Consider the following 114,433-nt stretch of genomic DNA (forward strand, 5'->3'; position numbering starts at 1 on the left):
GGCGAGTTCCACCGGGTCGGACACCATGGACTGCGACCAGGCCCATTGCAGCGGCGTGCCTTGGCCCCGCGCCAGCAGGTTCATGGTCAGGTCATGGGCAGCCTCGGCGTCGAGACTGAACAGAAAGGGGCGGGCCAGAGCGTAGGGAATAAGAGACATTGGATAATTCGGTGATTACTTCCAATTCTCGCCCATGACGACACCTGCTGCAGCCCTTTCCCAAGATGAACTCAAAACCCTGGTCGGCCAAGCCGCTCTCCAGTACGTGCAGGCCGGCGAAATCGTCGGTGTGGGCACGGGTTCCACGGTCAACAAGTTCATCGACGCCCTGGCCACCATCAAGGACCAGATCCGCGGCGCGGTCTCCAGCTCGGTCGCCAGCACCGAGCGCCTGAAGGCGCTGGGCATTGCGGTGTTCGATGCCAACGAAGTCGAGTCGCTGTCGGTCTACATCGACGGCGCCGATGAAATCGACGGCAAGGGCCATATGGTCAAGGGCGGCGGCGCGGCGCTGACGCGCGAGAAGATCGTGGCGGCGCTGGCCCAGCGCTTCGTCTGCATCGCCGACGAATCCAAGCTGGTTTCGGCACTGGGCGCATTCCCGCTGCCGGTCGAAGTCATTCCCATGGCGGCACAGCAGATTGTCCGCCGCTTCGAAGCCATGGGCGCGAGCGTGACGCTGCGCCTCAAGGACGGCCAGCCCCTGGTCACCGACAACGGCCAGCACATCCTGGACGTGCGCGGCCTGTCGATCGCCGATCCGCTGGCGTTCGAATCCGAAGTCAACCAGTGGCCTGGCGTGGTCACTGTGGGTGTGTTCGCCCACCAGAAGGCTTCCGTGTGCCTGCTGGGCACGGCGCAGGGCGTGCGCACCATGGCGTTCTGAAAACCCGGGGCCGGGCGCCAGGGCTCAGGCCGGCTCGGCCATGCCCTGGTGGCGCAGCAAGGCGTCCAGCGAAGGCGCGCGGCCGCGGAAGGCCTTGAAGGATTCCATGGCCGGGCGGCTGCCGCCAGCTTCCAGAATCTCGGTGCGAAAGCGCCGGCCCGTTTCCCGGCAGTTGCTGCCGTCGGGAAGCTGGGTTTCCTCGAACGCCGCGTAGGCGTCGGCGCTCAGCACTTCGGCCCATTTGTAGCCGTAGTAGCCCGCGGCATGGCCACCGGCAAAAATGTGGCTGAGCGTGTGGGCGGGGCGGCTGTAGGGCGGAGCCGGCAGCACCGCGACTTCGGCGCGCACCTGGGCCAGCAGCGGCATGATGTCGTTTTCCGGCTGGTGCGTGGTGTGCAGCAGCATGTCGAACAGCCCGTACTCGATCTGGTCCAAGGTGGACATGCCGCTTTGGAAGTTCTTGGCGGCCGTCATCTTGTCGAACAGCGCACGCGGCAGCGGCTCGCCCGTGTCCACATGGGCCGTCATGTGCTCGAGCACGCTCCACTCCCAGCAGAAGTTTTCCATGAACTGGCTGGGCAGCTCGACCGCATCCCATTCCACGCCGCGTATTCCCGAGATCCGGTGTTCGTTGACCTGGGTCAGCAGGTGGTGCAGGCCGTGGCCGGCTTCGTGAAACAGCGTGATCACGTCGTGGTGGGTGAGCAGGGCCGGCTTGCCGTCGACGCCATCGGCGAAGTTGCAGACCAGATGGGCGACGGGCGTTTGCAGTTGGTGGTTGTCGGGGCGCAGCCAGCGTGTGCGCGTGCCATCCATCCAGGCGCCGTCGCGCTTGCCTTGGCGCGCGGGCTGGTCCAGATAGAACTGGCCGACCAGTTCCGGTCCGTTGGCACCCGCACGCTCGATGCGGTAGAACGCCACGGACGGGTTCCAGATGGGCGCCACGTCGCGGCGGATGCTGACTTCGAACAGGCTTTCGACGATCTTGAACAGTCCGGCCAGCACCTTGGGTGCGGGGAAGTATTGTTTGACTTCCTGCTCGCTGAAAGCGTAGCGCGCTTGCTTGAGTTTTTCCGTGACATAGCGCCAGTCCCAGGGCTGGGGGTCGGCCAGGCCCAGCTCCTGGACCGCGAAGGCGCGCAGGTCGGCCACATCCTTTTCGGCATGGGGGCGCGCGCGCCGGGCCAGGTCGCGCAGGAAAGTGATGACTTCGGCCGGCGATGGGGCCATCTCGGTGACCAGGGTCAGGTCGGCGAAGTGGGCATAGCCCAGCAGTTGGGCTTCCTCCAGGCGCAAGGCCAGGATGGAGCGGATGTTGGTGCTGTTGTCGAATCGCGTCGCATCGCCCCCGGCCTGGTCGGAAGCGCAGGTCACATAGGCTTTGTAGAGGGTTTCGCGCAGGCCGCTGTTCCTGGCGAACTGCAGCACCGGTAGGCAGCAAGGCATCTTCAGCGTGAGCTTGTAGCCGGCCTGGCCTTCGGCTTCAGCGGCGGCACGCGCGGCCTGCTGCACGTCGGCGGGCACGCCTTCGAGTTCTTCGGCCGTGGCGTAGTAGGCAAAGGCCTCGGTGGCGTCGAGCGCGTTTTCGCTGAACTTCTGGCTCAGCTCGGACGAGCGCTGCTGGATTTGCGCGAAGCGCAGCTTGGCTTCACCCTGCAGTTCCGCTCCCGACAGCACGAAGTTGCGCACGGCGTTGTCCCAGGCGCGGCACTGCTCGGTGTTGAGCGTGCTGGGGTCGATCGCCTTGTACTTGGCATACAGCCGCTGGTCCGCGCCCAGCCGGGTCCAGAACCCGGTGACCTTGGGCAGGGCTTCGTTGTAGGCGGCGCGCAGCGCGGGCGTGTCGGCCACGCGGTTGAGGTGGCTCACGGTGCCCCAGGCGCTGACCAAGCGGTCGACGGCCACGTCCAGCACGCCGGCGATCGCTTCCCAGCGCGCGGGAAACTCCGCGGCGGTCACGGTCTCCAGCGCCAGGCTGGCCTGCTCCATGAGTTGATGGATCGCGGGCAGCACATGTTCGGGCTGCATGCGGTCGAATGGAGGCAGGTCGGCGCCTGCCAGAAAGGGATTGCTCATCATGCGTGAACCAGAAAGTAGGTGGCTGGCGGTGGCCAGTCTCTGGTCGGATGCTGAAGAGCAGGCGTTGCCAATAAATAATTATTGGCTATTGCTGTAATTCAATCAATAGCAAATAGCTAACCTATTTGTAGGATGGAATGCCGTCCACTTTCTGCGCCGGGCCCAGGCGCAGCGTGGGCGTTCAGAAGCTCAGGCCTGCGGGATTGGTCGGGGAGACCCGGCTCGTAGGCACTGCCGGGGCGGCGGCCGCGGGGCTGCGCGCAGGCGGTGCTGCCTTGGGCTCCGCCGGCACCTGGGCGACCAGGGGGCTGGGCGCGGCGCGGCGGTAGTTCGCGGGCAATTCCGATGTCGCGGGGTAGCCTGCTGCATCGAGGTATTGGCGCCACTCGTCGTCGGCAAAGCCGGCCAGGTGCTGGCGGCCTATGGTGGCGAATGGCAGTTGATTCTGGCCGCTCAGGGCCCGCAGCGCCTGCACGTCGGCGTCGGTTTGCACCGTGTATTCGGCGAATGGAACGCCGCGCGTAACCAGCAGCGCGCGCGCACTGCCGCAGGGGCTGCAGTCGCTGGCGGTGTATAGCGTCACGGGATAGCGGGCCTGTGCCTGGCGCAAGGCGTAGGACAGCTCATTGCCCGGGCTGGATGCCGTGCGGGCGGTTCCAGCCGGCGTCGTGCCGGTCGCCGCGGGAGGCCGGTCGGAGAAGACCACGCGCCCATCGGCACCTATGCTGCGGTAAATGGCCTGCGCGCTGGCTTCATGGGCCATGCCTGCGAGCATGGCGATCATCGCAGTGGCGACCAGGGCGCAGCGGTGGCGATAAGGCGTGGAAGTCATGGCAGGACCTGCTGAAAAAGAAGCGCGGAGGTAGCGTGCAAGGCGGATCCGCCTTGCACCCGGGGTCAAGCCGCGACCGGCTCGGCCATGCCCTGGTGGCGCAGCAAGGCGTCCAGCGTGGGCTCGCGGCCGCGGAAGGCCTTGAACGATTCCATGGCCGGGCGGCTGCCGCCGGCTTCCAGAATCGCTGCGCGGTAGCGCCGGCCGGTCTCGGGCGAATTGCTGCCGTCGGGCAGCTGGGTTTCCTCGAACGCCGCATAGGCGTCGGCGCTCAGCACCTCGGCCCATTTGTAGCTGTAGTAACCCGCGGCATAGCCACCAGCAAAGATGTGGCTGAAGGTGTGGGCCGTGCGGCTGTAGGGCGGGGCGGGCAGTACGGCGACTTCGGCGCGCACCTGGGCCAGCAACGGCATGATGTCGTTTTCCGGCTGGTGCGTGGTGTGCAGCAGCATGTCGAACAGCGAGAACTCGATCTGGCGCAAGGTGGACATGCCGCTCTGGAAGTTCTTGGCGGCCGTCATCTTGTCGAACAGGGCGCGCGGCAGCGGCTCCGCGGTTTCCACATGGGCTGTCATGTGCTCGAGCACACTCCACTCCCAGCAGAAGTTCTCCATGAACTGGCTGGGCAGCTCGACCGCATCCCATTCCACGCCGCTGATGCCCGAGACATCGCGTTCGTTGACCTGGGTCAGCAGGTGGTGCAGGCCGTGGCCGGTTTCGTGGAACAGCGTGATCACGTCATCGTGCGTGAGCAGGGCCGGCTTGCCGTCGACGCCGTCGGCGAAGTTGCAGACCAGGTGCGCCACGGGCGTTTGCAGCTGGTGGTTGTCGGGGCGCAGCCAGCGCGCGCGCACATCGTCCATCCATGCGCCGCCGCGCTTGCCTTTGCGCGCGGGCTGGTCCAGATAGAACTGGCCGACCAGCTGCGGGCCGTTGGCACCCGCACGCTCGATGCGGTAGAACTCCACGGCCGGGTTCCAGACGGGGGCCACATCGCGGCGGATGCTGACTTCGAACAGGGTTTCGACGATCTTGAACAGTCCGGCCAGCACCTTGGGTGCGGGAAAGTATTGCTTGACTTCCTGCTCGCTGAAGGCGTAGCGCGCTTCCTTGAGCTTTTCCGAGACATAGCTCCAGTCCCAGGGCTGGGGATCGGCCAGATTCAGCTCCTGGGTCGCGAAGGCGCGCAGGTCGGCCACGTCCTTTTCGGCATAGGGGCGTGCGCGGTGCGCGAGGTCGCGCAGGAAAGTGATGACTTCGGCCGGCGACTGGGCCATCTTGGTGACCAGGGACAGGTCGCCAAAGTTGGCATAGCCCAGCAACTGGGCTTCTTCCAGGCGCAAGGCCAGGATGGAGCGGATGTTGGCGCTGTTGTCGAATTTCTGTGCGTCGCTCGCTGCCTGGTCGGAAGCACGCGTCACATAGGCTTTGTAGAGTTTCTCGCGCAAGGCGCTGCTCTTGGCGAACTGCATCACCGGCAGGTAGCAAGGCATCTTCAGCGTGAGCTTGTAGCCGGCCTGGCCTTCGGCTTCCGCGGCGGCACGCGCGGCCTGCTGCACGTCGGCGGGCACGCCTTCGAGTTCTTCGGCCGTGGCGTAGTAGGCAAAGGCGTCGGTGGCGTCGAGCGCGTTCTCGCTGAACTTCTGGCTCAGCTCGGCCGAACGCTCCTGGATTTGCGCGAAACGCAGCTTGGCTTCGCCCTGCAGTTCCGCGCCCGACAGAACGAAGTTGCGCACGGCGTTGTCCCAGGCGCGGCGCTGCTCGGTGTTGAGCGTGCTCGGGTCAATCGCCTTGTACTTGGCATACAGCCGCTCGTCCGCACCCAGCCGGGTCCAGAACTCGGTGACCTTGGGCAAGGCCTCGTTGTAGGCGGCGCGCAGCTCGGGCGTATCGGCCACGCTGTTGAGGTGGCTCACGGCGCCCCAGGCACTGGCAAACTTCTCGGTGGCCACGTCCAGCACGCCGGCGATCGATTCCCAGCGCGCGGGGAATTCCGCGGCGGTCACGGTCTCCAGTGCCAAGCTGGCCTGCTCCATGAGTTGATTGATCGCGGGCAGCACATGTTCGGGCTGAATGCGATCGAACAAGGGCAGGTCGGAGGTGGCTAGAAGTGGATTGCTCATTAGGGCTCAGGTGACGGCGTAACTAAAGATTTCAAGTGAAGAATGCCAAACGCAGGCCATGCCCGCGCCGGACCGCCTCAAGCAGTGGGGTAGCAAGTTATACCGTGCGCTCAGCAGCTTCCACGGTGCTCACCAAAAGCATGGTAATTGTCATGGGGCCGACACCGCCAGGCACGGGGGTAATGTAGCCCGCGACTTGCTTGACACCGTCAAAGTCCACGTCGCCACAAAGCTTGCCTTCGTCGTTGCGGTTCATGCCCACGTCGATCACCACGGCGCCAGGCTTGACCATGTCGGCCGTCAGCACGTTGCGCTTGCCCACGGCGGCGACCACGATGTCGGCCTGGCGCGTCATCGCGCCCAGGTCGGCCGTGCCGCTGTGGCAGATGGTCACGGTGGCGTTGGCCTGCAACAGCATCATGGCCATGGGCTTGCCGACGATGTTCGAGCGGCCGATGACCACGGCGTGCTTGCCGCGCAGGTCCTTCATGCCTATGGATTCGAGCATCTTCATGCAGCCGTAGGGCGTGCAGGCCTTGAAGCCGACTTCGCCGACCATCAAGGCACCGGCGCTGGCGATGTGGAAGCCGTCCACATCCTTGAGTGGCGAGATGGCTTCGATGACCTTGTGGTCGTCAATGTGCGCGGGCAGGGGCAGCTGCACCAGGATGCCGTGGATGCTGGGGTCGTTGTTGAGCGCGTCGACTCGGGCCAGCAGTTCGGCTTCGGTCAGGCTGGCGTCGTACTTTTCCAGCACCGAATGCAGGCCGGCTTCTTCGCAGGCCTTCACCTTGTTGCGCACATAGACCTGGCTGGCCGGGTTGTCGCCCACCAGCACCACGGCCAGTCCGGGAGTGACGCCGCGCTCCTTCAGCGCCGCCGCGCGGGTGGCGACTTGCGAGCGCAGTTGGCGGGAGAGGGCGTTGCCGTCGATGAGTTGGGCTGTCATTTTTGAAATCTCAATAAAAAATGCTGCTAGCACCTGTTGCAAGCGCTAGCAGCTGTGAACCTGCAATGATTTTAAAACAGGCTCAGAGGGTCAGGCCGCGACCTTGCCCGTGGGCTGGTTTTGTCCCAGGGCGATCTTGAGCAGATCGGCCACGGTGTTGGCGTTGAGCTTTTCCATGATGTTGGCGCGGTGCGCTTCCACCGTCTTGATGCTGATGCCGAGGTCGTCGGCGATCTGCTTGTTCAGGCGGCCGGCAACGATGCGTTCGAGCACCTGGGCTTCGCGGCTGGTGAGCTTGGACAGCAGGGCGTCGCGGCTGGCAGCCTGCTGGTGGCCGGCGAAAGCGTCGCGTGCATGGTCGAGCATGCGTTCGACCAGGCCCAGCAGCTCTTCTTCATTGAACGGCTTCTGGATGAAGTCGAGCGCGCCTTTTTTCATCGTGTTCACAGCCATGGGCACGTCGCCGTGGCCGGTGATGAAGACGATGGGCAGGGGCGACTTGCGCTCGATCAGGCGGTCCTGGAGCTCCAGACCCGTCATTCCGCCCATGCGGATGTCGACGATCAGACAGGCAACTTCGCGGGGGTCGTAACGCGACAGAAAAGACTCGGCAGCGTCAAAGCAGCGCACGCGGTAGTCCTTGCCTTCGAGCAACCACTGCAACGAATCGCGGACGGCCTCGTCGTCGTCGACCACATACACAGTGCCTTTTTTCGGAATCAAACTCATGCAATCGTCCTCGGGGTGGGTTCGGTTGTCGTGGTGAGTGTCGTCGCATCCACAGGGCTTGCCAAGGGCAGCCAAAAGGAAAAGCGGCAGCCAGTGACTTCGGAACCATTGTAGAGGTTCTGCGCCTGCATTCGACCATGGTGCGACTCGACAATGCTGCGGCACAGGTTCAAGCCCATGCCCATGCCTTCGCTCTTGGTGGTGAAGAAGGCTTCGAACAGCCGTTCCAGCACTTCCGGCGGCAAGCCCTTGCCCGTGTCCTGCACGGTGAACTCGACCACTTTCTGGCCATCGATCTCGCGCGGCAGCACGCGCAGCTCCACGCTGCGCTGGTGGCTGGGGCGGTCGGAATTCTGGATGGATTCGGCGCCGTTCTTCATCAGGTTGACCAGCACCTGCTCAATCAGGATGGAGTCGGCCATGACGGGCGGCAAGCGCTCGGCCACGCGGTGGGTCAGGCGTACGTTGTGGCGGCGCAGTTCGATGTCGGCCAGCTCCACGGCTTCGCTGACCATGTCGGCGACCTGGGCCAGGGTGCGGTTGGGCTCGCTACGCTTCACGAAGGCCCGGATGCGCTGGATGATCTGGCCGGCGCGCTGGGCCTGGTGGGCGGTTTTCTGCAGCGCCGTCAGCAGCATCTCCTGGCTCAACTGGCCGTTCTGGCTGCGAGTGATCATGCCGCTGCAGTAGTTGCTGATGGCCGTCAGCGGCTGGTTGAGTTCGTGCGCCACGCTGGACGCCATTTCGCCCATGGTGATCAGCCGGCTGATGGATTGCGCGTGCTCGGCCTGGCGCGCGGCCTGCTCTTCGGCCAGGCGCCGCGGCGTGATGTCGGTGGCGATCACCATTTGCGCCAGGCGTCCATCGACCCAGCTCAGATAGCGCGAACGCACTTCCAGCCACTTGCCCAGGTCGGGCAGGAAGATTTCGGCGTTTTCGCTGCGCGCGCTGGTCAAGGGGTCGGCGGGCAGGCCCATCAAGCCGTCCTCGCCTTCGGCGCCGGCATCGGTGCTGCGCGAAGGCAGGACGCCGGCCTGCGCCACGAGCTGCAGATGGCCGTCGGTCTGGGAGCCGAACCACTGGCGGTAGAGCTTGTTGGCGAACAGCAGCTCAGCGCTGCCCAGGGGCGCGACCGAGACCGATGCGTCCAGGGCTTCGAGCACGATGGTGAAGCGCTCGTGCGAGGCCGACAATTGCTCGCGGATGCGGTTGGGCTCGGTGATGTCGGTCATGGACGACATCCAGCCCGTGTGCTGGCCGTGGGCGTCGATCAGCGGCGAGACATACAGCCGCGCGTCGAACTGGCTGCCGTTCTTGCGCTGCACGCGCACCTGGAAGCCGCCGACGATGGTCTTGCCGCTGAGTTCGTCGCGCAATTTGAGGCGCAGGTTGTCGTATTCATTGCTGGGCCAGTAGCTGTAAGGCGGCAACTGGCCGACCAGATCGCTTTCGCTCCAGCCCGTCATCTGGCAAAAAGCCGCATTCACATAGGTGATGCGCCCTTCGAGGTCCAGCGCGCGCATGCCGGTGAGCACCGAGTTCTCCATGGCCCGGCGGAAATTGGTCTCGGCCACCAGCGCTTCCTGGGCGCGCATGCGCCGACGCGTGTGGCGCCAGGTGGCCAGCAGCATCCAGGCCGTCATGGCGCTGAGCGTGCCCACCAGCCAGAACAGGCCGTTGCCGACAAAGCCCAGCGAAGTGCGATAGGCCTGGGCCCGCAGCACCAGGCTGTTGCCCACGGGCGAGACCGGCACTTCGTACTCATTGGCGCGGTTGCGCCACCAGCTCAAGGCGTTGTCGCTGGAGCGCGGCGGCAGCGCCGTGCCGGCCAGCAACTGGCCGCTGCCGTCGAGCATGGTGACGGCATAGCGGGCCAGCACTTCGGTGGGCGTGCCGTAGCGCAGCAGGCTGTCGACCGAGTACTCGCCCAGCACCACGCCGCCAAAGCCGCCGGTGCTGTTGAGCGGCACCTGCAGCTGCAGCAGCGGAATGGGCTCGCCGGCCACGGCCACCGACTGGGCGTAGACGGGCTGTTGCAGGTCGCGCACCAGCGCGAAAGTCTTGGCCGTGTCGCCGGGACGCAAGGTTTCGCCGGCGATGCGCAGCTGGTCGCTGTGCACCGTGGGCGCGGCCTGGCTGGCGCGGATGCGCTGCTTGTCGTCGATCCAGCTGATGGCCTGGAGTTCGGGGTATTGGGTGATCAGCGCTTCGCTGCGGCGCGAAAAGTCGCTTCGGCTCAGGTCCTGGTTGGCCAGATCGCGCGCGATGCGCATCAGCTGTTCCTGGCGCTCCAGCAGGCGCAGGCGCACGCGCTGCTGGGCGTATTCCACGTCGCGGCGCAAGGCTTCTTGCTCGCGCTCGACCTCTTCAGCGCGCAAATACCAGAAGGCCGCCACGATGGCCGCCAGAAACATCAGGACGGCGGCCAGCGGGGCCAGGGCGGCAAAACGGTCTTGTCGCGTGGGCGACAGGCTGCGCCACCAGCTGCGCCACCAGCGCACCGGGGCGGCGACGGCTGTGTCGGACAGGGAGTGGGGGGCAGCGCTGCTTTTGGCGGGAGTCGATTCCATGACAGGAGTGTAGGGCGTGTACGAGGTGTTTTCGCGACGCCCACACGTGGCGGGGTGGATGTGCGCCTGCAGCAATTTTTCGCATTGTGAAATCAAAAAGCATCATTTGAAATTTGAAAAAAATGTGAGAAACTTCGCTCCAATTCATACAGTGACGGCCGTTGCAGGCCGGGCGCGCGAGTTGCGGGTTGACCATTTGGCAAGGGCTGCTGGGTCCCACGACAATGGCTTGCATGCGCACTGTTCGTTTTCCGCCTACCTTTTGCCAGGAGACACCATGACAGCTCAGACCGACCTGCAGGCCGGCGCCGGCGCCACGCCCGTGGCCAGCACCGATCAGCAAGAAACCCGTGAATGGATGGACGCACTGTCCGCCGTGATCGACCGTGAAGGCGCGCAATATGCCCACGCCTTGCTTGAAGAGCTGCTGGAACATGCGCGCCAGAGCAGTGTGGATCTGCCGTTCTCGGCCAACACCGGCTATGTGAACACGATTGATGCCTCGCAGGAAGCCCGCTGCCCCGGCAACCTCGAAATCGAAGGCCGTCTGCGCGCCTACATGCGCTGGAACGCCATGGCCATGGTGGTCAAGGCCAACCGCATCCATCCGCCCGAAGGCGGCGACCTCGGCGGTCACATCGGTTCGTTCGCTTCGCTGGCCAATATGTTTGCCGCCGGCTTCAACCATTTCTGGCATGCCGAGAACGAAAACCACGGCGGCGACTGCCTCTACATCCAGGGCCATGTGTCGCCAGGCATTTACGCCCGCGCCTTCCTGGAAGGCCGCATCACCGAAGAGCAGCTGCTGAACTTCCGCCAGGAAGTCGACGGCAAGGGCCTGTCGAGCTACCCGCATCCCAAGCTGATGCCCGAGTTCTGGCAGTTCCCCACGGTGTCCATGGGCCTGGGCCCATTGATGGCCATCTACCAGGCGCGTTTTCTCAAGTACCTGCATGCCCGCGGCATTGCCAACACCGAAAACCGCAAGGTCTGGGTGTTCTGCGGCGACGGTGAAATGGACGAAGTGGAGTCGCTGGGCGCGATTTCGCTGGCCGCGCGCGAAAAGCTCGACAACCTGATTTTCGTCATCAACTGCAACCTGCAGCGCCTGGACGGCCCGGTGCGCGGCAACGGCAAGATCATCCAGGAACTCGAAGGCGAATTCCGCGGTTCGGGCTGGAACGTCATCAAGCTGATCTGGGGCAAGGGCTGGGACGAGCTGCTGGCCAAGGACAAGGACGGCGTGCTGCGCAAGATCATGATGGAGTGCAACGACGGCGACTACCAGGCTTTCAAGGCCAATGACGGTGCCTACGTGCGCAAGAACTTCTTCGGCCGCGATCCGCGCGCCCTGAAGATGGTCGAACACATGAGCGACGACGAGATCTGGAATCTGCGCCGCGGCGGCCACGATTCGCAAAAAGTGTTTGCCGCCTTCCACGCCGCCAACTCGCACAAGGGTCAGCCCTCGGTGCTGCTGGTCAAGACCGTCAAGGGCTTTGGCATGGGCAAGATCGGCGAGGCGCGCAACACCGTGCACCAGACCAAGAAGCTCAGCGACGAAGACATCAAGGCTTTCCGCGACCGCTTCAACATCCCGATTCCCGACAGCCAGATCGCCGACCTGCCTTTCTTCAAGCCAGCCGACGACACGCCGGAAATGAAGTACCTGCACGAGCGCCGTGAGGCCCTGGGCGGCTACCTGCCGCACCGCCGCGTGAAGGCCGACGAGCAATTCATCGCCCCGGCGCTGGAGACTTTCAAGGCCATCCTCGAGCCCACGCCCGAAGGCCGCGAAATCTCGACCACCCAGGCCTATGTGCGCTTTCTCACGCAGCTGCTGCGCGACAAGGAAATCGGCCCCCGCGTGGTGCCCATCCTGGTCGATGAGGCGCGTACTTTCGGCATGGAAGGCTTGTTCCGCCAGATCGGCATCTACAACCCCGCAGGCCAGCAGTACACCCCGGTCGACAAAGACCAGGTGATGTACTACCGCGAAGACAAGGCCGGCCAGATCCTGCAGGAAGGCATCAACGAAGCCGGCGGCATGTCCAGCTGGATCGCTGCCGCCACGAGCTACAGCACCAGCAACCGGATCATGATCCCGTTCTACGTGTACTACTCGATGTTCGGCTTCCAGCGCGTGGGCGACCTTGCCTGGGCGGCGGGCGACATGCAGGCCCGCGGCTTCCTGCTGGGCGGCACTTCGGGACGCACCACGCTCAACGGCGAAGGCCTGCAGCACGAAGACGGCCACAGCCACATCCTGGCCAACACCGTTCCCAACTGCGTGAGCTACGACCCGACCTTCGCCCACGAAGTCGCGGTGATCATGCAGGACGGTCTGCGCCGCATGGTGCAGGAGCAGGAAAACGTCTTCTACTACCTGACGCTGCTCAACGAAAACTATGCTATGCCCGGCCTCGTGCCCGGCACCGAGCAGCAGATCATCAAGGGCATGTACCTGTGCAAGCCCGGCATGAAGGTGCCACCGACCGGCATGCGCGTGCAATTGCTGGGCTCGGGCACCATCCTGCGCGAATCGCTGTTCGCCCAGGAACTGCTGCTGGCCGACTGGGGCGTTGCCGCTGATGTCTGGAGCTGCCCAAGCTTCAACGAACTGACGCGCGACGGCCAGGACGTGGACCGCTTCAACCTGCTGCACCCGCTGGAAACACCGCGTCAGGCTTTCGTCACCCAGCAGCTGGCGCACAGCACCGGCCCGGTGATCGCTTCGACCGATTACATGAAGGCCTACGCCGAGCAGATCCGTGCCTACATCCCCAAGGGCCGCATCTACAAGGTGCTGGGCACCGACGGTTTCGGCCGCTCGGACTTCCGTCGCAAGCTGCGCGAGCACTTCGAAATCGATCGCCACTACATTGTGGTTTCGGCCCTGCGCGGCCTGGCCGACGCCGGCCAGCTGCCAATGACCAAGGTGGCCGAAGCGATTGCCAAGTACGGCATCCAGGTCGACAAGATCAATCCGCTGAACGCCTAAGAATTCCGGGAGACAGATATGGCATTGGTAGACATTCAAATTCCGGACATCGGCGATTTCGACGAAGTGACGGTGATCGAAGTGCTGGTCCAGGTCGGTGACACGATCAAGGCCGAGCAGTCGCTGCTCACCGTCGAATCCGACAAGGCTTCGATGGAAATCCCGTCCAGCCACGCTGGCGTGCTCAAGGAGCTGCGCGTGGCCCTGGGCGACAAGGTCAAGCAGGGCTCGGTGATCGCGGTCATCGAAAGCGCTGCCGCCGCAGCGGCCCCCGCGGCTGCTGCCCCCGCTCCCGCAGCCGCCGCCCCCGTGGCAGCGCCCGTGGCGCAAGCCGCGCCGGCGCCTGCAGCCCCGGCTGCCGCACCAGCGGCGGCATCGGCCGCCGCGACATCGGCTGCCGCGACCATCGCCCTGAAGATCCCCGATATCGGCGACTTCAAGGATGTGGCCGTGACCGAGATCCTGGTCAAGGTCGGCGACACCGTGACGGCCGAGCAATCGCTGTTCACCGTCGAATCCGACAAGGCCTCGATGGAAATTCCATCGCCGGCCGCTGGTGTGATCAAGGCGTTGACCCTCAAGGTCGGCGACACGGTCAACATCGGTGACCTGGTGGGCGAATTGCAAGCCGCAGCGTCGGCCGCGGCGCAAGCCCCGGCTGAAGCCGCTGCAGCTCCCGTGGCCGTTGCTGCCCCGGTTGCCGCTCCCGTGGCTGCTGCCCCGGTTGCCGCGCCTGCGGCCGCAGTCCCCGCGCACAACCCCACGGTTGCGCCTTCGGGCAAGCTGCCGCACGCGTCGCCTTCGGTGCGCAAGTTCGCGCGCGAACTGGGTGTTCCGCTCGAGGAAATCAGCGGTACGGCGCAAAAGGGCCGCATCACCCAGGCCGACGTGCTGGCCTTCACCAAGCAGGTGATGGCTGGCGCGGTGCAGACCAAGGCCCAGAGCGCGGTAGCGCCCAAGGCCGCGGCCGGCGGCGGCGCGGGTCTGGACCTGCTGCCATGGCCCAAGGTCGACTTCGCGAAGTTCGGCCCCGTGGAACGCAAGGAGCTGTCGCGCATCAAGAAGATCAGCGGCGCCAACCTGCACCGCAACTGGGTGATGATTCCGCACGTCACCAACAACGACGAAGCCGACATCACCGAGCTCGAAGCTTTCCGCGTGTCGACCAACAAGGAAAACGAAAAGAGCGGCGTCAAGGTGACGATGCTGGCTTTCGTGATCAAGGCCGTGGTCGCGGCGCTGAAGAAATTCCCCGAGTTCAACGCCAGCCTCGACGGTGACACGCTGGTCTACAAGCAGTACTTCAACATCGGCTTCGCGGCGGACACGCCCAACGGCCTGGTGGTGCCCGTGCTCAAGGATGCCGACAAGAAGGGCATCATGCAGATCAGCCAGGAAATGGGCGAACTCGCCAAGAAGGCGCGCGACGGCAAGCTCGGCGGCGCCGACATGCAAGGCGGCTGCTTCTCGATCTCGTCCCTGGGCGGCATCGGCGGCACGCATTTCACACCCATCGTGAACGCGCCTGAAGTGGCGATTCTGGGCCTGTCCAAGGGCCAGATGAAGCCCATCTGGGACGGCAAGCAGTTCGTGCCGCGCCTGCAGCTGCCGCTGTCGCTGTCCTACGACCACCGCGTGATCGACGGCGCCCTGGCCGCACGCTTCAACGCCTATCTGGGCCAGCTGCTGGCGGATTACCGCCGCATCGTGCTGTAAGGAGACATGCAGATGACCATGATGGATATCAAGGTTCCCGATATCGGCGACTTCGACGCAGTCTCGGTGATCGAGCTGCTGGTGCAGCCTGGTGACCGTGTTGCCGTGGATCAGAGCCTGATCACGGTCGAGACCGACAAGGCGTCGATGGAAATTCCATCGTCGCACGCCGGCATCGTCAAGGAAGTGCGCGTCAAGATCGGCGACCAGATCGCCCAGGGCAGCGTGGTGCTGGTGCTGGACGTGCAGGAGGCGGTTGCAGGCGCCACCGAGGCGGCAGCGCCCGTGGCACCGGCCGCTCAAGCGGCTCCCGCAGCCGCGGTGGCTGCTGCCCCTGCGCCCGCCGCAGCCCCTGTGCCGGGCGCGCAGCAGTACAGCGGCGCAGCCGACCTGGATTGCGACGTTGTCGTGCTCGGCGGCGGCCCTGGTGGCTATTCGGCAGCGTTCCGTGCGGCCGATCTGGGCCTCAAGGTGGTGCTGGTCGAGCGTTATGCGACGCTGGGCGGCGTCTGCCTGAACGTGGGTTGCATCCCGTCCAAGGCGCTGCTGCATGTGGCGGCCGTGATGGATGAGGTCAAGCATTTGTCGGCCGTGGGCGTGGATTTCGGCGCGCCCCAGGTCAACATCGATACGCTGCGCGGCCACAAGGAAAAAGTCATTGGCAAGCTGACCGGCGGCCTGGCGCAGATGGCCAAGATGCGCAAGGTCACCGTGCTGCGCGGCTACGGCCAGTTCGTCGGCAGCCACCACCTGTCGGTGGAAGCCACGCAAGGCGAAGGCACGCAGCGCTCGGGCGCCACGCAAGTCGTGCAGTTCAAGAACGCCATCATTGCCGCAGGCTCGCAAGCCGTGCGTCTGCCGTTCATGCCTGAAGATCCGCGCGTGGTCGATTCCACGGGCGCGCTGGAGCTCAAGGAAGTGCCCAAGCGCATGCTGATCCTGGGCGGCGGCATCATCGGCCTGGAAATGGGCACCGTCTACTCCACGCTGGGCGCACGCCTGGATGTGGTCGAGATGATGGACGGCCTGATGCAGGGCGCCGACCGCGACCTGGTCAAGATCTGGCAGAAGATGAACGCGCCGCGTTTTGACAACATCATGCTCAAGACCAAGACCGTGGGTGCAGAGGCCACGCCTGAAGGCATCAAGGTCACGTTCGCGGCAGCGGAAGAGGGTGGCACGGCCCCCGAGCCGCAGACCTACGATCTGGTGCTGCAGGCCGTGGGCCGTACGCCCAACGGCAAGAAGCTCGCGGCCGAAGCGGCGGGCGTGTCGGTGACCGACCGCGGCTTCATTCCGGTCGACATCCAGATGCGCACCAGCGCGCCGCACATCTTCGCCATCGGCGACATCGTGGGTCAGCCCATGCTGGCGCACAAGGCGGTGCACGAAGCCCATGTGGCGGCCGAAGTCATCGCCGGCGAATTGCAGGGCAACAAGGAGCTGGCTGCGGCCGCGTTCAATGCCCGCGTGATTCCCAGCGTGGCCTATACCGATCCTGAAGTGGCATGGGTGGGTCTGACCGAAGACCAGGCCAAGGCCCAAGGCATCAAGGTCAAGAAGGGCCTGTTCCCCTGGGCGGCTTCGGGCCGCGCGATTGCCAACGGCCGCGACGAAGGCGTGACCAAGCTGCTGTTCGACGATTCGCCCGAGGCCCATGGCCACGGCCGCATCCTGGGCGGCGGCATGGTCGGCACCCACGCGGGCGACATGATCGGCGAAATTGCGCTGGCCATCGAAATGGGCGCTGACGCCGTGGACATAGGCAAGACCATCCACCCGCACCCCACGCTGGGCGAAAGCATAGGCATGGCCGCGGAAGTGGCGCATGGCAGCTGCACCGACGTGCCGCCAGTGCGCAAGTAAGCCGCCGGCGTTCGCACTCGGCCAAGCCGCGCAAGCTCCTCGGAGCCTGCGCGGCTTTTTGCGTTCAAGGGCCTATCAGTTCATCGCGTACGCAGTTTCTGATCACTTCGGGAATCGCCGCTTCGGGAGCGATCACGGTTTGCGGGCCGCAGTCGCTTTGTCGGGTCAGGTAGTAGCGGAATGCGTCGCGCACCCAGTCGGACGCGTCGGCAGCGCGCATAAACAGCTCGCCCACGGCCTTGAGGTCTGCGGCGTTCAGATCTTCCGCCATGACATGGCCGCGGCTGCGCAGGCGCGAGCCCGGCATGCCGTAGCCGGCCAGTCCTCCCAGCCGCTCCACGTCTATCCTCCCCCAGCCGATCACGGGGCGCGCTGGAACATTGTCGGTTTGCATCACAGGCCTACCTTTTTCCAGCCCGCGTCGACGGCGCTCTCGACAGCCGATTCACGGCCGAACAGCGTCCCGGCGGCTTCGCGCGAAAGGCCGGCGAAGTCCTTCATGGACATGCGTGGGCGCAGGCCCGAGCGGGTCAGCACGTGGTACCAGACCTGGCCTATGGTGTCCCAACTGTTGCCGCCGATCTGCTTGCAGGCGGTGCAAAAAGCGAGATTGGGCGGGCCGCTGGTGTAGTGCGGGTCCATGCCGGGCTTGAGATCCTTGTAGTGCAGGGGCTGGGGAGCGAGGCAATGCTTGGCATCCGGTTGTGCCATGTCGCGCAGGCAGGTGTAGCCCCGTTGGCGGGAGGTCTCTCCGAGAATGTCCTGGCCGACCAGCCAGTCGGCACTGGCGGCATCCTGCTTGAATCGCCATTGGCGGAACATGACGCCAAAACAGTCCGACATGCTTTCGTTGAGTCCGCCGGGCTCGTTGTCGTAGTCCAGTTGCAGCGTGTACTGGGTCAAGCCATGGGCCAGTTCATGGGCGATCACATCGCAGCCCATGGTGAAGTCGATGAACAACTCGCGATCCCCGTCGCCGTAAATCATCTGCAAGCCGTTCCACATCGCGTTGTTGTACTTCTTGCCATAGTGCACTGAGGACATCAACGTCATTCCTGCGTTGTCCACCGAGTTGCGCTTGAAGATTTCGCGCAGAAAAGTGGCGACGTTGCCGGTCTCGGCGTAGGTGCGCTTGACGGTGGCGTCGTTGGACGTGCCTGGCTGCTGGACCTGGGTTCCCGGCAGGCTCAATGTCTGCTTGCAGTCGAAGAGCGTGATTTCGGGATTTTCAGTCAGCGTCTGCAGGGTATGCGTTTCCAGTACAAAGCCGGCGAGCTTCTTGGTCTGCAAGCGAATATCCCGGAAGTGCTGGCTCAGCTTGGCGGAGTAATCCGCGTTCTCGCAGATTTCCTTGGACAGCGTGGGGTCGCAGGCCATGTTTTCCAGCACGTCGTCTGGGATGAATTGGCAATGGCATCGATACATGTTGAACACCTCCCATGGATGAATGGGGAGTGCCGTAGCAGGTCGCCAGTTTTGCAGCCGCGGGCGAGGCCAGGGCTTGGGTCAACGCAAGGCTGGCCCTTGCTTGCATTCCCCCGGCAGTGACGCGAACAGCGTTCTGACTGCCGTACATCGATGCTAAATCCCGATGCCGCGCTCGAGGATCAGAGGCCCCACCGCCGCGGATGATTCCCGGCAGCCGCAGCCGCGGCTCACTGCTCCTTCAGCAGGGTGTCGAGAATGAAGTGCCACTCCTCGGGCGTGACTTCGGTGATCGACAGCCGATTGCCTTTTTGCAACACCCGCATGTCGGCCAGCGCCGGGTGGGTGCGCAATTCGGCCGGGCCGACATGGCGGGTCTTGCGCAGGGCTTGCACGTCGACCAGCAGCCAGCGCGGCTTGTCGACCGGCGAGCGCGGGTCGTAATAGGGGCTGGAGGGATCGAATTGCGTGGGGTCGACGCGCGGGCCGCTGGCGATGCGCGCCAGGCCGTAGATGCCGGGCTCGGCGCAGCTGGAATGCCAGTACAGCACGCCGTCGCCGACCTGCATGGCGTCGCGCATGAAGTTGCGTGCCTGGTAGTTGCGCACGCCGGCCCAGGCCAGGGTGGCATTGGGGGCCGCCAGGGCGTGGTTGATGGACTCGGTTTCGGGCTCGTTTTTCATGAGCCAGAAACGGCGCGTGGAGGGGGGTGTGGCAGTGCTCATGGCGGTATTGTGGCAAAGGCAGCCTGGATGCAAAGCCCTGGCTTCAGCCTTGATTGGCTTTGCGGGCCCGTGCCAACAAGGCGTCCGCATGCGCAGCGCTGCCTGGCGGCAGGGGAATGTCAACGCTTTGCGCCACGCGCATGCAATCGCGGATGTGCTGCTCGCCCAAGTAGCGCAATGCCGCATAGCCCAGGGCAGCGGCTGTGATCTGGCCCAGAATCGGCACGAATTTGCTGACCTGCTTGGCAGCCATGCGTGTGCCGACTTTCTGCACCAGGCGGATGATCATTTCACGTGTGACCAGCTTGCCTATCAATACCGAGCCGACCATGGCCACGGCTTTTTGCACGCTTTCGCGCCGCGAAGGTTCGAGCGCATCGAGTTGTTCGGCGCTCAGGCCGAACTCGGCACTGAGGCGAGGGATCAGGCGTGCCAGCAAGGCTGCATCCACGGCCCAGTCCAGGCCCGGCACTGGCAGGCTGCTGGCCACGGCGCCCATCAGCGCGCGGCGATGCAGCAGTTTGCGCGCACGCAGGGCGGCGGCGGCGATCTGGGTCTGCCTTGCCGGATCGAGGTCAGCGGCAAGCTCTGGTGTGTCGTGGCTCATCGGCCCGTGGTTTTGCCCCGTACCAGATGGTAGAGCGCGAGCAGCACGATGGCGCCGATGATGGAGGCGATCCAGCCCGCGGCATCACCTTGTCGGTACCAGCCGAGCGCGACACCGACATAGCTGGCGACAAAGGAGCCTGCGATACCCAGCAGTATGGTCATGATCCAGCCCAGGCTGTCATCGCCGGGCTTGATGGCTCGGGCGATCAAGCCGACGATAAGACCAACGATCAGAGTTCCGAGGAGAGAGAACATGGGGCAAAGCTCCTAGTGGGGTAGAGGGAAACGACACCCGACTCTAGTACCCCGTAGGCATTGCGCCTTGTCGGACAGGACCTTATCCTGCCGACCGTATTCCCGGTGCCGGAAGCTCAGGGCGTGAGGGCCGTTGCTCCGGGGGAGAGTTCCGCGGTTTCCACCCGGCGCGCACCGTCGAAACGGCGGGACCAATATGGGGTTTGCATGCTTTCCACTCGCACGGTGGCACCGCTGCGGGGCGAATGGATGAACTTGCCTTCGCCCACGTAGATGCCTACGTGGCTGAAAGTGCGGCGCATGGTGTTGAAAAACACCAGATCGCCGGGGCGCAAATCCTGTTGGTCGATTTTTTGTGTGGCGTTGGCCTGCTCATCGGCGCGTCGCGGCAGCACCAGGCCCACGGTTTGCGAATAGATGGCGCGGACAAAACCGCTGCAGTCGAAGCCGGTGGCCGCGCTGTTGCCGCCACGGCGGTACGGTACGCCCAGAAAGCCCATGGCCGTGCCGACCAACTCGGACGTGCGCGTGGCCACGTTGTGGCGGGCTTCATGAAATTGGGTGTTGATCTGGGAGATCAAGCCCTTCTTGACCAGCAGCTGCTGCATGTCGTCGTCGGCAGGACGTGCGTCTGGCGCGGCGTGGGCACTGGCACAGGCGAAAAGAAGAGCAAACAACCATTTGGACATGGGGGGCAAGGGTAACACGGGTGGGCCGACCTGCCGGCACGAATTGGCGTGAATGTATGCGGGTTTCTACCTGTTTTTCCACGCATTGATCTGGCGCAAGGGTACGCGCCTGCATAAGGCGAAGGCCGAGGCTGCGACAATGCACCATTGCGGACCGAAAAAAGAAAGATTTCCATGTTGCTTGACTCCTTCGAATCCCAGCTGGTGCTGGTGGATTACCAAGAGCGCCTGATGCCGGCCATTTTTGAAGCCGAGGCAGTGCTCGCCAATGCGCGGCGCCTGGCCCAGATCGCCCAGTTGCTGGAAGTGCCTGTCTGGGGCACGGAACAAAACCCGTCCAAGCTGGGCGGCAATGATGCGCAACTGCGCGCCCTGTGCCAGAAAACCCTGGCCAAGATGCAGTTCAGCGCCGTCGAAGAAGGCCTGGGCGAATGGTTGCGCCCGCCGGCACGCCCTCAGGGCGGCAATGCGCGCAGCCTGCCCAAGCACCTGCAGAAGCCGCAAAACCAGGAAGCCGAACGCGGCACCATCGTGCTCGCGGGCTGCGAAGCCCATGTCTGCCTGCTGCAGACCGCGCTCGACCTGATCGAGGAAGAGTTCGACGTCTGGGTCGTGACCGATGCCTGCGGCTCGCGCACCGAGCGCAACCGGGACGCGGCCTTTGACCGGCTGGCCGGTGCCGGCGTCGAGCTGGTGACCACCGAAATGGTCGCGTTCGAGTGGCTGCGCAGCTGTGAGAACCAGGCGTTCAAGGAAGTGCTGGCGCTGATCAAGTAAGGCGGGAAGGGCTGGGCTTGCTCAGCCCTTGGCCCGCGCCTGGATCATGCCGGTCGACAGCATGGTGCCCAGCACCACGATCAGGCCGCAGCCCAGCATCCAGGCGGTGACCTGCTCCTGCAGGAACACACTGCCGTAGAACACGGCAAACACCGGAGCCAGGAAAGTCACGGCCAGCGCCCGGCTCGGGCCGGCCCGGGCAATCAGGCGAAAGTAAAGAATATAGGCAATGCCCGTGCACAGCACGGCCATGGCGGCGACGGCCAGCCAGGCGCGCAGGCTGGGGTTGTGGGCCGGCCAGAAAATCCAGGCCGGCAAGGCCAGGGCCAGCGTGGCACCGACCTGGCTGCCCGTGGCGGTGGCCAGTGCCGGAATACCGGTGAGAAAGCGGCGCGCATAGCTGGCGGCAAAGCCGTAGCACAGCGAGGCGGCCAGGCAGGCGGCGATCGCCCAGGCCGCGAGGCCGCCCTGCGATTGCAGCCCGCCGGGGGCACGCCAGGCCAGCAAGGCCACGCCCGTGAAGCCGCACAGCAGTCCCAGCCAGCGCAGGCGGGTCATGCGGTCGCCAAACCAGGCCCAGGCCACCAGCGCGCCAAACAGCGGCACGGCGGCGTTGAGGATGGATGTCAGGCCGGTGGTCAAGTGCACCACCGCCGCGGCAAACAGCGCAAACGGCAGGGCCGAATTGAGTACGCCCGCGACCAGGATAGGACGCCAATGGCGCTGCAGCGCAGGCCACTGGCCTTGGCGCAGCATCAGCGGCCACAGAAACAGCGTGGCCAGGGCGACGCGCAGGCCGGCCGTGGGCAGGGGGCCGAACTCGGTTGCACCCATGCGCATGAACAGAAACGACGAGCCCCACAAGGCGGACAACAGCAGGAATTCGGCAATCCAGGCCGAGACGGGCAGGGGGACGAAGGCGTTCATGGGAAGAGCTGCAAGGACTTGCGGCCCGCAAAAGCTAATCCGTGATTTTGCCTGCATCGGCGCGGCCTGGCTGTCTCGCTGGCGGCCCGGTGCGCCGCCTACAATGTGTGCCTGTGCTTCGCTGGCGTTTTGCGCCAGCGCTGGTGTCCACCCTTTTCAAAGAGCTATCCGTGCAGCTGACGCCCTCCATTTTCAAAGCCTATGACATTCGCGGCGTCGTGCCGACGACCTTGAACGAAACCGTGGTGCGGGGCGTAGGCCTGGCCTTCGGCAAGGCAGCGCGTGCCGAGGGGCAGACCACGGTGGCCGTGGGCCGCGACGGCCGTCTGTCGGGCCCGGCCCTGTCGGCGGCGCTGATCGACGGTCTCATGGCTGCGGGCATGGAAGTCATAGACATCGGCGTGGCCACCACGCCCATGCTGTACTTCGCCGCCGCCACCCTGTGCAAGAGCGGCATCCAGGTCACGGGCAGCCACAACCCCAAGGACTACAACGGCCTGAAAATGGTGTTGAACGGCCGTGCCATCTACGGCGACGAGATCCAGGCCCTGCGCCACACCATGGAAGCCGATGACTGGCAACTGGTGCCCGGCGGCTCGGTGCGCCATGCCGACGTGCTGGCCGACTACACGGCGCGCATCGTCGGCGACGTGAAGCTGGCGCGGCCCATGAAGATCGTGGTCGATTGCGGCAACGGCGTGGCCGGTGCTTCGGCGCCGGACATCTTCCGCGCGCTGGGCTGCGAAGTGGTCGAGCTGTTTTCCGAAGTGGACGGCAATTTCCCCAACCACCATCCCGATCCGAGCAAGCCCGAGAACCTGCGCGACCTGATCGCCGCGCTGGCGGACTGCGACGCCGAGCTGGGCCTGGCCTTTGACGGCGACGGCGACCGGCTGGGCATCGTCACCAAGGACGGCAGCAATATTTTCCCCGACCGGCAGATGATGCTGTTTGCCGCCGACGTGCTGTCGCGCGTGCCCGGCGGCAAGATTGTGTTCGACGTCAAGTGCACCCAGCGCCTGGCGCCCGCGATCCGCGCAGCCGGCGGTGAGCCCGTGATGTTCAAGACCGGCCACTCGCTGATCAAGGCCCGCATGAAGGAGCTCGATTCCCCGCTGGGCGGCGAAATGAGCGGCCATATCTTCTTCAAGGAACGCTGGTTCGGCTTTGACGACGGCACCTATGCGGGCTGCCGCCTGCTGGAAATCGTCAGCCGCAGCCAAGACCCGAGCGCGCAGCTGCTGGCCCTGCCCACCAGCTACTCCACGCCCGAGCTCAACGTGAGTTGCGCCGAAGGCGAGCCGCATCAGCTCACGGCCCGGCTGCAGGCGCTCGCCGCCCAGGCGTTCGCGGCCCCGGCCCAGCTCAATACCATCGATGGCCTGCGCGTCGACTGGCCGGACGGCTTCGGCCTGATTCGCGCCAGCAACACCACGCCCGTGCTGGTGCTGCGCTTCGAAGGCCACACGCCCGAAGCGCTGGCGCGCATCGAAGCCGAAATGCTGGCGCTGCTGGAGCAGGTCAAACCCGGTGCCCAGGTTGGCAGTGCAGCGCATTGAGATGAATTGGGCGCTGGCGCTTTATTCGGCGGTCACCTGGGCGGCGCAGCCGCTGCTGCGGCGCAAGCTGCGCCATAGGGCGGTGGCCGAGCCGGTCTACGGACAGCAGGTGGAAGAGCGCTTCGGCCGCTACAGTCCGCCGGACCTGGGGCGCGATGGCGCCGGTCAGTGGGTCTGGCTGCATGCCGTTTCCTTGGGTGAAACGCGGGCGGCGGCGATTCTGGTGACTGCGCTGCGCGCGCAGATGCCGGGCATGCGCTTGCTGCTGACGCACGGCACGGCCACGGGCCGGACCGAAGGCGCCAAGTTGCTGCAGGCCGGCGACCTGCAGGTCTGGCAGCCCTGGGATACGCGCGCGGCCGTGGAACGCTTTGTGCAGCAGTTTCGCCCGGCCGTGGGCGTGCTGATGGAAACCGAAGTCTGGCCCAACCTGGTCGCCATCTGCCGCGCGCACGGCGTTCCGCTGGCGCTGGCCAATGCCCGGCTGAGCGACAAGTCGCTGGGCCAGGCCCTGCGCCTGGCTTCGCTGTCCATGCCGGTCTACCAGGCGCTGGCCGCGGTCTGGGCGCAGACCCAGGCCGATGCCCAGCGCCTGCGGGCCCTGGCGGCGCCGGTGCGTGGTGTGCTGGGCAATCTGAAATTCGATGTGCAGCCCGATGCCGCGCAGCTGGCGCAGGGCGCGCAGTGGCGCCGGCGTTCGGCCCGGCCCGTGGTGCTGCTGGCCAGCAGCCGTGAAGGCGAGGAAACGCTGTTCATCGAGGCCTTGCGCCGCCTCGGTCCTCTGGCCTTGCAAGTGCAGTGGCTGATCGTGCCGCGACATCCGCAGCGCTTCGAGGCCGTGGCCTTGCAGCTGCAGGCGGCGGGCCTGCGCGTATCGCGGCGCAGTGAATGGCTGGGCGCTCCGCCCCAGGCCCAGGCGCAGGCCGGCGAGGAATGCCTGTGGCTGGGCGATTCATTGGGGGAAATGCCGCTGTACTACGCGCTGGCCGATGCGGCCTTGCTCGGCGGCAGCTTTGCGCCGCTGGGCGGGCAGAACCTGATCGAAGCCGCGGCCTGTGGCTGCCCCATGCTGGTGGGTCCGCACACTTTCAATTTCGCGGAAGCGGCGGAACTGGCCTGCCAGGCCGGTGCGGCCCTGCGCGTGCCCGATCTGGACGCGGGCCTGCAGGCCGCGCTGTCCCTGGTGCACGACGCGCCGGCACTCGCTTATGCCGTGGCGAACTGCATGCAGTTCGCCCAGGCGCACCGCGGCGCGGCGCAGGCGACGGCGGAGGCGATCGAGGGCTTGATGCGGGAGTGGGGCAAGCCCTGAGTCAGACGCACCCTGTGGCAACGCAGTGCCAAGGCCTGAAAAACTGGCGCAGTCCAGCAAGGGGCAGCGAGGAAGGGCCGCCCCGCACCGAGGCTGCCGTCCCCCTCCACCGAAGGATGAGAGGGGGAAGACGCGAAGCGGCTCAGGGGGTGCTCGCTAGCAATGCGTTGACGGCCTGCAGATCGTCGGAGGTCAGCGTGCCTGCTGCCTGGCGCAGCTTGAGCTGGCCCAGGATCACCTGGTAGCGCGCCAGCGCCAGATCGCGCTTGGTCTGGTAGAGCTGGCTTTGCGCATTGAGCACGTCGATGTTGACGCGCACGCCGACTTCATAGCCCAGCCGGTTGGCATCGAGTGCGCTCTGGCTTGAGGCTTCGGCGGTTTCCAGTGCCTTGATCTGGCCCTGGCCGGATTGCACGCCGTAGAAGGCCGTGCGCGTGGCCTGGGCCACGCTGCGGCGCGCCTGATCGAGGTCGGCTTCGGCCTTGCTTTCCAGCGCCAGGGTCTCCTTGACCCGGTTTTGCACCGAGAAGCCCGCGAACAGCGGCATGTTCAGCTGCACGCCCACGCTCGCGCCCTGTACGCGGTAGCCGTTCTGGGGGATGGTGATCGAGCCCTGGGGATAGTTGTTGACGCTGTAGCCGGCTTGCAGGTCCACCGTGGGCAGATGGCCGGTTTCGGCCTTGCGGGTTTCGAGCCGGGCGACATCGAGTGCCAGCTGGGCCTGGCGCAGCTGGGGCTGGGTGTCCTGCGAGACATCGACCCAGGCCTGCGGGTCGGCGGGCAACAGCGGCGGCAGCGCCACGGGCTGGGCCAGCGGCAGAGGCTGTGCACCCGGCACACCGACCAGTTGCTCCAGTGCCAGGCGTTTGACGCGCAGCTCGTTTTCGGAGGCGATTTCCTGGGCCACGATCAGGTCATGGCGTGCCTGGGCTTCGCGAAAGTCGGTGATGGTGGCATTGCCGACGTCGAAATTGCGCTGGGCAAACGCGCGTTGTTCGGCCACGGCGGTTTTTTGCGCGCGCACGTAGCGCAGCGAATCTTCCGCGCCCAGCACGTCGAAGTAGGCCTGGCTGGTGCGCACGATCAAGTCCTGTTCGGCGGCTTCGCGCTGGGCCAGGGCCAGTTCGTAGCCACGCTGTCCCTGGGTGAAGGCAATGCGGTTGGCCGGACGGTACAACGGCTGCGAGGCGTTGAGGGCGGCGGTTTGCGTGGTCGCGTTGAGCGTGAAGGAGGGGCGGCTGATCTCGGTGCGCGCACGGCTGACCCCGGCCTGCAGTCCCACGCTGGGCAGCAGACCCGCACGCGCCTGCTCGGCGCGGCTGTAAGCAGCGTCGGTTTCGGCCTGGCGTGCCTGCCAGATCGCATCGAAACTGCGCGCGCGCTCGGTCAGCTCGACCAGGCTCTGGGCCTGTGCCGAGGGGGTGAGTGCCCCCAGTGCGGCTGCCAGGCAGGCCCAGCGGGGAAAGTTCATCTGCGTGCGCGCCAGGGGCATGGTGTTCCTTGCAAAGAAAAAAATTCCACCGCAGGCCAGAGCGCTGGCTTGCGATTGGCGGGATCAGTACAGCGGAACGCTTTGGTCGCGTTCACGCGACCAGGCGTCTATGCCGCCGGTGATGTTGCTGACCTGCTCAAAGCCCTGGTTCAGCAAAAACATGGCGACATTCATGCTGCGCATGCCGTGGTGGCACAGGCAGGCAATCGGACGTTCCGGGTCCAGCTCCTGCTGGCGCGCCGGAATGTCCTGCATGGGAATGTTCACCAGCTCGAAGCCTTGCGGCGTGACGCTGGCCGTGGCGCATTCCCAAGGCTCGCGCACGTCCAGTACCAGCGGCGTGATGCCCTGGGCCTGGAGCTGCTCCAGCCATTGATCGAATTGCGCGGGGCGGACTTGGGCAAGCATGGTTTTTTCCACAGGGCTCAGAACTTGAAAGGCGAAGGCTCGGGAAAGCCCACCAGACGCGGCGCCATGGTGTCCCAGGGCGCTGTGGTCTCGAAGTTGTTGCCCTTGCGGCGCACGAAAGTCGCGCGCATCACGGGGTTCAGGCCGACGATGGCACCCAGACGCCCGCCTTCGGTGAGCTTTTGCAGCAAGGCGGGGGGCACTTCGGCGACCGAACCGCTGAGCACGATCACGTCGAACGGACCTTCGGGCAGCGGGTCGGTGGCGCCGTCGGCCAGGCGCACGGTGGCGTTGGCAATGCCGGCGCTGAGCAGGTTTTCACGCGCCATTTCGGCCAGTTCGGGCACGATTTCCAGGCTCAGCACCTGACGGGCCTGGCTGGCCAGCAAGGCCGCCATGTAGCCCGAACCCGCGCCGATTTCCAGCACCTTGTCGGTGGGCAGGATTTGCAGGTCTTGCAGCATGCGCGCTTCCACGCGGGGCGCGAGCATGTTCCAGCCCTTCTGGGCGGCTTCGTCCGGCGCGCCGTGCAAGGGGATCTCGATGTCCATGAAGGCCAGGCCCTGGTGCTCTGGCGGCACGAATTCCTCGCGGCGTACCTCGGCCAGCGCATCAAGCACATCCAGGTCCAGCACATCCCAGGGGCGGATTTGCTGCTGGATCATGTTGAAGCGGGCTTGCTCGATGGGATCGCTGGCATTGGCAGAGGTGTTCAAGGGCATGTTCATGGGGTTACTCCGGAGAAAGGCAGATCACGACAAACCTTCGATTCTACGAGTGAGTGGGCTCAGGTTTCAGTCCGCGGGCTGTTTGGGTGTTTGGCGACCGAATCGGCGGCGGGCCCAGGCGGCCAGATCGTCCATGTAGCAGTACATCACGGGCACCACCACCAGGGTCAGCAGCGACGAGGTGATCACGCCGCCGATGACGGCCTGGCCCATGGGCGCGCGCTGCTCCGAGCCTTCGCTCACGGCCAGGGCCAGGGGCAGCATGCCGAAAATCATGGCCAGCGTGGTCATCAGTATGGGGCGCAGCCGCACGCGCGCCGCCAGCAGCAGCGCCTCTTCGCGGCCCAGGCCGGGAAGGCTGGCGCCCGTGGCCGGGTCGGTGTGCGGCGCGCGGGCGCGGATGGCGAAATCCACCAGCAAGATGGCGTTCTTGGTGACCAGGCCCATCAGCATGATCACGCCGATCATGGAGAACATGGACAGCGAGGAGCGGAACATCAGCAAGGCCAGCACCACGCCGATCAGCGTCAGTGGCAGGGCGGTCATCAGGGCCAGCGGCTGCAAGAAGCTCTTGAACTGGCTGGCCAGGATCATGTAGATGAAGACGATGGCCAGCGCCAGGGCCGACAGCGCATAGACGAAGGACTCGTCCATGTTCTTGGTGGCGCCGCTGAACTCATAGCGGTAGCCCGGCGCCAGGGCCAGTCCTTGCAAGGCCTGGCGTATGTCCGCCGAGACTTCGCCCACGGAGCGCAAGGAGGCATTGGCGCTGATGGCAACTTCGCGCGTGAGCGCGCGCCGGTTGATCTGGCTCGGGCCCGCGGATTCGCGGATGTCCGCGACCTGGTCCAGCCGCACGCGGTGCAGGCTGCCATCGCGGCCCGCCACCAGCAGGGGCAGGCGGGCGAGTTGCTGCGGCTGCATCCGCGCCTCGGGGGCCAGGCGCAGTTGCACGTCGTAGGTTTCGTCGTTGCTGGCGCGCCAGTTGCCCACGTCCTGGCCGGCGATCAGCGTGCGCAGCGCCGAAGCCAGCGCTGCGGTGGACAGGCCCAGGTCGGAGGCCGCATCGCGCTTGAGTGCCAGGGTCACGCGCGGGGTGTCGCTTTGCAGGCTGGAGTCGACGTCGACCAGGCCGGGAATGCCCTGGATCAGCGCCAGGGCCTGCTGGTTCAGGCGCTCCAGCTCGGCCAGATCCTGGCCTTGCAGGGAGAACACAATCTGCTTTTGCCCGCCCACGGGTTCGAGCAGACCTACATGGCTTACGGTGATGCCCGGGATTTCCTGCAGCTGCGCGCGCAGCAGCGTGGACATGGCTTCGACGTTGCGCGTGCGCTGGGAGCGCTCCGTCAGCCGCACGTAGATGCTGGCGCGGGTCTTGCCCTGGGCCGAGCCGGTGTTGATGGTCGCCAGGCTGTAGCGCACTTCGGGCAGGGTGGCGATCAAGGCCTGCACCTGGCGGGCCTTGGCTTCGGTGGCTTCGATGGAGCTGCCCTGGGGGGTGTGGAACTGCACCGTGGTCTCGGAGAAGTCGGCCTTGGGAACGAACTCCGTGCCCAGCAGCGGCACCATCAGCAGGCTGGCGACAAAAACCGCCAGCGCCGTGAGCGCCGTGGCCAGGCGGTGGCCCAGGGCCCAGCGTAGTATTTCCTGGTAGACGCCGGCCAACTGCTCGCTGGCGCGGTCGAACCAGGCCGTGACGCGGCCTATGCTGCGCGCGTACAGGCCTACCGGCTGGGTGTCCGGTTCGGCGGGCCCATGGACGCTGGGGTCGTGCCAGACGCTGGACAGCATGGGGTCGAGCGTGAAGCTGACGAACATGGAAATCAGCACCGCGACGACGATGGTCAGGCCGAACTCGTGGAAGAACTTGCCGATGATGCCTTCCATGAAGCCAATGGGCAGGAACACGGCCACGATGGACAAGGTGGTGGCCAGCACGGCCAGGCCGATCTCCTGCGTGCCGTCCATGGCCGCGGCGTAAGGCGTCTTGCCCATTTGCAGATGGCGCACGATGTTCTCGCGCACCACGATGGCATCGTCGATCAGCAGGCCCACGCACAGCGACAGCGCCATCAGCGTGACCATGTTGATGGAAAAGCCCAAGGCATACATGAACAAGAAGGTGCCGATCAGCGCAATCGGCAGCGTCAGCCCGGTGATGACCGTGGAGCGCCAGGAATTGAGGAACAGAAAGACGATCAGCACCGTCAGCGCCGCGCCTTCGATCAGCGTCTGGCGCACGTTGTCCACGGCCACGCGGATGGGCCGCGCCATGTCGCCAATGGGCTGCAGGCGCACGCCCGGGGGCAGTTCGGCCTGCATGGCCGCCACGGCCCGCTGCAGGCCTTCAACCACCGCTATGGTGTTGTCGCCCTGGGCTTTTTGCACCGACAGCAGCAGGCTGCGCTGGCCGTTGTACAGGGCCAGGCTGTTGACTTCCTGCGCGCCGTCCTGGATGCGCGCGATCTGGCCCAGGCGCACGGGCGTGCCCTGGCGCCGGGCGACGATGATTTGCGCGAAATCCTCGGGCCGCTGCATGCGCGCGTCGATCTGCACCATGCGCTCCTGGGCCAGCGAGCGCACGGCGCCCAGGGGCAGGTCCTGGTTTTCGCTGCGCACGGCCTGGACCACCTGATCGACGCTGATGCCGAAATTCTCCAGGGCCAGCGGGTCCAGGTAGAGGTTGATTTCGCGCGGCGTGGCCCCGACCAGATTGACGGCGCCGACGCCGCGCACATTCTCCAGCCGTTTCTTCAACACCTGATCGGCCCAACTGGTCAGCGCCACGGCCGACAGGGGGGGCTCGCTGGCGCTGGTCTGGGGCAGCACGGCCACCGACCACACGGGGGCGCTGGCCGGGTCGAAGCGCAGCACGCGCGGCTCCTTGACTTCGTCGCGCAGCAGCGGTCGCACGGAGGCGACTTTTTCGCGTACGTCTTCGGCTGCCTTGCGGCCATCGATCTGCAGCTGGAATTCCAGGATGACCAGGCTGTAGCCTTCGTAGCTGCGCGAGGTCAGCGCATTGATGCCGGCAATCGAATGCACGCCTTCCTCGATCTTGCGCGTGACTTCGCTTTCCACGATCTCGGGCGAGGCGCCGGGGTAGTCCACCGTCACCACCACCACTGGAAAATCGATGTTGGGGAATTGGTCGACCTGCAGGCGCTGGTAGGAGAACAGGCCCAGCACCAGCAAGGCCAGCATGACCATGGTGGCGAACACCGGGTTGTGCAGGCTGACCTTGGTGAACCACATGGACGGGCTTCAGTGTGCGGCGGTATCGGTGCGCACGCGCGTGCCGGCGCGCAGGGCTCCGGCGCTGGCTGCCACCACCCGGCTGCCTGGCTCCAGGCCTTGCACCGCGACCCAGGGCTGGCCGGCGATCAGTGCCCGGGCGCCCAACGTGACCGTGCGGTGGGCCACGCTGTCGCTGCCGTCGGCGGCCTGGACCAACAGCTGCACATAGGGCTGGGGCTGGTCGTTGCGCACGGCGTCCAGGGGGATGGCCAACTGCGTTGGCGCCAGAGCGCTGTCCAGGTCGATCTGCCCCTGCAGGAAGAGACCGGGGCGCAGCACGGGGGCCTGCCCATGGGCCGCGGTCAAGGGCGCCAGGCGCAGATACACGGGCACGCTGCGCGTTGTTATGTCGGCCTGGGGGCTGACGCGGACCACCGTGGCGGCGATCTCCAGCGGGCTGCCGTCCAGCCGCAGCCGGGCTGGCAGGCCTGGGCGCACCTGCAGCGAATCGGCGGGGGACAGCAGGGCCTGCAGTTCCAGCTGGCGCAGGTCGACGATGTCCAGAACCTTGCTTTCCACGGCCACGCGCTCGCCGTTGTTGACATAGCGCCGCGCCACCTGGCCCGTGATGGGGCTGCGCAGCACGGTGTCGCTGGCGGCCTTGCGGGCCAGGTCGGCCGCGGCCAGCGCGGATTGGTAATGGGCCTTGGCGGCCGCCAGATTGGCGTCCGATGTGCGCAGCGCGGTCGCTGAAATGAAACCTTGCTCGACCAGCGCCTGGTTGTTGCTGTGCAGCCGCTGCTGTATGGACTGCTGGGCGCGCGCGGCTTCGGCTTCCTGCTGGGCCTGGCGCAAACGGGAATTGCTGTCGGTGGCATCGACGCGCGCCAGCACCTGCCCGGCCGTCACGCTATCGCCTTCGCGCACCGACAGGTCTTGCAGCGTGCCGGCCGCATAGGCCTTGATGCCGGCCACCTGCAGCGCCTGCAGCTCACCCGTCACGGGCACGGCCTGGGGCAGGGTCTGCAAGGCCACGGTCAGCACTTCCGCGGGCTGCAGGCGTATGGGCACGGCCGAGGGCGTGGCCGCTGCCTGCAGGGCTTGCTGCTGGGCTTTGCGGGCCAGCAGCGCACGGCCCAGGCCGAACGCCAGGATCAGCACGGCGACCAGGACCCACAGCAGCCGCTTGCGCTGTGACTTGCGACGGGGCACGGAGGATGGGAAGGGTTCAGGCACGTGGCACCAGGCCCAGCAAGAGATTTTCGACCTGGGCGTCCAGGTAGGCCCGGGGGCTGATGGCTGCATCGCCGGCCGGCTGGCAGGACGCCAGGGAGTTCTGCCACACCGACAGGAACAGCATGGGGGCGAGCACCAGGTAAATGCCGGTGTTGGCATCCATGGGCCGGAACTCGCCGCGGGCTATGCCGCGCTCCAGAATGCGCCGCACCAGGGCCGTGCCCGGTTGCAACACTTCCTGCTGGTAGAACTGGGCCAGCGCGGGGAAGTTGCGCGCTTCGCCGACCATCAGCTTGGTGATTCCCGAAGCCTTGGTGCTGCCTATGCGCTCCCACCAGACGGCGTAACACTGGCGCAGCAACTCGGCGCTATTGCCTTCGAAAGCGTCCAGCTCCAGCTTCCACTCGGCAAAGCGCCCGGCCATGTTCTCGCGCACCACCGCCTTGAACAGATCTTCCTTGCTGGGAAAATACAGAAACAAGGTGCCCTTGGAAACGCCGGCGCGCGCGGCCACCTCTTCGACGCGGGTCGCGGCATAGCCTTTTTCCACGAACAGGTCCAGGGCCGCGTCCAGCAACTCGCCGGGCCTTGCATTCTTGCGCCGGGCGCGCCGCGGCCGAGCGCGGCCGGGCGTGGCCGCATCGGGCACGGTCTGGCGGCTGTCCGCGGACGATGGAAGGTCGGAAGAGGGCCGGTGCTGCATGTTAATGACTGATGGGTTATTAAATATAGCCAGGGCTCTTGCAGGCGTCAATCCGCGCAAATCCCGCACCACGGCGTCGGCCGGGAAACCGTGCAGGCTGACGGGTTCCTGCTGCGCGAGCCCCCTGTGATGGTGTACAAGCGAGGCATGCAAGAAACCATTTATCTCGCCGGTGGCTGCTTCTGGTGCACCGAAGCCGTGTTCGACCGCGTGCGCGGTGTGATCGACGTGCAAAGCGGCTATGCCAACGGCCATGTCGACCATCCGACCTATGAACAGATCTGCGAAGGCACGACGGGCCACGCCGAAGTGGTGCGCGTGGTGTTCGACCCGCAAACCATAGGTCTGCGCCAGCTGCTGGAGATCTTTTTCGCCACGCACGACCCGACCACGCTCAACCGCCAGGGCAACGACGTGGGCACGCAATACCGCAGTGGCATTTACGTGCTCGATGAAAGCCAGGCCCAGGTCGCTCGCGACGTGATCGCCGAACTCGCGCCCGAGGCCGGCGGCCCCATCGTGACCGAAGTGCTGCCGCTGAAGTGCTACTGGCCGGCTGAGGACTACCACCAGGACTACTTTGCGCAGCACCCGGGCCAAGGCTATTGCGCCTTTGTCGTCAGTCCCAAGGTGCAGAAATTCCGCCACAGTTTTGCGCAGTGGGAAAAAACGGGCACCCCCTGAGCCGCTGACGCGGCTTGGGCCGGCCCCGGCTTCCCCGCTCAACCTTTGTTTGGTGGAGGGGGGCGCCCGGCTAAGGGGCGACATCGTCGGTGCGGGGTGGCCCTTCCTCGATGTCTCTGAGCTGCGGCGCGCCGGTCTCATGGGCCCCGGGCTGCACGAGAACCGTTGTTGGTAAAAACGTGGGCATAATGCAACGCACTTGCGTTAGTGCATTGGCTCGCTGTGTCGTGCCCGCTGCGCAGGCATTGCTGCATTCCTTATCCGTCCTCTCTTATGCCCATCACCAGCGTCCCCCTGTCCCTGCCTGCCGGAATGCGCTCCACGCGCGCCAGCCAGGCTGTGCTGGCGCTGTTTGCCGCCCAGCCGGACGCGGTCGTGAGCGAGGCCGATGTGGAGTTGGTGCTGCATGAGCAGGGCATTGTCGTGAACCGGGTGACCGTCTATCGTCTGCTCAATCGGCTGAATACGGCCGGTCTGCTGCAACGCATCGTGGACGCCGATCGGATTGCCCGTTACCTGTTGCCCGCGGCAGACGTCGCCAGCCAGGCGCCACGCTTTGAATGCGATGGTTGCCATCGCCAGTTTCGGCTGGCGGGCAGCCAGGCCCGGCTGAAGACCGCCTTGCGCGCGCTGCGCCAGGAATTGCAGGCGGCGGGTCACGCGGAGTTGCGCATGGACTGGGCCGTGCGCGGCCGCTGCGCGGGCTGCGTTCAGCCACCATCGGCCTGAAGTCCCTGACCATTTTTTGTTTCTTCATTCTTGTCCTGAAAGATTTGCCATGACGTCCTTGCGCGCCGCCGCCCTGTTGTTTGCCGCCTTGAGCCTGTCGGCGCTGCCCGTTGCCTATGCCCATGACCATGCGGGCCAGGACACGCACACCGACAAGGAGCGGCAAGCCGATATCGAGCGCCACCAGGCCATGGCGGCCGCGCACCAGGCTGCGGCCCAATGCCTGGCTGCGGGCAAAGGCCATGACACCTGCCAGAAGGAGTTGCTGCAGGCCTGCAAGGGCCTGGCCATCGGCAAGTACTGCGGCATGCGCCACGCCCATTGAGTCCAGGCCTGACGCCATTTCTTAACGTTTTTTCTTCTTCATGCCTGGCCACTTTCACCGCTTGAACCCTGCTGCCCCCCGGCAGCTGGCGGCGCTGTGGGCGCTGGTGCTGGCCATGCTGCTGGCGCCGGCGCTGGGCCGGGTTCACCAGGTGCTGCACCCGCCGGCGCTGCCAGGGCTGGCGGCGCATGTGGTGGGCGCGGCGCTTTCCGCCGACCCTGCGGTGGCGGATCCGGGGGCCACAGGCGATAGCACCCCAGGCCATTGGCTGCTGGCGCTGTTTGCCGGCCACGGCCATAAAGACTGTCTGCTGCTCGACCAGCTCAGCGCCTGGGCCGGGCCACCGGCTGCCGGCCCGTCGCTGCCGGCAGCCCTGCCGCAGGAGCCTCCCGCCCAGGTCCAGGTGCGGATTGTCGCGGGCGGTTCCGCGGCGTACTTCGACGCCCGAGCGCCTCCCGCGGCCGCTGGTCGCGTCTTGCACGGCTGAGCCTGTGCAACGGCTGCCCGGCTTTTGCGCCGGTGTCAGCCGTCTTCTCTCCTTTGTGAAATTTCCGCAGGACCATGGCTTTGGTCCTGCGCAGCGTTGTGCGTCGTGCTCGCCCCAGAGGGGGCGGCCGCGCGCCGCTGTGGCTGAATAGAAAGTGTTTCCATGAACCGCATCCAGTCCCGTTGGGACGATTTTTCCGCGCCCGTCCGGTCTTTGGGCCGCAAGCCTGTGCGACGCACGCAGATTGCAGCCGCCTGCGCCACCTTGGCCGCCTGGTCGTTCGCCAGCATGGCGTCGGCTCAGACCCCGGAGCCGCAGCCGCAAGCCGCTCTGGCCGAAGTCACGGTGTCGGCCGGAGGCCTGGGCCAGTCGGGCAGCGAAATGACCACGCCGGTCAGCATCCTGGAAGGCCAGGAACTGGTCCTGCGCCGCGCAGCCACGCTGGGCGAGACGCTCAGCGGCGAGCCTGGCATCCACGCCAGCCATTTCGGCGCCGGCGCGAGCCGCCCCATCATCCGTGGCATGGACGGCCCGCGCGTCAAGGTGCTCAGCGACGGCTCGGAACTGCAGGATGCATCGACCATCAGTCCCGACCATGCCGTGGCCATGGAGCCCATGCTGGCCACGCAGATCGAAGTCCTGCGCGGTCCTTCGGCCCTGATCCACGGCGGCGGTGCCATGGGCGGCGTGGTCAACATCCTCGACAACAAGATTCCCACGGCCATCCCTGAAAAAGGCTACGAGGGCAGCGCCGAACTGCGCTACGGCAGCGGTGCCAAGGAGAAGGCCAGTGCGTTCTCGTTGACCGGTGGCGCCGGGCAGGTGGCCGTGCACGTGGAAGGCATGGCGCGCGATGCCAGCGATTACCGCGTGGGCAGCGGCTGGAGCGGCGGGCCGCGCGTTGCGGGCAGCTTCAATCGCAGCGACACCGGCAGCGTAGGCCTGTCGTGGATTGGCAGCCAGGGCTATCTGGGCGCGGCCTTTACGCGCCAGACCTCGCGTTACGGCCTGCCGGGCCACAACCATGGCTTCGAGGGCTGCCACGCGCATGGCGACCATTTGCACTGCGGCAGCCACGATGACCACGATCATGGCGAAGACGGCCATGACCATGCGGATGGCGCGGTGCCGGTGGTGGACCTGCTGAGCGAGCGCGTGGACGTGCGTGGGGAATGGCGCCAGCCCATGGCCGGCGTGGCCGCGTTGCGGTTTCGCGCCGGAGTGACGGATTACCGGCACGATGAAATCGAAGATGCGAAGATTGCGACCACTTTCCGCAACAAGGCCCACGATGCGCGTTTCGAGCTGGAGCATCTGCCTATCGGCGGCCTGCGCGGCGTCGTCGGTTTCCAGACCGCCAAGCGCGATTTCAGCGCCGTGGGCGAGGAAGCCTATGTGGAGCCTACACAAACCCGGCGCGACAGCCTGTTCATGCTGGAGGAATACCGCTGGCAGAACTGGCGCTTCGAAGGCGCGCTGCGCCATGAGCGCCAGACGGTCGAAGCGCTGACATCGGGCATTGAACGCAAGCACAGCGGCACATCGGGGTCGCTGGGCGCGGTCTGGCATTTCGTGCCCGGCTACCAGCTCGCGACGTCGCTGACCCACTCCAGTCGCATGCCGACCGCCGAGGAGCTGTACGCCCAGGGCTTGCACATGGCCACTTCCACCTATGAGCGCGGCAATGCCGATCTGCAACGCGAAAAGTCCAAGGCCTGGGACCTGTCGCTGCGCAAGACCGCGGGCGACACCACGTTCAGCGTCAGTGCCTTCCAGCACCGCGTGGACAACTACATCTACGGCCGCACGCTCGACGAGCACGATGGCTTGCAGCTGTTGCAATACACCCAGGTCGATGCGCGTTTCACCGGCCTTGAAGGCCAGATCCGCCAGCGCTTTGGCAGCCATTGGGGCGTGACGCTGTTTGGCGACACCGTGCGCGCCAAGCTGATGTCCGGCGGCACGCTGCCGCGCATTCCTTCGGCGCGCATGGGCTTGCGTGTGGACACGCGCTGGAACGGCTGGCAAGGCATGGCCGAGTGGGTGCAGGTGGCCAGGCAAGACCGCGTGGCGCAGTTTGAAAGCGCCACCCCGGGCTACGGAATGCTGAACCTGTCGGCCAGCTACCAGATGCGCACGGCCGGGGGCACGCCCTGGCAGGTTTATGCCAAGGCCAACAACCTGACGGACCGACTGGCTTACGCCCATACTTCGTTCATCAAGTCGGCCGCGCCGTTGATGGGGCGCAGCATCACGGTGGGCGTGAAGGTGGACTTCTAAGTCCCCGTTTCTGGCGCCTCCAGGCCTGGCTTGCAGGGGCGCCAGATGGCAAAAAGTGCGGCTTTTATCGAAACTGTATGTTTGTACAGTTTTAGAAAAAACCGCACTTCAGCTCCACCGAATCGGCTGCTCGGCATCTATGCAATGCTGCAAATGCGCGAGCGCGCGCACCTGTTCGACACCAATGCGCTGAATCACTTCCGTCGGCGCCACGCCTGCGCGCAGCCATTGCACGATGGCGGTGTTGCGCAGCACCTGCGGCCCCATGCGGGCCAGCGGCAGAGGGCGCGCATGGCCGGCGCAGGCCTGGTGGGCCAGGGCAATGGTCTTGGAAGCGATATGGAACAGCGCCCGTATGGTCAATGGCCCGCCTTTGCGCGACTCGAACAGCGGGGCCTGGGCATCCGCAGGGCTGCCGCTTCGGCGGCGAAACCGCAGCCATGCGGCGAGGGCGGCCTGGCTGCGGGCGGGCAACTCCAGGCAGCGGTTTTGCGCTGCGCGCAGGCCTTGCAGTTGCACAAAGCAGGGCGTGTCCGCTTCGGCCAGCGGCGCCTGGTCCGCGCCGCGCAGTGCCTCCATGGTCAGCGCGCGCACTTCCTCGGGCGCCAGCGCCAGTTCATACAGCAGGTGCAGCACGGCGTGGTCACGCGCGCTTTGCAGGTCGTCGCTGCCCGGGAAATGGCGGGGCAGGGCAGTCCATAGTGTCTGCGGCAGAACATGTCCCGTGGCCTGCTCGGGGGCCGGGCGATGGACGGCTTGCACGGGATTGCTGGCGACCCAGCCCTGGAGCAGGGCATGGTCATAGATGCGGTCGAGCAGGCGCCAGTAACGCCGGCGCGTGACTTCGCTGATCTGGCGCTCGGGTTGGTGGTGGGCGCGTTGCCCCGGACGGATCTGCAGGAAGCGGGCGACATCTTCGGCCGTGGCCTGGTGCCAGGCTTTGGCGTCCGGCGCGGAGGAGGGGGGGAGCGACGCGCGGCCTCCCTGCAACTGCGCTATCCAGGAGCGCCAGATGAGGGCATAGCCGCTTTCCAATGCCTGCTTGTCCTGCGCCTGGGAACGATCACCGGCCTGGCCTTGTGCGGCCTGGTGCCAGTGCAGATAGACGGCGTTGGCCTCGGGCAAAGGGGTCGATGGGCTGGGTGTCATGGCCGTTCACATACGAATCAACAGGCATTGAATGTAACTTACATGGAATGTTGGTTCATGAATTTTCTACTGAAAGCGCCAGAACTGGCATAAGACCTGATCAGAAAGGAGGGCGGTTTCGGGCGGGACTTGCGCCCGTGCGCTTTGCGCCGTCGCTGGGCGAGGAAGGCGCGGGCAGGGGATGTCACTCCCGACCCAAGGCTTGGCTCAGGGAGCCAGGCGTTCACGCACCCACTGGCCGTTTTCCAGACGGTAGCGCAGGCGGTCGTGCAGGCGGCTCTTGCGTCCTTGCCAGAACTCGAAGCGCTCGGGCACCAGGCGAAAACCGCCCCAGTGCGGCGGGCGGGGAGGGGACAGCAGGAACTGCGCGCCATAGCGGGCCGCATTGGCCACCAGCACGCCGCGCCCGGCAATCACCTGGCTTTGCGGGCTGGCCCAGGCGCCGATGCGCGAATCCAGCGGACGGCTCTTGAAGTAGGCGTCGCTTTCCTCGGCGCTGACTTTTTCCACCCGGCCTTCGATGCGCACCACGCGTTCCAGCTCCACCCAGTGGAATTGCAGCGCGGCAAACGGGTTTTCCCCGAGCTCACGGCCTTTGCGGCTGTCGTAATTGGTGTACCAGACGATGCCGTGCTCGTCATAGCCCTTGATCAGCACGATGCGCGTGCTGGGGCGCAGATCCGCGCCTACCGTGGCCAGCGTCATCGCGTTGGGCTCGGGCACCTGGGCGCTCAGCGCTTCCTGCAGCCACTGGTCGAACTGCTGCATGGGATCGGCGTGAGAAGCGTCTTCGCTGAGTTCGGCGCGCTCATAACTTTTGCGCAGATCGGCAATGGAAGAGGAAATGTGGCTCATGCCGCTATTGTGCATGGCGGGTCCGGCCGGCGAACACTTGGTGCCTGGGCTGATGGCGAAAAGCCGGACAGGGGTCCCTCAAAATGGGGATGTCCCGCTGCGGAATGGCAACCGCGGCCATGCATCACAAAGCCAGGCGCTGCATGGATTTCCATAGGCAAATCGTCCTGTGGAGTGCTGCATAATAGGCAAGGTAACTATTAGTAAGAAACATGGACTTAAGTACACAGGCACAACTGGAGGTGTGGGAGTTGGACTCTGGCGCATGGCGGCCAGCAGCTTCGTCATCGGGGTTTGAGCCTGTGACCACGGCGCTGGGCCATGCGGCGGCGGGCTTGTCTGCGGCAGACCTGCAGCAACTCCTGTCTCTCCCCTATAGCGCGAGCGACCCGCTGGCCCTGTTTCCGCCCGAGTTCCGTTTCGACCCGCGGCAAGGCCAGCCCTTGCAGCTGCCAGCGGAGCCCGTTTCGCCTGCGGCCTGGGTGCCGGCATTCGGCCATTCGGCGCAGCAACGCGCGACCGATGTCAGTGGTTTGCGCCAGACGGCCCAGCTTCTGCAGATCGCAGGCCTGGCGCAGCGCCAGGAGACCGATGCCGCCGACCATCTGCTCAAGCCGCCAGCGGCGGGCGATTTCGAGTTTTTCTCCGTCCCCGCAGGCACGCAGGCTCCGGTGCTGCTGGCCTTGGAGCCTGGCAAGGGCTTGCTCTACGTCTGGCTGCCTGCATCCCTGCAATGGGCGCTGCTGGACCACCCGCAAGACCATTTGCTGGCCTCCTGCCTGCAAACGCGCGGCGCCGCATGGCGAGCCGAAGTCAGCACCCAGGCCACGGGCCACAGCCGGCTGTTTGTCCCGACCGACGAGGGCCTGGCCTGCATCACGCCCGATGTGCCGGGATTGGCATTTTCCGTGAGCTATGTGGGCCAGGCACCCGCCATGGGCTCCCCCATCCAGTGGATGGGGCAGATCTGGGCACCGCTGCGCATGGCCGACGGTACGGTGCAAATCGTCAGCTGTGACTTGCAGGGGCAGCCAGGCCCTGGCGTCACGCTTGCGGCCCTGCCGGCCGAGGTCGGTGCCCTGCAGACGCCCGTGGCCGATGCGCGCCGGGCGATGTGGCTCTCGGATGCGGGCCGCCTGGTCCTCAACCGCCGCAGCGCCGGCGGCGTGGATGCAGTCTTCCTGCCCTGGCCCGAAGGCCTGACGCCGGCTTTTGATTTCGGCGCGCCTTATCTGGCGAGCAATGGCGAGCTCTGGCAGCTGTGCTGGAACTCCGGCCAGAAAATCTACGAATACCTGAACCTCACGGCAGCCCAGGAAATGCGCATGCAGGCCTTGCAGCCGCGCATGAGCACCGGCGGCGTGAATTTCCGTTTCGCCCAGCGCCAGCGCACCGCGCCCTGGGAAGAGCCCGATCAAGGCCATGACGGCGCTGAAGTGGCCATCGTGCTGCCGATGGTGGAATCCACCGCCAGCCAGAACATTCTGGGGCTGCGCCTGGACAACACGTCGGGCCTGGCCGGCATGCTGCGTTCTTCCGAACGCATGCGTACCGCCCTGGTGCTCGATGAAGGCACGCGCCAGACGGCGTTTGCCGTTCTGACGGTGGCCATGCCCTGGCGCTTGCGCTGGTTTGTACACGGCGGCGTGCTCTGGGCGTTCCATGCCCAGCTGCAGTCAATCCAAGGGTGGGAGTTGCAAGCATGAAGCGATGGACTGTAGCCGCCGCCTGCGCGCTGGCGGCCTGGAGCCCTGCGTGGGCGCAAGCCCCCATGCAGCACGCTTTCCTGGTGCAGAACTCGGGCTGGATGGAGCCGTTCTATGCCGATGCCGCCTCGCAGCTCAAGCCGCTGGTCGCGGCCGTGGCGGCGGCCGTGGCCCAGCCGCAGGACCGTGTGACCACGCTGGCCTTCAACCAGAGTGCCGGCGCCAATGTGTCGCCGCGTCTGCTGTCGCAGGCGCAGGGCGCGGGCCAGGTGGCCAAGGATCTGGCGGGGCTGGAGGTGGCGCGCAAGGGGCAGGGGCCGCGCGGTGCGCTGGCCGACACCGATTTCCGCGAAGCCGTGCTGGGCACCATCACGGGGCCGTTCCAGCAGGCGCCGGGCGTGCTGTGGATCTTCACCAACAACAAGAACAGCCCCAACAACGACGCCCAGACCAGCGAGCGCAACCGCGAGTTCTACCACCTGCTGCACTCCGAGCCCTCGATCACCAAGACCCTGGCCTTTCCGCTGCGCATGCCGGTCAAGGGCCAGCTGTTCGAAGCCCAGGGCCTGATGGTTTACGCCCTGGCCTATGGCGCACCGGCCGCCCAGGCGCTGGACCGCATCCTGGCCGAAGGCCGGCTGTCCAAGGTACTGACCAAGCCGCCCGCGCGGCTCAAGCCCGTGGACCAGGACGCGCTGCGCATCGTCCCCCAGTCCATCAAGAATGCGCCCCATATGCAGGCCAGCCTGGCCAGTGACCAGCGCACGCTGGTTCTGGATGTGGACCCGGCCTATCTGGCGCCCAAGGTGACGCTGCAGGCTTCGCTGCAAAACCTGTTCTATCCCTACGCCATTGAAAGCGCGCGGGTCCAGGGCCGTTTGCTCGCGCCCCAGGGCAGCAGCGCCTTGCAGGTCGATCCGCCCATGGTGCAGGCCCTGGCGCCCGCGGCATCGCAGCCGGTGGAAGTGCATTTGACGCTGCCGGTCGAGCATGTGCCTTCGGCCTGGTCCATGCCGGCCTTGTCGGCCATGGGCAAGCAGGTGCTGATTCCGCTGCAGGTGGAGCTGGGCCTGAGCGAGCAACGCCTGGCGGTGTCCGAGGATTTCAGCCAGGACATGCGCGCGCTGTTCCCCGGAGACCCGATCTCCGAAGTGTTCACGCCGCCCGCATCCGTGCGTGCCTCCCAGGTCAATGTGCCGCTGCTGCTGCGCGTGCAGTACCCGCTGGCGCCCGTGCTGACCGTGGTCGGCGGCCTGCTGCTGCTGCTCGGCGGCCTGCTGGCCCTGGGCCTGCTGGGCAACCGCAGCCGGCGCTATGCGGTGGTCATCGACGGCCAGCCGCGCAATGTGGTGCTCAAGGCGTTTGCCCGCCAGTCGCTGCGCAATCTGCAAGGTGAAGAGGTGGGCGTGATTCGCAGCGGCCTGGGCGCGCCCCGGATCGTGTCGGTCAACGAAGGCCACAGCCTGACGCTGGGCAAGTCCTGATTTCCACCGAGATTCCTTTTCTCCATTTCTCCCCATCCACCCCGGAAAGACTTTAGAACATGTCACAGAACGAGTCGAGCAACAGCGGTTTTGCATTGCCAGCCCCCACCGACAACGCCGCAGCCGTTCAGGCCGCACCCGTGGCGCAACCGGCGGCTCAGCAGTCCAGCATGGTGGCCGTGAACCTGGGCACGCCCGGTGTCGATACTTCTTCGCGTGACCTGATGATTGGCGGAGCCATCCTGCTGGTCCTGCTGGCGGCCTTCTTCTTTGCCAAGAACGCCTACGCCAACACCTTGGTGGCCAAGCGCGTGCCGCCGAACAAGGCCAATGCGGCGGCCTGGTGGCTGTTCGTGTTCCTGGCCAGCGTGTCCACGGGCGTGGTGCTGTCGGCCGTGAGTGCTTCCAAGTTCATGACGCCGCTGGTCCTGGGCCCTCTGGCCGCCGTGGGCCTGGTCGGCCTGGTGCTGGCCCTGGTGACCGGCCGCAAGTAAGCGCCGCCGCCAGCCCACGCCTCGCCCTTTCTCTTTCAACCGACGCTGCGGGTCTCCCGCCGCGCCTTGGATCCACACTCCATGACCGATCAGAACACTTCCACCCAGACCAGCGCCGCGGCTCCCAAGCAGGAGACCCGCATGGATGTACGTCCCACGCTGTTTATCGGCGTCGGCGGAACCGGCATGGAAGTGCTGATGCGCGTGCGTCGGCGCATTCTGAACAATATGTGGGGCAGCGCCAGCCGGCGCGTGCGCATCGACAGCCTGACCGAATTCCCCATGGCCCAGTTCATCCAGCTGGACCTGGACAGCGGCGCGGTCATCGATTCGGGCCGCTCGCAAAGCGAGGACTTGCAGTACGAGCAGGTCAAGTTCAGCGACGACGACAAGATCGTCGAGACCTTCGACATGGAAAAGTACAGCCGTGACGAAGACGCGCTGGAAAAGTACCCGCACATCAAGGAATGGCTGCCGCTGACGCCTGGCGTCATCGCCAATCTCGGCATCGACCCCAGCAAGGGCGCGGGCCAGATCCGCGCGGTCTCGCGCATGTACTTCTTCGACAAGTACAGCAAGATCCGCGACAAGATCCGCGTCAAGCTCAAGACGCTCAAATCCGGCCTGTCCCATGAGCAGCAGCTCAACCACCTGGGCCTGAAGATGGAGCGCAGCAAGTTCCGCATCGTGGTCGTCGGCTCGGTCGCCGGCGGCACGGGTTCGGGCTGCTTCCTGGACATGGGCTGGCTGGCCCGCTGGCTGGCGGACACTGAAGTCGGTTCGGCCGATGTGGACTTGATGCTGTTCATGCCCACGGGCTACAACCAGGCCGGCAAGGACCGCACCGAAGCCAACGGCTACGCCGCGCTGATGGAGCTGGAATCGGCCATGCGCGGCAACCGCGCCTTCGTCGGCCGCTGGGATCCGCACGACCGGCCCACGCTGGACCGCGAGCCCTACAAGGAAGTGTTCCTGATCGACTCGGGCAATCTGGCGCAGCAGCACACCAAGGACCTCAAGGACGTCTACCACCTGGTGGCCGACTCCCTGTTCGAGGACTTCGCTTCGGGCGATTTCGCGCGCCGCAAGCGCTCGGTGGCCGTGAACCAGGCCCAGCACAAGAATTACCTGCACGACGCCCTGGTGCCGCGCAATCGTTTCCCCGACATGCGCCTGTCGTACTCCAAGCGCTACTCGGCCTTCGGCCAGTCCGTGCTCGACACCCGCCAGGAGTCGCGCCGCGAAAAGCGCGCCCACGAATGGGCCGGCGCCATGCTGCGCGCGTTCTTCGGCGTGGGATCCAGCGATGCCGCCGCCAACCGCGCGACCGACAAGCAGCGCGACGAGTTCATGGCCTCGCACCTGGCGCTGCGCACCACCACGTTCAGCGATTTCCCCGAGTTTTCCGACAAGAGCATAGAGCTCAAGCGCTCCAGCGGCGAGTTCATCGATTACTTCGTGGTCAACGACTTGCTGCAGGACAACCAGGGTGCCTTGCTGGGCGGCGTGGAGCAGCGCGTCAACGACCGCATCAACGACATCCGCTCGGGCTTTGACCGCAAGGAATGGGCCACGCAGGTGCGCGACGCGATCAAGCAGCTCGAACGGGATGCCGTGCGCGACCAGGATTCGGCCGCCGATACCACGGAAGACCGGGTCTCCAAGCGCCGCCGCGAGCTGCTCGCCGAGATGCGCACGACCGTGCGCGAACAGCTTTACGGCTATCTGGACAACAAGCAGTTCGGCGGCCTCGAGTACGTGCTGTCGCTGGTCGAGCAGGTCAAGGACCGGCTGGAAGCGCCCGGCACGGGCCTGCTGAGCGCCTTGGGCCTGAACGCCGAGCGCTACCGCGAAATCAAGGACGTTGTGCGCAGCCGCGAGATCGAGCGCCTGCTCGACAATCTGGCGCAGACCCGCGGCGGGCTGTTCGGCAGCGGCGAAAAGCAGGCCGGCCTGATCATGGACCAGCTGCGCACCGAAATCGCCAACGGCATCAAGTTCCACCTGCGCGCCAAGGCCGCGGAAGAGGCCGTGCAGCTGATGCAGGAGCTGTCGGCCTGGCTGGGCAAGAAGACGGGCATAGACACCCAGGGCCGGGCCCAGTGGAATGGCCTGGTCGGCGAGTTCCAGTCCGGCCGCGAAGCCGTGCTGCACATGCTCGAACAGTTGCAGCGCGCCAACGACATTCTGCAAAAGGACCTGAACGCCTCGCACGCCACCTCGATCGATCTGGCGGCGCCCGAGCAGGTGGTCGCCATGCCGGGCGCCGTGCAGCTGCGCGAATGGGCCGATGAAGCCTTCAAGGACCTGGGCGGCTCCAAGCTGCTGTTCCCCATGCTCACCGATGTGGACCAGCGCGGCAGCATCCAGGGCAAGGTGCTGCGCATGGCGCATAACCAGCTGCTGCTGGCCCAGGGCACGAACGAGGCCGCACCGGCCGATCCGCTGATCGACGCGCTGGAGCAGCTCGACCCCATGGCGCGCAGCGCGATTTTCACCAAGCTGCTGAACTGCGCCATGCCGTGGATAGACGGCAACCTCGGCGGTGATTTCGCCGTCAACGCCGACCAGTTCAAGTGCTTCATCGGCGTGGCCAACGCGACCGAGTTCATGCGCAAGTTCGGCGCCGAAATCGAAGCCTGCGCGCCCACCCATGTGGGCCTGACGGGCAACCAGATCAGCGTGGTGGAAAGCGGCCTGCCAGGCCGGGCCGTGTGCTACTGCGAGCTGTCCGGCGTGCCGCTGACCGTGCTGCGCGGCATCGAAGGCTGGCGCACCAGCTACCGCAAGGAAACCGACAAGAGCCCGACGCACACCCACATCGATCTGAGCCAGTTCACCCACCCGATCGCACCGTCGACCGATGAAGTCAACACCCTGGCCGAGGACTTCAAGCATTACCTGCAGGCCGTGATGATCGGCGAAGTCGAGCGGCTGGAAAAGCGCATCGTGCCGCCGGGCCAGTACCTGTTCAGCGTGGAAGAGGGCGAGCGCCGGCGCATCGGCAACGAGCGCATGCTGCGCCTCAACGGCCTGCCGCCCGCCTACCGCAGCGCCATCACGGCGCGCACCCAGGACCGTGTGACGGCCGCGAAACTGCCTGAGCTGGTCGCGCTGTACTGCCTGAGCCGCTTCTATGAGCGCAGCGTTTACGCGCCGCGCCTGATCCAGGATTCCAACCTGGTGGAAAAACCCCACCAGGGCTTTGCCAGTGCCATCGCCGCCGAAGTCAAGAACGAGCTCAAGGCGCGGATTCGCCGCTGCGGCCTGTCCGACGAGGAGCTCACCGCCCAATCCGAGCTGCTGCGCAAGCAACTGGCTGTCTGGGCCGAACCCATAGAGTTCTCCGACGAAGATGCCTATGCCTGGGAAGTGCGCGAAGTCGAGGACAACGAAAGCCCGCGCCTGAAATACCGACTGCGCGCCGATGCCGTCTCGGCTGGCCTGATCGACCGCGTGCTGAACGCCCAGCAGCAGCTGGCCGCCACCGGCATGGTCGCGGCCATGATGCCTGGCATGCCGTCGGCGATGCCTCCCATGCCTGGCGCCATGCCCCCGGCCATGCCCGGTCTGCCGCCCGTGCCGGCCTACCAGTACCACGTGGCCGTCAACGGCCAGCCCTACGGCCCGTTTGAGGTCGCCATGCTGCGCCAGATGCTGTCCACGGGCCAGATCCAGCCCAGCTCCAAGGTCTGGCGTGAAGGTTGGGGCGCCTGGGTGGATCTGAACCAGAGCCCGGAACTGCAGTCGCTGGTGTCGGCGCCTCCCGCCATGCCCATGATGCCCGGCATGCCGTCTCTGCCATGAGTGCATGGATTGCAATGGATTCGATTGAGGACATGACGTGGTAGATCCGGTGGAACAATGCAGCGCCTGCCGCCAGAAGCTCTGGAGCGTGGTGGCTTACTGCCCTTTTTGTGGGGTGCAAGCGGCTGCGGCTGCGGACGATGCGGTCAAGCCTGCCCAGGCCGAGGCGGCGGTCGTTCCGCCGCCCTTGCCGAAGGCCGTGCCTACGCCGGCTGCGCCTACGCCGGCCGCACCTGAAGCGATGAGCAAGGAGGCCATTCAAGCTGCGCTCAGGAAGGCCGCCGCCGAGGTGGCCGAGTCCAAGAAGCCACCCAAACCTAAGCAGCCGCGCCCGGCCCCGGAAGTGCCGCCGGTTCCGCCCCAGCCAAGGGAGCAGGACCAGCCCGCTGTACCGGCGCCGCGCCCGCCGACTATCGCGGGCAAAAAGTGGCTCCTGGGTGCGTCCGCGGCCTGCGTCCTGGTGTATTTTTTCTGGAGTCCCACGCCCTCCGGGCCCGATGACTGCGACCTGTCGCTGGCCCAGGCCCGGTCGGCCATGCAGCAGGAAAACGCCCAGGAGGCGCGTAGGCACAGCCGGGCAGCCATCGACAGCTGCAAGGACAAGCAGCGCGCGCTGCGGGCAAAGACCACGGATAGCGGCGCCCAGGCACTGCTGAAAACGCAGCTCCAGGCACAAGCCCAGGCCGAGCAGCAGTCCCGCCAGTTGGCACAGCAGCAGGCGCAGCAGGAATCACAGCAGCGGATCGCTTGTGAAGGCTCCAATCGCCTCACGACCGATCTGATGCGCACGGCCCGCCTCGAGAGCGCGCGCCAGAACCTGCAACGCGCGGGCGAAGCCTGTCACCACAGGGGGGAGACGCAGGGCTTGTTGCTGCAGATCGAGGACAAGCAGGCGATAGCGAACAAGGCGACGGCCGATGCGAGTGCCCAACTGGCCGACGGTGCCTTGGGCCTGGCGCGCGCCAGCATTGACCTGCTGAACCGGACCAATCGCGAGTCGACGGAGCTGCCGGAGTTGCGCGCCGCGCTGAACAAGGCCCAGGCGGCAAGTGCTGAAGCGGCCGCTCGACCAGTGCCAGCTGCAGCCCCTGCGCCGCAGACCGAGCTGCTACGCAGCTTCATCCGTGACGCCGAAGCGAGCATGCAGCAACGCCTTTATGACAAGGCCAAGACCTATGCGGAGAGCGCCCAGCGCATAGACCCGCGCAACCCCGAAGTCGCACGCCTGCTGCGCCGCATCAAAGAGCACGAAATGAGCTATTTGCGCGACCGCATCGTCATTGAGTAAGAGGGCCGCAGTGCCTGTCGTTTTTTTAGAAAAAGAAAGCCTTCCATGAGCCATACAAGCATTTTTCAACGCACGGTCGCGCTGGGCGCGGTACTGACGCTGCTGGCCGGCTGCGTCTCGGTCCCACAGGGTCCTGGTGCGGGCGCGGAGAGCACCCCCACCACCGCCCGCGCGGAAGAAGACCCTTGCAGCGCCGGCACCACGGCCCTCGCGGGCGCGGCCATCGGCGCCTTGCTGGGCGCGGCCATCAATGGTCGCAACGGCGCCATTGCGGGCGCGGCCCTGGGCGGCGCCGCGGGTTATGCCGGCTGCCTGGCCTACAACGTGCAGACCAAGCAGACCCGTACCGCCATGCAGGTGGAGCAGGACTACCGCCGCACGAACCGCGGCCGTTTGCCCGCCACGCCGACGGTGGTCAATTACACCGCCCAGGTCGATTCCGCGAAGATCCAGCGCGGCCAGCCTTTCAAGATCGCCTCCGTGGTGGAAGTGGTCAACGGCCAGAAGCAGCCCGTGCAGTCGGTGCGCGAAGAACTGGTGCTTTACACGCCCGATGGCCAGCAGATCAACCACGACCCCAAGTCCAAGCAGTTCCAGGCCACCAGCGGCGGCCGCTATGAAAACTCGTTCGAACTGAACCTGCCCAAGGGCGTTTCGCAAGGCGTGTACCCGGTCAAGACGCAGCTGTACGTGAACGAAGTACTGGTCGCCAAGCGCGACCTGTCGGCACGCGTGGTCCTGGTGGACGACATGCCGCAGATCATTCAGCTTGCCCAGCGCTGAACTGGATCAGCCCAGGGAAAGAACGCCTATCTGATCTGTCCAGATTTGCGGAACCAAGCAAAAAAACCTCCCCGGTTCACCCGAGGAGGTTTTTTGTTTGGGGCGCGTCGTTCTTACTGTCCCATGACCTGACCTTTGTACAGCAGGCACTCCGGCGTGACTTCCGGTACCGAGCAGGCGCCCAGCATGGCCATGTTGCGATCGACTTCGTCGCGCAGCAGGCTGATGGCGTGCTCCACGCCTTGCATTCCGCCCACGGCCGCCGCATACATGAAAGGCCGGCCCAGGAACACCATCTGCGCGCCCAGCGCCACGGCCTTGAGCACATCGCTGCCCCGGCGTACGCCGCTGTCCATCATCACCACCGTCTTGTGGCCTACGGCGTCGACGATGCGTGGCAGCACCACCAGCGGCGACGCAGCGCCATCGAGCTGCCTTCCGCCATGGTTGGAAACGATGATGCCGTCGGCACCGATGTCCACCGCCCGCTGCGCGTCGTGCTCGTTCAGGATGCCCTTGATCACCAGGTTGCCCGACCAGCGCTGGCGAATGGCTTGCAGATGCTGCCAGTTCAGGTGGTCGCGGCCCGTGGTGTCGCGGATCGCGGAGTTCGACAGCATGGGCGCGCCACGCGTGGCGAACGAGTTCTCGAAATGGGGCATGCCGTGCAAGGCCAGCGTGCGCAGGAAAGTGCCCACCAGCCAGCGCGGGCGAACCATGCCGTCCCAGGCCAGGCTCAGGGAAGGGCGCAGCGGCATGGAAAAGCCCGTGCGCACATTGTTTTCGCGGTTGGCCCACACCGGAATGTCCACGGTGACCACGAGCGTCTTGAATCCCGCGGCCTTCACCCGGTCGATCAGTCCGTCAACGCGCGAGGCATCCCCAGGCAGATAGGCCTGAAACCAGGTGGAGGGCGCTGCCTGGTACACATCTTCCATCTTGATGAGCGAAGTGCCGCTCATGATGGCCGGGATGCCCGCGTTCGCCGCGGCCTGCGCCAGCACCAGATCGCCGCGGTAGGCGGAGATGGCACTGATGCCTACCGGCGCTACACCGAAAGGCGAGGCATAGCTCTCGCCGAAGACGGTGGTCTTCTGCGTCCGGTGGGACACGTCCACCATCACCTTGGTGAGAAAGCTGTAGTCGCCAAACGCAGTGCGGTTGGCATTGAGCGAAACATTGTCCTCCGCGGCGCCCGAAATGTATCCGAACAACGGACGCGGCAGATGTTGCCGTGCAGCGGTTTCGAAGTCGTCCAGCGACAGAATGCGCTGCAGGCGACGCGGCAGGCCCACGCGCTTGCCATAGGCAGCCTGCGTGGCTGCAGGCGCGGCAGGGGAGGTGGGCGGAAGTTGGAGATCAGTGCGCATCGGAGAAGGCAATCATCAAGAAAAGCGGGCAAAACGATAAATGCCTGACTTGGGCTTGGCACAAGTCAGGCATCACGCGGGCAGGTGGCGAATATTAGCGCGCAAACGTGCCGCGCTGGCGCATCAGCTCGCGGTGCAGGAGCTCATTCTTTTCGAATGGCGCACGGCCGTGCACGAAGAAGTAGTTGTTCAGCACCACCAGGTCACCCGTGGGCAGGCCCACGGTCTTGGTGCCGCTCGAGGCTTCCATGGACTCCGACAGCGCCTTCAGGTACGCGGCTTCGTCGCGATTGGCGGGCTGAACGAACTGGTCGATGAAGGACATCGACAGGCCGAACTCGCCGTGGAAGAACACGGGGCGTTCCACGCGGTCGTTGACGTTCTTCGAGCCGGGGGACTTGTACAGCAGCGGCTTGGAGCCCAGCGGGTCCATGGCAAAGCGCTGGCACTCGGCCCAGTCATCGAGGTGCAGGAAGCGCGACTCGCCGCCCACGGCGTTCTTTTCATCGAACTTCATCATCAGCAGCCAGTCGGTGGCTTCGGTGACGAACGTGCCGTCGGTATGCATGGTGAACAGGCGGTAGGCCTGGCGCAGGTAGGAATCGCTGGAGTCCGTGTGCTTGACCACAAAGCGCGCGTAGTAGGTGCCGGACATGGAGTCGTGGTTGCCCGGGCCCAGGATGTGGCCGATGGCCGTGCCAAAGCGCACGTAGTCGGCGCTGTCCTCGGTCAGGCCTTGCACGCCAATGGTGAAACCGCCGTGGTTGCGGTCCTTGGTGATGGCCACCAGCTTGTCCGCGAACTCCTTGCCCATGCGGTTTTCCAGCGCGTCAGCCAGATGAAAGCGCATGAAGGACACGTACTCCAGGTTCTGCACGTCGATGTGGCGCACGTCGTCCAGAAAGCCTTGCAGCGCATCCTGGTTCACGGTGATGTGCAAGAGCCGGGGGTGCTCAGGGTGGGGAGCGATGGAGTAGGTGGCGGCGGCCGGGTTGGCCAGGTACTTGGATGCAGTGGGGGCGTTCATGTGAAGGCTTCCTTTAACGAAGTCTCGATTGAATCGCAATGCGTTGATATGATCCAGAGGGGTAAATAGAATCTTTTATCTGATTTCAATATCAAATGCTGACCCATAGACAGCTTCAATATTTCGTCGCCGTGGCGGAGGAATTGCACTTCTCCCGTGCGGCGGACCGCCTGGGCGTGGCGCAATCGGCCGTCAGCGTGCAGGTGCAGCAACTGGAGCAGCAGCTGGGGGTGCGCCTGATTCTGCGCAACAAGCGCCAGCCGATTGCGCTCACGGACGCTGGCGCCATGCTGTATGCCGAAGCGGTCGCGGCGCTGCGCCACATAGAGCGCGCGGAGCAGGTCGGCCTGCTGGCGGCGCGCGGACTCAGCGGCAATATACGCATGGGTTATGTCGCCTCGGCCGTGACGTCCGGGCTATTGTCCCGGCTGCTGGGAGACTTTCGTGCCAGCCATGCACAGGTGCGCATGCAGGTCATCGCCATGGAAACACCCAAGCAGCTCAATGCCATCGATACGGGCGAAATTGATGTCGGCCTGGTGCGGCCTCGGCGCCAGTACCCCGACGGCGTGGAAGCGATGATCGTGCACAGTGAGCCGTTCATGGTGGCCATGCCCGAATCGCACGCGCTGGCACGGCAAGTCGCCGTGCAGTCGTCTGACCTCAAGGGCCAGACTTTCATCGCACCGCAGTTCAACGAGTCGGAAGGCTTCTCCGAAGTGCTGGCGCGCCTGGCGTCCGCCGCCGGCTTTCCCGTGACGGCCGAATACCACGTCAATGATTTCATCACCGCCACCAGCCTGGCTGCCGCAGGCTATGGCGTGGTGATCGTGCCCGAGTCGATACGGCTGTTCGGCCAGCCCGGCGTGGCGTTCCGGCCCATCAGCGATTTTCATGAACTGGGGCACCTGGCCCTGGCGTATCGCAAAAGAGAGCATTCGCCAGCGATTCGCTCCTTTGTCGCCGCCGCGCGCGCCCTGCACCCCGAATGAGGCGGGCAGGGCGCGGCGTTCAAGGCTTCAGCGCAAGCCGCCGCCGGCCGCATCGGCGGCACGTTGGATCAGCTCGATCTTGTAGCCGTCAGGGTCGGTCACAAACGCGATCACGGTGCTGCCGCCCATGACCGGGCCGGCTTCGCGCGTCACATTGCCGCCCGCGGCCTTGATCTTGGCGCAAGCCGCGTAGGCGTCGGGCACGCCCAAGGCGATATGGCCGTAAGCCGTGCCGTGGTCGTAGCTTTCCGTGCCCCAGTTGTAGGTCAGCTCGATCTCGGCCTGGGCCGGATTGCCACCTTCGAAGCCCAGGAAGGCCAGCGAGTACTTGTACTCGGTGTTCTCCGAAGTACGCAGCAACTGCATGCCCAGCACGTTGGTATAAAAATCAATAGCGCGTTGAAGGTTGCCAACGCGCAGCATCGTGTGTAGAAATCTCATGCCCCAATTGTGCCGCCAGATGCACTGCCTTGCAGGCGGGCAACCGCCATAGGGATATCGGCGGCGCCATCAACCGCGCGGCGTGGGCTTGCCCATGTTTCGCCTTTTCACCCAGCGCAGCATGCCGGTGATACACAGCAGTGCAATGACCAGTCCGCTCAGGCTGATCAGCAGGCGCCCCGCCAGGCCCCAGGATTTGCCGGAGTGCAGGGGATACATCCAGACCAGGAAGCGGTCGGTGGCGGTGCCGCTGAGGTAGCCGAAACGGCCCAGCAGCTCCCCCGTCTGGTCGTCGATGAACACCTGTTCGTAGCGAACGCGCAAGGCCTGCTCGCGCATGCCCGGCTCCTTGAAGGCCACACGGTAGGCGCCCCGTGGCGCCAGGTGTCCCATGTACCAAGGAACATAGTCCTGCGCGGCGTCGGGCAGCAAGCCGCGCGCGGCCTGCACCGCCTGCTCGGGCGAGAGTATGGCGCTGCTGGGACGGGGAGCGCCCAGCTGCGCCAGGGTCGCGACGGGGTGGGGTGAAATGGGACCGAACAGGCTGGCAACGGGCTTGAAGACTTCATTGCCCAGGTTGAGGTAGATGCCGGTGAAGGCCGTGCACAAGGCCAGCGGCAGTACCCACAAGCCCATGGCACGGTGCAGATCGTTCACGAGCCGGAAGCCTTTGGCGCCGGCCTTGAGTTGCCATGCAGGCTTCCAGCGGCTCCAGAAGTTCGACCAGCGTGCCGGCAGCGTCAGCACCAGGCCGCTGAGTGACAGGAGCAGCCAGAGAATGGCCATGGCTCCCAGCAGTTGGTTGCCGATTCTGCCCGGCAGGGTCAGCGTGCGGTGGAACCGGTTGAGCCAGGGCAGCAAATGGGCGCGGTCCCATTGCCAGGCACCCCATTGGCGCGCGCCGAGCACCCGACCGGAGGAGGGGGCGACGAACAGGCGGTCGAAGCCGAGGCCGGCCGTGGCGCCTGCCGGCAACTCCCGTGCCTGCACATGCCACTCGCTTGCCTGGCCCGGCCGGGTGTCCAGCGGCAGCTGCGTCACGCGGATGCGCGGGTCCTGCGCTTCGACACGCGCAATCAAGGCGTTGGGCGGCAGCGCCGGCTGCAGGTTGCCTGTGCGAAACAGCCCGGGGTTCAGCGCCGCGTCCAGCTCATGCTCGAACGCGATGATGCTGCCCGTGACGCTGCACGCCAGAAGAAGAACCGCGATGACCAGGCCGCACCAGCGGTGCAGCCTGCGGAGCAGGCCTCGCATCGCGTATCACCAGGTGTGGGCGTAGCTGACTCTGAGCACCGCACCGGCCGCGGGCAGACGGCTGGTGTTGTTGTTGCTGCGCAGCAGCGGGCTGTAAAGCGGGAAGTAGTTGCGATTGAAGAGGTTTTCCACGCCCACGGAGACGCGGTTCTTGGGGTCGATTTTCCATTGGCTGATCAGGTCCACCGTGGTGTAGCCGCGGGTGTCGTAGCGGCCGAAGCTGGTCTTGCCATCCAGGCGGTAGTCCTTGCCGGCGTAGGAAGTTGCCTGGAGACGGTGGCTCCAACGCGCATTGGGCCGGTATTCCACATAGGCGGTGAGCTTGAGCGGAGGAATGCGAAAGCCCGTCATGCCCTGGTAGTTGCTGGCCGTTTGCAGCCGTTCGCGACCCTTCATCCAGGTGAAGCTGCCGCCTGCGCTCCAATGGTCGTCATCGCTGAAGTAGTCCAGGCCGCCCTCCATGCCGTGGATTTTCTCCTTGGTGCGCAGCAGCGTGAGCCCGTTGTTGAAGCTCTGGACCGCACCCAGATCGGACTGCGACTGAAAGCCGCCCAGGTTGGCGAGCAGGTTGGCGAACTTCCCGCGCCAGCCGATTTCCACCGTGTTGGTCTTGACCGCTTGCAGGTTGGAATTGCCGATGTTGAAACCCAGGGTCGCATTGCGCACCACCACGCCGATATCCGGCAGTTCAAAGCCCTGGCTGTAGGAAGCGTAGATTTCCTGGCCCTTGACCGGGTTGAAAACCGTGCCGAGGTTGTAGGTCCAGGCATCGTATTTGACGGTGCCGCCGGCCACGGATTGGGGGCTGGGCACTTTCGACTGGGACAGCGGCGTGAAGTCGTTGAAGCTGGCCTGTGCCCGGTCATAGCGCGCGCCGCCCTCCAGCGACCACTGCTCGTTGAATTTGTGCTGCAACTGGGCAAAGGCGCCCAGGCTGCGGGTGGTGACCGGCGGCATGTAGATCAGGCGGCCGATCTTCTGAAAAACAAGCCCGCCCGTGGCGTCATAGACCTTGGGATCGAAAATGTCGATGGGCATGTCGGTGCGCTCATGGTTGAAGTCGGCGCCCCAGATCAGCAGCGTGTCCTTGTCCTTGCCCAGCGGCGTCTTGAGGGTCAGACGCCCGCCAAAGACATCGGAGTTTTGCATGGACTGGTCCACATTCGCGCCGCGCACCGGCACCGCGCGGGCGTCGAACGGCGCAAAGCGCGTATGGAAGTCGCGGTAGTAGAGCTGAGCGGCCAGCGTGCTGCCAGCGATGTTCCGGTTCTCGTAGTCGAGTCCCAGCATGGTGTTCTTGATCTGGTTTTGATCGGCAAGCACCAGGCCCTTGATGGGCCTGGCGGCCGCCGAGCCCGCGGGCAGGCGCGCCACCGAGGGGTCGGACGCGTAGTCCGTGTCCTGGTTGGCGTTGTAATGGCTCGCCGAGAACTGCAAGCGCTGGTCGGCATCGAGCTTGAAGCCGATCTTGGCCGATGCGTTGTAGATGTTGGAGTCGAAAAGGTCGCCCTGGCTCGGTTCCGGGGCAATGCGATTGCCCTTGGCATCGAAGGAACCCCCGACATGCTTGGCACCCAGGCTCACCGAATAGTCGACGACCTCGCCGCCGCCCGACAGGTAGTGCTGTACTTCGCCGCCGATTCCCGCGCCTTTGGGGTGGTAGAGCGGGGTGGACCCCGTGACTATGGTTTCCGCCTTGGTCTCGCCTGACGGGCGCTTGGTTCGCACCGAGACGATGCCGCCCGCCGCGCCGCTGCCGTAGATGGCGCTGCTGCCGCGCAGCACTTCGATCTGCGCTATGTCCGCCGGATTGATGTTGGCGAGGTTTCTCGACGAGTCGCGATTGGTGTTCAACGGGATGCCATCGACCAAGATCAGCATGTTGCGACCACGCAGCGTTTGGCCATAGTCCGTGATGGTATGGCTGGAGTCCGCCATGCCGGGAACGACTTTGCTGAGCATGGTGGCCAGGCTGTCCGAGCCTTGTCGCAGTTGCTGGACTTCCTCGGCGTCGAGAGTGGTGATCTGGCGGGAGGGCGCCACGAGGTTGTTCTGCGTGCGTGCCGTGACCGTGACAGCGCCCAGCTCAGCCCCATCCCGCGCGGTGCTTGAAGCGGGCACTTCCGCAGACTTGGCGGCGGGCGCGGACAGCGGCTCCAGCACATAGCTGCCTGGGCTCACCTGGCGCACGCCAAACCCAGTGTTTTCGAGCAAATGGGCAAAACCGCCGTCAATGGAGAATTTGCCCGACAAGCCGCGCGCGCTCATCCCGCCGAGCTGCTTCAAGTCCACGCTGAGGTTGACACCGGCCTGCGCGGCAAACGCCATCACCGCGGGACCCAGCGGCCCGGCCTGAACCTGGTAGGTCTTTTGCGCACCGTGGGTGGCGGGTTCGGCGGCATACACCGCAGGCGCCTGCAAGAGCATCGCCGTGGTGAAGGTGAGGGCGGCCAGGGCCGTCGCGCGCAAAGGGCTGGTGTGCATGTCGTTGGATTCCCGTAACTGTCAAAAGAATGGACTTCACAAGCCATGACAGGCGAGGGCGAAAAACAGGACAGCGATGGAGAAAAAATTTCAGCGGCGGGTGATAGCCACCCAATACCGCGTGTGTTGGTGCACGCGCACCGGCAAGGTCTGCTCCAGCAGCGCCAGGATGCGGTCCGTGTCGCCCAGCTGGTAGGTGCCCGAAACGCGCAGATCGGCGATGTCGGCGTCACAACGCAGAATGCCTTCGCGATAACGGCCGACCTCTGCCAGGAAGTCTTGCAGCCGCATGTCCTGCGCATAAAGCACGCCCAGCGTCCAGGCGTCCGGCTGGGTTTCAAGCGGCACGTCCGGGCGGCTGCCATGGCCGTCGAAACGCAGCTGCTCTCCGGCATTCACCACCGTGGGCGTGGCGAAGAATGCGGGCGTCACGCGCACCGCGCCTTGCAGCACCGACAGCGTGGTGCTGTGCTCGTGCTTGCGCACAATGAATCGGGTGCCCAGTGCCTGCATCTGGCCGTGCGTCGTCTCCACGATGAAGGGCTGGCTGGCAAACTCCGGTGCGTGCGAGGTCTGCACGAGTATCTCGCCCGTGTGCTGTCGGATGCGCCTTGCCTCGCGGTCCATGCGCACGCTGATGGCCGAGGCCGTATTGAGTTCCACCCGGCTGCCATCGGCCAGCGTGAACGCGCGCCGTTCGCCCGTGGCTGTACGGTAGTCGGTCGTCCAGCTGTGCCAGGGCATGTGTTGGTAGGTGAACCATCCCAGCGCCGGAGTCGTGACCAGGAAAGCGGCTGCGCGCAACAGCTGGCGACGCGAATTCGACAGGCGAGGGCGGTTCAGCACCGCCATGCCGACGGCCGAGGGCAGCTTGCCCATGTGGCTTTGCAATTGCTGCGCACGCTGCCACACATGTTCATGCTGACTGCTCTGGCTGCGCCAACGGGCCAAAGCGGCCTGCTCGACTTCACTGAAGTCAGAGGCATGTCTGCGGGCCAGCCATTGGGCGGCCTCGTCGAGAATGCGTGGGTCGGCAACAGACATGGTCAGGCGTTGAGCATCACTTGCAGGCATTGGCGAAAGCCCTGTGCCATGTAGCGGGTCACGGTGCGCACGCTCAACTGCAGCTTGGCGGCGATTTCCTCATAGGACATGCCTTCCAGCTGGGACAGGAGAAATGCCGTGCGTACTTTGGCCGGCAAGGCATCGAGGAGTGCATCCAGCTCCTGCAAGGTCTCCAGCAGAATGGCCCGGTCTTCCACCGACAGCCCATGGGCCTGCGGCAACAGATGCAAGGAGGCCAGATAAGCCTGCTCCAGCGAGCGGCGTTCGAGATGATTGACCAGCAAGCGCTTGGCCACGGTCGTCAGATAGGCCCTGGGCTCACGTATTTCCTCGATGGAATCCGTTTTGCCGCCAGCCCAGATGCGCGTGAAGGTGTCCTGGGCCAGATCCGCTGCATCGCTGCGATTGCCGAGCTTGCGCTGCAGCCACGCGACCAGCCAATGGTTGTGCTGCACGTACATGCTGCCCAGCGCAAGACTGGCGGCGTTGTCGGTCGATGGGGTCACGGGCCTTTTCTCGATGTGGCGATAAGTTGCAGCATTCTATACAACTGATAGTCATTCGCATTTGCAGACTGAAGCTGAGAGGTCTGGAGCGGGCTCTTTCTGCTCGTTTCAATTAATAGATACGATGTATATTATGTTAAGTGGTATTTGCAGTAGAACACCATCCACCTGAGTGACGGGCCACGCCTGCCCCAGCGTGCGACACTCCCTTCAAAACAAGGAGGGAGACATGAATACTTCGCTGATCGTCATCGTCGTGGTTTTTCTGGGGCTGGCGGTGGCCGCACAGGTTCTCAAGAAAGCGGCTGCTTCCGCGAACACCGGGAAACGCAAAACGACCGAGCGCCCACGGCGCAGGCAGTTGCTGACAGAGCGTGAACAAGCCATGCACCATCGGCTGGTCCATGCGCTGCCGGATTTCGTCATCCTTGCGCAAGTGAGCTTCGGCGCCTTGTTGACGGCCCGTGCGCAGGCAGCGCGCAATACCTTCGATCGCAAGACCGCCGACTTTGTGGTCTGCGACAAGGCCTTCCAGGTGCTGGCGGTCATCGAGCTGGACGATGCGAGCCACAAGGACAAAGCCGCCAAGGACAGCGCTCGCGACACATTGCTCACGGATGCCGGCTATCGCGTTTTGCGATATTCCAACGTTCCCGACCTGGACCGTGTGCGGTTGGATTTCGCTCCCAATGAGAACGCTACGCCCATGACAGCACAACCGCCTGTCTTGAAGGACGCTCCCGCCGTCTAGCCCACCGCCGCGCTTTTGCGGCTGGGCCGGCGTTTGGTGACCTCCTCGGCAGGCCAGTCTTTTTGCAATACGGCGCTCGAAGTCGCCCAGCCCCGATGGTGGTGCTCGCGCAGCATTTCACGCAGCACGGCGCCTGAGCGATTGCGCAAGGCCTGCAGCATCGCCCGGTGCTCTTCGACGGCGCTGGCCCAGCGCTGGGGTTCGAGGTTGCCGGCGTAGCGGTAGCGCTGGATGCGCTTGCACTCCACGGCGTAAATGCGCGAGAGCACGGGATTGCCGGCGGCGTCCACGATGTGCTGGTGGATCGCCTGGTTCAGGCGAAAGTACGGCATCAGCTCGCCGGCGGCGAACGCCTCTTCCATCTTTGCATGCAATTGCACGACTTCGGCGATCTGGGCGTCGGTGATGCGCTCGCAGGCGCGCTCCGCCGCCAGGGCTTCCAGGCCCACCAGCACTTCGATGGCGGCGGCGATCTCTTCCATGGACAGCGCGGTCACGATGGCGCCGCGGTTGGGCAGTATGGTCACCAGCCCTTCGGCCGCGAGCACCTTGAAGGCTTCGCGCAAAGGCGTGCGCGACACACCTTCCATCTTTTCACACATCAGGCGTTCGGAGATGCGCTCGCCGGGCTTGAGGTCGGCCGAGACGATGAGCTCGCGCAGGCGGTCGGCGACCAGCAGGGTTCCGCTGCCTCGGGTGGTGGCACTTTTAGGGTTGTCCGTCATCGTGTGGTGATGTTGATTGCATGCAATTTATGAAGTTTAAAGAAATTTTTTGTTTAAACTAGCGATAATTGTTTGGATTGCATGCAAGTTTGCAAGGTTTTTTACACGGCCACGTGCAACACGGGCCTTTTGATCTTCAAGTCGTCATCATGAACTACCTGCGCCACTACGCCCAAGCCCAACGTCCTGTCGAAACCTGTGTCATCGGCAGCGGAGGCTTTGGTCGAAGCTTCCTCGCCCAGTCCCTGCGCATGCCGCTGGTGAATGCCCGCATCGCCATGGACGTGGACACCGATACGGCGCTCAAGGCCTTGCTGTCCGTGGGCATACCGGCCGAACAGATTGCGGTCGTGACCAGCCCTGCCCAAGCGCAAGCCGCCTGGGAGCAAGGCCAGTACCTGGCGATTCGCGACCTGACGCTGGTGCTCGATCTGCCTATCGATCTGGTCATCGAAGCCACGGGCAACCCCGAAGCCGGTGCGCGCCATGCGCGCCTGGCCATCGAGGCCAACTGCCACGTGGCCCTGGCGTCCAAGGAAGTCGACAGCGTGGTCGGCCCCGAATTGTCGCGCCTGGCGCGCGAGCGCGGCCGGGTGGTCACGCCTGTGGATGGCGACCAGCCGGCGCTTTTGATCGGCCTCATCACCTGGGCCCAGACCCTGGGCTTTGAAGTGCTGGCCGCGGGCAAGGCCAGCGAGTATGACTTCGTCTTCGATGCCGCCACCGGCAAGATGAGCAGCAACGGCGTGAGCGTGGAGATCCCCGATTTCGCCGCCCACTGGCAGCTCGCCGGCCGCGCGTCCACGGAAATCGCCGCCGCCCGCTCGCAATCCTGCAGCGCCCTGCCCCAGCGCGCCGTGCCGGATCTGTGCGAACTGCAGGTGGTCGCCAATTCCACGGGATTTCTGGCCGATACGCCCGGCCTGCACGCCCCCATCGCGCGCATTCCCGAAGTGCCGGAGTTTTTCGCCCAGAGCGCCGAAGGCGGCGTGCTGGCCGGCAAGCAGACGCTGGACGTGTTCCATTGCCTGCGCGCGCCCGGCGAAATCAGCTTTGCGGGCGGCGTGTTCGTGATCATCCGCTGCAATGACAAGGAAACCTGGGAGCTGCTGACCGGCAAGGGCCATGTGGTGAGCCTGGACGGCTCGCGCGCCATGGTCTTCATTCCGCGCCACCTGCTGGGACTCGAGGCCGCGACCAGTGTGCTGGATGCCGTGGTGCATGGTGCCTCCAGCGGCGCCGAAGCACCGCGCCCGGTGCTCGATCTGGTGGCGCGCGCCACCGAAGCGCTCAAGGCCGGAACGGTGCTGCAAATGGGCGGCCACCACCACAGCATCAGCGGCCTGGCTTCGGAGCTGGTGCCGGCCGCGGCCCTGGCCCCGGGCGTGCCCGCGCCTTTCTACCTGGTGTCCAACCGCCGCCTCGTGCGGGACGTGGCGCCAGGTGCACTCATCTGTTTCGATGACATCGCCATCGAAGCCGATTCGGAACTCCTGCGCCTGCGCCTGCAGCAGGACCGGGCGTTCTTCGGCCCCAGCGTTTGAGCGCCTGGACCCCCAGGCGCTAGACACTTCATTTCCACAAAAAATCAAAGGAGACAAGCAATGACGTCCATCCAGCCATCCCTTCAGACACTGGCCCTTGCGCTCGCGGGCTGCGCCTTCGCACTGCCGGCAACAGCGGCCGACTGGGCTCCGAACCGGCCCGTGGAGTTTGTGGTGTCCGCCGGCCCCGGCGGCGGCACGGACCAGTTCGCGCGTGTCGTGCAGACCATTGTCCAGAAGTACAAGCTGCTGCCCGTGCCGGTGGTGGTCAGCAACAAGAGCGGCGGCGCGGGCACCGAAGCGTTTGTCTACGCCAAGTCGCAAAAAGGCGATGCCAACAAGGTGGTGTTCTCCACCAACCTGGCCTATCTGATGCCCATGATCACCAAGGTGGGCTACACCATCGACGACGTCACGCCGCTGGCGGTGATGGCCGCCGATGAGTTCGTGCTCTGGACGCACACGGATGCGCCGTACAAGAACGCCGCCGACCTGATCGCCGATGCACGCGCCAAGAATGGGCGTTTCAAGATGGCCGGTGCCCAGTCCAAGGACACGGACCACATTCTCACCCGCAAGATCGAGCAGGCCACGGGCGTGAAGATGACCTATGTGCCGTTCAAGTCCGGCGGCGAAGTGGCGGTGCAGCTTTCGGGCGCGCACGTCGATGCCAACACCAACAACCCTTCGGAGAGCGCCTCCCACTGGCGCGCCGGCAAGGTGCGCCCGCTGTGCGTGTTCTCGGCCAAGCGCCTGGACTCGAAGGAGAAAGTCACGGCCGAGCAAGGCTTTGGCGATCTGCCGACCTGCAAGGACGCCGGCATCCCGGTGGACGCCTTCCACATGCCGCGCACGGTATGGCTGGCCGATGACGTGAAGCCCGAACAGGTCAAGTTCTACGAGAACCTGCTGGACCAGGTGCGCCAGAAGCCCGAATGGAAAGCCTGGCTGGCCCGCGGCACGCAAAGCGACATGTTCCTGGTGGGCGGCAAGCTCAAGGATTATGTGACCGCGGACATCAAGGTCCACCGCGAGCAGTTCGGCCAGGACGGCTGGCTGGTGAAGGACTGATCCCTGCGCATGGGTGCCTGAGCGCCTGATACCGATTCACCGCACCCTGCCAGCGGCGGGGTGCGGTTTCCTGAGGATTTTCGCTATGAGCAAAGTCAATCGCCAGACCATGGAGCTGGTTGTTGCGGTGGTGATCGCAGTGTTCGCGCTGTTCATCATCCTTGGAAGCCTGCAGCTCGACACTGGCTGGAGCAGCACGGGACCGCAGTCGGGCTACTTCCCGCTGCGCCTGGGCATCCTGCTGGGCCTGATTGCCCTGGGCCTGCTGGTGCAAAGCCTGCTGGCGCGCAAGCCGGATATCTTCGCCGATGCCCAGCAGCTCAAGCGCAGCTTCTCGGTGTTCGCGCCGTCCGTGGTGTTTGTGCTGGCCATGCAATGGGTCGGTGCCTACGTTGCCGGCGCGCTGTACCTGATCTATATGGCCCGCGTGCACGGGCCCTTCCCCATCGTGAAATCCGTGGCCATCGGCGTCATCGCCATGGCCGTGTTCTTTGGCGTTTTCGAGCTCTGGTTCCAGGTGCCGCTGCCCAAAGGGCCGATCGAGCAATCGCTGGGCTATATCTGAGAAAGCTGCCGACCCATGTTCGACCAAATCCACAACCTGATGGGCGGTTTCGAGACCGCTTTCAGTCTCTACCACGTGCTGCTGATGTGCGGCGGCGTGCTGCTGGGCATTCTCGTCGGCGTGCTGCCCGGCCTGGGCGCGCCCAACGGCGTGACCTTGCTGCTGCCGCTGACCTTCATGATGCCGCCGGTGTCGGCCATCATCCTGCTGTCCTCCATGTACTGGGGCGCGCTGTTTGGCGGCTCCACCACGTCCATCCTGTTCAACATCCCGGGCGAGCCCTCGTCCGTGGCCACCACCTTTGACGGCTACCCCATGGCGCGCAAGGGCGATGCGTCCAAGGCCCTGGCCACGGCGTTTCTTGCCGCTGGCTTTGGCGCCATGGCCGGCATCATCGTCGTCACGCTGATCGCCAACACGATTGCCGACTTCGCGCTGCGTTTCAGCCCGCCCGAGTACTTCGCCATCTACTTGCTGACGTTCTGCTCCTACGTGGGCATGAGTGGCGGCGCGCCGCTCAAGACCCTGGCCTCGCTGGTGATCGGCCTGGTGCTGGCCACCGTCGGCATGGACACCATTTCGGGCGAGATGCGCCTGACCTACGGCAGCGACAACATGGTCGGCGGCATTTCCTTCCTGGCGGCGGTGATCGGCCTGTTCGGCATCGGTGAACTGCTGGTGACGGTGGAAGACGGCCTCAAGTTCGAAGGCCTCAAGGCCAAGATGAGCTGGCGCGTGGTATGGCAGACCATCAAGGAAATGCCCCAGCACATGGTGGCCCTGGTGCGTTCCACGGTCATCGGCTGCTGGATGGGCATCACGCCGGGCGGCCCGACGGCGGCTTCGTTCATGTCCTATGGCATTGCCAAGCGCTTTTCCAAGCGCGGCGCGAACTTCGGCAAGGGCGAGCCCGAAGGCGTGGTCTCGCCCGAGGCCGCCGACCACTCCGCCGGTGTCTCGGCGCTGCTGCCCATGCTGGCACTGGGCGTGCCCGGTTCGGCCACGGCCGCGGTGATGATGGGCGGCTTGATGATGTGGGGGCTGCAGCCCGGCCCCATGCTCTTCATCGAGCAGCCGGACTTCGTCTGGGGACTGATCGCCTCGATGTACCTGGCCAACATCGTGGCCGTGGTGCTGGTGCTGGCGACGATTCCGTTCTTCGCCTCCATCCTGCGCCTGCCGTTCTCCATCATCGGCCCGGTGATCATCGTGGTGTGCCTCACGGGCGCCTACACCATAGGCGGGAAGATGTTCGACGTCTACCTGGCCCTGGGTTTTGGCGTGATCGGCTACGTGTTCAAGAAGCTCGACTACCCGATTGCCCCGCTGATCCTGGCCATGGTGCTGGGCGACAAGACCGAAGACGCGTTCCGCCAGTCCATGCTGCTGTCCGATGGCGCGCTCAGCGTGTTCTTCGGCAACGGCCTGGTCGGCACCATCACCAGCATGGCCTTGATCCTGCTGGCCTGGGGCTTCGTCGGCAAGCTGTTCAAGCGTCGGCGCTGATCCACGCTGCGCATGCCGGCCATGCGCAGCCTTTTGTCTTTCTCAGATCTCTTTTGTCATGACCCAGAAACTCCTGCTCGGCGCCATTGCCGATGACTTCACTGGTGCCACCGATCTCGCCAACAACCTGGTGCGCGCCGGCATGCGCGTGGTGCAGACCATTGGCGTGCCCAGCCAGCCGCTGGCCGCCGATGTGGATGCGGTGGTGGTCGCTCTCAAGTCGCGCACCGCACCGGTGGCCGAGGCCGTGGCCGAGTCGCTGCAGGCGCTGCACTGGCTGCGGGCCGCGGGCGCGCGCCAGATCTACTTCAAGTACTGCTCGACGTTCGACAGCACGCCCGAGGGCAATATCGGCCCGGTGACGGATGCGCTGATGCAGGCCCTGGGCACGAGTTTCACCGTGGCCACGCCGGCGTTTCCCGACAACCAGCGCACGGTGTTCAAGGGCTATCTGTTCGTGGGCGACGTGCTGCTCAACGAGAGCGGCATGCAAAACCACCCGCTCACGCCCATGGCGGACCCGAATCTGCTGCGCGTGCTGCAGCCGCAGACCGCGCGGCGCGTGGGCCTGATCGACCATCGCACGGTGGGCGCGGGTGCCGAGGCCATCGCCGCCAGAGTGGCGGATCTGCAGGCCGAAGGCGTGGGCATTGCCATCGTCGATGCCGTGAGCAATGAGGATCTGCTGCGCATGGGCCCGGCCTTTGCCGGCCTGCCATTGGTGACCGGCGGCTCGGGTCTGGCGATCGGCCTGCCGCAGAACTTCGGCATCCAGGCCTCGCCCCAGGCCGGTACGCTGCCGCCAGCCCAGGGCCTGCGCGCCGTGGTGTCGGGCAGCTGCTCGCGCATGACCAATGCCCAGGTCGCGCATTTCATTGCCGGCGGCCGCCCTGCCCTGGCCCTGGATCCCGTGCGCATCGCGGCGGGCGAAGACGTGGCGGCACAGGCCCTGGCCTGGGCCGAGCCGCTGCTGGCCGACGGCCCGGTGCTGATCTATTCCACCGCCGATGCCGGCGCCGTCAAGGGCGTGCAGGAGCAGCTGGGCGTGGAGGCCGCGGGCGCCATGGTCGAGCGCACGATCGCGCGCATCGCCTGCGGCCTGGTCGAGCGCGGCGTGCAGCAGCTGGTGGTGGCCGGCGGCGAAACTTCGGGCGCCTGCGTCCAGGCACTGGGTATCGCGCAATTGCAGATCGGCGCGCAGATCGATCCGGGCGTGCCGTGGTGCCATGCCCCGGGCACACCCGGCCTGCACCTGGCGCTCAAGTCGGGCAATTTCGGCAGCGAAGACTTCTTCAGCAAGGCCTTCGGAGTGCTCGCATGAGCGCCGAAGCCCGGGCCCGCGAAGAAATCTGCCGCATAGGCCGCAGCCTGTTCGAGCGCGGCTACGTGCACGCCACGGCCGGCAACATCAGCGTACGCCTGGACGACGGCTTTCTCATCACGCCCACCGACGCCTGCCTGGGCACGCTGGACCCGGCGCAGCTGGCGCGCCTGGATGCCCAACTGGTGCAGACCAGCGGCGCCAAGGCGAGCAAGACGATTGCGCTGCACCAGCGCATCTACCAGGCGGCCCGCGCCGTGGACGCCCGCACGGCCTGCGTGATCCACACCCACTCGACCTACTGCGTGGCCGCGAGCCTGCAGCCTGGCGGCGCGGAATTGCTCGCGCCCATCACGCCCTACTTCGTGATGAAAGTCGGCCATGTGCCGCTGATTCCCTACCATGCGCCCGGCGCGCTGGCCGCGGCGGAGCTGGTCAGTCAGGCCATCACCCGCTACGCCCAGGCCGGCACGCCGGTGCGCGCCGTCATGCTCGAGCGCCTCGGGCCGAACGTCTGGCACGACACGCCGGCAGCCGCCATGGCGGTGCTGGAAGAACTGGAGGAAACGGCCAAGCTCCACTGCCTGCAGCCGGGCGCCGCGCCGCTGAGCGAAGCCCAGATCGACGGACTGCGCAGCACGTTTGGCGCGCGCTGGTAAGGGCGGGGCTCAGATCTTGGGCCAGCTCCAAGGCTTCGACGGCGCAGGCGGTGGCGGGGGCGCTTCGGTGAGCCGGACAGGGCGCACATTGAAAGCAGCAGGCAGTGCAGGCCGCCCCCAGACCTGCTGCAAGGCCACGCCACCGGCGGCCAGTTGATCCGGTGCACTGGCAAGGGGCAGACTGCCTGTTTTCATGGGCTTGGCCATTCAGCGCCGCGCCCAGAACGCCTGCTGCTGCGCGGCAATCTCCGCCTCCAGCGAAGGCACGGGGCCAATGAGCTCGACGGCTTTCTGGCAGTGATCGAACACATAGCGCGAAGACACACTCATGGTCGGATTCTCACCATGGTTGCCCGTGTGCTGCAGCAAGGCCTGCTCGGTCATGCCGAACACCACGCGCCCGATATGGGCCCAGTAGGCTGTGCCGGCGCACATGCAGCAGGGCTCGACCGAGGTGTAGAGCGTGCAGCTCCATAGATAGTCGGCCGGGTAACTGCTGGCCGCGGTGCGCGCCAGCGTGGACTCGGCATGGTTCACGCTGTCGATGTTGCACTGCTCCATGAGCACGGTTTCGTTGTCGGGCGCGACCAGGATGGCACCGAAAGGGTGACGACCCATGCTGACGGCGCGTTCGGCGACTTCCATGGTGCGGCGCAAATGGCGCTCTATCTGCTCTGGCGTGGGGCGCAGGCTGCTGGGGGCAAAGGGGTGGATCATGACAAAAGCCGTAGCAGTTTGCGTGCCAGCCGCCATGCGATTCAACCCTTGTGCAAGCGGCAGAATGCCCATTGAATCAATTATTCAACTATCATTGAAGTATGGAAGAAAATGATGTTGTTCGCAGCCTGATGGCCTTGGCCCAAGCCGTGCGCTTGCGGGTGTTTCGCAGCCTGGTGGTCGCCGGAGCACAGGGCCTGACACCTGGCGCCTTGGCCCAGGCACTGGAAATTCCGGCCACCAGCCTGTCTTTTCACTTGAAGGAATTGGTGCATTCCGGCCTGGTGACGCAGGAGCGCCAGGGCCGCAACCTGATTTACCGCGCGGACTTCAGCCGCATGGGCGGCCTGCTGGCCTATCTGAGCGAAAACTGCTGCCAGGGCCAGCCCTGTGAAGTGGCGCTGAGCGAGCCCTGCTGCGGTCAGGACTGAACACCATGCTGACCGCCTTGTTGATTTTCGTTTTCACCTTGCTTTTGGTGATCTGGCAGCCGCGCGGCCTGGGCATAGGCTGGAGCGCATCGCTGGGCGCCGGGCTGGCACTGCTGCTCGGCGTGGTGCAACTGTCCGATATTGCGGTGGTCTGGGCCATCGTCTGGAATGCGACGGCCACATTCATCGCCATCATCGTCATCAGCCTGCTGCTGGACGAGGCCGGCTTCTTTGAATGGGCCGCGCTGCACGTGGCGCGCTGGGGCGGCGGCCATGGTCCCAAACTGTTCGCCTTGCTGGTACTGCTGGGCGCCGCGGTCTCGGCCCTGTTTGCCAATGACGGTGCAGCGCTGATTCTCACGCCCATCGTGATGGCCATGTTGCTGGCACTGGGCTTCACGCCCGGAGCGACGCTGGCCTTTGTCATGGCCGCGGGCTTCATCGCCGACACGGCCAGCCTGCCCTTGATCGTGTCCAACCTGGTGAACATCGTGTCCGCGGACTACTTTGACATCGGCTTCGCCGAATACGCGGCCGTGATGGTGCCGGTCAACCTGGCAGCCGTGGCGGCCAGCCTGGCGGTGTTGTGGTGGTATTTTCGCAAGGACATCCCCGTGCGCTACGACCTGGCCCAGCTCCAGCTGCCGGCCCAGGCCATCCGCGACCGGGCCACTTTCCGCGCCGGCTGCGTGGTGCTGGTTTTGCTGCTGGTGGGATTTTTCGCGCTCGAGCCCCTGGGCGTTCCAGTGAGTGTGGTGGCCGCCGTGGGCGCCGCCATTTTGCTGGCCGTTGCCGCGCGGGGCCATGTCATCCACACGCGCCGCGTGCTGCGCGGCGCGCCCTGGCACATCGTGGTGTTCTCTCTGGGCATGTACCTGGTGGTGTACGGGCTGCGCAACGCAGGGCTCACCAACCACATCGCCGCGCTGCTCGATGTCTTTGCGCAAGGCGGTGTCTGGGGCGCGGCACTGGGCACGGGCTTTCTGGCCGCCCTGCTGTCCTCTGTCATGAACAACATGCCGACGGTGTTGATCGGTGCGCTGTCCATAGACGCGTCCACCGCCACCGGCGCTGTCCGCCACGCCATGGTCTACGCCAACATCATCGGCTGCGACCTGGGGCCCAAGATCACGCCCATCGGCAGTCTGGCCACCTTGCTGTGGCTGCATGTGCTCGCCAGCAAGGGCACACGCATCGGCTGGGGCTATTACTGCAAGGTCGGCGCGGTGCTGACGGTGCCGGTGCTGGCCCTGACCCTGGCGGCGCTGGCCTTGCGGCTGACGCTGGTTTGACGCCCTACCCCTTGGAGACACTGCCATGAACCCCATCACGATCTATCACAACCCGGACTGCGGCACTTCGCGCAACGTGCTGGCCATGATTCGCAACAGCGGCGAAGAGCCGCAGGTGATCGAGTACCTGAAGAGTCCACCCGACCGCGCCACGCTCCAAGGCCTGATCGCCGCCATGGGCATCAGCGTGCGCGCGCTGCTGCGCGAAAAAGGCACGCCCTATGAAGCCCTGGGCCTGGCCGATCCGAAGTGGAGCGACGAGCAACTGCTCGATTGCATGCTGCAGCACCCTATTCTCATCAACCGCCCGATTGTGGTCACGCCCCTGGGCACGCGGCTGTGCCGGCCGTCGGAAGTGGTGCTAGAGATCCTGCCCCAGCCGCAAAAAGCGGCTTTTTCCAAGGAAGACGGTGAAGCCGTGGTCAATGCACAAGGAGAGCGCATTGCCAAACGCTGAATTGCCCGCACTCGACCGCCAGGCGTTTGACGTGCCGGACCTGCAGCGGCTGCAGCCTGCCACGCACGCGACCCACGCACCGCGCATTCTGCTGCTCTATGGCTCGGTGCGCGAGCGCTCCTACAGCCGGCTGCTGACCGAGGAGGCCGCGCGCCTGCTGCAGGCCATGGGCGCCGAAACCCGGATCTTCGATCCGCGCGGCCTGCCCTTGCCCGACGATGCGCCCGACTCGCATCCGCGCGTGCAGGAATTGCGCCAGCTCGCGCAATGGGCCGAAGGCATGGTCTGGACTTCGCCCGAGCGCCACGGCGCGATGACCGGCATCCTGAAAGCGCAGATCGACTGGATTCCGCTGGCGGACGGTGCCGTGCGCCCCACCCAGGGCAAGACGCTGGCGGTGATGCAGGTTTCGGGCGGCTCGCAGTCGTTCAACGCCGTGAACCAGCTGCGCGTGCTAGGCCGCTGGCTGCGCATGATCACCATTCCCAACCAGTCCTCCGTGGCCAAGGCCTTCCTCGAATTCGACGAAGACGGCCGCATGAAGCCTTCTCCCTATTACGAGCGCGTGGTCGACGTGATGGAAGAGCTGGTCAAGTTCACCTTGCTCACGCGCGACAGCGCGCAGTACCTGGTGGACCGCTACAGCGAGCGGCGCGAAACGGCCGAGGCCTTGTCCCGGCGCGTGAACCAGCGCAGCATCTGAGGATTATTTGCTCTGCCTGGCATAGCCCAGGCAGGCTCCCGCATTCGGCCGGCCCCGGCATTCGCGCAGCAGGCGCTTGTCGCGCTGGGCCGGCGTTTCCGCACTGCCCTGGTTCTTGGCCTTGCCCTTTTCGTTGGGCGCGTGGCAATGGAAGTCTTTTTTCTGCGAATGGTGGCAGCCGCTGGCGTTCACGCCGCCGGGCGTGGCCTGGGCCAGGCTGGCCCATAAAAACAGCAGTGCAAGAACACTGACTCGCATGTGATTATCTCCTGGGCTCTTCTCATCAAGTCCGCCAGATTACACAGCCGTGACCTGGATTGCCAGTAATAGACAGTACAGCCAGCAAGGAAAATAGGTCAGCGAGATCCTGTGATTACTTGTGCGGCAGGTTGCGCTGCGCGTACTCTTGGGTGAATTCAGAAGGAAATATCCAGAAAGTATTCAAACGCAAGCCAGAATTTTTATTCTGAATATGAATTCAGCATTTCTTTTCACTGGTTGGCGGAAGTGATGAAAATTCTCTGAAAAATAAAATAATTCGGGTCTTGAATTAATTTTTTCAGGTACTTCCAGCGAGGCGCAACGGCCTCGTGGCATTCGCGTGAGTCATGGGCTCCAGCAACACAGCCCAGGCTGACCCACCCCGTCCACCCGGCCCGGCAAGCCTTCATGGACAGCGATTGCTGCACCGCAGATAGCGTTTTTTGTCTGCGCGATCGCCCAAGATCTGCCCTGTAGCTAGGCGTCAGGCATAGCACTGTACTGAAATACACGGGTTTACCCTAGTCTCGCTCAGGATTCTGCGAAAAAAACTAGACTAAAGGTAAGTTTCTTGATCTATCTCAATACATTGCTGAATAAAAAACGTACCAGTATTTTAATAAAAATTATGTTTGATTGATTTTCCGTAAAACTTTCTTACCAAGAATCGTTTTACAGGAAAGTTATCGTATTTCCCGCGTGAAAAAATAAGACTCAATGAAATTCAAACTCAATGGAAACATCGTGGATGTCGACCAGGCATCTGGCGATACCCCTTTGCTGTATGTCCTGCGCAATGACATGCAACTCAATGGACCGAAATATGGTTGCGGCCTTGGCCAATGCGGCGCTTGCGCAGTCTTGATCGACGGCAAAGTCGCCCGCTCCTGCTCGGTGCCACTGTCGGTGGTGAATGGCAAGGAAGTGACGACCCTGGAAGGTCTTTCACCTGCGGCCACGCAGCAGGCGCAGGCCAATGTGGGCCATGACCCGCAATTCAAGGATCTGGAAGACATCGCACTGCAAACGACGCAAGCGCCAGCCGCTACGGTCGCGATTTTGCACCCGGTGCAACAGGCATTCATTGACTCCCAGGCTGCGCAATGCGGCTATTGCATCAATGGAATGATCATGGCGCTGGTCGCGTTGTTTGAAAAGCGACCCGATGCCAGCAACGATGAAATCAAGAAGCAATTGGCATATCACCTTTGCCGCTGCGGAACCCACCTCGAAATTCTGGATGCCGCTTACCGCGCTCGCAGCCTGATTGCACAAGGCCATAGCGCCAAAAGTGCAACCGCTGTAATCCATGCCGCCTGTGAACAGCACGGCAACCCCACATGTTCCAAGGAGCAGGCGTGATATTCGGCAAAAAGAACACCTCCGCAGAAAACAGTGCCAACCCGGTGCAGCTGACACGTCGGCAATTGCTCAAGACCGGCGGCATGATCATGGTCAGCGCCGCCACGGCGGGCCCGCTGATGACCTTGGCCAACGGTCCCGTGCTGCAGCCGCCCACGCCAGCACAAGGCCCGTTCCCGATTCCCGCGGGCACGCTGGTCGACAGCTTCATTGCCATCAGCGCCAACGGTGAAGTCATCGGTTTCAACGGCCACGTGGACCTGGGCACGGGCGTGCGCACGGCCATCGGCCAGATGATTGCTGACGAGATCGATACCGATTTCGCCAAGGTCAAGATCATCCTGGGCCATACCCGCCAGACTCCGAACCTGGGTCCGACGATCGCCAGCGATACCATCCAGAACGCGGCTACCCCCATGCGCCAGGCTGCAGCCCAGGTGCGCCAGCTGCTGCTCGCCCTGGCCAGCAAGCGTTGGTCCGTGCCCGTCGCGCAATTGCGCACGGACAACGGCTTTGTGGTGGGCGCAGGCAAACGCCTGTCTTACGCAGAGCTGGCGGCCGGCCAGGATTTGCACGTCGACCTGGACACCCATATTGCCTTGCGCCCCAGCAAGGAGCACAAGTTCATCGGCAAGTCGGTGGCCCGCGTGGACATTCCCAACAAGGTGCTGGGCGCATTGACCTATGTCCACGACGTGCGCCTGCCAGGCATGCTGCACGGCCGTGTGGTGCGCCCCCCTTATACCGGCGCTGACTACACCGCACCTTTGGGCGACAGCCTGATCTCGGTGGATCACGACTCGATCAAGCACCTGCCTGGCATTGTCAAAGTGGTGGTCAAGGGCGACTTCGTCGGTGTGGTGGCCGAGCGCGAAGAGCAGGCCATCGCTGCCATGCATCAGCTCAAGGTCCAATGGAAAGAATGGGCGGGTCTGCCGGATCTGAGCCCCGCTGCCCTGCGCGACGCACTGGTCAACAACGAAAAGACCGAACGCCTGCTGCGTGAAGACCCCAACTACCAGGAGTCGCTGCAGAAGATCAAGACGCCGATCGATCGCGAGTACATCTGGCCTTTCCACATGCATGGTTCCATCGGCCCTTCGTGCGCGGTGGCCAAGCTGGAAGACGGCAAGGTGCATGTCTGGACGGGTTCGCAAAACCCGCACGACCTGCGCAAGGACTTGGGGACCTTGGTCGATCTGCACCCCGACTTCGTCAATGTGCACCGCATGGAAGCATCGGGTTGCTACGGCCGCAACTGTGCCGATGACGTGGCTGCCGACGCCCTGCTGCTGGCCCAGGCCGTCGGCAAACCCGTGCGCGTGCAGCTGATGCGCGAGCAGGAATCTGGCTGGGAGCCCAAGGGAACCGCCCAGTTGATCCAGGTGCGCGGTGGCGTCGATGCGGAAGGAAACGTCGTTTCCTATGAACTGCAGACCAGCTACCCGTCGAATCTTTCGCCCACGCTGGCCCTGGTGCTGACCGGCAAGGTCGAGAACAAGAAGCGCGTGCTGCAGATGGGGGATCGCACCTCCGTGCCGCTGTACGACTATCCCGCGGTGCGCGTGGTGTCGCAGGACGCAGCCCCCCTGGTGCGTGCCTCCTGGCTGCGTGGCGTGTCGGCCTTGCCCAACGTGTTCGCGCACGAAAGCTGGATCGACGAGTGCGCCTACCTGGCCAAGGAAGATCCGATTGCCTATCGCTTGCGCTACATGAAGGATCCCCGCGCCATCGGCGTGATCAAGGCCGCGCACCGTCTGGGTCGCTGGCAGGATGGTCCGGCTCGCCGCAACATCGCGCCAGCCGATCAGAAGATCGTCACCGGCCGTGGTTTTGCCTATGCCCGCTACATCCACAGCAAGTTCCCCGGCTTTGGTGCCGCATGGGCCGCATGGGTGTGCGACGTTTCCGTGAACCTGGAAACAGGCGTGGTCAAGGTGGACAAGGTGTATGTCTCCCACGACTGCGGCGCCATGGTCAACCCCGCTGGCGTTCGCCACCAGGTGCACGGCAACATCGTTCAATCCACGAGCCGCGTGCTCAAGGAATTCGTCACCTTCGACAAGAGCGGCACCACGTCGCTGGACTGGGGCGGCTACCCGCTGCTGCGCTTTGACGAGTTGCCCGAAGTGGAGATCGAATTGCTGGAGATGCCGCACGAAGACCCCATGGGTGCCGGTGAATCCGCCTCCGTGCCGAGTGCGGCCGCTGTGGCCAACGCCATTTTTGATGCCACAGGCGTGCGCCTGCTGGAAGTGCCCTTCACGCCCAGCCGCGTGCTGGCGGCGCTGCGCAAAGCCAAAGCAAGCAAATAAGCCCAAGAGAACTACATGAAAAGCGCTAAAAAAATCATCCTCGGGTGTGCAGGCCTGGCTGTGCTGGCTGCTGCCGGCTTCTTTGCCAGCACCTACCGCTCGGAAATTGCCCCCCTGCAGACCATTCCGGTGCAGGAATTCACTGCCCAGCAGATTGCCCAGGGCAAGATGCTGGTGACCATGGGTGACTGCGCCGTCTGTCACACGGCCAAGGGCGGTGCGGAGAATGCCGGTGGCTTCCCCATGCCCAGCCCCTTCGGCACCATCTACTCGACCAACATCACGCCGGATCCGGAAACCGGCATTGGCCACTGGTCGTACGAGGCATTCGAGCGGGCCATGCGCCATGGTATCGACCGTGAAGGTCGCCACCTGTACCCTGCCTTCCCGTACACCGCCTTCACCCGCGTGGTGGATGAGGACATGCGTTCCATCTACGCGTATCTGATGTCGCAAGCTCCGGTGAAGAGTGAAGCAGCCAAGACGGATCTGGGCTTTCCGTTCAACATCCGTCAGGGCGTTGCCCTGTGGAACTGGTTGAACCTGACGCCCGGCCCGGTGGCGCCTGTTGCGAACCAGACCCCCGAGTGGAATCGCGGTGCCTATATTGCCGAAGGCCTGGGCCACTGCAGCGCCTGTCACTCGCCGCGCGATTCCTTCGCCGGTGAGAAAAAGGGAATCTTCCACCTGGCTGGCGGCTCCGCCGAAGGCTGGGATGCTCCCGCCCTGACTTCGGCCACCGCCTCGCCCCTGGCCTGGACCAGTGACGATTTGCTGAGCTACTTCCGCACGGGTTATTCCGAGCGCCATGGCGTCGCCGCTGGCCCCATGGCACCGGTGGCCCACGGCCTGGCACAGCTGAGCGATGCCGACTTGCGCGCCCTGACGACCTACATCATGTCGTACAAGGATGAAAAGGCCGCTCCTGGAGATGCCCACGCCTTCGTACAACAGGCCAACGACACGCTGCGCGTGCCGGCCGATGCGGAAGGCTTGCGCATGTTCCAAGGCGCCTGCATGAGCTGCCACAGCGCGGACACCAAGCAGGGACTGCTGGCCGCGACGACGTTCGGCAGCCGCCCGCAAATGGCGCTCAACACCAACATGCACGCGGCCTCGCCGAACAACGCCGTGTTGGCGGTACTGGAAGGCATCCAGACTCCGGCCCATCCCGAACTGGGCACCATGCCTTCGTTCCGCTACACGCTGAGCGACGCGCAGGTTGCCACCATGCTCAACACCATGCGTACCCAGTACGGCCTGCCTGAGTGGCAGAACCTCCAGGCTGCGGTGGCCAAGCTGCGGGCGGACACCGATCCGGCCAAGACCCAGCATTGAGCCGGGTCGTGCCGGCCGCCCTGCCCCACTCCCGGGGCGTGGCGGCCGGCACGGTGTTCCCATTCGGGGATGCACGCCAAGCCCTGACTTTCGGAATCCGCATGAACCACATCGATATCACCGTCCTAGAGCAGCTTCACCGTTGGCGCAGCCAGGGGCTGCACGCCGTGCTGGCCACCGTGGTGCATACCTGGGGCTCATCCCCTCGCCCCGTCGGAGCCATGATGGCGCTGTGTGAAACGGGCCAGACCGTGGGCTCGGTTTCGGGCGGCTGCATCGAGGACGACCTGCTGCAACGCTATACCCGGGCGAGCACTCAGCCGCAGGAACATCACTGCTGGACGCAAACGCCACAACGCGTCGTCTACGGCGTCACCGCCGATGAAGCCCATAGGTTTGGCCTGCCCTGCGGCGGCACGCTGGAACTGGTGCTGGAATTCGATCCCGACGCCAGCGTGCTCCAGCAACTCACCGCGCAACTGCACACGGGTGTTCTGGTGCGCCGCAGCCTGGATCTATCCTCCGGCGCCGTCACTCTCAGCCATACTGCCGCCCCCGAAGAGCTGCGCCTGGATGCGAACGCCCTGCACAATGTACTGGGGCCAGGCTACCGCATGCTGCTGATTGGCGCGGGGGCACTGGCCGAATACCTGGCCACCATGGCCATCTTCAATGGCTTTGTCGTCACCATCTGCGATCCACGCCAGGAATACATGGCCTCGATGCAGATCCAGGGCGTGCAGCGCACCCATGAGATGCCTGACGACGCGGTCACGCTGTTCAAGCCGGATCTGCGCAGCTGCATCATCACTCTCAGCCACGACCCCAAGCTCGATGACATGGCCTTGCTCGAGGCCATGAACAGCCAGGCTTTCTATGTCGGTGCCATCGGCTCCCACCGTAATGCCCAGAGCCGCAGCCAGCGCATGCAGCAGCACTTCGATGTGGACCCTGCCACGATGGAGCGCCTGCACTCTCCAGCCGGCCTGCGCATCGGCAGCAAAACTCCCGCCGAAATCGCGGTGAGCATCATGGCGCAAGTCATTGCCTGCAAGAACAACATCTCGCTGGCCGCTCCCCTTCCCCATCCCGTCGCTGCTTAACGCCCCCGTCCCACCGCAGATTTGAGGTGGAGACGAAGTGCGGCCGGCCAGGTGCGGCCGGCCAGCCCTGGCTAGCGCTTCACTTGCGTGGCAGATTGCGCGCGCGCTGGGTAAGCGCGCGGCGTTGCAGCGATCGGCTGCCGCTGCGCACGGGCGTCTTGTCGGTTGCCGGCGCAGCCTGCTGGGTCGCAGCCAACAAGGCCTTGAGATCGGCCACGCGCTCCTGCGCGGCCTGGGCCGTCTGCTGCGCGCCCAGCAACTGGGTGCGTGCCTGCAGCAACTCCTCTTCCAGCAACTGCTGACGACTTTGCCATTCGGCCAGACGGCCTTCGGACTTGCGCTCCTGTTCGGCCTGGGCTTTCTTGGCGCTGGCCACTTCCTGGCGTGCGCGATCCAGGTCGGTCAGCATGCGGCGCTCGTTGCCGGCGAATTGCTCGGCCAGACGCTGGCGCTCCTGGGCTGCGGCCTGTTGTTCCTCGCTGTGCTCCTTGCGCTCGAGCTCGCGGGCCTTGGCCACGGCCGAGAGTTCGGCGCGCAGGCTGCTGAGCTGGGCTTCACGGTCCTGGGCCAGTTGCTGCATCTCGTCCAGGCGGCGTGACAGCTCCTGGGCCTGGCCCTGGGCGAGCTTCATGGCTTCGTCCATGGCCTGCTTTTGCTGGTGCAGGGCTTTTTCCCGCTGTTCCATGTGCTCCAGGTCGGCCTCGTGCGACAGGCGGCTGGCCTGCAGCTCGGCTTCGCGCTCCTGCAGCGTCTTCTGCGCCACGGCGACGGCTTCCTGCGTGGCGCTGTTCCACAGCTCCTGGGCCAGGCGCAGGACGTTCTCCGGCACGCCGCTTTGCGGGCTGTCCGCCTGGGCCACGCCCAGGCGCTGGCCCAGCGTGGCGAACCAGGATTCGAGCATGGGGCTGACCGTGTTCGGCGAGCCACGGCCGATCTGCTGGCGCACGCGCTCAATCGTCGGGCGCAGGCCCTGGGCAATCAAGGTATCGGCTGCGGCCCAGACATCGGACTCCTGCACGCCTCTGGAAACTTTGGGGCTGTTCATATGTGCATCCTATCTCGATTAGTATCGATAAGAGATTGTTATCGTTAGTTATAAGTTGTGTATGTATTATACGGTACATAATACATATGAAATACTACATACAGTAGAATTATGCCATGCGCCCACCCGTTTCAGCCATGACTCCACCCATTCCCCAGGATTCGGGTGCGCTTGCGCCCGTTTCGTCCGTGCCCATGGCCCCGCGCGGCCCCGATGGCAGCATGCCCGCCCCTTTGTCGGGTGAAGGGCTGGGCCAGGCGGCGCACCAGGCCATGCGCGAGCTGCTGCGTGAAGGTGAATCGCTCAATACGCGCACCAGTTACCAAAGCGCCTTGCGCTACTGGGCGGCCTGGCATGCGCTGCGCTATGGCAGCCAGATCGCCCTGCCCTTGCCCGTCGATCGCGTTCTGCAATTTGTCGTCGACCATGCGCAGCGCAGCACCAGCATGGGCCTGGCCTGCGAGTTGCCCGCGTCCATCGACCAGGCGCTGGTCGATGCGGGCTACAAGTCACGCCTAGGCGCGCCGGCCCACAACACCCTGGTCCACCGCGTATCGGTGCTGTCCAAGGCCCACCAGGTGCGGGAGCTGGCCAACCCCTGCCACGACCCCAAGGTGCGCGAGCTGCTGTCGCGAACCCGCAAGGCTTACGCCAAGCGCGGCGCGCTGCCGCAAAAGAAGGAAGCGTTGACGCGGGATGTATTGGCTTTGTTGCTGGCGACCTGCGATGACAGCCTGCGCGGGCGCCGCGACCGGGCGCTGCTGCTGTTCGCCTGGGCCAGCGGCGGCCGCCGGCGCTCCGAAGTGGCCAGCGCCGACATGCAATTCCTGCGCCGCCTGCCCTCGGGGGATTTTCTCTATACGCTGGCCTATTCCAAGACCAACCAGGCGGGCGTGGACGCGCCCGAAAACCACAAGCCCGTGCTGGGGGCCGCGGCGCAGGCGCTCGAGGCCTGGCTGCAGGCCAGCGGCATACTTCAGGGTGCGATCTTCAGACGCATACGCAAAGGCGGGCACCTGGGCGAGCCCCTGTCGCCGCCGGCCGTGCGCAACATCGTGCGCGAGCGCTGCCAGCTCGCGGGCGTGGAAGGCGATTTTTCCGCCCACTCGCTGCGCTCGGGCTTTGTGACCGAAGCCGGCCGACGCAACGTGCCGCTGGCGGAAACCATGGCCATGACCGGCCACCACAGCGTGGCCACGGTGCTGGGCTATTTCCGCGCCGAATCCGCGCTCAGCAACCAGGCGGCGCGCATGATGGACGGTGAGTGAGCCACGGCCTGCGGTCTTTGCGCTCCTGGTTGCGTGCCCAAAAATAAAAAAAATCTGAATAAATTCCAGGAAAGTATTTTTTTCTTGGGCGAAGTGGCGAAAATCTCCACACGCGCTCCAGAAATCAAATTTCCCCGAGGACGAGATGCCACACCATCGGAAAGTCGGCTACGCGCATTTGCGCCAGGCGCTAGACACCGCCGCTTTCGAATCGGCATGTCCGGCGCGGGTCTATCCCGTACAGAAGTTCGTGCGCCTCGCGGATTGCCTTCAGGTACCAGAACATGCGGCCCCATCGGCCCATGCTGCGCCATTGGAGCATCTGCTGTTTGCACTCAAGCACGAAGACCTTGATCTGCAAGCGGCCATTCTTGCCTTGCGGAAAATCGAAGCGCCTGCCTTGGTGCAGCTGTTCACGCAATCCCCGGGCAGCCGTTACCTGCAGCAAGCCTGCTTCCTCTGGGAACTGGCCAACCGACAAACGCTGGATGCACCCGAGGCCAAAGGAGCCACCCGGCCCTTGTTCGATCCGGACCGGTTTCTGACCGGCCCTTCGCGCAAACACACGCGCTGGCGCGTGGACTTCAACGGCATTGGATCGCCGGATTACTGTCCCACGGTCCGCCTCACACCAGCAATCAAGGCGCTGCTGGCGGAAGACATTCTTGGCCAGGCCCGCGAGTTCATCCAGTCCATGGCGCCCGACATGGTGCAGCGTGCCGTGCGCTGGGCTTATCTGAGCGAGACCGAGGGCTCATTCGCCATCGAGCGTGAAGCGCCCACGGGCAACCGTGCCGAAGCATTCTCACGGCTGTTGTCGCGCGCGCATGAAGAGGTGGAGCTGACGGAAGACTATCTGGTGGAACTGCAAAACCTCACCGTCCAGTCCGCCATGGACCAGGCCGTGCAGTACCGTACGCAGCAGAACTGGCTGCGCCGCGACATGAGCGTCACCTATGTCCCGCCGGCGCCAGAGCATCTGCCTGCGGTGATGAATGGACTGCTGGCGCTCGCCAATCAAAAGGAAACCGGCATCCCGCCGCTGGTAATGGGATCCCTGGTGAGCTTTGGCTTTGTTTTTGCCCACCCTTTCATGGACGGCAATGGGCGCCTTTCGCGCTTTCTGTTCCACAAGATCGCTTGTCGCGACGCCCTCTTGCCCAATGGACTCGTGCTGCCCATCTCCACGGCGATGGCACGGCACGAAGACCGGTATCTGCAAGCACTGTGCTCTTTCTCGGCACTGGCGCGCGAGCTATGGACCGTCGCCAAAGTCTCGGACGTGGAATTTGACTGCCGTTTCGAGGGTGCACCCGAGATCTATCACTACTGGGACGCCAGCGATTGCGTGCAGTTCGGACTGGAGATGGCCAAGGAAGCCCTGCAACACGACTTGCATGAGGAAGTACAGTTCCTGCACCAGTTCGACCGCGTCTACTCGCGCATCAACAAGGCGATGGACATGAACAACAACTTCATGAACCTGTTGGCACGGCTGCTGGTCAAGAACCAGGGAGAACTCTCCGCCAGCAAACGGAAAATGTTCATCGGCAAAGGCTATTCGCCGGAAATACTCGATGAGGCCCAGCGCCTGGCCCAAGCGGCGTTGACGGGAGTGGATGAGGAGTGAACCTGCGAGAGATATCGCAGGGCACACACAGGTGACAGCGCCACAAGAAACAGCCGGAGGAAGACGATGCAGCCCGACGAGATGGACTACAAGATCATGGAGCTCCTCCAGCAGCACGGGCGCAGCAGCGCCAAAGCCGTCTCGGAGAGCGTGAACCTGTCGCCCAGGGCCACCCTGGCGCGGATTCGCGAGCTGGAGGACGGCGGGCATATCCGCGGCTATCACGCCGAACTCAGTCGCGCCGTGCTGGGCGCGCATGTGGCCGTTTTCGCCGAAGTGGCCTTGAAAGACCAGCGGCAGGCGACCGCATCCCTGTTCGAGCAACATGTGACCTCCTGCCCCGAAGTCGTCGCCTGCCACCTGGTGAGCGGGCGTTATGACTATCTGGTGCGCCTGTGCTGCCGCGATCTGTCCCACTACCAGGAGCTGACCAATGCCTGGCTGGACAACCTCACGCTGGGCATAGAGAAAATCGTGACCAGCACGGAGTTGAAGACGGTCAAGGAGTTCAGCGGTTTTCCGGTGGCCATGGCTTCGCGCCGAATGGGCTGAGCAAGCCCGCACCTTCAGCCGTTTCGGCGACTGCCGCGCTGTTTTTGCGCGCTTGTCGTGCGCGCCGGCGCCTAGACTTTGATCAGGGCAGCACCGGTCCAGGCTGCGAAGGACAAGGTCATGACAAAGTACTTGGGCGTTGCGGATCTTCAGCGCATGATTTCAGAACTCAGCGCCGAACGCATGCTGGCGGAGATGGCGCAGTTCATCCGCGAGGACTTCCTGCGCTGGGAGAGCTATCAGAAGTCAGCCCGCACGGCGAACCATTCACCGGATGGCGTGATTGAACTCATGCCCATCTCCGACGCCCAATTTTTCGCATTCAAGTACGTCAACGGCCACCCCAAGAACCCTTTGCGGCAGTTGCCGACCGTGATGGCTTTCGGCGTGCTGGCCGATGTGGCGACGGGTTACCCGCTGTTGCTCAGCGAGCTGACGATTGCGACGGCGCTGCGCACGGCGGCGACATCGGCGCTCGCGGCCAGCCTCTTCGCCCGCGCCGACAGCCGCAGCATGGCGCTCATTGGCAATGGCGCGCAAAGCGAGTTCCAAGCCATTGCCTTCATGGACCAGTTGGGCATACGCGAAATCCGGGCCTATGACATAGACCGCGAAGCAACCGACAAGCTGATGCTGAACCTCGCGCCCTACATTGGCGCGGGCAGGCTGCGGGTGGTGGCCGTGGAATCGGTGCGCGACGCAGTCGCTGGCGCCGACATCATCACCACGCTGACGGCCGACAAGTCCAATGCGACCATCTTGAGCGCCGACATGATCCAGCCTGGCGTGCACATCAACGCGGTCGGTGGCGATTGCCCGGGAAAAACGGAGCTCGACGCCCGCATCCTGGAGATGGGGGCTGTCGCTGTGGAGTTTGAGCCACAAACGCGCATCGAGGGTGAGCTGCAGCAGATGCCGGCGGACTTTCCCGTGCGGGAGCTGTGGAAAGTGCTCCAAGGCGTGCAAAGCGGCAGGACCAGCGACAGCGAAATCACCATCTTCGACTCCGTGGGCTTCGCCCTGGAGGATTTGTCGGCCCTGCGCTACCTCCATGCACAGGCAAACGCCCTGGACATGGGCCAGCACATCGAAATTGTTCCGCGCGTGCACGATCCCAAGGATTTGTACGGCTACGCCATGCACAAGTCGCCGGCCATGTTGATCTCCATCTGAGACCCGCGGCGACGGAGGAAGCCATGAAAACACTCGATATCGCGAGCGCTGTCATCGGTGAAGGCGCCAAGGATGGGGGCTGCAAGTACGGTGCCAGCGCACTGCTCAAATCCGGCATGGTGCAGTCCCTCGCCCGCGCCGGGCGCTCGGTCCAGACGCTCGCGGCCGTGACAGCCGATCCCATGAGCGCGCGCGACCGCATGGACGTCGTTGCCCGGTTCAGCCGCGAGCATGCCGAAACCGTATTGCGCGCGGTGCGCGGTGGCAGGCAACTGCTGGTGCTGGGTGGCGATCACTCTTGCGCCATAGGCACCTGGAGCGGCGCGGCCCAGGCGCTTGCGCTCAAGGGGCGCCTGGGTCTGATCTGGGTGGACGCGCATCTGGATGCCCATACGCCACAGACGTCGGAATCCCAAGCGCCCCATGGCATGCCGCTGGCGGCGTTGCTGGGCCACGGCAGCGCTGCATTCACTGAAATCTTCGGCTGGTCTGGAAAGCTGAACCCCGAGAACGTGGTCGTCATCGGTGTGCGCAGCTATGAACCCGCCGAGCGTGCGCTGCTCGAGGCCCTCGGGGTGCGCATCATCTATATGGAGGAAGTCGCACGCCGCGGCTTTGCACCGTGCTTCGCCGAAGCCAAGGCCGCTGTCACCAGCGGCTGTGCGGCCTGGGGCGTCAGCTTTGATGTGGACGGCCTGGATCCCGAGGAGGCGCCCGCGACCGGCACGCCCGTGGACAACGGCATTCCGCTTGACCAGGCCATGGCGGCGCTGAGCCTGTGCCGCGACGATCCGCGCTTCATCGCCCTGGAAATTGCCGAATACAACCCGCTCAAGGACTTCGGTGGAAAGACCGCGCGGGCCGTTCATGCGCTGGCCGTGGCGGGCTTGGGCCTGGGCGTTCCGGTACCGGCCGAGGACCTGGTCTCCTGAGGCAGACTGCTCAGCCCCGCTGGGTTGGTCTTTTATCTTGAATTATTCGATGATGATGATCATCCGTTTTTCCCGCCATCCCCTTGACGCTCAAGAGCGCGGCCGCCGATGTGGCGCTGCGCAAGATCAAAGACCTGGGCTTGCTGGCGATCGCCGTTTTCGAACGCCTACAGCGCCATGGTGGGCCACGCGGTGACCCAGCGCGGGGCCTGGCTCAAGCACAAAGTGAATCTGGAACCCGGCGCCGCGGGCTCCGTGCTGCATCCCGCCAAGGACTGAACGCAGGCCCTACTGCTCCAGGGCCTTTTGCTTAATTAAATTGTGCACAATTTAATTGTCGGCAATAATCAACCCATGCCTCACGCCACCACGTTCTCCGGCGATCACGCCCTGAAGCTCGACAAGCAGCTGTGTTTCGCACTGTATTCGGCTTCGCTGGCCATGACCAAGCTTTACAAGCCACTGCTCAAACCATTGGGACTCACCTACCCCCAATATCTGGTCATGCTGGTACTCTGGGAAAAAGACGACTGCATGGTTTCGGAATTGGGCGAACGGCTGTTCCTGGACTCCGGCACGCTGACCCCGCTGCTCAAACGCATGGAAGCATCGGGCTGGCTGCAACGCCAGCGCGATGCCGCGGACGAACGGCGCGTGCGCATTGCATTGACTCCTGCAGGCCTGGCCCTGCGACAGGACGTGGCCCACATTCCCGCATGCCTGCTGCAGAAAACCCCTTGCACGCTCACAGAGCTGCAGGCCTTGACGCAGCAACTGCAACAACTGCGCGACCATCTGGGCGCGCATGTTTCCCCCGCTTCAACCTGAAGCGTTTTCACTCTCGAAGGAGCTCACAGCATGGCCTCATTGGACAAAGTTCTCTACACCGCTCGCACCCACACCACGGGCGGCCGTGACGGCGCGGCAAGCAGTGACGACGCACGCCTGGACATCAGCCTGTCGTCGCCCGGCGGCGCCGGCAAAGGCACCAACCCCGAGCAACTGTTCGCGGCGGGCTACTCGGCCTGCTTCATCGGCGCCATGAAGGCGGTGGCCGCACGGCAGAAATTGACGCTGCCGCAAGACCTGTCCGTGGATGCCGAAGTGGATCTGGGCCCCGTGGGCCAGGCATTCGGCATCGCCGTGCGCATGACCATCCACCTGCCAGGCATGGACAAAGCCCAGGCCCAGCAATTGGTGGATGCCGCCCACCAGGTCTGCCCCTACTCCAATGCCACACGCGGCAACATCGACGTGACCCTGACCCTGGGTTAAACCGTCAAGCCTGGCTGCGGCGAATGGGCATGCCCAGTTTGCGCAGCAGCTGGTTGTCGGCTTCGACCTCGGGGTTGCCGGTCACCAGCAGCTTGTCGCCATAGAAGATGGAGTTGGCGCCTGCCAAAAAGCACAGCGCCTGCACCGCTTCACCCATTTGCTGCCGGCCTGCCGACATGCGCACCCGGGCACGCGGCATGGTGATGCGGCAGGCCGCAATCACGCGCACGAAATCCAGCGGATCGACTGGCGGGCTGTCGGCCAGCGGCGTTCCCGGAACCGCGACCAGGCTGTTGATGGGCACGGATTCGGGATAAGGCTGGAGGTTGGCCAGTTGGGCAATCAGGCCGGCACGGTGCACGGGCGCTTCGCCCATGCCGACGATGCCGCCGCAGCAGACGCTGATGCCCGCCTGGCGCACGGCCTGCAAGGTGTCGAGCCGGTCCTGATAGCTGCGCGTGCTGACCACGTCGGTGTAGTACTCGGGAGCGGTATCGAGGTTGTGGTTGTAGTAGTCCAGCCCGGCCTGCTTCAAGGCCTCGGCCTGGTGGTTTTGCAGCATGCCCAGCGTGGCGCAGGTCTGCATGCCCAGCCCTTTGACGGTTTCTATCAAGGTCGCCATTTTTTCGATGTCGCGGTCCTTGGGTGCACGCCAGGCAGCGCCCATGCAAAAGCGCGTCGCACCCGCATCCTTGGCGGCCTGGGCCGCGACCCGGACTTCCTCCACCCCCATGAGTTTTTGCGCGCTGACGCCCGTGTCGAACTCCGCCGACTGCGGGCAATAGCCGCAGTTTTCCGGGCAACCGCCGGTCTTCACCGACAGCAGCGTGGCGAGCTCCATATCGCCTTCGGGCCAATGTGCACGGTGCACGGCCTGGGCACGCCACAGCAGTTCAAGAAAAGGACTGTCCAGCAGCGCCTGCACGGAATCGGGCGTCCATTCATGGGGCTCGGACGGCGCCAGGTCCCGATTGGCAACCGGGGCATGGAAATGGAGGGGCTGGGCTGCATCGTTGGCAGACGGGCTCAAGACACTCAATGGGCTCATGTTGATCACTCCTGGGGCGGGCTGCTGGCGGAAGGCCGGCAAGCCATGGCAGCGATTGTGGGAGGCAAATTCCCTCGCGTGATGCTTCGTGCCTGCAAATAAATCAAGAAAAAACGATGTCGGCAAATGAGTGCAAATTGCTTTATTTATCGCCGACGATAATAGTAATTTCGAAGAACTTGGATGGAGTGCAAAAACTCGACAGCATCCTGCCGGCTGCTGCACGCAACGCACGCCAACTCCGCTGCAAACCATGGCGGACATGACCGTGTTTGAGCGAAGCTGAAGCCCAAGGCGTTCTGTCATCTGTACGCGCTATGCTCGCGGCTGCCCAATGCCGCCTCCGCACAGGCATTGCCCCCGTCTTGCCTGCTTTTTCCTGGATGCCGCCCTCTTCTTCACCGCCACCTTCTTCGGCGCGCCCCATGCCCCAGGGCAGCGCGATGGAAGTTTTCCTGGCTTTTCTCAAGCTGGGCCTGACCGCATTCGGCGGGCCGGTAGCCCATTTGGGCTACTTTCGCGTGGAATTCGTCGAGCGCCGCCGATGGATCGATGACAGCGCCTATGCCGATCTGGTCGCGCTGTGCCAGTTTCTGCCCGGACCGGCGAGCAGCCAGGTCGGCTTTGCGCTGGGCTTGGGACGTGCGGGCTGGCCTGGTGCCTTGGCGGCCTGGCTGGGCTTTACCCTGCCGTCGGCCGTGGTGCTGATGCTGTTTGCCTTGGGTATCCAGCGCTGGAGTGGGCTGGCCCAGTCAGGCGCTGTGCAAGGCCTCAAATTGGCGGCGGTCGCCGTGGTGGCGCAGGCGGTATGGGGCATGGCCAGGACTTTGTGCCCGGACCGCCCCAGAGCGGGTCTGGCCATTGCCGCCGCCCTGCTCGCGCTGGCCATTCCTTCCGCGCTGGGCCAGCTTGCGGCCATTGCCGCGGCCGGCATGGCAGGCCTGTGGTGGCTCAAGCCCCAGGCCTTGCCTGCGTCCACGCCGCGCCATCCCGGCCTGGGCAAGACGGCGGGCGCGGTGCTGCTGCTGGTGTTCACCGTGCTTTTGTTGCTGTCCCTGGCCCTGGCGGCAGGGTCGTCGCTGCTGGCGCAGTTCGCGACCTTCTACCAGGCGGGCGCGCTGGTGTTTGGCGGCGGGCATGTGGTGCTGGCGCTATTGCAAGCCGGCGTGGTGCCACCGGGCTGGATCACGAACGATGCGTTCATCGCCGGCTACGGCCTGGCCCAGGCCGTGCCCGGGCCGCTGTTTGCCTTTGCGGCCTATCTTGGCGCGCTGATGCCTGCGCCCATGGGCGGCTGGGTGGGCGGCATGGCGCTGCTGGTGGCCATCTTCTTGCCGGGACTGCTGCTAGTGCTCGGCGCCTTGCCCTTTTGGGAGGCATTGCGCCAGCTTCGTCCCGTGCAGCGCGCCATGGCCGGCGCCAATGCGGCCGTGGTCGGCTTGCTGCTCGCCGCGCTGTACGACCCGCTGTGGATCAACGCCATCCATTCACGTCTGGATTTCGGCATCGCCCTGGCGGCTTTCGGCCTGCTGGCTTATGGCCGACAGTCACCGCTGCGCGTGGTGGCCTTGTCGGCCCTTGCTGGCTGGGCGCTGCTCTGAACGCTCAGCCCAGGGCGGCGATCACGTCCGCGGGTGCCTGGACCAGCTCGATCAGCACGCCTTCGCCGGCGATGGGAAATTCCTCGTTGCTCTTGGGGTGCAGAAAGCAGATGTCGTAACCGGCAGCGCCGGGGCGAATGCCGCCGGGCGCAAAGCGCACGCCCTGCGCGGTGAGCCACTGCACGGCCAGCGGCAGGTCGTCGATCCACAGGCCGATGTGGTTGAGCGGCGTGGTGTGCACGGCCGGCTTCTTGTCCAGATCGAGCGGCTGCATGATGTCGACTTCGACTTTCATCGCGCCGCGGCCCATGGACAGGATGTCTTCGTCGACGTTCTCACGCTCGCTTTGGAAGGTGCCGGTCTGCTCCAGCCCCAGCATGTCGACCCAGAGCTTCTTCATGCGCTGCTTGTCCGTACCGCCAATCGCGACCTGCTGGATGCCCAATACCTTGAATGGGCGTTGTGATGCTGTCATGCCTTGTTGCTCCTGGTTGTATGTCGGGAAGCCCATGGGGGGCTTGCCCGTTATTTTCGTGCATCACCGGCGCGGTGCGCGCAAAACAGGTAGGGATCACTACCTACCAGGACCTGTGTCAGCGCTTGAGGAATTTGGCCACGCCCTGATGAAAGGACGCGCTCGCGTAGACCGCGTGCACCAGGTCGTCGTCTTCCAGGCTTTGCTCTATGACGATACGGCGCAGGCTTTCCTTGACCGCGTGTTGCGTCACACCCGACAGCGCCATCAGCCGCTCGGCCAGCGCATGCGCGCGTTCGGTCAGTTGCTCGGGGGCGCAGGCTTCGTAGACAAAGCCGCAGTCCAGCACTTCCGTTGCATCCAGGTATTCGGCCAGCAGCAGCATTTTCTTGACGCGCGGCACGCCCAGGGCGGCCTGCAGGCGCGCGATGTTGCGCGACGACAAGGTATTGGACAGCGTCTTGGCAATCGGTGCGCCAAAGCGCGAGCCGTTGCTGCACAGACGAAAGTCGCAGGCCGTGGCCAGGGCCAGGCCGCCGCCCACGGCCCAGCCGTCGATCACCGCGATGGTGGGCACGGCAATGCGCTCTACCGTATCGATCACCTTCTCCACAAAGGCTTCATAGGCGATGCCCTGCTCTCCGCGCTGGAAGTCGGCGAAATGCGCGATGTCCGTGCCGGAAATGAAGGACTTGCCGCCCGCGCCGCGAAACAGGATGGCGCGGACCTGGGAATTGCGGCCGCACTCGGCAATGCATTCGAGCAGCGACTCGTACATGCCTTGCGTCATGGCGTTGTGGCGCTCGGGGCGGTGGATGGTGATTTCCGCCGCGCCCGAAGCCTGGATGCTGAGTTGGACCAGATCGCTCATGCGGACAGCGCGTAGATTTCGGCCATGATTTCCTCGTTGTGCTCGCCCAGCAGCGGCGGGTGGCGGCGCACCTGCTGGGGCGTGCCCAGCATCTTGACGGGAAAGCCGATGTTCTTGACCTTGCCTTCGATCGGGTGGTCGATCTCCATGCACATCTTGCGGTGCGTGCCGTGCTCGCCTTCGAAGGCCTGGGGATAGGTCAGCAGCGGGCCGGCCGGAATGCCGGCTTCGAGCATGGTGTCCACCCAGTCTTCGCTGTCCTTCTGGGCAAAGCTCTTTTCGAGCTCGATGATCAGGGCTTCGCGGTTTTTCAGGCGCAAGGCCACGGTGGCGTAGTCCGCGTGCTCGACCAGGTCGGCACGTTCCAGCAGTGCGCACAGCTTGGCCCAGAGCTTCTGGTTGGTGGCGCCCATCACGAAGTAGCCGTCGCGCGCTTTCACTGCCTGGTAAGGCGCGCTCATCTTGTTGCTGGTGCCCAATGGCGACGGCGGCACGCCCGTGCCCCAGTAGTCGGACATGTCCCAGATCGAGAACGCCATGGCCGAGTCGAACAGCGAGGCATCGATGTGCTGGCCCACGCCGGACTTCTGCGCGCCGATGTAGGCCGACAGCAGGCCGTAGGTGGCGAACAGCGCGCAGCCGATATCGGCCACGGGCACGCCGGCCTTGACCGGCTTTTCGCCCTTGTAGCCCGTCACGCTCATCACGCCCGACATGGCCTGGGCCATCAGGTCAAAACCGGGACGCGAAGCCCAGGGACCGCTCTGACCGAAGCCCGAAATGCTCACGTAGACGATCTTCGGGTTGATCTTGCGAATCGTCTCGTAGTCGATCTTCATGCGCTGCACGGCGCCCGGACGGTAGTTCTCGACGATCACGTCGGCTGTCTCGGCCAGCTTGTAGAAGAACTCGCGGCCTTCGTCGCTCTTGAGGTCCAGCGTCAGCGAGCGCTTGTTGCGGTTCATGTTCAAGAAGCCCATGCTGTCCGGGCCTTTCATCTTGAAGCCCATGGCGCCACGGGTCTGGTCGCCCGTGGGCGGCTCAACCTTGATCACGTCGGCGCCCAGATCGGCCAGCAGCATGCAGGCAAACGGGCCGGCCATCACCTGGCTCACATCGAGCACGCGAATGCCTTGCAGCGGCAGGTTGGATTGTTGTTGTTCCATTTCAGCTCTCCTCAGTCACTTTGGCGGTGCGAACCACTTCGCCCCACTTCTTGTATTCCGTCGCCATGAAGGCCGCGAATTTCTCGACCGAGCCGCCACCGTCCTCGACGCCAAAGCCGTCAAAGCGCGCGACCACGTCGGGCATGGCCAGCACCTTGTTGATGTCGGCATTGAGTTGCTTGGCCATTGCCTTGGACATGTCCTTGGGGCCGACCAGGCCGTACCAGCTCGAGGCATCAAAGCCTTTGAAGCCCTGCTCGTCCATGGTGGTGACTTCGGGGAAGCCTTTGGCCCGGTTCACACGGGTCTGGGCGATGGCGTTCATCTTCTTGGCCTTGACCTGGGCCGTGGCCGCCGTCATGGTGTCGAAGCTGAAATCGATCTGGCCGCCGATCAGGTCGGTCTGCATGGGGCCCGAGCCCTTGTAAGGCACATGGATGGTCTGCACGCCGGCGGCCATGTTGAACATTTCCGCAGCCAGGTGCTGGACCGAGCCCGTGCCCGACGAGCCGAAACTGATCTTGCCGGGGTTCTTCTTGCACAGCTCGACCACTTCCTTGACCGAGGCGTAGCTGTTCTTGCTGCTGGTCACGAGGACGTGGGGCGTGGCGCCGATCAGCACGATGGGCGTGAAGTCCTTGAGCGGGTCGTAAGTGATGCTCTTGAAGATCTGCGGCGAGATGGCGTGGGTGTTGACGTGGGCCATGAGCAGCGTCAGGCCGTCATGGAAGCGGGTCTTGGCGAAATAGTCGGCGGCAAGCGCACCGGTCGCGCCAGGCTTGTTCTCGACGATCACCGATCGGCCCCACATTTCCGTGAGCTTCTGGCCCACGATGCGGGCGAAGACGTCGGTACCGCCGCCAGGCGCCCAGCCCACGAGGATCTTGATGGGGCCCTTGGGCAGTTCAGTGGCCATGGACCAGGGCGCAGCCAGTGCCGCGGCACTGCCGGCGATGAATTCGCGACGTTTCATGTGTGTCTCCTGCGTATCGTTGTTGTGGGAGAAATGTCGCCGAGCGCGAACCCGGCGGCAAGATCGCAAGCAACATGCCTGGCTTCGTGGTTTGCGAAACCTGACTCCAACGGATACGAGAAAACGAAAGGCAACCGTCCCCGGCGTCAGCCGCTCAGGGGGGACTCAGTAACTCAGCGACGACGTTGCGCAGGGTCTGTTCCTGGGCCCGCCCCTGGACGCTGGACAGCACATAGGAGCGCTGATGCCAGTCACCGATCAAGGGCGAACTGCCGATGGCCGGCTCGGGATGCAGGCTGGACAGCACGGCGGGCGGCATCAAGCCCACGCCCAGACCGTGGCGCACCAGCGCGAGCATGGTGTCGAAACCGCTGACGGTCAGCAGCTTGCCCATGGCCCTGCCCTGGCGCTGGTGCAGGCGTTGCAAACTGCCCAGAATGGCCGAGCCCTGGCCCAGGCTGACCAGAGGGCAGTCCAGCAGCGTGGCTGTCTCCAGCGGCGCGCCCTGGAAAGCAAAGTGGTCGTGCCTGTAGACGGCCACCAACTCGTCCGAGTGGTAATCGAACTTCTCCATGTCGATGAAGCCGCTCTTCTTCTCATAGATGCCGATATCTATGACCTTGTCGCGCAGCAGTTGCTGGATGCTCTTGCTGTTCTCCTCGATGATTTGCAGCGTGATCTGCGGGTACTTGCCGCGAATCAGTGCCAGGTCGCGGGCCAGGAATTCGATGATGGCCGCCTTGGGCGCGCCAATGATGATGCGGCCGTCCTGGCCTTCGCGCATGGCATGGGCGTCGCCCTCCAGGCGCGCGATCAGGCTGTCGATCTGGCGGATGTGGGCCAGCAGCTTGGTGCCCGACTCGGTGACCTTGACGCCATGGGGCACGCGCTTGAACAAGGGCGCGCCCAGTTGCCGCTCCAGGTCCGTGAGGCGCTTGGAAGCGGCGGCCACGGCCAGGTTGAGCTTGTCGGCAGCCCGCGAAATGCTGCCTTCTTCGGCGACGGCCAATGCCAGCTGGACCGTGGTCGTATCTATTTTCATGGCTGCATTATCGAATGCAGCGGCAGCGCCGGCCCTGTCGGACCGGCGCTGCCGGGCTTCAGACGAACTCGAGGATGATGTCGTCCACGGCCAGCGAGTCGCCCTTGGTGGCGCTGATCTTGCCAACCACGCCGTCCTGCGTCGCAAACAGGATGTTTTCCATCTTCATGGCTTCGATCACGGCCAGCTTTTCGCCGGCCTGCACTTTCTGGCCCGATTGCACGGCGATGTCGATCAGCAGTCCGGGCATGGGCGACAGCAGGAACTTGGACAGGTCCGGCGGCGCCTTGTAAGGCATCATCTGGTGCAGCTCGGCGCCGCGTGGCGACAACACCAGGGCATCGATCTGCGTGCCGTTGTGGGCGATGCGCAGGGACAGCGGGTTCTTGCCCGTGCCGCGCTCGATCTGCACCGTGAAGGGCTGGCCGTTGACCAGGCCTTCGAGGCGCGCGTCGCGCAGATGGCTGTCGCTGCTGATCTCGTAGATCTTGTCGCCGCCTTCGCCGTGCACCGTGACCTTGCTCGCATGGCGCGCGAGGTCGAAGTCCTCGACGCGCACCGCGGCGTGCTGGTTGCGGCCTTCGGCGCCCAGCGTGACCACGGTGTAATCCACGGCCATCTGCACTTCATGGCCCTGGAGCTGGCCGGTGATGGTCGAAGCGCGCTCGCGGTAGCGGCGGTTCATGTAGGCGGCCAGGGCCACCAGGAACTGCGGATCGCTGTGCGGCACGTCCTCGGCGTGGAAGCCGTCACGGTAGTGCTCGGCGATGAAGCCGGTGTTGAAGTCGCCGGCGATGAACTTGGGGTGGGCCAGCAGCGCTGCCTGGAACGGGATGTTCGAGCTGATGCCGCGGATCACGAAACCGTTGAGCGCTTCGCGCATCTTGGCGATGGCCTCGTTGCGGTCCTTGCCGTGGACGATGAGCTTGGCGATCATCGAGTCATAAAACATCGGGATCTCGCCGCCTTCATAGACGCCGGTGTCCACGCGCACGCCGTACAGGTGCTCGGTGTCGGCCTGCCACATGGTTTGGGCGGGCGGCTGAAAGCGCACCAGGCGACCGGTGGAAGGCAGGAAGCTGCGGAACGGGTCTTCGGCGTTGATCCGGCATTCGATGGCCCAGCCGTCGCGGCGGACTTCGGCCTGCGTGAAGGCCAGCTTCTCGCCGGCCGCCACGCGGATCATCTGCTCGACCAGGTCCAGGCCGGTGATGGCTTCGGTCACCGGGTGCTCGACCTGCAGGCGGGTGTTCATTTCCAGGAAATAGAACGACTGGTCCTTGCCGACGACGAATTCCACCGTGCCCGCGCTCTGGTATTGCACGGCCTTGGCCAGCGCCACGGCCTGGGCGCCCATGGCCTGGCGGGTTTCATCGGAAATGAAGGGCGACGGCGCTTCCTCGATCACCTTCTGGTGGCGGCGCTGGATGGAGCACTCGCGTTCGTTGAGGAAGACCACGTTGCCGTGGCCGTCGCCCAGCACCTGGATTTCGATGTGGCGGGGTTCCTCGACGAATTTTTCGATGAACACGCGGTCATCGCCAAAGCTGTTGCGCGCTTCGTTCTGGCAGCTGGTAAAGCCTTCGAAAGCTTCCTTGTCGTTGAAGGCCACGCGCAAGCCCTTGCCGCCGCCGCCGGCGCTGGCCTTGATCATCACGGGATAGCCGATGCCACGCGCAATTTCCACGGCCTGCTCGGCGCCGGCGATGGCGTCGTTGTAGCCGGGAATGGTGTTGACATTCGCTTCGGCGGCGAGCTTCTTGGACGCGATCTTGTCGCCCATGGCCGCGATGGCGTGGTGCTTGGGGCCGATGAAGATGATGCCTTCTTCTTCGACACGCTTGGCAAAGGCTTCGTTTTCGCTCAGAAAACCATAGCCGGGGTGCACGGCCTGGGCGCCGGTCTGCTTGCAGGCGGCAATGATCTTGTCGGCCAGCAGATAGGACTCACGGCTGGGCGCGGCACCGATGTGCACGGCCTCGTCGGCCAGCTGCACGTGGCGCGCTTCCTTGTCCGCGTCGGAATACACGGCCACGGTGGCGATGCCCATCTTGCGGGCGGTGGCGATCACGCGGCAGGCGATTTCGCCGCGGTTGGCAATCAGAATCTTGGTAAACATGATGGGTTTTCCTGGCGCTATTGTTCTTAGAGCGGAATATTGCCGTGCTTGCGCCACGGGTTCTCGAGCTGCTTGTTCTGCAGCATGGTCAGGCTGCGGCAGATGCGCTTGCGCGTCTCGTGCGGCATGATCACGTCGTCGATGAAGCCGCGTGCGCCGGCGACAAAGGGGTTGGCGAAACGGGCCTTGTACTCGGCTTCGCGCGCGGCGAGCTTTTGCGGGTCGTTCTTGTCTTCGCGGAAGATGATTTCCACCGCGCCCTTGGCGCCCATGACGGCAATCTCGGCCTGCGGCCAGGCCAGATTGACGTCGCCGCGCAGGTGCTTGGAAGCCATCACGTCATACGCGCCGCCATAGGCCTTGCGGGTGATGATGGTGATCTTGGGCACCGTGGCTTCGGCGTAGGCGTAGAGCAGCTTGGCGCCGTGCTTGATGATGCCGCCGTATTCCTGGCTGGTGCCGGGCATGAAGCCGGGCACGTCGACAAAGGTCAGCACGGGAATGCTGAAGGCATCGCAAAAGCGCACGAAGCGCGCGGCCTTGATCGAGCTCTTGATGTCCAGGCAGCCGGCCAGCACCAGGGGCTGGTTGGCGACAATGCCCACGGTCTGGCCGGCCATGCGGGCGAAACCGATGATGATGTTCTTGGCGTAGTCGGGCTGCAGCTCGAAGAAGTCGCCGTCGTCCACCGTCTTGGCGATCAGCTCCTTCATGTCGTAGGGCTTGTTCGGGTTCTCGGGCACCAGGGTGTCGAGCGAACGGTCGGCGCGGTCGGCCGGATCGGTGGTCGCGCGGATCGGGGCCTTTTCGCGGTTGTTCAGCGGCAGGTAGTTGTACAGCCGGCGCAGCATCATCAGCGCTTCGACGTCGTTGTCGAACGCCATGTCGGCCACGCCGCTCTTGGTGGTGTGGGTGATGGCACCGCCCAGTTCCTCGGCCGTGACTTCCTCGTGCGTGACGGTCTTGACCACTTCGGGGCCGGTCACGAACATGTACGAGGAGTCTTTCACCATGAAGATGAAGTCGGTCATGGCAGGCGAGTACACGGCGCCGCCGGCGCAGGGGCCCATGATCATGCTGATCTGCGGCACCACGCCGCTGGCCAGCACGTTCTTCTGGAACACGTCGGCATAGCCGCCCAGGCTGGCCACGCCTTCCTGGATGCGCGCGCCGCCCGAATCGTTGAGGCCGATCACCGGAGCGCCGACCTTCATCGCCTGATCCATCACCTTGCAGATCTTCTCGGCCTGGGTTTCGCTCAGAGCGCCGCCAAACACCGTGAAATCCTGGCTGAAGACAAACACCAGGCGGCCGTTGATCATGCCGTAGCCCGTGACCACGCCGTCGCCCGGGATCTTGTTGTCTTCCATGCCGAAGTCGGTGCAGCGGTGCTCGACAAACATGTCCCATTCTTCGAACGTGCCGTCGTCGAGCAGCAACTCGATGCGCTCGCGCGCCGTCAGCTTGCCTTTCTTGTGCTGCGCGTCGATGCGCTTTTGTCCACCGCCCAGTCGCGCCTGCTGGCGCTTGCTTTCGAGTCGCTCGAGAATGTCTTGCATGATGGTTGTCTCACTTTCTCAGTCATCGCCGCGCCCAGGGGACGCCTGCGGTTCTTAGGATGGGTTGCTGAATGCGCTTGTTGCGGCGCTCAAGGAATGGCGTTGTGCGCCTGTATGGAAAGCAGGTTGCGCGCCGCCGTCGACGCGGGCAGTCGGCCCTGGGCCACCGCCTCTATCGTCTGCGGCAGCATGGCCTGTACCTGTGGATGCTGGCGAAATGCCTGCTTGAGGCCGTAGTCGATGCGCTCCCACATCCAGGACAGGGATTGCTTTTCGCGGCGCGCTGCCAGGCGGCCGTTGGCCGTCTGCATCTGCCGGAACTGGGTCACGGCCTGCCAGAAGGGCTCCAGGCCCTGGCCCAGCAAGGCACTGATCTGCAGCACGCGCGGCTGCCACAGCGCACCCTGGGCCGCGTGGTCGGGGCTGCCATGCATGCCCAGCAGGCGCAGGCTGGAAGTGATTTGTGCTTCGGCCCGTGTGGCCGCGTTCTTGTCGATGTCGGCCTTGTTGATCACCACCAGGTCGGCCAGCTCCATCACCCCTTTCTTGATCGCCTGCAAGTCATCGCCCGCATTGGGCAATTGCAGCAGCACGAACATGTCGGTCATGCCGTTGACGGCGGTCTCGCTCTGGCCCACACCCACGGTCTCGACGATCACCACGTCATAGGCCGCGGCTTCGCAGACCAGCATGGCTTCGCGCGTCTTCTCGGCCACGCCGCCCAGCGTTCCGCTGGACGGGCTGGGCCGGATATAGGCCTGGGGATGGACCGACAAATGCTCCATGCGCGTCTTGTCGCCGAGGATGGAGCCGCCCGACACCGTGGAGGACGGATCGATGGCCAGCACGGCCACCCGGTGGCCCAGGGCGATCAGATAAAGGCCCAGGGTCTCGATGAAGGTGGATTTGCCGACGCCGGGCACGCCACTGATGCCCAGCCGAAACGCCTTGCCGGTGTGCGGCAGCAAACCGGTGAGCAGCGTGTCAGCCTGGGCGCGGTGGTCCGCCCGTGTGGATTCGAGCAAGGTGATGGCCTTGGCCATGGCACGTCGCTGCACGGCAGGGTTGCCGTGCAGAATGCCTTCTTGCAACTCGGAAGGAGTCATTCCCGATGCGCCTCAAATGCCGGTGGCCTGACGGATCTGCTCCAGCACATGCTTGGCGCTGGCGGGAATGGGCGTGCCTGGACCGTAGACACCCTTGACGCCGGCTTCGTAGAGGAAGTCGTAGTCCTGGGCGGGAATCACGCCACCGACAAACACGATGATGTCGTCGGCGCCCTGCTTCTTGAGCTCGGCAATGATGGCCGGTACCAGGGTCTTGTGGCCCGCGGCCAGGGTCGATACGCCCACGGCGTGCACGTCGTTCTCGATCGCCTGGCGCGCGCACTCTTCGGGTGTCTGGAACAGCGGGCCCATATCCACGTCAAAGCCCAGATCGGCAAACGCCGTGGCCACGACCTTGGCGCCGCGGTCGTGCCCGTCCTGGCCCAGCTTGGCGATCATCACGCGTGGGCGGCGGCCCAGCTGATCGGCCATGGTGTTGATTTCGCTCTTGAGCTTGTCCCAGCCTTCGGCCGAGTCGTAGGCAGCGGCGTAGACGCCGGTCACCTTCTGCGTATCGGCGCGGTGGCGGCCGTAGACTTTTTCCAGCGCGTCGCTGACTTCGCCGCCCGTGGCGCGCAAGCGCACGGCCTGGATGGACAGGTCCAGCAGATTGCCTTCGCCGCTTTCGGCCGCAGCCGTGAGCGCGTCCAGGGCCTGCTGCACCTTGGCGGAATCGCGTTCCTTCTTGATCTTGTTGAGGCGTTCGATCTGGCCGTCACGCACCTTGACGTTGTCGATCTCCAGGATGTCGATGGGATCTTCCTTGTCCAGCTTGTACTTGTTGACGCCGACGATCACATCCTTGCCCGAATCGATGCGCGCCTGCTTCTCCGCGGCGGCGGCCTCGATCTTGAGCTTGGCCCAGCCGCTGTCCACGGCCTGGGTCATGCCGCCCATGGCTTCGACTTCCTCGATGATGGCCCAGGCCGCATCGGCCATGTCCTGGGTCAGCTTTTCCATCATGTAGGAACCGGCCCAGGGGTCGATCACGCTGGGGATATGCGTTTCTTCCTGGATGATCAGCTGGGTGTTGCGTGCAATGCGCGAGGAGAACTCGGTGGGCAGGGCAATGGCTTCGTCGAAGCTGTTGGTGTGCAGCGACTGGGTGCCGCCAAACACCGCGGCCATGGCTTCCACGGTGGTGCGCACCACGTTGTTGTAGGGGTCCTGCTCGGTCAGCGACCAGCCCGAAGTCTGGCAGTGGGTGCGCAGCATCAGGCTCTTGGGGCTTTTCGCGCCGAATTCCTTCATGATGCGGCACCACAGCAGGCGGGCCGCGCGCATCTTGGCGATTTCCAGGTAGAAATTCATGCCGATGGCCCAGAAGAAGGACAGGCGGCCGGCGAACGCATCCACGTCCATGCCCTTGGCCGTTGCCGTCTTCACATATTCCTTGCCGTCGGCCAGAGTGAACGCGAGTTCCAGCGCCTGGTTGGCGCCGGCTTCCTGCATGTGGTAGCCGGAAATCGAGATCGAGTTGAACTTGGGCATGTTCGCGCTCGTGTACTCGATGATGTCGCCGATGATGCGCATCGACGGTTTGGGCGGGTAGATATAGGTGTTGCGCACCATGAATTCTTTGAGGATGTCGTTCTGGATCGTGCCCGAGAGCTGATCCTGACGCACGCCCTGCTCTTCGGCCGCGACGACATAGCCGGCCAGCACCGGCAGCACCGCGCCGTTCATGGTCATGGAGACCGACACCTTGTCCAGCGGGATCTGGTCGAACAGGATCTTCATGTCCTCGACCGAGTCGATGGCCACGCCGGCCTTGCCCACGTCGCCGGTCACGCGTGGATGGTCAGAGTCATAGCCGCGGTGCGTGGCCAGATCGAAAGCCACCGACACGCCCTGCCCGCCCGCGGCCAGGGCCTTGCGGTAGAAGGCATTGGATTCTTCGGCGGTGGAGAAACCTGCGTATTGGCGAATCGTCCAGGGGCGCACGGCGTACATCGTGGCCTGGGGGCCGCGCAGATAGGGCTCGAAGCCCGGCAGCGTATTCGTATGGCGCAGATGCTCGGTATCCTGCGCCGTGTACAGGGGCTTGACGGTAATGCCGTCGGGGGTGATCCAGTTCAGGGCCTGGACATCGCCACCAGGGGCGGATTTGGCTGCCGCCTTGGCCCAGGCGTTCAGATCAGCGGAGGCAAATTCAGGTTCAGCGGCATTTGCCGGCGCTTGGCGCATATCTGTTGGCTTGTCCATCGGTGAGACCACGGTAGGTTATGACCGGCAAAGTGTACATGATTCATAATTATGAATTCAAAATTTTCACCGGCTACAATTCACCATTCATGTCAGTGATTACCCTAGCCCCCGCCGCTCTCTACCAGCAGGTTGCCGAGCAATTGCGCCAGCAGATCTTCCAGCACGAGCTGGAGCCTGGCACCTGGATCGACGAACTCAAGATCGCTCAGGAGTTCGGCATCAGCCGTACGCCTTTGCGCGAAGCCCTCAAAGTCCTTGCCGCCGAAGGTCTGGTCACCATGAAAGTGCGCCGTGGCGCCTATGTGACCGAAGTATCGACCAAGGATGTGCGCGATGTCTATCACCTGCTGGCCTTGCTGGAAAGCGATGCAGCGGCCGTGGTGGCGGTCACCGCCAGCGATGCCGAGCTCGCAACGCTGCGCGCCTTGCACATCGAACTGGAGGCACAGGTGGGCGATGCCCAGCAGTTCTTTGCGATCAACGAACGCTTTCACATGCGGCTGCTGGCGCTGGCCAACAACCGCTGGTCGGACCAGGTCGTGGCCGACCTGCGCAAGGTGATGAAGCTCAACCGCCACAAGTCGCTGTTCAAGCAAGGGCGCATCGAAGAGTCGCTAAGCGAACATGCGGCCATCTTGCAGGCCTTGCTGGCCCGGGATGCCGAGCGAGCGCGCCAAACCATGCAGCTGCATTTCGCCAATGGATTGACGGCCACGATTCAGTAGCATTTATTGACATCCACGGGACAACCACCTGTTTCGTCAATGAAATGATCAGTGCTATAAACCCACTGGACGACATGCAGACGGCAGGAATGCCCACAGACAAGTTGGCAAAAATGGGTTATGAGCCTTGGCCGCAAACGCGCAACAAGGCATTGCTCTGTGCCAACCTGGAGGCAAAGGCGACAGCCATTGGGTGGCATTAACAGGGCGATCAGACCCCAGGAAGGCACAAATGCTGGACGGTTTTTTCCTCAGCCAGGCGGGCTCTGCCCAACTGCTGGAGGGACGCAGTGATGCTTGGCTTGTCGTATTGTCCATTCTCATTGCCGTGGTCAGTTCTGGCGTTGCCCTGCGCCTGGCGACCGTTGCCCAGGCCTCCAAGGGGCTGGCCCACCAGATTGCCCTGCTCAGCGGCAGCCTGGTTCTGGGCAGCGGCATCTGGGCCATGCATTTTGTCGGCATGCTGGCCTTTGACCTGTGCCTGACCGTGCGCTACGACCTGGGCCTGACCTTGATCTCCATGGCGCCCAGCTTGCTGGCCTCCTGGATTGCCCTGAAGGTTCTATCCCGCGCCCAAACCAATAGCCAGTCGCTGCTCATCGGCGGCCTGTGGGTCGGCGTGGGCATTGGCGCCATGCACTACAGCGGCATGGCCTCCATGCAGATGGCCCCGCTTCTGCGCTACGACCCCGCCTGGTTTGCCGCCTCGCTGCTGGTGGCGGTGGCCCTGTCCATCCTGGCTCTGTGGACACGCTTTGCGCTGCACGAGAAACTCAGCTGGCCGTACTGGCTGACCAAGCTGGTCTCGGCCCTGTTGATGGGCGCGGCCATTGCCGGCATGCATTACACGGCCATGGCGGCCGCGCGGTTTGTGGGCACACCCGCCATGATCGAAGGCCCGGACACTTCGGGCGTGCGCACCCTGGCCATGACGGTGGCGCTGGCCACCTTCGCCGTCATGGGCGCCATCGCCTTGCTCACCGGCCTGCTGCGCTACCGCGCCCTGTGGCAACGCGTGGAGTCGAATGAACAGCGCCTGCAATCCATGGTCGACATGGCCGTCGACGGCATCATCACCATAGATCACAAGGGCTGCATCCAGGCCTACAACCCTGCGGCCGAAGCCATTTTCGGCTGGACGGCGGCCGAAACGCTGGGCCGCAATGTCAGCATGCTCATGCCCTCTCCTTTGGCTGAGCAGCACGACGGCTATATTGAACGCTACCGCCAATCGGGCGAGGCGCGCATGATGGGCTTGGGCCGCGAAGTGCTGGGCCTGCACAAAAGTGGCCGCCACCTGCCGCTCAAGATGTCCTTGAAGAAGGTGGAGACCCCGGATGCGCTGCTGTTCGTGGGCTTCGTGACCGATTTGAGCGAGCGCAAGAAAACCGAGACCCGTTTGCGCATCGCGGCCAGCGTTTTCGAGCACAGCTATGAAGGCATTCTGGTGCTGGACGCCCATATGCGGACCGTGGATCTGAACCCCGCCTATCTGCGCATGAGCGGCTTGACACTGGCCCATTGCCGAGGCCGTTCCCTGGAAGATCTGTATCCAGCGGACGCCTTCAGCCCGGATTTCGAAGCCGTGCGCCGCGTGGTGGCGAAAAGCACCCATTGGCAAGGCGAAATCGAGGCCCTGGACGCCGCCGGCCTCAAGGTGATTCACCACATGTCGATTTCCGCCGTCCTCGACGACCACCAACGCCCGCAGCACTACATCGTGGTGGTTACCGACGTCACCCTGGAGAAATCCCATGAGCGGGAGCTCGAGCAAATTGCCTTGTACGACGGCCTGACCGGGCTGCCCAATCGCCGCCTGCTCAACGACCGTCTGGCCCAAGGCATCCATAGCGCGAACCGCCAGAAGACCATGCTGGCCGTGGTGTATGTCGATCTGGATGGCTTCAAGCAGGTCAACGACCAGATGGGCCACGCCGATGGCGATTTGCTGCTGTGCGAACTGGGCAACCGGATCCGCGCCGTGCTGCGCGGTGAAGACACCGCCGCCCGTGTCGGTGGCGACGAAATCATTCTGCTGCTGGGCGACTGGAACACTGCGCAGCAAACCGAAGCCATGATTGAGCGTCTGCTGACAGTCATCGGCCAGCCGGTTCAGCTGCCCCATGGCACCGCCTGCGTCACGGCCAGCATAGGCATGAGCATTTTCCCTCTGGATGCCCAAACGCCCGATCAACTGTTGGCGCAGGCCGACCGCGCGATGTACGAAGCCAAGCAGCGCGGGAAAAACCAGTACCGCCGCTATACGCCGCCCGGGCCATCAGACGGCGGCCATGGTCTGGCTTACACCTCCATGGGCGCGCGCCCCCCGCAGAACGACGGCGAATCCACCCTGTCCTCGCCGGCGAACGGGCTGTAGTTCAGCGCCTGGAGAGCTGCGACAATGGCCCGGCCATGTCCTCTTTTGCCAACCCCGATTCCAGTGTCGCCTCCCCTGCCCTCGCCATGCCCAGCGCGAGCGAGCTGTTCGAACACTGGCTTCACGGCCGCAGCACCGACCCCTGGGCGCCGCTGACCGCCGAGGCCGCCAAGCCCTATCGCTTCATCTGGGGCGCCTGGTGCAAATTCCTGCAGGCGCATTTAGACGGCCAAGGCCAGCCCGTGGCGGCAGTGCCCTGGCAGGAAGCCACGCCCGTACAGGTCTTGCACTTCATCAACCACATCCCGCAAACGGCCAAGGGGCGCAAAGTCAGCGACATCACGCGGCGGCGCTATTGGCGGGTGCTGGACCGGGTCTACGACCATGCCTTGTTCCAGGGCTGGCTGGCATCCAACCCGGTGCATGCCGTGGCGGCCGCCGAGCGCCCGCCCAGCGAAGATCCCAAGGGGGCCATCCTGTCGGAAGCCATGTGGCAGGCGGGAATCGCCAGCATTCCAGCCGGCGACGACTTGATAGGCGCGCGTGACCGCGCCGTGCTGATGCTGTTATTCGAGCTGGGCCTGGCGCCCGAAGAGCTGCGGATGCTGCACCTGGACAGCGTGCTCTACAGCGATCCCGCCGAAACCAACGCCGACGCGCGCATTGTGGCCATGCACATCGACGGCCTGCGCGAAAACCAGCAGCGCACACTGGCGATCAGCGACTCCCTGGCCCGCGCCCTGGCGCACTGGCTGAAGGCACGTTCGCACTACCCTTCCATGCAAGGCGAAGCCTCGCTGTTCTGCTCGCGCAAATCGCCCATGCTGTCGAACCACACCCTGCTGCATCTGGTCACCAAGACCTTGGCGCAAGCTGCCCAATCCGCAGGCCTGCCCACCCCGGCACGCCTGGGCCCGCAGATCGTGCGCAACACCGCCATCGTGCGCTGGCTCAATGCCGGCATGGCCCTGCCCGAAGTGGTCGAGCGGGCCGGCTTGAAGAACACCAATGGCTTGCTGCACCTGCGTGATCTGGTGACGACCGAGGCCAGGTCGCTGTTGACGCAGAGCGCACGGCCGTTCTAGCCAACCAAGGACGCGCAGGTCCCGGCCCAGGCCTTGCCAAGGCGCTTTTCCGATCGGCTTCAACCGCTCAAACGAGGCAAGACCAGGGAAAATGGGCCCTGCCGCCCCCTCTTCTGTTGAGCGAAGCTCTGTTATTTCTCTTCATTCAGTGAAAAGCGATGCTGCATGATTCATGTAAGCTGGATTCAATGGGTCATTATCAAGCACCGCATACCGCTTTGGGCACTTGGGCGAAGCTTGAAAGGTCTACTCCGCGCGGTCTCCGTCATGGACAATCCCGCCTGCTCGCCCTGCTTGGTCGCCGCCGTTCTATGGCCTAATCCTCACGCTCCCCTACCCAGATCGCTTCATCCATGCGCCGCGCCATCCCCTCCACCCAAGCCCTGACCTGCTTTGAGGCCTGCGCCCGCCATGAAAGCTATACGCGTGCCGCCCAGGAGCTGGCGCTGACACAGAGTGCCGTCTCCCGCCAGATCATCGCGCTGGAGGAATTCGTCGGCGTGGCCTTGTTTAGACGCACGCGCCACGGCGTGGAGCTGACGCCCGCGGGCACCTCCTATGCCCGAAAGGTTCGCGGCTGGCTGCAAGGCATGGAGCGCGACACGCTGGACATCATGGCCCGCCAGGGAGAAGGCGGCACGCTGAGCCTGGCAGCCGTGCCCACGTTCGCCACACGCTGGCTGCTGCCCCGCCTGCCCCTGCTGGCCAAGGAGCACCCGGGCATCACCGTGCACATCGATACCCGGACCCGCCCTTTTCTCTTCGCCGATACGGGCTTCGACGCTGCGCTGTACGCCGGTACGCCCGAACAGGTGTCCCAATGGCCTGGCATCGCGGCCCAATGGCTGATGGATGAGCAGGTCGTGCCCATGTGCAGCCCGGGGCTGCTGGCCCAGGCCGCCCAGCGGGGCCGGGGGCGCGCCTGGCAGACCGTTGCCCCCGAATCCATCGCGCAATTGCCGCTGCTGCAGCAAAGCACACGGCCTTACGGCTGGCAGCAGTGGTTCCAGGCCGCGGGCGTGGCATCCCCGCGCGCGCTGGACGGGCCGCGCTATGAGCTGTTTTCCATGCTGGCCGTGGCTGCGGCCCATGGCATGGGCGTGGCGCTGATTCCGCCCATGCTGGTCGAAGCCGAGCTCGCTCGCGGCGATCTGGTCGTGGCCTGCTCCGTATCGCTGCGCCGTGAGCGCAGCTATTACCTGATCACGCCCGCCCAGCCCCCTTCGGCCATGCTGCAGGCCTTCTCGGATTGGCTGCAACGCATGGCGGAGTCCTCCGCTCCTTAGCCTCCAGGCCGCCCACGCCTACAGCCGCTGTCTTTCTTGCCCGGCTTGCCCTGCCGTGCCGCACAGGCACAGTGAAAGCCCAAGCGCGGGTCCAGCGCGCAATGCATTGCCAGGACCACCGTCAACAAGCGGCCCGGCAGCGGGCGCAAATCGCGCAAGAAGTGAGCTGCCGCCATTCCCTCACCGTCAACCCAGCAGGAGCCCTATGCGTGTACGTTTTCACTCCACGGCACCGCGCCTTTGCGTGCTCGTCGCCAGCGCCGTCTTCAGTCTGCAAGCCGTCGGCGATGGGCGCATTTCCGCCCGCCTGTCGACCGAGTTCTCGCAATGCAAGCACTTCTTTCCCGCCGGCTTGCCGCCCGTCGTGCCCGAGGCGCCCCAGCTGCGCGAGCTGTGCTACAGCGCTTTTGCCGTCCTGCACAGCGGCCAGACCAAGACCCCGGTGTTTGTCGTGCAGCACCTGAACCGCTCGATGCTCATGCAAGCGAACAACCAGCGACGCAGCAAGCATTTTTTCTCGGATGTCCGGCTGCCCAGCGAGGAGCGTGCCGAACTGGACGATTACCGGCGGTCCGGCTATACGCGGGGCCACATGGCGCCGGCCGGCGACATGAACAGCCCCGATGCCATGGCCCAGAGCTTCAGCCTGGCCAATATGGCGCCCCAGGATGAGCAGCTCAATGGCGGCGCCTGGAACGACATCGAGAAGGACACGCGCAGATACGTGCTGCGCGCACAGGCCGATGTCTATGTTTTCACGGGCCCGGTGTTTGTCGAACCCACGCCCGTCATCGGCCCAGGCGCAGTCCATGTTCCGAAATATTTCTTCAAGCTGGTGTATGACGCCAGCAACGGCCAGAGCTGGGCCCACTGGCAGGCCAACGTGCCCATGCGACGCGTCAGCGCCCCGATCAGCTACGCGGAACTGGTGCAACGCACAGGTATCGAGTTCGTGCCTCGATAGCTTGTGCCTGAAACTACGGGATACTCATAAGCAAATACCAATTTAGTATTTCACAAATGCATGCCTGATGCGTCATCATTCGTACTTTGCATAGTATGAATGCGCATGGACATACGCCAGCTTGAAGCCTTTGTTGCGGTAATGACGATTGGAAGCATCACGGGTGCTGCCAAGCTGCTGGAGCGCTCGCAGCCCGCCATTACGCGGCAGATTCAAGAGCTGGAAGCCCATCTGGGCGGAGCGCTGCTGCACCGCAACGGCCCCAAGGTCTCGCCCACGCAGCTCGGTTATGTGCTCTATGAGGAAGCCGAGCGCATCGTCAACGGCGTGCGCCGCATCCAGCAGCATGCGCAGCGCGCGTCCGAAGTGGCGGCCCCTCCGCTCCTGATCTCCGCGACGCCAGCGCTTTCTCTGGGCGTGGTCACTCCGGCGCTGGCGCAATGCCACGCGGCCCTTGCCGTGAGCAAGATCGAACTGCTGTCCATGCGCCCTGAAAACGTCGTCAGCGACGTGCTCCATGGCATGGCCGACATCGGCGTCTGCAGCCTGCCGCTGGACCACCAGCAAATCACCGTGCACTGGGTCGCCGAAGTGCCTTGCAAGGCCGTCGTGCGTGCCGACCATGCGCTCGCCGCCCTGGACGTGATCCCTCTCCAGGCCCTGGCCCAGGAACGCGTCATCGGCATGCACAATCCGCACCGGCTCAAGCAGCACATCGATGCCGCCCTGCGCGGTGCCGATGCCCCGGGGCTGCAGGCCGGCATTGAAACCAATTCCTCGATCAACGCCCAGGCGCTGGTGCGCGCCGGACTGGGCGTGGCCATTCTGGACCCCATGACCCTGCTGGGCGCGCCCGTGCAGGGCCTGGTCTATCGCGATCTGGATGTACAGATTCCTTTCCACTTCGGCGCCATCAGCGCCCAGGGAAAATCCCCCTCCGCATCGGCCCTGATCCTGCTCGAAGCGCTGCGCCTGACCGCAGCCTCGCTGGACCAGTGCCGTCTGCACGACGCCCAGGCCATGGCCGACGTCTGCGCCCCTTCACTTTCCTTGCCTCAGGCAAGCCCGATTTCCCGTCCTGGACGCAAAGCAACGCCTACCCCATGAACAGTTTGCTCCCCCCCTCCTTTCCTTCGCTGGCCCCGAACGCCGGCCTTGCCGCGCTGCAGGCGCGCTTTCAGCGCGATCTGCAATTGCTGGCCCTGCCGTCCAAGAACTGGACGCCCGCCATCACCCATGAAGGCCAGCCCGTGCTGGACGTCGCGGTGGTCGGTGGCGGCATGGGCGGCCTCGCGCTGACCACGGCGCTGCAGCACCTGGGCATTCGCGCGCAGATTTTCGACCAGAACCCCGAAGGCTATGAAGGCCCCTGGGCCACGACGGCGCGCATGGAGACGCTGCGTTCGCCCAAGGAGCTGACCGGCCCGGCCCTGGGCTTCGCGGCCTTGACCTTCCGTGCCTGGTTTGAAGCCCAGTGGGGCGAAGAGGCCTGGGCCGTGCTCGACAAGATTCCCCGCCTGCAGTGGATGGACTATCTGCGCTGGTACCGCCAGACCACGGGCGTGGTGCTGCACAACGGCCAGCGCGTGGTGGCCGTGCGCCCGCGTGCCGACCAGTTGGCACAGCTGGACCTGGTCGATACGCACAACGCAGACCGCGCCTACAGCGTGCTGGCCCGCCACATCGTGCTGGCCACGGGCCGCGACGGCCTGGGCGGCCCCTGGGTGCCCGAAGTGGCACACCAGTTGCCGCGCGACCGCTGGGCCCATTCGTCCGACCGCTGGGACGACGCGGCCTTCGCGGGCAAGCAGGTGGTGGTCGTGGGCGGTGGCGCCTCGGCCATGGACAGTGCCGCCACGGCGCTGGAAAACGGCGCCGCCGCCGTGCACCTGCTGATCCGCCGCAAGGAACTGCCCACGATCAACAAGGGCAAGGGCGCGGGCAACCCCGGCGCCGCCCACGGCTTTCCGCGCCTGCCCGACGCCTGGAAATGGCAGCTGCGCAACTACATCAACCGCCAGCAGGTGCCGCCGCCGCAAGGCAGCACGCTGCGCGTGTCGCAACACAGCAATGCCTTCTTCCACCTGGGTGCGGGCATCGAGAACGTGCAACTGCGTGCCGACGGCAAGCTGCGCATAGACACCTCCCAAGGCCCCATCGCTGCGGACTTCATCGTGTTTTGCACCGGCTTTCGCCCCGACTGGGAACTGCGCCCCGAATTCGCGCCTTTCGCCCCCCATGTACGCCTGTGGCAGGACCGCTTCACGCCGCCGCCAGGCCAGGAAGACAGCGAGCTGGAGCGCTCACCGGACCTGGGCCAGCTGTTCGAATTCCAGGAGAAGACGCCGGGCAGCTGCCCCGGCCTGGAGCGCATCCACTGCTTCAGCTACCCCGCGGCCCTGTCCCTGGGCACGGTCTCGGGCGACATCCCGCAGATCAGCGACGGCGCACGCCGCCTGTCCCAGGGCCTGGCCGGCGCACTGTACGCCGAAGACATTGCCGTGCACTATGCGGCCATGGAACGCTACAGCGAACCCGAACTCGAAGGCCACGAATGGGTGGATTCGCCCCTGCCTCCCTATGACGAGGTGACAGCATGATCGCCTGGCTGCTGCGCCGTATCGGCCAGGCACTGCTGGTGGTGCTGGCCATGACGGTCATCGTCTTCGCGGGCCTGCATGCCATTGGCAGCCCCATTGACATCCTGATCGGTGAAGACCTGAACCAGCAGGAGCGCCTGGAAGCCATTGCCCACCTGGGCCTGGACCAGCCTCTGCTGCAGCAGTACTTCAGCTTTCTGAAGAACGCGCTGCAAGGCGATCTGGGCACGAGCTTTGTCTACAACGAACCGGCCATCACGCTGATCCTGGACCGCCTGCCCGCCACGCTGGAGCTGGCCGTGGGAGCGCTGGCCATGGCCATCGTGCTGGGTGTGCCGCTGGGTCTGTATGCGGGCATGAAGCCGGACAGCCCCCTGTCCAAGATTCTCATGAGCGGCTCCATCCTGGGCTTCTCCCTGCCGGCGTTCTGGGTGGCCCTGATGCTGATCATGGTGTTCAGCGTGCAGCTGGGCTGGATGCCTTCGAGCGGCCGCGGCGAAACGCGCAGCCTGTTCGGCATAGAGTGGTCGTTCCTGACGCTCGACGGCCTGCACCATCTGATACTGCCGGCCTTCAATCTGGCCTTGTTCAAGATCTCGCTGGTGCTGCGCCTGACGCGCGCCGGCGTGCGCGAAGTCCTGCCCCAGGATTTCGTCAAGTTCGCGCGCGCCAAAGGCCTGTCTGAATCCCGCGTGATGTGCATGCACGTGCTGCGCAACACCTTGATTCCGCTGGTGACCGTGCTGGGCCTGGAGCTGGGCTCGACCATTGCCTACGCCGTGGTGACGGAGTCGATCTTTGCCTGGCCGGGTGCGGGCAAGCTGATTCTGGACAGCATCAATTCGCTGGACCGCCCCGTCGTCGTCGCCTATCTGATGGTGGTTGTCGTGATTTTCGTGACCCTCAACCTGATCGTGGACTTGCTCTACAAACTGCTGGACCCCCGCGTTCGCCTGGAGGCCGCCCAATGAGCCAAGTTCCTGTTGTTTCTCCTGCGGCCCCCACCGACGCCGGCCGCGCCGATGCCGGCCGCGTGCAATCGATCTGGGCCCAGATTGCCCACGACTTCCTGCGCTCCAAGCCGGCCGTCATCGGCCTGGTCGCGCTGCTGGTCGTCGTTCTGATGGCGCTGCTCGCACCGTTCATCACGCCGCAAAACCCCTACGACCTGATGCAGCTGGACGTGCTCGACGCGCGGCTGCCGCCAGGCACGGCCAGCGCGGAGCATGGCTTCACCTACTGGCTGGGCACGGACGGCCAGGGCCGCGATCTGTACTCGGCCATCGTCTACGGACTGCGCATCAGCCTGCTGGTGGGCGTGGGCTCGGCGGCCATCGCCGCCGTGGTCGGCACCGTGATCGGCCTGACGGCTGCCTATGCCGGCGGCAAGGTCGACGCGCTGATCATGCGTGTGGTCGACCTGCTGCTGTCCTTCCCCACCATTCTGATGGCCTTGATGATCCTGGCCTACATGGGCAAGGGCATCGGCAATGTGATCCTGACCCTGGTGCTGGTGGAGTGGGCCTACTACGCCCGCACGGCGCGCGGCCAGGCGCTGGTCGAGACCCGCCGCGAATATGTGGACGCCGCGCGCGGCCAGGGCCTGCCCCAGTGGCGCATTCTGCTGGGCCACATCCTGCCCAACTGCCTGCCGCCGCTGTTGGTGATCGCCGCCTTGCAGGTGGCGCGCGCCATCACGCTGGAAGCCACGCTGTCCTTCCTCGGCCTGGGCGTGCCCATCACCGAGCCTTCGCTGGGCCTGTTGATTTCCAACGGCTACCAATACCTGCTGTCCAACGAATACTGGATCAGTTTCTTCCCCGGTGTCGCCCTGCTGCTGACCATTGTCGCGATCAACCTGGTCGGCGACCAACTGCGCGATGTGCTCAACCCGCGCCTGCAGAAATAAAAATCGCACCATGCCCCACGATTCAGACAACTCCTCGCTGCCGCCCACGGCAGCCTCCGTGCTCGAGGTCAAGGACCTGCACACCCAATTCGATACGCGCGCAGGCGTGCTGCCCGTCGTCAACGGCGTGGGCTTCCGCCTGGAAAAAGGCAAGGTCCTGGGCCTGGTCGGCGAGTCCGGCTCCGGCAAATCCGTGACCGGCTTTTCCATCATGGGCCTGCTGGATGCGCCAGGCCGCATCGTTTCGGGCCAGGTGCTGTTCAACGGCCAGGACCTGGCCCAGCTGGACGCCCGCGCCCTGCGCAACATTCGCGGCAACCGCATCGCCATGATCTTTCAGGATCCCATGGCCACGCTCAACCCCGTGCTGCGCATCGACGTGCAAATGCTGGAAACCATCCATGCCCACCGCAAGATGGGCAAGGCCGAAGCCTTGGAGCACTGCCGCCAGACGCTGGCGCGCATGGGCATTCCCAGCCCGCACGAACGCCTCAAGGCCTATCCCCACCAGCTGTCCGGCGGCATGCGCCAGCGCGTGGCGATTGCCATTGCCCTGCTCAACGGCCCCGAGCTGATCATCGCCGACGAGCCCACGACGGCGCTGGATGTCACCATCCAGGCGCAGATCCTGTCGGAAATGCAGCAACTGGTGCGCGAGACCGGCACGGCCCTGATCTGGATCAGCCACGATTTGTCGGTGGTTGCCGGCCTGGCCGATGACATCGCCGTGATGTACGCGGGCCGCATCGTCGAGCACGGCAGCGTGGACGCGGTGCTGGACACCCCCCAGCACCCCTACACCCAGGGCCTGATCGGCAGCCTGCCCAGCGCCAACCAGCGAAGCCACCGCCTGCAGCAGATCTCGGGCATGGCGCCCAATCTGCTGGACCTGCCGCCCGGCTGCGCCTTCGCGCCGCGCTGCCCGCGCGCCCAGGCCCGCTGCCAGCAGCCGCCTGACATGCAAACCATTGAGCCGCCGCTGAGCCAGGCGGCGACGGCCACGGCACATACCGTGCGCTGCTTCTTCCCCGGAGCGGCGCCGGCCAATGCAGCGACTCCCGAAGCCGCTGCCGACCTTTCCCGGAGCGCCGCATGAACGGCAACGCAAACGACACCACCGCCCCCCTGCTCGACCTGCAGGGCATCACCAAGCGCTTCGGCCAGCGCCCGCCGCCTAAGGCCTTGGGCCAATGGATGCGCAAGCTGGGCCTGCAGAAGCCGCCCGTCGTGACCCATGCCCTTGACGGCGTGGACCTGCAGGTCCGCCCCGGCGAAGTGGTCGGACTGGTGGGCGAATCGGGCTGCGGCAAGTCCACGCTGGGCCGCATTGCCACCGGCCTGCTGCCGCCCACGGACGGCAAGGTCATGGTGATGGGCAAGGACCGCACCCAGCTCAATGCCCAGGAGACACTGCAGGCCCAGTTGGGCATACAGATGATTTTCCAGGACCCGCAGTCCAGCCTGAACCCGCGCCTGCGCGTCAACCGCATTGTCGGTGAAGCCGCGCGCCTGCACGGCCTGGTCGATGCGGAACACGAAGACGATTACGTCTGCCAGCAGCTCGCACGTGCGGGGCTCGACCCACGCCTGCGCTTTCGCTACCCCCACCAGTTCAGCGGCGGCCAGCGCCAGCGCATCGGCATTGCCCGGGCGCTGGCCGTGCAACCCAAGATGCTGGTCTGCGACGAGGCCGTGGCCGCGCTCGACGTGTCCATCCAGGCACAGATTCTCAATCTGTTCATGGACCTGCGTGACGAGCTGGGCCTGGCCTACCTGTTCATCAGCCATGACCTGGGCGTGATCCGCCATCTGTGCGACCGTGTGGCCGTGATGTACCTGGGCCGCATCGTCGAGACGGCGCCGGTGGACGAGCTGTTTGCCAACCCCCAGCACCCCTATACGCAGGCCTTGCTCGCGGAAATTCCGCGCCTGGACCACCGCCGCACCAGCTTTCAGACCATTCGCGGCGAGATCCCCAGCCCCATGGCCCCGCCCAGCGGCTGCCACTTCCACCCGCGCTGCCCGCACGCCATGCCCCGCTGCAGCGTGGAAGTGCCGCGGCTCAAAGGCATTGCCATCCAGCACCAGAGCGCCTGCCACCTCAACGACATGCGTTGAGCACCCAGTCACTCGCCCATTTCTTTCCCCATTCCCACTTCCACTCCCGAGAGAAAGCAACCACCATGCACACTGCTTCCCTTTCCGCCATTGCCATGGCCGCCCTGCTGGCCGTGTCCGGCGCTTCCGCCAAGGATCTGCGCATCGGTTTCGCCGATCCCATCTCTTCGGCCGACCCGCAGCTCAACAACCATGCGGGCGACCGCTCGCTGGCCTTGCATTTCTGGGATTCCCTGGTGAACTCGCGCGACGGCGGCAAGCTCGATCCAGGCCTAGCCGAGAGCTGGAAGACGCTCAACGACAAGACCTGGGAATTCAAGCTGCGCAAGGACATCAAGTGGCAGGACGGCACGCCGTTCACCGCCGATGACATCGTTTTCTCCTTCGAGCGTGCACGCAACGTGCCGGGCTCGGTGGCGTCCTACCGCGGCGCGCTGCGCACCGTGGAGTCGACCACGGCCAAGGATGCCCACACGGTCATCATCAAGACCACCGTGCCCAACCCCATGCTGCCGCTGGAAATTGCCTCGATCTACGTGGTGAGCAAGCATGTGGGCGCGCAGTCCAAGAGCGAGGACTACAACTCCGGCAAGGCCATGGTCGGCAGCGGCCCCTACAAATTCATCTCCTACACGCCCGGCGACCGCAGCGTGATGGAGCGCAGCCCCAGCTACTACGGCCCGGCCCAGCCCTGGGATAAGGTAACCTACCGCTTCATCAACAACGGCGCGGCGCGCACCGCCGCCTTGCTGTCCGGCGATGTCGACGTGATCGACAAGGTCGCCGTGACCGATGTGGCCAAGCTCAAGAAGACGCCTTCGGTGGCCGTCTACGAATACCCCGGACTGCGCGCGCTGCTGATCCAGCCCAGCCTGCGCAAGGGCGGCAGCGAGTTCATCGCCGACAACGCCGGCAAGCCGCTGGCCGAGAACCCGCTGCGCGACCAGCGCGTGCGCGAAGCGCTGAGCATCGCCATCAACCGCAAGGCGATCACCGACCGCATCCTGCAAGGCACGGCCACCGAAGCCAACCAGTGGATGCCCAAAGGCTCGTTCGGCTACAACCCCGACATTCCGGCCACGCCCTACTCCGCCGAAAAGGCCAAGAAGCTGCTGGCCGACGCCGGTTTCCCCGAAGGCTTCCAGCTCACCGTGCACGTGCCCGGCGATCGCTACCCGCAAGCGCCCGAAGCCATGCAGGCCGTGGCCCAGTTCTGGACGCGCATCGGCGTGAAGACCAAGCTGGAAGTCGTGCCATGGTCGGTGTATGCCAGCCGTGCCGGCAAGAACGATTACGCCGTCAGCGTCATCGCCTGGGGCAACGGCACGGGTGAAGCCGGCTACGGTCTGCTGCAGACCCTGGCCACCACCGATGCCAAGGCCGGCCGCGGTGCGAACAACTGGGGCCGCTACAGCAACGAGAACGTGGACAAGGCACTGGACGCCGCGACCATCGAGTTCGACGCCAAGCGCCGCGAAGCCATCTACCGTCATGCAGCCAAGCTGGTGACCGACGACGTGGGCCAGATCCCGCTGTTCCACTACAAGAACATCTGGGCCGCCAAGAAGGGCCTGAAAGTCGTGCCTATCCTCAGCGACCGCACCACAGCGCTGCAGGTCACGCCCATCGCCGGCAAGTAAGGGCTGGACGCCATGCACCCTCAGCTAACGATCACTCCGCAGACGGCGCTGATCGACGTGCCGCGCAGCATCACGCTGCGCGGTCTGGCCCCGGGCCAGTCAGTCACGCTGCAAACCCGTACCGTGCGCGGCCCGCAGGTCGAATGGACGTCCGAGGCCCGCTTCGTCGCCGATGCGGCCGGCACCGTCGATCTGACGCGGGACGCGCCCCTCAGCGGCAGCTACAGCGGCGTCGCGGCCATGGGCCTGGTCTGGTCGCAAAGCCCGGTCACCGCCGGTGCTTCGCGCGAACCGTTTGCCGCGCAGCCCAGCACGGCGCTCACCACGCAGGTCCGCGCCGTCCTGAACGATGCCGAAGTGCTCACGGGCGACTTCGTGCAGCAACTGGCGGCCGAAGGCGTCACGCGCCGCGAAATCCGCGACGACGGCCTCACCGCCACGCTGTTCACGCCAGCGACGCCAGGACCCCACCCCGTGGTGATGGTGCTCAACGGCTCGGGCGGCGGCGTCAACGAGCCCCGCGCGGCGCTGTACGCTTCGCGCGGCTACGCGGCGCTGGCCGTGGGCTATTTCAAGTGCGAAGGCCGCTCCGACTTCATTTCGGACACGCCGCTGGAGTACTTCGAGACCGCGCTGCAGTGGATTCACCGCGAGCTGCACCCCAAGGACGGCTTCGTCGCGCTCAGCGGCCAGTCGCGCGGTGGCGAGCTGGTGCTGCTGCTGGGCTCGCTGTTCCCGGACCTGGTCAAGGCCGTGATCGGCTATGTGCCGGGCGCCGTGGTGCACAGTGCGCAGAACGCCTGCAATCCCGCGACCGGGCGCGATGGTCCGGCCTGGATTTTCCGCGGCCAGCCGCTGGTCAATATCTGGGACCACAACCGCACGGCCAGCTGGGACCCCTGGGACAACGGCCCCGAGCCGCGCCGCCACACGGCCGCCATCCTCACGGCGCTGCAAGACCCCGAAGCCATAGAGCGTGCACGCATACGCGTGGAGCGCATTGACGGCCCGGTGCTGCTGCTGTCGGCCAGCGATGACGGCTCCTGGCCTTCGTCCCTGTACAGCCAGATGGTCAAGGACCACCTGGCTGCATGCAAGCACCCCTTCCCCGTGGAGCACCATGACTGGGAAGGCGGCGGCCATGCCATCCTCTTCCCCTATGTGCCGACCACGCAACTGGTCTACGCCCACCCGGTGTCCAAGCGCCTGAGCACCTCGGGCGGCACGCCCGCGATCAATGCGCAGGCAGACGAACAATCCTGGGCCGCCGTCCAGACCTTCCTCGCCCACGCCACGGCCGCGCACGCCGCCCGTCGCTAAACCCACACTTTTTTCTCCATGACCGAACTTCACACTCCCGCCTCCGTGGACCTGATCGACGCCCTGGCCCAACTGGACCGCTTTCCCGCCGTGAAAGCCATTCGCCACCAGCGCGGCAAAGTGGTGGATGCCACGCAAGGCAGCTACGACCGTCTGTTCGACCCGGCCCTGCCCGGCCTGACGCTGGGCGAGCGCCTGCGCG

Annotated in this window: 99 protein-coding genes (2 of these 99 running past the window's edge); 56 read left to right on the plus strand and 43 right to left on the minus strand. The window is 64.9% G+C overall.

Annotated features, from left to right (window positions below; translation table 11 throughout):
- Positions 1-159: the 5' end (the start) of a quinone-dependent dihydroorotate dehydrogenase gene (locus tag N0K08_RS14315; protein ID WP_261501067.1), read on the minus strand. The gene continues 888 nt to the left of window position 1, outside the view; 159 of the gene's 1,047 nt are visible here — the first part of the coding sequence; its start codon is at positions 157-159; its stop codon lies off the left edge, out of view.
- Between the two features lie 34 nt (positions 160-193).
- On the opposite strand from N0K08_RS14315, the gene rpiA reads away from it, so the two are divergent.
- Positions 194-886: a ribose-5-phosphate isomerase RpiA gene (gene rpiA, locus N0K08_RS14320; protein WP_261501068.1), complete on the plus strand. Its 693-nt coding sequence runs from the start codon at positions 194-196 to the stop codon at positions 884-886.
- 24 nt (positions 887-910) lie between these two features.
- On the opposite strand, the gene N0K08_RS14325 is transcribed toward rpiA, so the two are convergent.
- The 6 genes from N0K08_RS14325 to N0K08_RS14350 all read right to left on the minus strand — a co-directional run bounded on the left by N0K08_RS14325 (position 911) and on the right by N0K08_RS14350 (position 10,168).
- The gene (locus tag N0K08_RS14325) at positions 911-2,962 is read right to left on the minus strand and encodes a M3 family metallopeptidase (protein ID WP_261501069.1); all 2,052 of its coding nucleotides are present in this window, start codon (positions 2,960-2,962) and stop codon (positions 911-913) included.
- A 184-nt stretch (positions 2,963-3,146) separates the two neighbouring features.
- Positions 3,147-3,797 carry a glutaredoxin family protein gene (locus tag N0K08_RS14330; RefSeq protein ID WP_261501070.1) on the minus strand — a complete coding sequence of 217 codons (651 nt, stop codon included), beginning with the start codon at positions 3,795-3,797 and terminating at the stop codon, positions 3,147-3,149.
- Between the two features lie 65 nt (positions 3,798-3,862).
- Entirely contained in the window at positions 3,863-5,920 is a 2,058-nt protein-coding gene (locus N0K08_RS14335) for a M3 family metallopeptidase (RefSeq protein WP_261501071.1), read from the minus strand.
- Positions 5,921-6,017: 97 nt separating this feature from the next.
- Positions 6,018-6,869, minus strand: a complete 852-nt coding sequence (gene folD, locus N0K08_RS14340) for a bifunctional methylenetetrahydrofolate dehydrogenase/methenyltetrahydrofolate cyclohydrolase FolD (RefSeq protein ID WP_261501072.1) — start codon at positions 6,867-6,869, stop codon at positions 6,018-6,020.
- Positions 6,870-6,959: 90 nt separating this feature from the next.
- Positions 6,960-7,598, minus strand: a complete 639-nt coding sequence (locus N0K08_RS14345; protein ID WP_261501073.1) for a response regulator transcription factor — start codon at positions 7,596-7,598, stop codon at positions 6,960-6,962.
- Positions 7,595-10,168, minus strand: a complete 2,574-nt coding sequence (locus N0K08_RS14350; protein ID WP_261501074.1) for a PAS domain S-box protein — start codon at positions 10,166-10,168, stop codon at positions 7,595-7,597. The genes N0K08_RS14345 and N0K08_RS14350 overlap by 4 nt, the downstream gene beginning before the upstream one ends.
- Positions 10,169-10,445: 277 nt before the next feature.
- Between N0K08_RS14350 and aceE the strand changes: the two genes are divergently transcribed.
- Genes aceE through lpdA form a run of 3 tightly spaced genes read left to right on the plus strand, consistent with a single transcriptional unit; the run spans position 10,446 to position 16,751 of the window.
- A complete protein-coding gene (gene aceE / locus N0K08_RS14355; protein ID WP_261501075.1) occupies positions 10,446-13,169 on the plus strand; it encodes a pyruvate dehydrogenase (acetyl-transferring), homodimeric type in 2,724 nt (907 codons plus the stop codon).
- A gap of 18 nt (positions 13,170-13,187) precedes the next feature.
- Positions 13,188-14,885, plus strand: a complete 1,698-nt coding sequence (aceF, locus tag N0K08_RS14360) for a dihydrolipoyllysine-residue acetyltransferase (protein ID WP_261501076.1) — start codon at positions 13,188-13,190, stop codon at positions 14,883-14,885.
- A gap of 12 nt (positions 14,886-14,897) precedes the next feature.
- Entirely contained in the window at positions 14,898-16,751 is a 1,854-nt protein-coding gene (lpdA, locus tag N0K08_RS14365) for a dihydrolipoyl dehydrogenase (RefSeq protein WP_261501077.1), read from the plus strand.
- 64 nt (positions 16,752-16,815) lie between these two features.
- On the opposite strand, the gene N0K08_RS14370 is transcribed toward lpdA, so the two are convergent.
- The 6 genes from N0K08_RS14370 to N0K08_RS14395 form a co-directional block, all read right to left on the minus strand.
- Positions 16,816-17,145, minus strand: a complete 330-nt coding sequence (locus N0K08_RS14370) for a protealysin inhibitor emfourin (RefSeq protein ID WP_261501078.1) — start codon at positions 17,143-17,145, stop codon at positions 16,816-16,818.
- A complete protein-coding gene (locus tag N0K08_RS14375) occupies positions 17,145-18,176 on the minus strand; it encodes a M4 family metallopeptidase (protein WP_261501079.1) in 1,032 nt (343 codons plus the stop codon). The genes N0K08_RS14370 and N0K08_RS14375 overlap by 1 nt, the downstream gene beginning before the upstream one ends.
- A 230-nt stretch (positions 18,177-18,406) precedes the next feature.
- Positions 18,407-18,901, minus strand: a complete 495-nt coding sequence (locus N0K08_RS14380; protein ID WP_261501080.1) for an EVE domain-containing protein — start codon at positions 18,899-18,901, stop codon at positions 18,407-18,409.
- Positions 18,902-18,944: 43 nt separating this feature from the next.
- The gene (locus N0K08_RS14385; protein WP_261501081.1) at positions 18,945-19,508 is read right to left on the minus strand and encodes a hypothetical protein; all 564 of its coding nucleotides are present in this window, start codon (positions 19,506-19,508) and stop codon (positions 18,945-18,947) included.
- The gene (locus N0K08_RS14390; protein ID WP_261501082.1) at positions 19,505-19,765 is read right to left on the minus strand and encodes a GlsB/YeaQ/YmgE family stress response membrane protein; all 261 of its coding nucleotides are present in this window, start codon (positions 19,763-19,765) and stop codon (positions 19,505-19,507) included. The genes N0K08_RS14385 and N0K08_RS14390 overlap by 4 nt, the downstream gene beginning before the upstream one ends.
- Before the next feature lie 116 nt (positions 19,766-19,881).
- Positions 19,882-20,454 carry a C40 family peptidase gene (locus tag N0K08_RS14395; protein WP_261501083.1) on the minus strand — a complete coding sequence of 191 codons (573 nt, stop codon included), beginning with the start codon at positions 20,452-20,454 and terminating at the stop codon, positions 19,882-19,884.
- 174 nt (positions 20,455-20,628) lie between these two features.
- On the opposite strand from N0K08_RS14395, the gene N0K08_RS14400 reads away from it, so the two are divergent.
- Entirely contained in the window at positions 20,629-21,231 is a 603-nt protein-coding gene (locus N0K08_RS14400; RefSeq protein ID WP_261501084.1) for an isochorismatase family protein, read from the plus strand.
- A 21-nt stretch (positions 21,232-21,252) separates the two neighbouring features.
- On the opposite strand, the gene N0K08_RS14405 is transcribed toward N0K08_RS14400, so the two are convergent.
- Positions 21,253-22,158, minus strand: coding sequence for a DMT family transporter (locus N0K08_RS14405; protein ID WP_261501085.1), 906 nt, complete (start codon positions 22,156-22,158; stop codon positions 21,253-21,255).
- Positions 22,159-22,328: 170 nt separating this feature from the next.
- Between N0K08_RS14405 and N0K08_RS14410 the strand changes: the two genes are divergently transcribed.
- Positions 22,329-23,717, plus strand: coding sequence for a phosphomannomutase/phosphoglucomutase (locus tag N0K08_RS14410; RefSeq protein WP_261501086.1), 1,389 nt, complete (start codon positions 22,329-22,331; stop codon positions 23,715-23,717).
- Between the two features lies 1 nt (position 23,718).
- Positions 23,719-25,029, plus strand: a complete 1,311-nt coding sequence (locus tag N0K08_RS14415; protein WP_261501087.1) for a 3-deoxy-D-manno-octulosonic acid transferase — start codon at positions 23,719-23,721, stop codon at positions 25,027-25,029.
- 142 nt (positions 25,030-25,171) lie between these two features.
- Here N0K08_RS14415 and N0K08_RS14420 read toward each other — a convergent pair whose 3' ends face one another.
- The 6 genes from N0K08_RS14420 to N0K08_RS14445 form a co-directional block, all read right to left on the minus strand.
- Entirely contained in the window at positions 25,172-26,521 is a 1,350-nt protein-coding gene (locus N0K08_RS14420) for a TolC family outer membrane protein (RefSeq protein ID WP_261501088.1), read from the minus strand.
- Between the two features lie 63 nt (positions 26,522-26,584).
- Positions 26,585-26,929 carry a rhodanese-like domain-containing protein gene (locus N0K08_RS14425; RefSeq protein ID WP_261501089.1) on the minus strand — a complete coding sequence of 115 codons (345 nt, stop codon included), beginning with the start codon at positions 26,927-26,929 and terminating at the stop codon, positions 26,585-26,587.
- Between the two features lie 17 nt (positions 26,930-26,946).
- Positions 26,947-27,657, minus strand: a complete 711-nt coding sequence (locus N0K08_RS14430; RefSeq protein WP_261501090.1) for a protein-L-isoaspartate O-methyltransferase family protein — start codon at positions 27,655-27,657, stop codon at positions 26,947-26,949.
- A gap of 66 nt (positions 27,658-27,723) precedes the next feature.
- The gene (locus N0K08_RS14435; protein ID WP_261501091.1) at positions 27,724-30,912 is read right to left on the minus strand and encodes an efflux RND transporter permease subunit; all 3,189 of its coding nucleotides are present in this window, start codon (positions 30,910-30,912) and stop codon (positions 27,724-27,726) included.
- Positions 30,913-30,921: 9 nt separating this feature from the next.
- Entirely contained in the window at positions 30,922-32,106 is a 1,185-nt protein-coding gene (locus N0K08_RS14440) for an efflux RND transporter periplasmic adaptor subunit (RefSeq protein ID WP_261501092.1), read from the minus strand.
- Positions 32,107-32,122: 16 nt separating this feature from the next.
- A complete protein-coding gene (locus tag N0K08_RS14445; RefSeq protein ID WP_261501093.1) occupies positions 32,123-32,833 on the minus strand; it encodes a TetR/AcrR family transcriptional regulator in 711 nt (236 codons plus the stop codon).
- A 147-nt stretch (positions 32,834-32,980) separates the two neighbouring features.
- On the opposite strand from N0K08_RS14445, the gene msrA reads away from it, so the two are divergent.
- The 5 genes from msrA (at position 32,981) to N0K08_RS14470 (ending at position 37,338) form a co-directional block, all read left to right on the plus strand.
- Positions 32,981-33,517, plus strand: a complete 537-nt coding sequence (msrA, locus tag N0K08_RS14450) for a peptide-methionine (S)-S-oxide reductase MsrA (RefSeq protein WP_261501094.1) — start codon at positions 32,981-32,983, stop codon at positions 33,515-33,517.
- A gap of 273 nt (positions 33,518-33,790) precedes the next feature.
- Positions 33,791-34,246 carry a transcriptional repressor gene (locus tag N0K08_RS14455; RefSeq protein WP_261501095.1) on the plus strand — a complete coding sequence of 152 codons (456 nt, stop codon included), beginning with the start codon at positions 33,791-33,793 and terminating at the stop codon, positions 34,244-34,246.
- Between the two features lie 49 nt (positions 34,247-34,295).
- Entirely contained in the window at positions 34,296-34,571 is a 276-nt protein-coding gene (locus N0K08_RS14460) for a hypothetical protein (protein WP_261501096.1), read from the plus strand.
- A gap of 61 nt (positions 34,572-34,632) precedes the next feature.
- Positions 34,633-35,058, plus strand: coding sequence for a hypothetical protein (locus N0K08_RS14465; RefSeq protein WP_261501097.1), 426 nt, complete (start codon positions 34,633-34,635; stop codon positions 35,056-35,058).
- A gap of 288 nt (positions 35,059-35,346) precedes the next feature.
- Positions 35,347-37,338, plus strand: coding sequence for a TonB-dependent receptor (locus N0K08_RS14470; protein ID WP_261501530.1), 1,992 nt, complete (start codon positions 35,347-35,349; stop codon positions 37,336-37,338).
- 108 nt (positions 37,339-37,446) lie between these two features.
- Here N0K08_RS14470 and N0K08_RS14475 read toward each other — a convergent pair whose 3' ends face one another.
- Both N0K08_RS14475 and pdxH read right to left on the minus strand, forming a co-directional pair.
- Positions 37,447-38,487: a tyrosine-type recombinase/integrase gene (locus tag N0K08_RS14475; protein WP_261501098.1), complete on the minus strand. Its 1,041-nt coding sequence runs from the start codon at positions 38,485-38,487 to the stop codon at positions 37,447-37,449.
- A 207-nt stretch (positions 38,488-38,694) separates the two neighbouring features.
- Positions 38,695-39,357, minus strand: coding sequence for a pyridoxamine 5'-phosphate oxidase (pdxH, locus tag N0K08_RS14480; protein WP_261501099.1), 663 nt, complete (start codon positions 39,355-39,357; stop codon positions 38,695-38,697).
- A gap of 287 nt (positions 39,358-39,644) precedes the next feature.
- On the opposite strand from pdxH, the gene N0K08_RS14485 reads away from it, so the two are divergent.
- The 6 genes from N0K08_RS14485 to N0K08_RS14510 all read left to right on the plus strand — a co-directional run bounded on the left by N0K08_RS14485 (position 39,645) and on the right by N0K08_RS14510 (position 48,904).
- Positions 39,645-41,048, plus strand: coding sequence for a hypothetical protein (locus tag N0K08_RS14485; protein WP_261501100.1), 1,404 nt, complete (start codon positions 39,645-39,647; stop codon positions 41,046-41,048).
- Entirely contained in the window at positions 41,045-42,532 is a 1,488-nt protein-coding gene (locus tag N0K08_RS14490; RefSeq protein WP_261501101.1) for a hypothetical protein, read from the plus strand. The genes N0K08_RS14485 and N0K08_RS14490 overlap by 4 nt, the downstream gene beginning before the upstream one ends.
- Positions 42,533-42,591: 59 nt before the next feature.
- Entirely contained in the window at positions 42,592-43,026 is a 435-nt protein-coding gene (locus N0K08_RS14495; RefSeq protein WP_261501102.1) for a hypothetical protein, read from the plus strand.
- A gap of 81 nt (positions 43,027-43,107) precedes the next feature.
- Positions 43,108-46,833, plus strand: a complete 3,726-nt coding sequence (locus N0K08_RS14500; protein WP_261501103.1) for a tubulin-like doman-containing protein — start codon at positions 43,108-43,110, stop codon at positions 46,831-46,833.
- A 37-nt stretch (positions 46,834-46,870) separates the two neighbouring features.
- Complete coding sequence (locus N0K08_RS14505; protein ID WP_261501104.1) at positions 46,871-48,121, plus strand: hypothetical protein; 1,251 nt, start codon at positions 46,871-46,873, stop codon at positions 48,119-48,121.
- A 45-nt stretch (positions 48,122-48,166) separates the two neighbouring features.
- Positions 48,167-48,904, plus strand: coding sequence for a hypothetical protein (locus N0K08_RS14510; RefSeq protein ID WP_261501105.1), 738 nt, complete (start codon positions 48,167-48,169; stop codon positions 48,902-48,904).
- A 113-nt stretch (positions 48,905-49,017) separates the two neighbouring features.
- Here the strand turns inward: N0K08_RS14510 and N0K08_RS14515 are convergent, their stop codons facing one another.
- Entirely contained in the window at positions 49,018-50,274 is a 1,257-nt protein-coding gene (locus N0K08_RS14515) for an alpha-hydroxy acid oxidase (RefSeq protein WP_261501106.1), read from the minus strand.
- 94 nt (positions 50,275-50,368) lie between these two features.
- Complete coding sequence (gene glaH / locus N0K08_RS14520) at positions 50,369-51,301, minus strand: glutarate dioxygenase GlaH (protein WP_261501107.1); 933 nt, start codon at positions 51,299-51,301, stop codon at positions 50,369-50,371.
- Positions 51,302-51,396: 95 nt separating this feature from the next.
- Between glaH and N0K08_RS14525 the strand changes: the two genes are divergently transcribed.
- Positions 51,397-52,293, plus strand: coding sequence for a LysR family transcriptional regulator (locus N0K08_RS14525; RefSeq protein ID WP_261501108.1), 897 nt, complete (start codon positions 51,397-51,399; stop codon positions 52,291-52,293).
- A gap of 27 nt (positions 52,294-52,320) precedes the next feature.
- On the opposite strand, the gene gloA is transcribed toward N0K08_RS14525, so the two are convergent.
- The 5 genes from gloA to N0K08_RS14550 form a co-directional block, all read right to left on the minus strand.
- Positions 52,321-52,734 (minus strand): lactoylglutathione lyase, encoded by a 414-nt coding sequence (gene gloA, locus N0K08_RS14530; protein WP_261501109.1) that lies wholly within the window; start codon positions 52,732-52,734, stop codon positions 52,321-52,323.
- 69 nt (positions 52,735-52,803) lie between these two features.
- Positions 52,804-53,988: a PepSY-associated TM helix domain-containing protein gene (locus tag N0K08_RS14535; protein ID WP_261501110.1), complete on the minus strand. Its 1,185-nt coding sequence runs from the start codon at positions 53,986-53,988 to the stop codon at positions 52,804-52,806.
- A 6-nt stretch (positions 53,989-53,994) separates the two neighbouring features.
- Positions 53,995-56,415, minus strand: coding sequence for a TonB-dependent siderophore receptor (locus N0K08_RS14540; RefSeq protein WP_408642963.1), 2,421 nt, complete (start codon positions 56,413-56,415; stop codon positions 53,995-53,997).
- A 147-nt stretch (positions 56,416-56,562) separates the two neighbouring features.
- Entirely contained in the window at positions 56,563-57,516 is a 954-nt protein-coding gene (locus N0K08_RS14545) for a FecR domain-containing protein (RefSeq protein WP_261501112.1), read from the minus strand.
- A gap of 2 nt (positions 57,517-57,518) precedes the next feature.
- Positions 57,519-57,998 carry a sigma-70 family RNA polymerase sigma factor gene (locus N0K08_RS14550; protein ID WP_261501531.1) on the minus strand — a complete coding sequence of 160 codons (480 nt, stop codon included), beginning with the start codon at positions 57,996-57,998 and terminating at the stop codon, positions 57,519-57,521.
- A 274-nt stretch (positions 57,999-58,272) separates the two neighbouring features.
- Here N0K08_RS14550 and N0K08_RS14555 point away from each other — a divergent pair, with 274 nt between their 5' ends.
- Entirely contained in the window at positions 58,273-58,794 is a 522-nt protein-coding gene (locus N0K08_RS14555; RefSeq protein ID WP_261501113.1) for a DUF2726 domain-containing protein, read from the plus strand.
- Here the strand turns inward: N0K08_RS14555 and N0K08_RS14560 are convergent.
- Positions 58,791-59,519, minus strand: coding sequence for a GntR family transcriptional regulator (locus N0K08_RS14560; RefSeq protein WP_261501114.1), 729 nt, complete (start codon positions 59,517-59,519; stop codon positions 58,791-58,793). The two genes, N0K08_RS14555 and N0K08_RS14560, sit on opposite strands and share 4 nt — an antisense overlap.
- 149 nt (positions 59,520-59,668) lie before the next feature.
- Here N0K08_RS14560 and N0K08_RS14565 point away from each other — a divergent pair, with 149 nt between their 5' ends.
- The 6 genes from N0K08_RS14565 to N0K08_RS14590 all read left to right on the plus strand — a co-directional run bounded on the left by N0K08_RS14565 (position 59,669) and on the right by N0K08_RS14590 (position 66,185).
- Entirely contained in the window at positions 59,669-61,063 is a 1,395-nt protein-coding gene (locus N0K08_RS14565; protein ID WP_261501115.1) for an NAD(P)H-dependent oxidoreductase, read from the plus strand.
- Positions 61,064-61,123: 60 nt separating this feature from the next.
- Positions 61,124-62,134, plus strand: a complete 1,011-nt coding sequence (locus N0K08_RS14570; RefSeq protein WP_261501116.1) for a Bug family tripartite tricarboxylate transporter substrate binding protein — start codon at positions 61,124-61,126, stop codon at positions 62,132-62,134.
- Between the two features lie 85 nt (positions 62,135-62,219).
- Positions 62,220-62,699, plus strand: coding sequence for a tripartite tricarboxylate transporter TctB family protein (locus N0K08_RS14575; RefSeq protein ID WP_261501117.1), 480 nt, complete (start codon positions 62,220-62,222; stop codon positions 62,697-62,699).
- A 15-nt stretch (positions 62,700-62,714) separates the two neighbouring features.
- Positions 62,715-64,205 (plus strand): tripartite tricarboxylate transporter permease, encoded by a 1,491-nt coding sequence (locus N0K08_RS14580; RefSeq protein ID WP_261501118.1) that lies wholly within the window; start codon positions 62,715-62,717, stop codon positions 64,203-64,205.
- 58 nt (positions 64,206-64,263) lie between these two features.
- Positions 64,264-65,526: a 3-oxo-tetronate kinase gene (otnK, locus tag N0K08_RS14585; RefSeq protein ID WP_261501119.1), complete on the plus strand. Its 1,263-nt coding sequence runs from the start codon at positions 64,264-64,266 to the stop codon at positions 65,524-65,526.
- Entirely contained in the window at positions 65,523-66,185 is a 663-nt protein-coding gene (locus tag N0K08_RS14590; RefSeq protein WP_261501120.1) for a class II aldolase/adducin family protein, read from the plus strand. Before otnK ends, N0K08_RS14590 begins: the two co-directional genes overlap by 4 nt.
- Positions 66,186-66,392: 207 nt before the next feature.
- Here the strand turns inward: N0K08_RS14590 and N0K08_RS14595 are convergent, their stop codons facing one another.
- Positions 66,393-66,902, minus strand: coding sequence for a nucleoside deaminase (locus N0K08_RS14595; RefSeq protein WP_261501121.1), 510 nt, complete (start codon positions 66,900-66,902; stop codon positions 66,393-66,395).
- Positions 66,903-67,003: 101 nt separating this feature from the next.
- Here N0K08_RS14595 and N0K08_RS14600 point away from each other — a divergent pair, with 101 nt between their 5' ends.
- The 4 genes from N0K08_RS14600 to arsH are packed head-to-tail and all read left to right on the plus strand — an operon-like array spanning position 67,004 to position 69,785.
- The gene (locus tag N0K08_RS14600; RefSeq protein ID WP_261501122.1) at positions 67,004-67,333 is read left to right on the plus strand and encodes an ArsR/SmtB family transcription factor; all 330 of its coding nucleotides are present in this window, start codon (positions 67,004-67,006) and stop codon (positions 67,331-67,333) included.
- 5 nt (positions 67,334-67,338) lie between these two features.
- Positions 67,339-68,625: an arsenic transporter gene (locus N0K08_RS14605; RefSeq protein ID WP_261501123.1), complete on the plus strand. Its 1,287-nt coding sequence runs from the start codon at positions 67,339-67,341 to the stop codon at positions 68,623-68,625.
- 25 nt (positions 68,626-68,650) lie between these two features.
- Positions 68,651-69,082, plus strand: a complete 432-nt coding sequence (gene arsC, locus N0K08_RS14610; RefSeq protein ID WP_261501124.1) for an arsenate reductase (glutaredoxin) — start codon at positions 68,651-68,653, stop codon at positions 69,080-69,082.
- Positions 69,051-69,785 carry an arsenical resistance protein ArsH gene (gene arsH, locus N0K08_RS14615; protein WP_261501532.1) on the plus strand — a complete coding sequence of 245 codons (735 nt, stop codon included), beginning with the start codon at positions 69,051-69,053 and terminating at the stop codon, positions 69,783-69,785. The genes arsC and arsH overlap by 32 nt, the downstream gene beginning before the upstream one ends.
- 3 nt (positions 69,786-69,788) lie before the next feature.
- Here arsH and N0K08_RS14620 read toward each other — a convergent pair whose 3' ends face one another.
- Positions 69,789-70,043, minus strand: coding sequence for a hypothetical protein (locus N0K08_RS14620; protein WP_261501125.1), 255 nt, complete (start codon positions 70,041-70,043; stop codon positions 69,789-69,791).
- A 720-nt stretch (positions 70,044-70,763) separates the two neighbouring features.
- Between N0K08_RS14620 and N0K08_RS14625 the strand changes: the two genes are divergently transcribed.
- From N0K08_RS14625 to N0K08_RS14640, 4 genes are all read left to right on the plus strand, one after another.
- Positions 70,764-71,408: a (2Fe-2S)-binding protein gene (locus tag N0K08_RS14625; protein WP_261501126.1), complete on the plus strand. Its 645-nt coding sequence runs from the start codon at positions 70,764-70,766 to the stop codon at positions 71,406-71,408.
- Complete coding sequence (locus N0K08_RS14630) at positions 71,387-73,723, plus strand: xanthine dehydrogenase family protein molybdopterin-binding subunit (RefSeq protein WP_408642957.1); 2,337 nt, start codon at positions 71,387-71,389, stop codon at positions 73,721-73,723. The genes N0K08_RS14625 and N0K08_RS14630 overlap by 22 nt, the downstream gene beginning before the upstream one ends.
- 15 nt (positions 73,724-73,738) lie before the next feature.
- Positions 73,739-75,061: a c-type cytochrome gene (locus N0K08_RS14635; protein WP_261501128.1), complete on the plus strand. Its 1,323-nt coding sequence runs from the start codon at positions 73,739-73,741 to the stop codon at positions 75,059-75,061.
- 101 nt (positions 75,062-75,162) lie between these two features.
- Positions 75,163-76,164, plus strand: coding sequence for an XdhC family protein (locus N0K08_RS14640; RefSeq protein WP_261501129.1), 1,002 nt, complete (start codon positions 75,163-75,165; stop codon positions 76,162-76,164).
- Between the two features lie 79 nt (positions 76,165-76,243).
- On the opposite strand, the gene N0K08_RS14645 is transcribed toward N0K08_RS14640, so the two are convergent.
- Positions 76,244-77,209, minus strand: a complete 966-nt coding sequence (locus N0K08_RS14645) for a DNA-binding protein (protein WP_261501130.1) — start codon at positions 77,207-77,209, stop codon at positions 76,244-76,246.
- Between the two features lie 221 nt (positions 77,210-77,430).
- On the opposite strand from N0K08_RS14645, the gene N0K08_RS14650 reads away from it, so the two are divergent.
- From N0K08_RS14650 to N0K08_RS14680, 7 genes are all read left to right on the plus strand, one after another.
- Positions 77,431-78,477 carry a site-specific integrase gene (locus tag N0K08_RS14650; RefSeq protein ID WP_261501533.1) on the plus strand — a complete coding sequence of 349 codons (1,047 nt, stop codon included), beginning with the start codon at positions 77,431-77,433 and terminating at the stop codon, positions 78,475-78,477.
- A 145-nt stretch (positions 78,478-78,622) separates the two neighbouring features.
- On the plus strand, positions 78,623-80,107 hold the full coding sequence (locus tag N0K08_RS14655; protein WP_261501131.1) for a Fic family protein: 1,485 nt from the start codon (positions 78,623-78,625) through the stop codon (positions 80,105-80,107).
- A gap of 66 nt (positions 80,108-80,173) precedes the next feature.
- On the plus strand, positions 80,174-80,659 hold the full coding sequence (locus N0K08_RS14660) for an Lrp/AsnC family transcriptional regulator (protein WP_261501132.1): 486 nt from the start codon (positions 80,174-80,176) through the stop codon (positions 80,657-80,659).
- 120 nt (positions 80,660-80,779) lie between these two features.
- Entirely contained in the window at positions 80,780-81,832 is a 1,053-nt protein-coding gene (locus N0K08_RS14665; protein ID WP_261501133.1) for an ornithine cyclodeaminase, read from the plus strand.
- 23 nt (positions 81,833-81,855) lie between these two features.
- The gene (locus N0K08_RS14670; RefSeq protein ID WP_261501134.1) at positions 81,856-82,764 is read left to right on the plus strand and encodes an arginase; all 909 of its coding nucleotides are present in this window, start codon (positions 81,856-81,858) and stop codon (positions 82,762-82,764) included.
- Between the two features lie 354 nt (positions 82,765-83,118).
- Positions 83,119-83,592 carry a MarR family winged helix-turn-helix transcriptional regulator gene (locus tag N0K08_RS14675; protein WP_261501135.1) on the plus strand — a complete coding sequence of 158 codons (474 nt, stop codon included), beginning with the start codon at positions 83,119-83,121 and terminating at the stop codon, positions 83,590-83,592.
- Positions 83,593-83,622: 30 nt separating this feature from the next.
- Positions 83,623-84,039, plus strand: a complete 417-nt coding sequence (locus N0K08_RS14680; RefSeq protein WP_261501136.1) for an organic hydroperoxide resistance protein — start codon at positions 83,623-83,625, stop codon at positions 84,037-84,039.
- A 4-nt stretch (positions 84,040-84,043) separates the two neighbouring features.
- On the opposite strand, the gene bioB is transcribed toward N0K08_RS14680, so the two are convergent.
- Positions 84,044-85,087 (minus strand): biotin synthase BioB, encoded by a 1,044-nt coding sequence (gene bioB / locus N0K08_RS14685; RefSeq protein ID WP_261501137.1) that lies wholly within the window; start codon positions 85,085-85,087, stop codon positions 84,044-84,046.
- A gap of 425 nt (positions 85,088-85,512) precedes the next feature.
- On the opposite strand from bioB, the gene chrA reads away from it, so the two are divergent.
- Positions 85,513-86,688, plus strand: coding sequence for a chromate efflux transporter (gene chrA / locus N0K08_RS14690; protein WP_261501138.1), 1,176 nt, complete (start codon positions 85,513-85,515; stop codon positions 86,686-86,688).
- A 4-nt stretch (positions 86,689-86,692) separates the two neighbouring features.
- On the opposite strand, the gene N0K08_RS14695 is transcribed toward chrA, so the two are convergent.
- From N0K08_RS14695 to scpA, 9 genes are all read right to left on the minus strand, one after another.
- Positions 86,693-87,163, minus strand: a complete 471-nt coding sequence (locus N0K08_RS14695) for a VOC family protein (protein ID WP_261501139.1) — start codon at positions 87,161-87,163, stop codon at positions 86,693-86,695.
- Between the two features lie 118 nt (positions 87,164-87,281).
- Positions 87,282-88,034 carry an enoyl-CoA hydratase gene (locus tag N0K08_RS14700; protein ID WP_261501140.1) on the minus strand — a complete coding sequence of 251 codons (753 nt, stop codon included), beginning with the start codon at positions 88,032-88,034 and terminating at the stop codon, positions 87,282-87,284.
- The gene (locus tag N0K08_RS14705; protein ID WP_261501141.1) at positions 88,031-89,200 is read right to left on the minus strand and encodes a CaiB/BaiF CoA transferase family protein; all 1,170 of its coding nucleotides are present in this window, start codon (positions 89,198-89,200) and stop codon (positions 88,031-88,033) included. The genes N0K08_RS14700 and N0K08_RS14705 overlap by 4 nt, the downstream gene beginning before the upstream one ends.
- A 1-nt stretch (position 89,201) precedes the next feature.
- Positions 89,202-90,173: a Bug family tripartite tricarboxylate transporter substrate binding protein gene (locus N0K08_RS14710; RefSeq protein WP_261501142.1), complete on the minus strand. Its 972-nt coding sequence runs from the start codon at positions 90,171-90,173 to the stop codon at positions 89,202-89,204.
- Positions 90,174-90,327: 154 nt separating this feature from the next.
- Entirely contained in the window at positions 90,328-91,215 is an 888-nt protein-coding gene (locus N0K08_RS14715; RefSeq protein WP_261501143.1) for a LysR family transcriptional regulator, read from the minus strand.
- Between the two features lie 58 nt (positions 91,216-91,273).
- Positions 91,274-93,334, minus strand: coding sequence for an acetyl-CoA carboxylase biotin carboxylase subunit (locus N0K08_RS14720; protein WP_261501144.1), 2,061 nt, complete (start codon positions 93,332-93,334; stop codon positions 91,274-91,276).
- Positions 93,335-93,360: 26 nt separating this feature from the next.
- Positions 93,361-94,893, minus strand: coding sequence for an acyl-CoA carboxylase subunit beta (locus N0K08_RS14725; RefSeq protein WP_261501145.1), 1,533 nt, complete (start codon positions 94,891-94,893; stop codon positions 93,361-93,363).
- Positions 94,894-94,982: 89 nt separating this feature from the next.
- Positions 94,983-95,999: a methylmalonyl Co-A mutase-associated GTPase MeaB gene (meaB, locus tag N0K08_RS14730; RefSeq protein ID WP_261501146.1), complete on the minus strand. Its 1,017-nt coding sequence runs from the start codon at positions 95,997-95,999 to the stop codon at positions 94,983-94,985.
- 12 nt (positions 96,000-96,011) lie between these two features.
- Complete coding sequence (scpA, locus tag N0K08_RS14735) at positions 96,012-98,186, minus strand: methylmalonyl-CoA mutase (RefSeq protein ID WP_261501147.1); 2,175 nt, start codon at positions 98,184-98,186, stop codon at positions 96,012-96,014.
- Between the two features lie 107 nt (positions 98,187-98,293).
- Between scpA and N0K08_RS14740 the strand changes: the two genes are divergently transcribed.
- From N0K08_RS14740 to N0K08_RS14805, 14 genes are all read left to right on the plus strand, one after another.
- Positions 98,294-98,932 (plus strand): GntR family transcriptional regulator, encoded by a 639-nt coding sequence (locus N0K08_RS14740; RefSeq protein WP_261501148.1) that lies wholly within the window; start codon positions 98,294-98,296, stop codon positions 98,930-98,932.
- A gap of 310 nt (positions 98,933-99,242) precedes the next feature.
- Positions 99,243-101,309: a sensor domain-containing diguanylate cyclase gene (locus tag N0K08_RS14745; protein ID WP_261501149.1), complete on the plus strand. Its 2,067-nt coding sequence runs from the start codon at positions 99,243-99,245 to the stop codon at positions 101,307-101,309.
- Positions 101,310-101,344: 35 nt separating this feature from the next.
- A complete protein-coding gene (locus N0K08_RS14750) occupies positions 101,345-102,394 on the plus strand; it encodes a tyrosine-type recombinase/integrase (RefSeq protein WP_261501150.1) in 1,050 nt (349 codons plus the stop codon).
- 353 nt (positions 102,395-102,747) lie between these two features.
- Complete coding sequence (locus N0K08_RS14755; protein WP_261501151.1) at positions 102,748-103,680, plus strand: LysR family transcriptional regulator; 933 nt, start codon at positions 102,748-102,750, stop codon at positions 103,678-103,680.
- Between the two features lie 205 nt (positions 103,681-103,885).
- Positions 103,886-104,644, plus strand: coding sequence for a DNA/RNA non-specific endonuclease (locus tag N0K08_RS14760; protein ID WP_261501152.1), 759 nt, complete (start codon positions 103,886-103,888; stop codon positions 104,642-104,644).
- 105 nt (positions 104,645-104,749) lie between these two features.
- On the plus strand, positions 104,750-105,751 hold the full coding sequence (locus tag N0K08_RS14765; RefSeq protein ID WP_261501153.1) for a LysR family transcriptional regulator: 1,002 nt from the start codon (positions 104,750-104,752) through the stop codon (positions 105,749-105,751).
- Complete coding sequence (locus N0K08_RS14770) at positions 105,748-107,244, plus strand: FAD-dependent oxidoreductase (RefSeq protein ID WP_261501154.1); 1,497 nt, start codon at positions 105,748-105,750, stop codon at positions 107,242-107,244. The genes N0K08_RS14765 and N0K08_RS14770 overlap by 4 nt, the downstream gene beginning before the upstream one ends.
- The gene (locus tag N0K08_RS14775; RefSeq protein ID WP_261501155.1) at positions 107,241-108,215 is read left to right on the plus strand and encodes an ABC transporter permease; all 975 of its coding nucleotides are present in this window, start codon (positions 107,241-107,243) and stop codon (positions 108,213-108,215) included. The genes N0K08_RS14770 and N0K08_RS14775 overlap by 4 nt, the downstream gene beginning before the upstream one ends.
- Positions 108,212-109,153 carry an ABC transporter permease gene (locus N0K08_RS14780; protein WP_261501156.1) on the plus strand — a complete coding sequence of 314 codons (942 nt, stop codon included), beginning with the start codon at positions 108,212-108,214 and terminating at the stop codon, positions 109,151-109,153. Before N0K08_RS14775 ends, N0K08_RS14780 begins: the two co-directional genes overlap by 4 nt.
- Before the next feature lie 10 nt (positions 109,154-109,163).
- Positions 109,164-110,249 carry an ABC transporter ATP-binding protein gene (locus tag N0K08_RS14785; protein WP_261501157.1) on the plus strand — a complete coding sequence of 362 codons (1,086 nt, stop codon included), beginning with the start codon at positions 109,164-109,166 and terminating at the stop codon, positions 110,247-110,249.
- The gene (locus N0K08_RS14790) at positions 110,246-111,271 is read left to right on the plus strand and encodes an ABC transporter ATP-binding protein (protein ID WP_261501158.1); all 1,026 of its coding nucleotides are present in this window, start codon (positions 110,246-110,248) and stop codon (positions 111,269-111,271) included. Before N0K08_RS14785 ends, N0K08_RS14790 begins: the two co-directional genes overlap by 4 nt.
- 65 nt (positions 111,272-111,336) lie before the next feature.
- A complete protein-coding gene (locus N0K08_RS14795; protein ID WP_261501159.1) occupies positions 111,337-112,911 on the plus strand; it encodes an ABC transporter substrate-binding protein in 1,575 nt (524 codons plus the stop codon).
- A 12-nt stretch (positions 112,912-112,923) separates the two neighbouring features.
- Positions 112,924-114,231: an acyl-CoA thioesterase/bile acid-CoA:amino acid N-acyltransferase family protein gene (locus N0K08_RS14800; RefSeq protein WP_261501160.1), complete on the plus strand. Its 1,308-nt coding sequence runs from the start codon at positions 112,924-112,926 to the stop codon at positions 114,229-114,231.
- 18 nt (positions 114,232-114,249) lie between these two features.
- A protein-coding gene (locus tag N0K08_RS14805; RefSeq protein WP_261501161.1) for a CMD domain-containing protein crosses the window boundary here: on the plus strand, positions 114,250-114,433 show its 5' portion. The gene runs 947 nt beyond the window's last position; 184 of the gene's 1,131 nt are visible here — the first part of the coding sequence; its start codon is at positions 114,250-114,252; the stop codon falls past the right edge of the window.

Origin of the sequence: Acidovorax bellezanensis (assembly GCF_025421555.1) — a bacterium.
Lineage (GTDB): Bacteria > Pseudomonadota > Gammaproteobacteria > Burkholderiales > Burkholderiaceae_C > Comamonas > Comamonas bellezanensis.

Excerpts from the sequence above, each read along its gene's own strand:
- N0K08_RS14630 (WP_408642957.1), top strand. The coding sequence starts at position 71,387 with ATGTTCCAAGGAGCAGGCGTGATATTCGGCAAAAAGAACACCTCCGCA.
- N0K08_RS14665 (WP_261501133.1), top strand. The coding sequence starts at position 80,780 with ATGACAAAGTACTTGGGCGTTGCGGATCTTCAGCGCATGATTTCAGAA.
- N0K08_RS14670 (WP_261501134.1), top strand. The coding sequence starts at position 81,856 with ATGAAAACACTCGATATCGCGAGCGCTGTCATCGGTGAAGGCGCCAAG.
- aceE (WP_261501075.1), top strand. The coding sequence starts at position 10,446 with ATGACAGCTCAGACCGACCTGCAGGCCGGCGCCGGCGCCACGCCCGTG.
- N0K08_RS14375 (WP_261501079.1), bottom strand. The coding sequence starts at position 18,176 with ATGTATCGATGCCATTGCCAATTCATCCCAGACGACGTGCTGGAAAAC.
- gloA (WP_261501109.1), bottom strand. The coding sequence starts at position 52,734 with ATGAGATTTCTACACACGATGCTGCGCGTTGGCAACCTTCAACGCGCT.
- N0K08_RS14455 (WP_261501095.1), top strand. The coding sequence starts at position 33,791 with ATGCCCATCACCAGCGTCCCCCTGTCCCTGCCTGCCGGAATGCGCTCC.
- N0K08_RS14430 (WP_261501090.1), bottom strand. The coding sequence starts at position 27,657 with ATGAACATGCCCTTGAACACCTCTGCCAATGCCAGCGATCCCATCGAG.
- meaB (WP_261501146.1), bottom strand. The coding sequence starts at position 95,999 with ATGACTCCTTCCGAGTTGCAAGAAGGCATTCTGCACGGCAACCCTGCC.
- N0K08_RS14460 (WP_261501096.1), top strand. The coding sequence starts at position 34,296 with ATGACGTCCTTGCGCGCCGCCGCCCTGTTGTTTGCCGCCTTGAGCCTG.
- folD (WP_261501072.1), bottom strand. The coding sequence starts at position 6,869 with ATGACAGCCCAACTCATCGACGGCAACGCCCTCTCCCGCCAACTGCGC.
- N0K08_RS14540 (WP_408642963.1), bottom strand. The coding sequence starts at position 56,415 with ATGCTCTTGCAGGCGCCTGCGGTGTATGCCGCCGAACCCGCCACCCAC.
- N0K08_RS14625 (WP_261501126.1), top strand. The coding sequence starts at position 70,764 with ATGAAATTCAAACTCAATGGAAACATCGTGGATGTCGACCAGGCATCT.
- N0K08_RS14800 (WP_261501160.1), top strand. The coding sequence starts at position 112,924 with ATGCACCCTCAGCTAACGATCACTCCGCAGACGGCGCTGATCGACGTG.
- chrA (WP_261501138.1), top strand. The coding sequence starts at position 85,513 with ATGCCCCAGGGCAGCGCGATGGAAGTTTTCCTGGCTTTTCTCAAGCTG.
- N0K08_RS14760 (WP_261501152.1), top strand. The coding sequence starts at position 103,886 with ATGCGTGTACGTTTTCACTCCACGGCACCGCGCCTTTGCGTGCTCGTC.
- N0K08_RS14590 (WP_261501120.1), top strand. The coding sequence starts at position 65,523 with ATGAGCGCCGAAGCCCGGGCCCGCGAAGAAATCTGCCGCATAGGCCGC.
- N0K08_RS14765 (WP_261501153.1), top strand. The coding sequence starts at position 104,750 with ATGGACATACGCCAGCTTGAAGCCTTTGTTGCGGTAATGACGATTGGA.
- N0K08_RS14385 (WP_261501081.1), bottom strand. The coding sequence starts at position 19,508 with ATGAGCCACGACACACCAGAGCTTGCCGCTGACCTCGATCCGGCAAGG.
- N0K08_RS14435 (WP_261501091.1), bottom strand. The coding sequence starts at position 30,912 with ATGTGGTTCACCAAGGTCAGCCTGCACAACCCGGTGTTCGCCACCATG.
- N0K08_RS14655 (WP_261501131.1), top strand. The coding sequence starts at position 78,623 with ATGCCACACCATCGGAAAGTCGGCTACGCGCATTTGCGCCAGGCGCTA.
- otnK (WP_261501119.1), top strand. The coding sequence starts at position 64,264 with ATGACCCAGAAACTCCTGCTCGGCGCCATTGCCGATGACTTCACTGGT.
- N0K08_RS14570 (WP_261501116.1), top strand. The coding sequence starts at position 61,124 with ATGACGTCCATCCAGCCATCCCTTCAGACACTGGCCCTTGCGCTCGCG.
- N0K08_RS14325 (WP_261501069.1), bottom strand. The coding sequence starts at position 2,962 with ATGAGCAATCCCTTTCTGGCAGGCGCCGACCTGCCTCCATTCGACCGC.
- N0K08_RS14575 (WP_261501117.1), top strand. The coding sequence starts at position 62,220 with ATGAGCAAAGTCAATCGCCAGACCATGGAGCTGGTTGTTGCGGTGGTG.
- N0K08_RS14635 (WP_261501128.1), top strand. The coding sequence starts at position 73,739 with ATGAAAAGCGCTAAAAAAATCATCCTCGGGTGTGCAGGCCTGGCTGTG.
- lpdA (WP_261501077.1), top strand. The coding sequence starts at position 14,898 with ATGACCATGATGGATATCAAGGTTCCCGATATCGGCGACTTCGACGCA.
- N0K08_RS14705 (WP_261501141.1), bottom strand. The coding sequence starts at position 89,200 with ATGGAACAACAACAATCCAACCTGCCGCTGCAAGGCATTCGCGTGCTC.
- N0K08_RS14370 (WP_261501078.1), bottom strand. The coding sequence starts at position 17,145 with ATGCAAACCGACAATGTTCCAGCGCGCCCCGTGATCGGCTGGGGGAGG.
- N0K08_RS14605 (WP_261501123.1), top strand. The coding sequence starts at position 67,339 with ATGCTGACCGCCTTGTTGATTTTCGTTTTCACCTTGCTTTTGGTGATC.
- scpA (WP_261501147.1), bottom strand. The coding sequence starts at position 98,186 with ATGCGCCAAGCGCCGGCAAATGCCGCTGAACCTGAATTTGCCTCCGCT.
- N0K08_RS14775 (WP_261501155.1), top strand. The coding sequence starts at position 107,241 with ATGATCGCCTGGCTGCTGCGCCGTATCGGCCAGGCACTGCTGGTGGTG.
- N0K08_RS14550 (WP_261501531.1), bottom strand. The coding sequence starts at position 57,998 with ATGTACGTGCAGCACAACCATTGGCTGGTCGCGTGGCTGCAGCGCAAG.
- N0K08_RS14565 (WP_261501115.1), top strand. The coding sequence starts at position 59,669 with ATGAACTACCTGCGCCACTACGCCCAAGCCCAACGTCCTGTCGAAACC.
- N0K08_RS14525 (WP_261501108.1), top strand. The coding sequence starts at position 51,397 with ATGCTGACCCATAGACAGCTTCAATATTTCGTCGCCGTGGCGGAGGAA.
- N0K08_RS14445 (WP_261501093.1), bottom strand. The coding sequence starts at position 32,833 with ATGCAGCACCGGCCCTCTTCCGACCTTCCATCGTCCGCGGACAGCCGC.
- N0K08_RS14560 (WP_261501114.1), bottom strand. The coding sequence starts at position 59,519 with ATGACGGACAACCCTAAAAGTGCCACCACCCGAGGCAGCGGAACCCTG.
- N0K08_RS14345 (WP_261501073.1), bottom strand. The coding sequence starts at position 7,598 with ATGAGTTTGATTCCGAAAAAAGGCACTGTGTATGTGGTCGACGACGAC.
- N0K08_RS14425 (WP_261501089.1), bottom strand. The coding sequence starts at position 26,929 with ATGCTTGCCCAAGTCCGCCCCGCGCAATTCGATCAATGGCTGGAGCAG.
- N0K08_RS14390 (WP_261501082.1), bottom strand. The coding sequence starts at position 19,765 with ATGTTCTCTCTCCTCGGAACTCTGATCGTTGGTCTTATCGTCGGCTTG.
- N0K08_RS14675 (WP_261501135.1), top strand. The coding sequence starts at position 83,119 with ATGCCTCACGCCACCACGTTCTCCGGCGATCACGCCCTGAAGCTCGAC.
- glaH (WP_261501107.1), bottom strand. The coding sequence starts at position 51,301 with ATGAACGCCCCCACTGCATCCAAGTACCTGGCCAACCCGGCCGCCGCC.
- N0K08_RS14710 (WP_261501142.1), bottom strand. The coding sequence starts at position 90,173 with ATGAAACGTCGCGAATTCATCGCCGGCAGTGCCGCGGCACTGGCTGCG.
- N0K08_RS14580 (WP_261501118.1), top strand. The coding sequence starts at position 62,715 with ATGTTCGACCAAATCCACAACCTGATGGGCGGTTTCGAGACCGCTTTC.
- arsH (WP_261501532.1), top strand. The coding sequence starts at position 69,051 with ATGCACAAGGAGAGCGCATTGCCAAACGCTGAATTGCCCGCACTCGAC.
- N0K08_RS14740 (WP_261501148.1), top strand. The coding sequence starts at position 98,294 with ATGTCAGTGATTACCCTAGCCCCCGCCGCTCTCTACCAGCAGGTTGCC.
- N0K08_RS14400 (WP_261501084.1), top strand. The coding sequence starts at position 20,629 with ATGTTGCTTGACTCCTTCGAATCCCAGCTGGTGCTGGTGGATTACCAA.
- N0K08_RS14595 (WP_261501121.1), bottom strand. The coding sequence starts at position 66,902 with ATGATCCACCCCTTTGCCCCCAGCAGCCTGCGCCCCACGCCAGAGCAG.
- N0K08_RS14470 (WP_261501530.1), top strand. The coding sequence starts at position 35,347 with ATGGCGTCGGCTCAGACCCCGGAGCCGCAGCCGCAAGCCGCTCTGGCC.
- N0K08_RS14695 (WP_261501139.1), bottom strand. The coding sequence starts at position 87,163 with ATGACAGCATCACAACGCCCATTCAAGGTATTGGGCATCCAGCAGGTC.
- N0K08_RS14680 (WP_261501136.1), top strand. The coding sequence starts at position 83,623 with ATGGCCTCATTGGACAAAGTTCTCTACACCGCTCGCACCCACACCACG.
- N0K08_RS14335 (WP_261501071.1), bottom strand. The coding sequence starts at position 5,920 with ATGAGCAATCCACTTCTAGCCACCTCCGACCTGCCCTTGTTCGATCGC.
- N0K08_RS14785 (WP_261501157.1), top strand. The coding sequence starts at position 109,164 with ATGCCCCACGATTCAGACAACTCCTCGCTGCCGCCCACGGCAGCCTCC.
- N0K08_RS14405 (WP_261501085.1), bottom strand. The coding sequence starts at position 22,158 with ATGAACGCCTTCGTCCCCCTGCCCGTCTCGGCCTGGATTGCCGAATTC.
- msrA (WP_261501094.1), top strand. The coding sequence starts at position 32,981 with ATGCAAGAAACCATTTATCTCGCCGGTGGCTGCTTCTGGTGCACCGAA.
- N0K08_RS14490 (WP_261501101.1), top strand. The coding sequence starts at position 41,045 with ATGAAGCGATGGACTGTAGCCGCCGCCTGCGCGCTGGCGGCCTGGAGC.
- N0K08_RS14500 (WP_261501103.1), top strand. The coding sequence starts at position 43,108 with ATGACCGATCAGAACACTTCCACCCAGACCAGCGCCGCGGCTCCCAAG.
- N0K08_RS14660 (WP_261501132.1), top strand. The coding sequence starts at position 80,174 with ATGCAGCCCGACGAGATGGACTACAAGATCATGGAGCTCCTCCAGCAG.
- N0K08_RS14770 (WP_261501154.1), top strand. The coding sequence starts at position 105,748 with ATGAACAGTTTGCTCCCCCCCTCCTTTCCTTCGCTGGCCCCGAACGCC.
- N0K08_RS14350 (WP_261501074.1), bottom strand. The coding sequence starts at position 10,168 with ATGGAATCGACTCCCGCCAAAAGCAGCGCTGCCCCCCACTCCCTGTCC.
- N0K08_RS14795 (WP_261501159.1), top strand. The coding sequence starts at position 111,337 with ATGCACACTGCTTCCCTTTCCGCCATTGCCATGGCCGCCCTGCTGGCC.
- N0K08_RS14715 (WP_261501143.1), bottom strand. The coding sequence starts at position 91,215 with ATGAAAATAGATACGACCACGGTCCAGCTGGCATTGGCCGTCGCCGAA.
- N0K08_RS14555 (WP_261501113.1), top strand. The coding sequence starts at position 58,273 with ATGAATACTTCGCTGATCGTCATCGTCGTGGTTTTTCTGGGGCTGGCG.
- N0K08_RS14415 (WP_261501087.1), top strand. The coding sequence starts at position 23,719 with ATGAATTGGGCGCTGGCGCTTTATTCGGCGGTCACCTGGGCGGCGCAG.
- N0K08_RS14645 (WP_261501130.1), bottom strand. The coding sequence starts at position 77,209 with ATGAACAGCCCCAAAGTTTCCAGAGGCGTGCAGGAGTCCGATGTCTGG.
- rpiA (WP_261501068.1), top strand. The coding sequence starts at position 194 with ATGACGACACCTGCTGCAGCCCTTTCCCAAGATGAACTCAAAACCCTG.
- N0K08_RS14600 (WP_261501122.1), top strand. The coding sequence starts at position 67,004 with ATGGAAGAAAATGATGTTGTTCGCAGCCTGATGGCCTTGGCCCAAGCC.
- N0K08_RS14380 (WP_261501080.1), bottom strand. The coding sequence starts at position 18,901 with ATGAGCACTGCCACACCCCCCTCCACGCGCCGTTTCTGGCTCATGAAA.
- N0K08_RS14650 (WP_261501533.1), top strand. The coding sequence starts at position 77,431 with ATGCCCGCCCCTTTGTCGGGTGAAGGGCTGGGCCAGGCGGCGCACCAG.
- N0K08_RS14420 (WP_261501088.1), bottom strand. The coding sequence starts at position 26,521 with ATGCCCCTGGCGCGCACGCAGATGAACTTTCCCCGCTGGGCCTGCCTG.
- N0K08_RS14700 (WP_261501140.1), bottom strand. The coding sequence starts at position 88,034 with ATGAGCGATCTGGTCCAACTCAGCATCCAGGCTTCGGGCGCGGCGGAA.
- N0K08_RS14515 (WP_261501106.1), bottom strand. The coding sequence starts at position 50,274 with ATGCGCACTGATCTCCAACTTCCGCCCACCTCCCCTGCCGCGCCTGCA.
- N0K08_RS14495 (WP_261501102.1), top strand. The coding sequence starts at position 42,592 with ATGTCACAGAACGAGTCGAGCAACAGCGGTTTTGCATTGCCAGCCCCC.
- N0K08_RS14720 (WP_261501144.1), bottom strand. The coding sequence starts at position 93,334 with ATGTTTACCAAGATTCTGATTGCCAACCGCGGCGAAATCGCCTGCCGC.
- N0K08_RS14545 (WP_261501112.1), bottom strand. The coding sequence starts at position 57,516 with ATGTCTGTTGCCGACCCACGCATTCTCGACGAGGCCGCCCAATGGCTG.
- N0K08_RS14725 (WP_261501145.1), bottom strand. The coding sequence starts at position 94,893 with ATGCAAGACATTCTCGAGCGACTCGAAAGCAAGCGCCAGCAGGCGCGA.
- pdxH (WP_261501099.1), bottom strand. The coding sequence starts at position 39,357 with ATGCACAATAGCGGCATGAGCCACATTTCCTCTTCCATTGCCGATCTG.
- arsC (WP_261501124.1), top strand. The coding sequence starts at position 68,651 with ATGAACCCCATCACGATCTATCACAACCCGGACTGCGGCACTTCGCGC.
- N0K08_RS14475 (WP_261501098.1), bottom strand. The coding sequence starts at position 38,487 with ATGACACCCAGCCCATCGACCCCTTTGCCCGAGGCCAACGCCGTCTAT.
- N0K08_RS14620 (WP_261501125.1), bottom strand. The coding sequence starts at position 70,043 with ATGCGAGTCAGTGTTCTTGCACTGCTGTTTTTATGGGCCAGCCTGGCC.
- N0K08_RS14510 (WP_261501105.1), top strand. The coding sequence starts at position 48,167 with ATGAGCCATACAAGCATTTTTCAACGCACGGTCGCGCTGGGCGCGGTA.
- N0K08_RS14780 (WP_261501156.1), top strand. The coding sequence starts at position 108,212 with ATGAGCCAAGTTCCTGTTGTTTCTCCTGCGGCCCCCACCGACGCCGGC.
- N0K08_RS14330 (WP_261501070.1), bottom strand. The coding sequence starts at position 3,797 with ATGACTTCCACGCCTTATCGCCACCGCTGCGCCCTGGTCGCCACTGCG.
- N0K08_RS14535 (WP_261501110.1), bottom strand. The coding sequence starts at position 53,988 with ATGCGAGGCCTGCTCCGCAGGCTGCACCGCTGGTGCGGCCTGGTCATC.
- N0K08_RS14755 (WP_261501151.1), top strand. The coding sequence starts at position 102,748 with ATGCGCCGCGCCATCCCCTCCACCCAAGCCCTGACCTGCTTTGAGGCC.
- N0K08_RS14750 (WP_261501150.1), top strand. The coding sequence starts at position 101,345 with ATGTCCTCTTTTGCCAACCCCGATTCCAGTGTCGCCTCCCCTGCCCTC.
- bioB (WP_261501137.1), bottom strand. The coding sequence starts at position 85,087 with ATGAGCCCATTGAGTGTCTTGAGCCCGTCTGCCAACGATGCAGCCCAG.
- aceF (WP_261501076.1), top strand. The coding sequence starts at position 13,188 with ATGGCATTGGTAGACATTCAAATTCCGGACATCGGCGATTTCGACGAA.
- N0K08_RS14640 (WP_261501129.1), top strand. The coding sequence starts at position 75,163 with ATGAACCACATCGATATCACCGTCCTAGAGCAGCTTCACCGTTGGCGC.
- N0K08_RS14395 (WP_261501083.1), bottom strand. The coding sequence starts at position 20,454 with ATGTCCAAATGGTTGTTTGCTCTTCTTTTCGCCTGTGCCAGTGCCCAC.
- N0K08_RS14790 (WP_261501158.1), top strand. The coding sequence starts at position 110,246 with ATGAACGGCAACGCAAACGACACCACCGCCCCCCTGCTCGACCTGCAG.